The following is a 100,979-nucleotide window of genomic DNA, read 5'->3' as shown; positions in this document are numbered from 1 at the left end:
CCCCTCTTGGCCTGCGGCCAATTCACCCCCGAGGATATTTCCGGATCAAAGATGCGCGCGCCACCCGTCACGGGCGGGCCGTCAGATGTCGAGCGCGGTGGTCTTGACCACGGTGCGCAGCGCGAACGAGCTGTGCATCTGCGCGACATGGGGCAGGCGCGAGAGGTACTGGCGGTGGATACGGGCGAAATCCTCGGTATCCTCGGCCACGAGTTTCAGCAGGAAATCGGCATTGCCGGCCATCAGGTGGCATTCCAGCAGGTCGGGGATGCGCGCCACGGCTTTCTCGAACGCGTCGAGGATCTCGTCCGACTGGCCGTTCAGGGTGATCTCGACGAAGACAGTGGTGGGTTTGCCGATCCGGCGCGCATCGACCAAAGCGACATAGCCGGCAATATAGCCGTCGGTTTCCAATCGCTGCATGCGGCGGTGACAAGCCGAGGGCGAGAGCGCGATGCGCTCGGCCAGTTCGGCATTCGAGATGCGCCCTTCGCGTTGGAGAAGCCTCAGAAGGCGGCGGTCTGTCGCGTCTAGCTGCATTGCAGCGCAACTTTCATAAGGTTTTCCCGTCCCTGAGCGAAGAAGCTTGCGTGAGTTTCCGCGCTCGCGGCCAAGAAATCAAGCACCTGCGGGGCGGAATGCGAGACTCTGGCCTTACACGGGAGAGGCCCTTTCGGGCCGAAGACAAAGCCCAGCAACGGGAGACCAGAATGCTGATCGGATGCCCCAAGGAAATCAAGCCACAGGAATTTCGCGTAGGCCTGACGCCCGCCGCGGCGCATGAAGCCGTCGACGCGGGCCACGCGGTGATTGTCGAGACCGGCGCCGGGCTCGGCTCGGGCTATGCCGACGAGGATTACCGCGCGATGGGCGCCGAGATCGTCGATACCGCCGAGGAGGTTTTTGCGCGCGCCGAAATGGTGGTGAAGGTCAAAGAGCCGCAGGCCATCGAGCGCGCGCGGCTGCGCGAGGACCAGATCCTGTTCACCTATCTGCATCTGGCCCCCGATCCCGCGCAGACGAAAGACCTGCTGGAAAGCGGCGTGACGGCCATCGCCTATGAGACCGTCACAGACCGCGCGGGCGGCTTGCCGCTGCTGGCGCCGATGTCCGAGGTGGCGGGCAAGCTGGCGCCGCAGGTGGGGGCGTGGACGCTGCAGAAGGCTAATGGCGGGCGCGGCGTGCTGATGGGCGGTGTGCCGGGTGTGTTGCCCGCGAAGGTCGTGGTGATCGGCGGCGGGGTCGTGGGGACCCATGCGGCGCGCATCGCGGCGGGAATGGGGGCGGATGTGGCGGTGCTGGATCGGTCGCTGCCGCGCATGCGCTATCTCGACGATGCGTTCGGCGGCGTGTTCAGGACCGCCTATTCCTCGGCCGCGTTGACTGCCGAGCTGGTGGCCGAGGCCGATATGGTGATCGGTGCGGTGCTGATCCCGGGGGCCGCCGCGCCGAAACTGGTGTCGCGCGCGCAACTGGCCACGATGAAGCCCGGCGCGGCTCTGGTCGATGTGGCGATCGATCAGGGGGGATGTTTCGAGACCTCGAAGCCCACCACCCATGCCGATCCGATCTACGAGGTGGACGGGATCATGCATTACTGCGTGGCGAACATGCCGGGCGCGGTGGCGCGCAGCTCGACCCAGGCTTTGGGCAACGCGACCTTGCCCTTCATGATGGCGCTGGCCAACAAGGGCTGGCGGCTGGCCGCAGCGGAGGACGAGCACCTGCTGGCGGGGCTCAACACCCATAAGGGGAAGCTGACCTATGCCGCTGTGGGCGCGGCTCTGGGTCTGCCGGTGATGGATCCGCGCGAGGCGCTGCGGGTCTGAGGGCGGCGGGTCAGAAAGGGGAGGGGGCTGTCTGCCCCCTCTTTGCCTGACGGCAAATTCACCCCCGAGGATATTTCGGGATTAAAGATGGGGCGGGCCGAAGGGTCGGCGGTTACTCGGCGGCGCGGGTGGCGGCGTCGAGTTTGGCTTTCAGCGTATCGACGTCTTCGAACTTGACGCTTTCGCCGCAGCCGCAGGCTTCCGAGACATTGGGATTGCGGAACTTGAAGCCGGATTCGAGAAGGCCGGTTTCATAGTCGATCTCGGTGCCGAAGAGGAACATCTGCGCCATCGGCGCGATGAGAACGCGGGCGTCGCCCTGTTCGATGATCTCTTCGTGCTCGGCGATCTCGTCGGCGAAGTCCATGACGTATTCCATCCCCGCGCAGCCGCCCTTCTTGACGCCGATGCGCAGGCCCATCTTGCCCTGCTTGTTCATCAGGCGCGCGATATGGGCTTCGGCGGCCGGGGTCAGGGTAACGGGGGATTTGCCGGGTATTGCGAACATGGTGTTTACATGAATCCGAGTTCGAGGCGGGCTTCGTCCGACATCATGTCCATGCCCCATTGCGGATCGAAGGTCATTTCGACATCGATCTCGCTGACACCGGGCACGGCGCCGATGGCGTCCTGTACCCAGCCGGGCATCTCGCCGGCGACCGGGCAGCCCGGCGCGGTGAGGGTCATGGTGACATCGACCTTGCCGCCGTCATTGATGGCGATGGTGTAGATCAGGCCGAGATCGTAGATATTCACCGGAATTTCCGGGTCATAGACCGTGCGACAGGCCTCGACCACCGGCTCGTAGAGCGGGTGTTCGGTCGTCGACGGTGCGATCAGCGGCGTGCCTTCCACCGGGGCGGGCGTGTCGGAGGCGGTCATAGCGTCCTCGGGGCTCTGTGTAATTCCTGACCAGAGATATAGGAATTTGCCGCGCTTGCGTAAAGGGGGGGCGGCCTCGCGCCGAGGGTCTGGCCTATTCCGCCGCGCTTTTGCGCGACAGGATCGGCGGGTCGGGCAGGGTCGGGTCCATGAAATGGCCGATCATCGCCTCGGTTGCCAGTGCGTAGGCCTGATCGAGCGGCAGGTCGAGCTGCGCCTTGGTCGCCGCCAGCCCCGCCTGCGAGACGTCTGAGAAGCGCCCGGCGAGGGTCCGGGCGATGTCATCGACACGCGCGGCGAGAGCGTCGTCTGCCACCACCTCGGTCACGATGCCGTTGGCCAGCGCCCAGTCGGCGGTCTGATCCTCGCCGGTCAGTGCGAGTTTCATCAGCGCCTTGCGGCCTACCGCGCGGGCGACCGCGACCGAGGGCGTTGTGCAGAACCCGCCGCGCCGGATGCCGGGCAGGCAGAAGCGGGCCTGCGGCGCGGCATAGGCCAGATCGCAGGCGGCGATCAGCTGCAGCCCGGCGGCGGTGGCGATGCCTTCGGTGCGGGCGATGGTGGGCTTGGCGCTGTTCGCCACGGTCTTCATCATCTCGGCGCAGGCTTCGAACAGCTCGGTGATATAGGCGCGGCCCTCGTCGGGATCGGCGCGGTGGGCGGCGATTTCTTTCAGATCATGGCCCGCGCAAAAGATCTTGCCCGGCCCGTGGAGGACGATCACGCGGGTCTCGTCGTCATCCTGCGCCTGCGTCACGGCCTGATGCAGCGCGCGGATCATGCCCAGCGACAGGGGGTGCGCGGTGCCGTTTTCCAGCGTCACGGTCAGGACGCCATTGCTGCGGGAAGTGCTGATCTGTTCCATGGCGCAACTGTGGACCCTGCGGCGCGGGCTGGCAAGATCGGGCCGCGCGCGCTAAAGCAGCCTTCAGCGAAAGAGGTCCGGCATGAGCGAGCGGTTTTCCTTTACCCTGAACGCCAAGGACGGTGCGGCCCGCACCGGGATCATCCACACCCCGCGCGGCGAGATCCGCACGCCGGCCTTCATGCCGGTTGGCACGGCGGGCACGGTTAAGGCGATGATGCCCGACTCGGTGCGCGCGACGGGGGCCGATATCCTGCTGGGCAACACCTATCACCTGATGCTGCGCCCCACGGCCGAGCGGATCGCCGCTTTGGGCGGGCTGCACAAATTCATGAACTGGGAGCGGCCGATCCTGACCGATTCGGGCGGGTTTCAGGTCATGTCGCTGGCCAATCTGCGCAAGCTGACGGAAGAGGGCGTGCGGTTTTCCAGCCATATCGACGGCTCGAAGCACATGCTGTCGCCCGAACGCTCGATGGAGATCCAGCGGCTCTTGGGGTCGGATATCGTCATGTGTTTCGACGAATGCCCGGCGCTGCCTGCCGAAGACAAGGTCGTCGCAGAATCAATGCGGCTGTCGATGCGCTGGGCGCGTCGCTCGCGTGAGGCGTTCGGCGACCGGCCCGGCCATGCGCTGTTCGGCATCATGCAGGGCGGCGTGACGAAGGACCTGCGCGAGGAATCGGCGAAGGCTTTGGCCGAGATCGGGTTTGAAGGCTACGCGATCGGCGGTCTGGCCGTGGGCGAGGGACAAGAGGCGATGTTCGGCGTGCTGGACTACGCGCCCGGTTTTCTGCCTGAGGACAAGCCGCGCTACCTGATGGGGGTGGGCAAGCCCGACGATATCGTCGGCGCGGTCGAGCGTGGCGTCGACATGATGGATTGTGTGCTGCCCTCGCGCTCGGGCCGGACGGGGCAGGGCTGGACCCGACGCGGCTCGGTCAATCTGCGCAATGCGCGTCACCGCGACGATCCGCGCCCGCTGGACGAGGCTTGCGGCTGCCCGGCCTGCCGGAACTACTCGCGCGCCTACCTGCACCATGTGGTCCGCGCCGACGAGATCATCGGCTCGATGCTGCTCACATGGCACAATCTGCAGTATTATCAGGATCTTATGCAGGGTCTGCGCGATGCGATCGCCGCCGGAACGCTGGCCGATTTCGTGGCCGCGTTCCATGAAGGGCGGGCTCAGGGCGACATCGAGCCGCTCTGAACCCTGTGTCATTCAGCGGCTTTAGCCACCGACAGAATCCATCCAGTTGCTGAAACGCAACGTGAAGGCCGGGTCGTCCTGACCCGCGCCATTCGCCGCGCCTACCGTCGCCGGGGGCACGCAGGAATACCAGTTATTGCCCTGATCGTTGGTCAGCATGATGCAGATGCCGGGATGGGTCGCATCGACCTCGCCGGAATAAAGCCGCCAGATAGCCGAGAAATCATTGCCTTCGGTGGTCAGGTTGCAGGTCTCGACGATGCTGGTGCCGCCATCCCAGGCGTATTGGGTGGCGCTGGTCACGTTGCCCATGGTTTTCGAGGGCGTGACGACACCGTCGGCGAACCACTGGCCTTCGCTACAGCCAAGGGCCAGCGCGGTGTCGGCGGAAATGAAGGAAAGCGCCGCAACAGCGGCGGGAGCGAGAAATGAGCGCATAAAAATCGTCCGTTCTATCGTTTAAAGAAGCGGCAGCATGGCACAACGCTGACGTGTGCGAAAGCCCTGCCGGATCATGAGGTTGTGAGCAGATCCAGCGCCTGTCAGTGCGCCTTTTTGACCCAGCGCACGCGCAGCCGGGTAAGGCGGTTTTCCACCCGCTCGACCACGGTGAAGCGGAAGCCGTGGAACTGGAAGACCTGTCCGGCCTCGGGAATAAGCTGGGCTTCGTGGATGACCAGACCGGCGACGGTGTTGGCCTCGTCATCGGGCAGATGCCAGTCCATCGCGCGGTTGAGGTCGCGGATCGTCATGTTGCCGTCGATCTCGATCGCGCCCGAGTCGAGGCGGATGATCGGGTCGTCGGTGGGAATGTCGTGTTCATCGACGATCTCGCCGACGATTTCCTCGAGAATGTCCTCGAGCGTGATCAGACCCTGCAGCGCGCCGTATTCGTCGATCACCAGCCCGAAATGGCGGTGCTGCTTCATGAATTGCTGCATCTGCTCGTCGAGCGGCGTGGTGTCGGGGACGAAATAGGGCTCGCGCATGACGCTGGCGATGTCGAGCTTGTCGACCGCGTTGAAGTCGCCCTCGGCTTCGGTGACCAGCTTGTGCACCTCGCGCATGAGGTCGCGGATATGGATCACGCCGACGATATTCTCGGGCTCGTCGCGCCACGCGGGCAGCCGGGAATGCGGCGAGTTTACGCTTTGGGCGATGATCTCGGCCGGGGGGGCGTCAAGGTCGACGGTTTCAAGCTGCGAGCGGTGCAGCATGACCTCTTCGACGGTGCGGGTGCCCAGATCAAGCGCGCCAAGCAGGCGGTCGCGGTCTTCCTTGTCGACCGAGCCTTCGGAATGGCCGAGTGCCAGAGTGCCTGCGATTTCCTCGTGATAGCTGAGTACCGCGCTGTCGGGATCGGTCCGCACGCCCACCAGCGCAAGGATGCCGCGCACCAGCACGCGCACCGCGCCGACGATGGGCGAGAGCAGCACGACGATTACGCGGATCGGTTTCGAGACCAGCGAGGCGGCGGTTTCGGGATTGGTGATCGCGTAGGTCTTGGGCAGGACCTCGGCAAAGATCAACACCAGCAGGGTCATGATCAGCGTGGCCAGCGCGACACCGGAATCGCCGAACAGCCGGGTGAACAGCGCCGTCGCCAGCGAGGTGGCCAGAATGTTGACCAGGTTGTTGCCCAGCAGGACCGAGCCGATCAGCCGTTCGCTGTCTTCGGTGATCTTCAGCGCCGTCTCGGCCCCTTTCGACCCGCGATCCGCGAGCGCCCTGAGCTTGGCGCGCGACGAGGCAGTGAGGGCGGTTTCGCTGCCCGAGAAGAATCCCGACAGGATGAGAAGCGCGAAAATCGCGCCGGCGGTCAGCCACAAGGCGGTGTCGAAGGTTGTCATTGTCCCTGACTCTGGTTCGGCACCCATTTAGGGGCGCGGTGCGGGCCTGTTCAAGTCTTGGGGCAAGTCTTTGGGGCGAAACGCCAAAAGAAGACCCCGCGACCGGGAGGTGCGCGGGGTTCATCGCAAGCGGAAGATCCGGGGACGATCAGCCGCCCCAGGTGCGGACCGGGCCGCAATCCATATGGGTGAAGTTCGAGCGCGAGTAGCGGCCAACACCACCGGCATTGCAGGCGAGCGCGGCGCGCGCGACCTGGCCGACCGAACGGCTGTTGAGGCGCAGGTCAGCAGCCTGGCCGACCATGTGGCGCGAGTTGCGCGCAACGCCCGACGACCGGCGGCGCAGCATCGCGTTGGTTTCGGGCGAACGATAGCCCGACAGCAGGATGTAGGGCTCGGTCACGTCCAGCAGGTTATGCGCGGCGGCCATGATATCCAGCGTGCGCGTGTCGATCCGGTGGATCTGATCGTTGCGCCAGTCGCGGCAGAAGTGGTTCACCATATCCAGAACCTCGGGGACGTAATCGCCGTCGATCCAGTAGATCGCGTCCAGCGTCTCGCCCGAATGGCCCGAATACATCTTGATCCGACGAATATCGCCAGCGCCACGGTTGAAGGCGAAGGCCTTGGACATTTGCGGAGCTGCGGTGACGGCGGTTGCGGCGAAGACGCCGAGCAAAGCGCGCCGGGAAAATCCGGTTTCAGCCGAAGAAGTCATGTTTGTCCTGTCCCAATCCCAGAGTCGCGGGGAGCCTTTGCGGCTTAGCTTCATGGTCGATCCCTTCTGGGTGGCGGCAGGGGCCGCATCCGTTCCGGCATCGAGTCACGAAGACAAATTTTTCTTCTGATGCTTCTATGCCACAGAGATGCGGTTCTCCCAAGCCCGGATTCGGTTTGGCAGGTGTTGTGCCGACAAAATAGGCGAGATTTTGCTGAAAAAGGCTTAATGCGCGCAAAAATCTTTTGTTAACAGATGCCTGCGGGGCGGTCTTCGGGCGGATTTGGTGGCGCTTTTCGACCTTTGCGGCGGGTCGCGGCGGTCGGTTCCCGGCGTTCGCGGCGAAGTTGGGGAACCGGACCGGCCCTTGCGGCGTTGTCGCGGGAATCAGTGCGGTCTCAGCATTGTGTATGGTGAAGCAAGCTGCGAAAATCGACACTGACAAATGATATAATTCGCCCAAGCGAGGCGGGCGCCGGCATCCTTCGCGGTGTGGCTCCGATCCGCGGGACAGTGAATCTTACGGGAGTATTTCCATGCAGATGAAGGAAGCGCGACGGTCCAAGCATGCGAGCCGTCCGGTATTCCGCGCCGGATTTGTGGCTCTGAGCCTGGCCCTGAGCGGCGCCGCGCCCGCCGTTTTGACCGCCACCTTCGCCTCGCCCGCACAGGCGCAGCAATTCCCCGCCTTCCGGCAGGCCCTGGCCGAGGGCGTCGCCGAAAACAGTGAACTGGCCGCTTTCTACCGCGAAAACGGCTATCAGGCTGTCTGGACCGGCGCCGAAGATGCCGCGCGCCGCAGCGCCCTTGTCTCCGCGCTGAGCCGGGCCTCGGAACACGGGCTGCCGCAGGCGCGCTACGATCTGAACGGGCTGCTGGCCGCCTTTGACTCGGTCGAGACCGAGCGTGATCGCGGGATGCTCGAAGCGCGCGCCTCGCTGACCTTCCTGCGCTATGCCACGGACATTCATAGCGGCGTGGTCGATCCCGCGTCGATCAACCCGGAATACATGGTGCGCGACGTGCCGCGCCCCGATCCGACCGAGCTGATGACCGATTTCGTTGCGTCCGAGCCGGTGGCCTTCATCCGCAACCTCGCGCCCTCGTCGCCCGAATACGCGCGGCTTTACCGCGCCCGCCGCGATCTGTTGGACACGGTGGCGAATGGCGGCTGGGGGCAGCGCGTTCAGGCCGGAAGCCTGCAGCCGGGCGATACCGGCACGGGCGTCGTGCAATTGCGCAACCGGCTGATCGCCATGGGCTTCATGCCGCGCGTGGCGACGGCGACCTATGACACCCTGATGCAGCAGGCGGTGCAGGAATTCCAGGAATCGGTCGGCATCGACGCCGATGGCGTGGCCGGAAACGCGACGATCCGTGCGATCAATGTCGAGCCGCAGGATCGTCTGCCCGCGATCAATGTCGCGCTCGAGCGCGAGCGCTGGCTGAACATTCCGCGCGGCGACCGCCATGTCTGGGTCAACCTGACCGATTTCGTCGCCCGCATCGTCGATTTCGACGAGGTGACCTACGAGACCCGCTCGGTCATCGGTTCGCGCCAGAACCAGACGCCCGAATTCTCGGACATGATGGAATACATGGACATCAACCCGACCTGGACGCTGCCCCGGTCGATCATCGGGGAATATTGGGGGGCGCTGTCTTCGGGCGGGGCGCGGCATCTCAACCTGATTGACCATGCCGGGCGTGTCGTGCCGCGCGAACAGGTGAACTTTGCCGCGTATTCGCCGCAGACGCTGCCCTTCGACGTGCAGCAGCCGCCGGGGCCGGGCAACGCGCTGGGTGAGGTCAAGTTCATGTTCCCCAACCCCTATGCGATCTACCTGCACGACACGCCGTCGCGCTCGCTGTTCAGCCGCGATGTGCGCGCCTTCTCGCATGGGTGTATCCGTCTGGCCGATCCGCGCGAATTCGCCTACCAGCTTCTGGCGGTTCAGGAAGACGATCCGGTCAACTATTACCACATGATCCAGAGCACCGGTCGCCTGACCCGCGTGCCGCTGGTGACGCCGATCCCGGTGCATCTGGTCTACCGCACGGCCTATACTTCGGTCGATGGACGGATGAATTACCGTGACGACATCTATGGCCGCGATGCGCAGATTTACGACGCGCTGATCCGGGCCGGGGTGGAAGTGGGCGCCTGAGCGCGCTAAACCGGGCGGGCGCCGATCAGGGCGCCCGACCGGAGGTTTCCCGACATGCAAAACAGTGTCGCTGATATCGCTGCCGCGCTTGGCGCGCGGTTCGAGGGTGCGGGCGAGCTGACCGTGACCGCCGCAGCCGAACCGGCTTCGGCGGGTGCGTTCGATCTGGCCCTTGCCATGGATCCCCGCTATGCCGACGGCATCGCGCAGGGCAAGGCCCGTGCGGCGATCCTGTGGGACGGCGCCGACTGGCGCGCGCTGGGGCTGGAAGCGGCGATTTTCGCGCCGCGCGGCCGTCTGGCGATGGCGCGGTTGACGCAGGCTTTCGATCCCGGTCCCGATCTGGCCCCCGGCATCAGCGCGATGGCGGTAGTCGATCCCTCGGCCGAGATCGGCGAGGGTGCGCGGATCGGTCCCTTCACGGTGATCGGTGCGAATGTGAAGATCGGCCCCAATGCCCGCATCGCCGAGCGCGTCTCGATTGGCCGTGACACGGTGATCGGATCGGATGCGCTGATCCTTGCGGGCGTGGCGATCGGGCACAAGGTGACAATCGGCGACCGGTTCATCGCGCAGCCCAACGCCGTCGTCGGCGGCGACGGGTTCAGCTACGTGACCGAAGAAACCTCGCGCGTCGAGGAAGCCCGCGCGACTCTGGGTCAGGCACAGCAGACCAAGGAACAGGTCTGGGAGCGGATCCATTCGCTGGGCGGCGTCACCATCGGCGACGATGTCGAGATCGGATCCTGTGCGACCATCGACCGGGGCACGATCCGCGACACGTCGATCGGGCGCGGCACGAAGGTGGATAACCTCGTGCAGGTGGCCCACAACGTCACCGTGGGTGAAGACTGCCTGCTCTGCGGTCAGGTCGGCATCGCCGGATCGACGCGGATCGGCAACCGCGTGGTGCTGGCGGGCAAGGTCGGCGTGGTCGACAACATTTTCGTGGGCGACGACGTGGTCGCGGCGGGCGGCACTGTCATCAACTCGAACGCGCCGGCGGGGCGCGTGTTGATGGGCTATCCCGGCGTGAAGATGGAAACGCATGTTGAAATCTACAAAGCGACACGAAGATTGCCCCGACTCGCCGCTCAAGTGGCCGAAATTCAGAAAACTGTTAAAATCCTGATGGAGAAGGGTCGCGACGGCACCCCTTGATCAGGAGATGACAGGATGGACGGCAGTTTCTTGACCCTCGACGATGGCCTGCAGCGCAAGGTCGTCGAAATCCTGGCCCTGCAGGCCATGCGTGAGCCTTCGGGCCTGACCCCTGAGATGACGCTCGAAGGGCTGGGCATCGACAGTCTGGGCATGGCCGAGGTGATCTTCGCGGTCGAGGAAGCCTTCGACGTTCAGGTCCCCTTCAATGCCAACGATCCGCAGGCGGCTGCGCTGGATCTCAGCTCGGTCGGCTCGGTCTGCACCGCCGTTGCCCGTCTGGTCCGCGACCAGCGCGGCTGAGACATGGGCAGCGAGCGGGGCGGAGCGCGGCGCGTCGCGATCACCGGGGCCGGGACGGTCAACGCATTGGCGCTGGATGTCGCGGGCACGATGGCGGCTCTGGCCGAGGGGAGGGTGGCCATCGGCCCCCTGCATTTCGACGAGGTCGAGCGCCTGTCGGTCCGCATCGGCGGGCAGATCCACATTTGGGACGCCGAGGCGCGGTTCTCGCGTCAGGAGTTGTCGCTCTATGATCGCGTGGTGCAATTCGCCATCGAGGCCGCGCAGCAGGCCGTGACGCAAGCCGGGCTTGATCTGTCCGAAGCCGAGGCGATGCGCGCGGGCGTGGTGCTGGGCACCGGCGGGGGCGGGTACAACACCGTCGATGACAGCTACCGCGCGCTGCATGCGCAGGGCCGCAACCGCGTCCATCCTTTCACCATTCCGCGCCTCATGCATAACGCCGCCGCCGCGCATCTGTCGATGCGCCACGGGCTGAAGGGGCCGTCTTTCACGGTCTCGACCGCCTGCGCCTCGTCCAACCATGCGATGGGGCTGGCGCTGCAGATGGTGCGCTCGGGCGCCAGCGACGTGGTGTTGACCGGCGGCGCCGAGGCGACCCTGTGTTTCGGTGGCCTGAAGGCCTGGGAAGGGCTGCGGGTGATGTCCCCCGATGGCTGCCGCCCGTTCTGCGCCAGCCGCAACGGCATGGTGCAGGGTGAAGGGGCGACGGTCTTCGTGTTCGAGGACTGGGACAGGGCCACGGCACGCGGCGCCGAGATCCTGGCCGAGGTCGCGGGCGCGGCGATGAGTTCGGATGCGGGCGATATCGTGCTGCCCGATCCCGACGGCGCCGCGCGGGCGATGCGCGGCGCGCTGGCCGATGGCGGGCTGAACGCCGACGATATCGGCTATATCAACGCACACGGCACGGCGACCGCGGCCAATGACCGGTCCGAGGCACAGGCAATCCGCAGCGTCTTCGACACGCCGCCGCCGGTCTCGTCGACGAAGTCCATGCATGGGCATTTGCTGGGCGCGGCGGGGGCGGTCGAGCTGTTGGCGGTGATCTCGGCGCTGCGCGACGGTGTGATACCGCCCACGGCAGGCTGGCGCGAGGCCGATCCGGCGGTACTGGGTCTCGACGTGGTTCCCAACGAGTCGCGCCGCGCCCTTGTGGACGCGGCGCTGTCGAACGCTTTCGCCTTCGGAGGCATGAATGCCTGTCTGGCGCTCAGGCGGGCCTGAGCGCCGGAGCGGTTACTCGCCCGTGCGGGCGGCGGCGGCGGCTTCCGCGAAGCGCGTCTGCAGCTCGTCATAAGCGGCGGTGAAGCCCGAGAGCGAGACGTTGATCTCGATCGGCTGGTCGATGGCGATGAAGGGCGCAATGGTCACGGTCGCGTTCGACCCGGCCTTGAGCTGATCGACCTCTTCGCCGCTCAGCCCCATGCGCACGACGCAGCCCACGACGGTGCAGACGCGGAACCCTTCGACGCGCATATCTTCGGCGTCGCCGATGCGGAAGCCGAGACCCGTGGGCAGGAAGGTTTCGAGCGGCGTGGTGATGGTGGCACCGGCCGCGAACTCAGCGCCAAGCGGCAGCGCTGCGATCGAGAACTCGGCGATCGGCGAGCCGCCGCCATCGCGCAGAAGCTGGTACATCTCGCACTGGCGCGGCTGGCCCTCGGCTTCGGGGGCGCAAACGACCTGCCAGTCCGCATGCGTCGCGACGACTTCCGGCTGCTGACCCTGGCTTTGCGCGGCGGGGGCGCCAGCTGCGGCCCCTTCTTCCTGGGCGAAGGCCGGAGCGGCAGCAACGAGCAGGGCGCTGACCAGACCGGTGGTCATGGCGGAACGGAACATCATGGAAGCATCCTCTGGTGCGTGAAATTCGTCCTAGGGCGTAACATGAAGAATCGCTCAAGTCAGGAGGAAATCCGGCAACGGGCACCGAGTTGCCGAAAACGCGATCCGGCGCGGAGCAGATCGTGAAGGTGACGCGGGGGCGCCCGTGGCTTCCCCTTTGTCCGTTGGCGCCGATTGTTGTCATGGGGCACGAAAACCGTCGTTTTGACGACAGGAACGGCGCCGGGAAAGAAAAGCGAAAGGGGCCCGCAAGCTGGACCCCTTTCGACTTTTTTTGCTCCCTGTCGGACTGGCCGACTTATTGAAAGCGACGCTAGCCGTGGAAAATGCAGCCGTCAACAGGAAATCCCAAACCGGCTGCCGGGGCCCGGGCGGGGCGCTCAAGCCGCTGAAATGCGGTGATTTTCCGGGCAGCTTGACGATTTGGTCAGCAATTTGAATCTGCCGCGTGTCTGAATCAGGCCTGTTTGGGGCGCATTGAAAGCCAGATCAGCGCGCCCCCCGCCAGCACCAGGAACGGGATCATCGACAGATTCACCAATTGCCATCCGGTCTGCACATCCGAGCCCGAGCAATTCATCAACTGACCCGATCCCAGCGAGGCCACAGTAACACCCCCGAAGACGATCGCATCGTTGACGCCCTGAATCCGACCGCGCTCGGCCGGGGAATGGGCGCGCGCCAGCATCGTGGTGCCGCCGATGAAGCCGAAGTTCCAGCCAAGACCCAGCAGGATCAGCGCGATGAAGAAATGCTCAAGCTCGACCCCTGACAGCGCCACGGCACCGCTGCCCACGAGGATCAGCAGGCCCGCGGCGATGACTTTTTCGACGCCGAAACGCGCGATCAGGTGGCCGGTAAAGAAGGACGGCGCGTACATTGCCAGCACGTGGGCCGAGACGATATCGGCGGCATTCGCGGTCTCGAAGCCGCAACCGACCACCGCCAGCGGGGTCGAGGTCATCACGAGGTTCATCAGCGCATAGCTGACGGTGGCGCAGATGATGGCGACGACGATCATCGGCTCGCGCAGCAATTCCCCGCGGGTGCGCCCGACGATCTGCGCGCCCTTGACCGGCGCGGGGGGCTTGGGAATGTCGAGAAAGGCAAACAGCCACATCCCGACCAGATTGACCACGATCACGCCCAGGTAGGTGCCGAGGAACGGCACGACCATCGACTCGGCCGTGACCTTGACCAGCTGCGGCCCCAGAATCGCTGCCAGCAGCCCGCCCGCCATGACATAGCTGATCGCCTTTGGCTTGAAGGCATCCGACGCGGTATCGGTCGCGGCGAAACGGTAGAAACCCTGCCCGGACATGTAGATGCCGGTAAACAGCGCGCCCAGCACGAAGAGCAGGAAAGAGCCGTTGAGCAGCCCGAGCGCGCCGATCGCCGCCCCGACCGCGCCCGCGAACGAGCCCAGCACGAAGCCCGCCCGGCGCCCCCGGCGCTGCATGAAGGCCGACATCGGGGCCGCCGACAGCATCGAGCCCAGCACCGCCGCGGAAATGGGCAGCGTGGCCCAGCAGGGATTGGGCGCCAGCGCCTGCCCGGCAAGGCCGGCGGTGGTGAAGATCATCGGCATCTGCGCGCCGAGGATGGCCTGCGCGGCCACCAGAACGGTCACGTTGCGCTTGGCGCGGCGGTCATCGAGAGGCGTCGTCGTATCCATGCCCTCGGGGTTAGCGCGCCGATTGCGGGAAAGGAAGCATCATTCTTCACAGTTGAAGCAGTTGTGGCGCAGCGTCGCAGGGCGCGCGCGTCGCTCCCACCCACCCGCCCCGCTCGCGCGCGCTTCGGGCGGGGCGGGGCGGGTGGCCGCCCAAGGGAACAGGAAAAAGGGCGCGCAGCCTCCCCGCCGCGCGCCCTTCTGTCTACGCGCAGGACGCGTAGGGTGCGTGCTCGCACGCACCGTTTTTCGCACTCAGTTGCGCGCCTTAGTTGCGGGCCTTGTCGACCATCTTGCCGGCCGAGATCCACGGCATCATCGCGCGCAGCTTCTCGCCGACCTGCTCGATCTGGTGCTCGTCGTTGATCCGGCGGGTCGCCTTGAAGAACGGCTGACCCACGGCGTTTTCCTGCATGAAGTCACGCACGAATTTGCCGGTCTGGATGTCGGTCAGCACCGCTTTCATGCGGGCCTTGGTCTCGTCATAGGGCAGGATGCGCGGGCCCGAGACATACTCGCCGTATTCGGCGGTGTTCGAGATCGAGTAGTTCATGTTCGCGATGCCGCCCTCATAGATCAGGTCGACGATCAGCTTCACCTCGTGCAGGCACTCGAAATAGGCCATTTCCGGCTCGTAACCGGCCTCGACCAGCGTCTCGAAGCCCATGCGGATCAGCTCGACCAGACCACCGCACAGCACGGCCTGCTCGCCGAACAGGTCGGTTTCGCATTCCTGACGGAAGTTCGTCTCGATGATGCCCGAACGCCCGCCACCGATGGCCGAGCAATAGGACAGGCCGATCTCCATCGCCTTGCCGGTCGCGTCCTGATGCACCGCCACAAGGCAGGGCACGCCGCCGCCCTTGGTGTATTCGCCGCGGACGGTGTGGCCCGGGCCCTTGGGCGCCATCATGATGACATCGACACCCGGCTTCGGCTCGATCAGGCCGAAATGCACGTTCAGACCATGCGCGAAGGCAATGGCCGAGCCTTCCTTCAGGTTGTCATGGACATATTTTTTATAGGTCTCGGCCTGCAGTTCGTCGGGCATGGTGAACATGATCAGGTCGCACCAGGCGGCGGCTTCGGCAATGCCCATGACCTTCAGGCCTTCGCCTTCGGCCTTCGCGGCCGAGGGCGAGCCCTCGCGCAGCGCGACGACGACGTTCTTTGCACCCGAATCGCGCAGGTTCAGCGCATGGGCGTGGCCCTGCGACCCGTAGCCGAGGATGGCCACTTTCTTGTCCTTGATCAGGTTGATGTCGCAATCGCGGTCGTAATACACGCGCATGAGGGCGCTCCTTTTGCAGTCTTGATACGGTCGCATCATAGGCAGATTCGCGCGAAAGGCATTGCAATAGCCCGTAGTTTTCGCGCAAACCTGTCATGTTCCATTCGCATGATTGCAAAATTCCGGGGTTTTCATGCTGGCCGACGATACCGACCGCCGCCTTCTGCGCCATCTGCAGGCCGATCCCGCCCAGCCGGTCGCCGAGCTCGCGCGCCGCGCCAACATGACCGAGGCCACGGCGTCACGCCGCCTCGACCGGCTGCGCCGGCGCGGTATCCTGAAGGGCGCGCAGGCGGTGATCGACTGGCGCTCGCTGGGATGGGAGGTCGAGGTGTCGCTGCGGGTCACGCTCGACAAGACCGATCCGCGCGCCTTCGACGAATTCCTCGCCGCTGCACGGCAGGTGCCCGAAGTGCTGGAAATCCAGACCTTTCTCGGCCGCGTCGATGTGCGTCTCAACGTGATCGCCCGCGACATGGACCATTACCGCGAAATCTACCGCGCGCGCATCCTGACCTTGCCGCATATCGCCGATCTCGAAGCGCTGATGCATGTGGCCGAGATCAAGCGCGGCGAAAGCCTGCCGCTATGACGCGCATCTTTAATCCGGAAATATCCCCGGGGGTGAGGCGCGCAGCGCCGAGGGGCGCAGCGCCCCCCTCCTTGGTCGCCCGCAGCATTGCAAGGGCGAAACCCCTCACCCGGGGGGCGGTCCGATGATCGATCTCGACGAAACCGACCGCGCGATCCTGCGCGCGTTGGCCGGGGATGCCACGCTGAGCGCCGGCGCGCTGGGGCGGCAGCTGGGTCTCAGCCAGCCCGCGACATGGCGGCGGATCCGGCGGCTGACCGAGGCGGGTGCGCTGGCCGGACGGCGGCTGGTGCTGGACCGCTCGGCGCTGGGTTTCGGGGTGACGGTGTTTCTGGGGGTGACGCTGGCTGCCAAGGGGCGTGTCAGTCTGGAGGATTTCGAGCGCGCGGTGTCGGCCATCCCCGAAGTGCAGACGGTTCAGCATGTGCTGGGGCTTTATGATTACCGCCTGCGCGTGGTCGCCCGCGACATCGCCGATTTCGAGCGGGTGTTGCGGCGGCGGATCATGACGCTGCCCGGCGTGGGCGCGGTCGACGCCAATGTGCTCCTGAGCGAAGAGCGCAGGCCGGGACCGCTTTAGGACAACGCCGCGACCGCTGCCGCGACAGCGCGGTCCTCGGCGCATTCTGGCCCGGACACGCCGGGGCGAAAGCGCAGGCGAAAGGCCGCGAGGCGCAGGTCGGGCGTGACGTCGGGATAACCGATGCGGTCGAGCGACGTGGCAAGCGGCACCCCGGCATCCCCCGGTGTCTCGGGCCAGATCGCCAGCCCCTGCCGCGCCAGCCTGCGCCAGTCGAAACGCGGGCCGGGATCGACCTTGCGGCCGGGCGCCATGTCGGAATGGGCGATGACACCGTCGGGCGCGATGCCCCAGCGCGGCAGGATCCCGGCGAGCAGCTGTTCCAGCCGGTCCATCAGCGGCGCGGCAAAAGGGCTCTTTCCATCATTGTCCAGCTCGATCCCGATCGAGCGGGAATTCACGTCGCCGCGTCCGCGCCATTCGCCCGCGCCCGCGTGCCAGGCGCGCATCTCTTCCTCGACCATCTGCCAGAGCGTGCCGTCACGGCCGATCAGGTAATGCGCCGAGACCTCGGCGGCGGGGTCCGAAAGCCGGTCGAGCGCGGCCTTGGTCGAGCGCATCTCGGTGAAATGCACGACGACCAGTTCGGGCCGCAGCCGGTCGCGGCGCGGTCCGAAATTGGGCGAAGGACAGGGGCGCATCAGCGGTGTGCCACCGCCTGACGCAGCGGAGTCGGGTCCCACCAGCAGGCGAAGCCGTCGCCGTCGGGGTCCAGATTGTCACGGTCGCGATCGGGGCCGCCCGCTTCGAGGAAGGCGCGCTGTGCGGCGTCCTGATTGCGGAAGCGCAGGCAATTGTCCTGCCACGAAGACCAGCGCATCGGGTTGATGCGGCGATAGACCTCGGTGCCCGGGCCGTGCGGAACGCTGAGCGCGTATTCCATCAGGTTCGGGCCGCCCGATTCCGTGGGCGGCGGCACCGAACCGACGGTAACGATCTGTGCGGGCGCGGGGCCTGCGCCCTGCGCACCGGCGGGCGTACTGGCATCGGCGTGATAGGTCTGCGCGTCGCGGATGCCCTGTTGCGGGGCCTGCCCGGCCACCGGCGTCGCCGAAAACGCCGTGCCGGACTGCGCCGGGGCGGGTGCCGGCATGGGGGCCGGTTGCGCGGCGGTTATGGCCTGAGCCGGGGCGGGCTGGGCCGCGCTGGCTTGCACGGGGGCGAGCGTCTGCGTCTCGATCGGTGCGGCGAGCGGGGCGCCGCTGGCCGGTGCGGGCCGTTCGCGGCGCGGGATCGCATCGACGGTCGAGGGCGCGCGCGCGGGCATTGAAGCGGGCGGCAGGATCGGCGTCTGGTTGGGATTCTCGGCGGTTTGCGGCGGCACTGAATAGGGGATGCCCGAGCGTCCTGCCGTGCGAGAGGAGGCGGGAGGCACTGCCGAGCGGTCGCGCAGGTAGCGCTGGTAATCGCCGAAGCCGACGCCCGTAGTGGTCATGGATGCGTAGCTATCACGTCCTGCGGAGCATCCCGCCAACCCCAACAGGGCCAGCGGAACCGCCAGTGCCAAAATGCGCATGTCTGCCTCTGCTCGATCTTGTTTTTGATCTTATGCAGAGAAGATTACCACCATTTGCCCGGTTTGGAAACAAAACCTGCCGCGTCTTCAAGAACCTGCGCCGTGTTCAGAAGATCCGCCTCGCCCCAGGGCTGGCCGATCAGCTGCAACCCCAGCGGGAGACCCTTGGCATCCAGACCCGTGGGCAACGCCACGCCGGGCAGTCCGGCGAGGTTCACGGTCACGGTGAAGACGTCGTTGAGATACATCTGCACCGGGTCGGCATCCTTCATCTCGCCCAGCCCGAAGGCGGCCGAGGGGGTGGCCGGGGTCAGGATCGCATCGACGCCCTCGGTGAAGACATCGTCGAAATCCTTCTTGATCAGCGCGCGGACCTTGCGGGCCTTGTTGTAATAGGCGTCGTAGAAGCCCGCCGACAGCACATAGGTGCCGACCATCACGCGGCGCTGCACTTCCGGGCCGAAGCCCTCGGCGCGGGTCTTTTCGTACATCTCGGTGATGCCGTCGCCCGCTTCCAGCGTGGCGCGGTGGCCGTAGCGCACCCCGTCATACCGTGCGAGGTTCGACGAGGCTTCCGCCGGGGCAATGACGTAATAGGTGGGCAGCGCGTATTTCGTATGCGGCAGCGAGATATCGACGATCTTGGCGCCTGCATCCTTCAGCATCGCCGCGCCGTCGTCCCAGAGCTTCTGGATCTCGGCGGGCATGCCGTCCATCCGGTATTCGCGCGGAATGCCGATGGTCTTGCCGCGAATGTCGCCGGTCAGCGCCGCTTCAAAATCCGGCACGGCGATATCGGCCGAGGTCGAATCCTTGGGGTCGTGACCGACCATCGCCTGCAGCATGATCGCCGAGTCGCGCACGGTCTTCGTCATCGGTCCGGCCTGATCGAGCGACGAGGCAAAGGCGACTATCCCCCAGCGCGAGCAGCGCCCATAGGTCGGCTTGATGCCCACGGTGCCGGTGAAGGCGGCGGGCTGACGGATCGACCCGCCAGTATCGGTGCCGGTCGCGCCAAGGCACAGATCCGCCGCGATGGCCGAAGCCGAGCCGCCCGACGAGCCACCCGGCGTCAGCGCCGTGTCGTCATTGCCGCGCCGCCACGGGTTGACCGCGTTGCCGTAGCACGAGGTTTCGTTGGACGAGCCCATGGCGAATTCGTCCATGTTCAGCTTGCCCAGCATGACCGCGCCCGCATCGCGCAGCTGCGCCGACACGGTGGATTCGTATTCGGGCCGGAAGCCGCTCAGGATGTTGGACGCTGCCTGCGAGGGCACGCCCTCGGTGCAGAACAGGTCCTTGATGCCGACCGGGATGCCGCACATGGCGGGCGCGTCGCCCTTTGCGATGCGCGCATCGGCAGCCTTGGCGCGTTCCAGCGCGATCTCGGGCGTCTTGTGCACGAAGGCATTGAGCGCATCGGCCGCGTCGATGGCTTTCAGGCACGCTTCGGTCAGATCGACCGAGGTCACTTCGCCCTTTTTCAGGCGGTCGCGCGCTTCGGCGATTGTCAGTTCGTTCAGGCTCATTCCACCACCTTCGGCACGGCAAAGAAGCCCTCGCGGGCATCGGGGGCGTTCGACAGGACCTTGTCCTGGATATTCCCGTCGGTCACGGCGTCCGGGCGGCGTTTCAGGCGCATTGGCGTGACCGAGGTCATCGGCTCGACACCCGTCACATCGACTTCGCCGAGCTGCTCCATGAAGGTCAGGATGCCGGACAATTCCTGCGCCAGTTGCGGCAGGCTATCGTCGGCGACGCGGATGCGGGCGAGTTTCGCCACCCGGCGCGCGGTCTCGATGTCGATGGTGGACATGGGTCTCTCCGGCAGGATCGGACGGGAACGGATATGGATCGCTGTGGGGTTTAGCGATGCCAGCGGTAAGGCGCAAGCATGGGCTGGGCCGCTGGCGTCAACGTCGTTGCGGTGTCGGTGATTTCGCGCGCGGCTCTGCGTCGCCTTGCCGCGAAGGTGAGCGGCGCTTAGCCTGCATTCCGGCGACAGGTGCGGGGGATACGACCGATGCGCAGGATTCTGGCCGTGGTGATGTTCGTGACGCCGATCGCGCTGGGCGCGGTCATTGCTGCGCGGCTGGTCGCGCAGGCGCCCGCGCCGGGGCGCGTTGTCTCGACGCAGGTGGGTTTGGCCGTCCGGGTTGCGCCGGTCGAGCCCCGCGATCTGGTGCCGGTGGCGCAGGGCTGGGGCAATGTGCGCCCCGCCGAGACATGGAGCGCCATCAGCGAGGTGCGTGGCGCGGTGATCTGGCAGGCGCCCGATCTGGAAACCGGGATGCTGGCGCGCGAAGGCGATGTGTTGATGCGCATCGACCCCGCCGATTACGAACTGGCCATCGCGCAGGCCGAGGCGGATCTGGCCTCGCTGAGCGCGGAAAGCGCGCAGATCGAGGCCGAAGCCGACAATACCCGCCGGGTGCTCGAGCTGGAACAGGCCCGGCTGGCACTGAGCGAAGCCGATGCGCAGCGCACCCGCGAGCTGGTCTCGCAGGGGACCGCGCCCGCCTCGCGCGGGGACGAGGCCGAGCGCGCCGTTCTGGCTGCGCGGCGCGTCGTGGTCGAGCTGCAGAACGCATTGGCGCTGATCGGCCCCCGGCAGGATCGGCTGGCCGCACAGCGCGCGCGGACCGAGGCCGCGCTGGCCCGGGCGCGCCGCGATCTGGCGCATACCGAGATCACCGCGCCCTTCGATCTGCGCATCACGCAGGCCCCTGTCGAGCGGTATCAGGTCGTCGCGACCGGGCAGGTGCTGGTCGCGGGGGAAGGGCTGGCGCAGGCCGAGGTCGTCGCGCAGGTGCCGATCGCGGCCTTTCAACGGATGCTGTCGGGCATCGCCTTCGACGGCGGCATTCTCGAGGCGCTGGATGCCGGGCGCACCGATGCCGTGTCGGTCTCGGTCGAGCCGGTCTCGAATCCCGGTCAGGTCTGGCAGGGACGGCTTTCGCGGGTCGAACCGGCGCTGGACCCGCAGGCGCGTACGGTTCAGGCGGTCATCACCGTGGATGACCCGTTTGATGGTGCCCATCCGCCCGAGCGCATCCCGCTGATTTCCAACCTTCAGGCGCAGGTCACGCTGACCGGCCCGGCGCTGTCCGATGTGATTGCGGTCCCGGCCTCGGCGGTGCACGGCGGCATGGTCTATCTCATAGACGCCGAAAGCCGTCTGGAACTGCGCGCGGTCGAGATCGCCTATCGGCAGGACGATCTGGCGGTGATCGACAGCGGGCTTGCGCCCGGTGAGCGGCTGGTGATCGACGATATCGCCCCGGCGATTCCGGGGATGCCGTTGCTGGCGGTGGCCCCGTGATCCGCTGGTTCGCGGGGCATCCGACGGCGGCGAACCTGCTGCTGATCCTGTTTCTGGCGATGGGCGCGCTGTCGCTGCCCGCGCTGATCCGCGAGACATTCCCCGATTTCCGCGACACCGAGGTCGAAATCACCGTGCCCTATCGCGGGGCGGCGGCCTCTGAGGTCGAAGAGGCGATCTGCCGCCCGCTCTGGGATGCGGTGCAGGGCGTCGAGGCCCTGGACGAGCTGCGCTGCACGGCACAGGACAACCGCGCGCGGGCGGTGGCGGTGATGGACGAAGGCGGCGATCCGATCCGTTTCGTCAACGCCCTGCGCACCGAGATCGGCGCCATCGACAGCTTTCCCGCGCGGGCCGAAGATCCGCTGGTGCGCGAATTGCACCGCACCGACGGCGTGGCCTCGGTCGCGGTGTCGGGCGATCTGCCGCTGCACGAGCTTGACCTGTTCGCCGAGGGACTGGCCGACCGGCTGTCGGCTTTGCCCGAGATTGCGCAAGTCACGCTGTCGGGGCTGGGCGAGCGGCAGTTCCGCATCGAGGTCGAGCGCGCGGTGCTGGCACAATACGGCCTGACGCCCGCGCGACTGGCCGATCTGCTGTCTGCCCAAAGCCTCGATCAGCCGAGCGGCGCGCTGATGATGCCGGGGGGCGATCTGCAGCTTCGGCTGACCGAAAGCCGCCGCACATTGGACGAACTGGCCGCGCTACCGGTGCTGGTGCAGGACAATGGCGCGCGGCTGGTTCTGGGCGATGTCGCGACGATCCGCGAAGAGCACGATCCGCCCGAAGAGCGCGCTTATCTGGACGGGGCGCCCGCGATCCTGCTGGACATCCAAAGGCCGCGCGGCACCGATGCCCTGCGCGCGCTCGAAGCGTTGCGGGGCGAGGTGGCGATCACCCGCCGCACCCTGCCGCCAAGCCTGAACGTCGAGATCGTGCAGGACACGACCAGCATTGTGCGCGACCGTCTGGCGATGCTGATCCGCAACGGCGCGGCGGGGCTGGTTCTGGTCGTGCTGGTGATGTCGCTGTTCTTCCGGCCCGGTCTGGCGCTGTGGGCGGCGATGGGATTGCCGGTGGCGATGGCCGGGGCGCTGTTGATGATGTCGCTGACCGGCCTGACGCTGAACATGATCACGATGGTCGCGCTGCTGATGGCTATCGGCATCGTCATGGACGATTCCATCGTGCTGTCGGATTCCATCGCCGTCGAAGCCGCCAAGGGCGACGGGCTGGAAGGCGTGGTGCGCGGCGTCCGGGTGGTGGCGCCGGGCGTCTTTGCGTCTTTCCTGACCACGGTGGCGATCTTCGCGCCGCTCTCGTTCCTTGCCGGGACGCTGGGCAAGGTGTTGCAGGTCCTGCCCGTGGTGCTGATCGCCGCTCTGGCGGCGAGCCTGATCGAGGCCTTTCTGATCCTGCCGCGCCATCTGCGCCATGAGGCCGAGCGCGCGGGGAACCCCCCCGGCGGGTTCCGCCGCCGCTTCGATGCGGGCGTCGATCATCTGCGCGAGGGGCTGGGGCGGGTGGCCGATCTGGCGATCCGGGCACGGTACCTGACGACCGGGCTGGCCATCGGCGCGCTGATCGTGACCCTCGGCGCGGTGGGCGGCGGCGTGGTCAGGCGCGAGGCGCTGCCCGATATCGACGGCGATGTGCTGGAGGCGCGGCTCTTGATGCCGCAGGGCACGCCGCTGTCGCGCACGCAAGAGGCCGTCGCGCAGGTCGAGGCTGCGCTCATGCAGGTCAATTCCGATCTGTCCCCCGATCAACCCGAGGGGCAGCCGCTGGTCGTGCGGCGGATCACGCGGTTCAACCGCAATGTCTCGGCCGGAGAGCAGGGCGCGCATGTCGCGACGGTCAGCGCCGACCTGCTGAGCGCCGAGATCCGCGCGACTTCGCTTGACGACATTGCCGAGGCGTGGCGACAGGCGATCGGACCTCTGGCCGGGGCCTCGTCGCTGGTGATTGCCGAGCCCGGGATCGGCCCACAGGGCGTCGCCATCGAGCTTCGGCTCATGCATCCGGATCTGGATGTCCTGCACGACCAGAGCGCGCGGGTGCTGGCCGAGTTGCGCAGCTATGCTGGCATTCGCAACGCGATGCTCAACCTGCGCCCCGGCAAGCCCGAGCTGCGCCTGACCCTGACCGAAACGGCGCCGGGGCTGGACCTGACCGCCGCCGAGGTGGCCGGGCAATTGCGCGCGGCCTTTCTGGGCGCCACGCTGGACGATGTGCGCACCGGCGCCATCGCGCACGAGGTCGAGCTGATCCTCGCCCCCGGCGACCGTGACGCGCTGGACGATCTGCAGGATTTCCGCTTCCGTCTGCCAAGCGGCGGCGAGGTGCCCTTCGACAGCGTGCTGCGCATGGAAGAGGCGCGCGGCTGGGGCACGATCACACAGGTGAACGGCGCGCGCAGCGTGACCGTGCAGGCCGATATCGACCCGCGTCTGGGCAATGCCGATGCGATCACCGCCGTTTTGCGCGAAACGCTTCTGGACGAGATGACGGCGACGGTGCCGGGACTGCGGATCTCGGTCGAAGGGCAGGCGGAGAACCTGGCCGAAACGGCGGGTTCCATCGTGCGGGGCTTTGTTCTGGGGTTGCTGGGGATTTACCTGATCCTGTCCTTTCAGTTCCGCAGCTATGTCGAGCCGGTAATCGTGATGATGACGATCCCGCTGGCCTTTCTGGGCGTGGTCTGGGGTCATTGGGCGACCGGCTATGATATCTCGATGCCGTCGATGATGGGTGCGGCCTCGCTGGCGGGGATCGTCGTCAACAACGCGATCCTGCTGGTCGAGGTCACCAAGGCCCGCGCCGCCGAGGGCCTGTCGCTGGCCGCCTCTGCCGGGGCGGCGGTCCGCGCGCGGGTGCGGCCCATCGTCATCACCGTTGCCACGACGGTGATCGGCATGGTGCCGCTACTGGCCGAGACCTCACTTCAGGCGCAGGTCCTCAAGCCCTTGGTGGTCAGCGTGGTGTTCGGCATGATCGCCTCGACACTGCTGGTGCTGATCGTGCTGCCGGCCTTCTACGCGATCCTCGGCGATCTGGGGCTGGCAAGGCACGCGCGGGGCGGCCTGAATCCGGGACCTGAATCTGGGCGCAAGCCGTGAAATCCTTGATGTTTTCCGCGGTTCTTCGCAAAATGAAAACGTCTTTCCCGTCGATTGGGAGAGGCCGCATATTTCATAAGTTACCAAGCGGGGGGACCGGACATGATGAAGAAGATACTCACAGGCGCTATCGCGGCGCTGGTGGCAGGCGCGCTGCCGCTGACGGCGGGGGCGTTGACGGGCCGGTTCCATGGAGGCGGCACGCTGTCGAACTGGACCCCCGCCTGCATCAATGACGGCTGGGTCGACACGCCCGAGCGTTACGAGGTGCGCTACCACCCGCGCGGTGTCGGTTCCAACCGCGACCGCGACTCGATTGCCTTTTACGGCGGCCAGACCGCGATGAGCTTCATCCTGAACGGCGGGAATTTCAGCAATAGGTGGCAACCTGTCACCCATGCCTTCCTCGGCAGCGGGATCACGGTGGCCGATCAGAACCAGCCCGAGGCGGCGCGGATTCGCATCCTGTCGATGTGGCCCAACAATCTGGATGAGAATACCGATCAGCCGGTGCGCATCCGCGGGCAGATCCAGCATCTGGCGCTGGCGCGGTGGTGCCGGGTCGATTTCGACGTGATCGTCCAGCAGCGCTGAGACGCTCGCCGCTCAGCCGGGCTTGAAGCGACTACACAGACGGGGGCGCCCGGCGCCCCCGTTTTTTGCATGTGTGGCCCTGCATTCCCGCAGGCCATAGCGGAATTGTGCGCGGGTTTCCTCGTTCCTGCCATCATGCAACCGCATTTTTCCTGTTGGTATTCTGCGGGTGTCCGCACTAGTCCGGGCATCCGGTAACCCGGCGCTGATTGCCGGGATGTACGCGTATCCCGGTCTCGTAGGGCCAAATTCTGCCTCTGATGGGTGTTTCATGACCTTCCGTTCGTCCGCCGTTGCCGCCGTGTCGGCGCTGTTTATGTCCCTCTCCGTCCTGCCTGCCGCTGCGCAATCGGGCCGGTTCGAGGGGGGCGGCACGCTGTCGAACTTTTCGCCCGCCTGCATGAGTGGCGGCTGGTCGGGGCGGCCGCAGACCTATGTCGTGCGCTTCCACCCGGCCAATATCGCTTGGAATACCGATGGCGACACGCTGACCTTTCTGAATGACCACCACGGTTTCAGTGTCGAGCGCGCCGGCGGCAGTTTTTCCCGGTCCTGGCAACCCGTGCGCCACGCTTTCATCGGCGGGCCGATCAGCTTTCGCGATCAGGACAATCACGAGGCGGCCGAGATCCGGCTGATCTCGATGTGGCCGTCCGATATCGACGAGAATACCGCGGGCACGATCCGCATCCGCGGGCAGATCCTGCATCTGGGCCATCTGCGCTGGTGCCGGGTCGATTTCGACATCATCGTCCAGCAAAGCTGAGTCACGGCGACGCCGAGACGGGCCACGGAACGCAGTAACGCGCGGCCTTTCCCCGTGCGGCGCTTTGGTGCATATCAGGCCCCAGACGTTTCGCGCCAGTTTCGAGGACGACAATGCACGATATCCGCGCCATCCGCGAGAACCCCGCCGCTTTCGACGACGCTCTGGCCCGCCGGGGGCTTTCGCCGCTGTCGGCGGAATTGCTGTCGATGGATGAAAGCCGCCGCGCGAAGATCCTTGCCGCCGAGACCGCGCAGGCCGAGCAGAACAAGGCCTCGAAAGAGGTGGGCGCGGCCAAGGGCCGGGGCGACGAGGCCGAGTTCGAGCGCCTGCGCGCGCTGGTGGCCGAGAAGAAGGCCGAGATCGCCGCGCTGAACGCGCAGGCAGCCGAGGAAGACGCGGCGCTGACCGCGCGGCTGGCCGAGATCCCCAACCTGCCGCTTGACGAGGTGCCCTTCGGCAAGGACGAGGACGACAATGTCGAGACACGCCGCTGGGGCGAGCCGCGCGCGCTGGATTTCCAGCCGGTCGAGCATTTCGACATTGCGGGCGTGAAACCGGGTCTGGATCTGGCGATGGCGGCCAAGCTGTCGGGCTCGCGCTTCATGGTGCTGAAGGGCGCAGTCGCGCGCGTTCACCGGGCGCTGGCGCAGTTCATGATCGACACCCACACGACCGAGCACGGGCTGGAAGAATGCTGGACCCCGGTTCTGGTTAAGGATGAGGCGATGTACGGCACGGGCAACCTGCCGAAATTCGCCGAGGACAGCTATCAGACGACGAATGGCTGGTGGCTGATACCGACCTCGGAAGTCACCATGACCAACTTTGCCGCGGGCGAGATCATGGACGGCGCGCAATTGCCGGTGCGGATGACCGCGCATACCCATTGCTTCCGCTCGGAAGCGGGCTCGGCGGGCAAGGATACGACCGGCATCCTGCGCCAGCACCAGTTCGAAAAGGTCGAGATGGTGACCCTCTGCCATCCCGACGAAGCGCTGGCCGAGCATGACCGCATGACCGGCTGCGCGCAGGCGATCCTGGAAAAGCTGGAACTGCCCTATCGCACCGTGGTGCTTTGCACCGGGGACATGGGCTTTGGCAGCCAGAAGACGCATGACATCGAGGTCTGGCTGCCCGGCCAGAACGCTTATCGCGAGATCTCGTCCTGCTCGACCTGCGGCACGTTCCAGGCGCGGCGGATGAACGGGCGGTTCCGGCCCGAGGGCGGCGGCAAGCCCGAATTCCTGGCGACGCTGAACGGCTCGGGGCTGGCCGTGGGGCGCTGCCTGATCGCGGTGTTGGAGAACGGCCAACAGGCGGACGGTTCGGTCACGCTGCCGGCGGCGCTGCATCCGTGGCTGGGTGGCAAGACCCGCATCACGCCCGAAGGCACGCTGGTCTGACGGACAGGACCGGGGGCGCTGCCCCCGGACCCCCGGGATATTTGGGGATTAAAGACGGGGCGGGCGGTTTTTCGGGAACCGTCCGCCCTTGTCTTTAGCGGTTACTCGGCGGCGACAGCGGTCTCCGAGACGAGGCCGACAATGTCCATCATGATGCGGTTGAGTTCGAAATCCTTGGGCGTGTAGACGGCGGCGACGCCCATGGCCCGCAGACGGGTGGCGTCGTCTTCGGGGATGATGCCGCCGACCACCACGGGCGTGTCGCCTAGGCCCGCTTGGCGCATCCGCGTCATCAGTTCTTCGACCAGCGGCACATGGCTGCCCGAGAGGATCGACAGTCCGACGACATGCGCCTGCTGCTCGAGCGCCGCGTCGACGATTTCCGACGGAGTCAGGCGGATGCCCTCGTAATGGATGTCCATGCCGCAATCGCGCGCGCGGGCGGCGATCTGTTCGGCGCCGTTGGAATGGCCGTCTAGGCCCGGCTTGCCGACCACGAATTTCAGGCGGCGCCCCAGCCGTGTACTGACCGTATCGACGGCGGCGCGGATCTCTTCCAGCCCCTCTGTACGGTTCGACGGGTTGCGCGAGACGCCGGTGGGCGCGCGGTATTCGCCGAAGGCCCGCCGCATCACAAGGCCCCATTCGCCCGTCGTGGCCCCCGCTTTCGCGGCGCGGATCGAGGCGGGCATGACATTGGCGCCCGAGAGCGCGGCGTCGCGCAGCGCGGTCAGGGCGGCATGCACCGCGGCTTCGTCGCGCTCGCTGCGCCACGTGGTCAGGCGGGCGATCTGGTCGGCCTCGGCATCGGCGTCGGCGACCATGATCGCGCCTTCGCCGGTGGTCAGCGGCGAGGGTTCTGTGGTGGTGAAGCGGTTCACGCCCACGACCACGGTTTCGCCGTCCTCGATCCGGGCGATGCGCTCGGCATTGGCCTCGACAAGGCGGCCTTTCATATAGTCGATCGCGTCGACCGCGCCGCCCATATCATCGATGAGCGCGAGTTCGTGGCGCGCGCCCTCTTTGAGCGCCTGTACCTTGGCATCGACCACCGGGTTGCCGTCGAAGAGGTCGCCGTATTCCAGAAGATCGGTCTCGAAGGCGAGGATCTGCTGCATCCGGAGCGACCATTGCTGGTCCCATTTGCGCGGCAGGCCGAGCGCCTCGTTCCAGGCCGGCAGCTGCACGGCGCGGGCGCGGGCATTCTTGGACAGCGTCACCGCCAGCGCCTCGATCAGGATGCGGTAGACGTTGTTTTCCGGCTGCTGCTCGGTCAGGCCCAGCGAATTGACCTGCACGCCGTAGCGGAAGCGGCGATAGCGCGCATCCTCGACGCCGTAGCGCTCGCGGCAGAGTTCGTCCCAGAGTTCGGTGAAGGCGCGCATCTTGCACATCTCGGTCACGAAGCGGATGCCCGCATTCACGAAGAACGAGATACGGCCCACCATCGCCGGGAAATGCTGCGCCGGGACCTTGTCCTTCAGGTCATCGAGCACGGCGCAGGCGGTCGCCAGCGCGAAGGCGAGTTCCTGTTCGGGCGTCGCGCCCGCTTCCTGCAGATGGTAGGAACACACGTTCATCGGGTTCCATTTGGGCAGATGCTCGCGCGTATAGGCCGCGACATCGGTGATCATGCGCAAGGACGGCTTGGGCGGGCAGATATAGGTCCCGCGCGAGAGGTATTCCTTGATCAGGTCGTTCTGCACCGTGCCCTGCAGCTTGGTGATATCGGCGCCCTGTTCCTCGGCCACGGCGATATAGAGCGCCAGCAGCCACGGTGCGGTCGCGTTGATCGTCATCGAGGTATTCATCTGCTCAAGCGGGATCGCATCGAACAGCGCGCGCATGTCACCGATATGGCAGACGGGCACGCCGACCTTGCCGACTTCGCCCCGGGCGAGTTCGTGGTCGCTGTCATAGCCGGTCTGGGTGGGCAGGTCGAAGGCGACCGACAGGCCGGTCTGCCCCTTGGACAGGTTGGTGCGGTAGAGTTCGTTCGAGGCTTTCGCGGTCGAGTGGCCGGCATAGGTGCGAAACAGCCACGGCTTGTCGCGATCGGCCTTGTCGTGATCGGCCTTGTCGCGGGCGGGCTTTTCATCAGCGGGCTGGGTCATGGCGGAGCCTCCGGGCAGGACGTGAGATCGTGCAGTCGCAGCGCAATATTCTTGCTGGAATGGAATAGTCACGCGAAACATAATGTCAAGCCGGGAATCGCTGCGTTGCGGCGCAGCGCGGGTCCGGGGGCCTGCGGAGCAGAGCGCGCAAGCGGATTGAGCGCGTCCGGGCAGGGCCGGGCACGCGCGGGAATTCACCGCAAGCAGGGGGTGTCAGGCTTTGCTTTCGCTTTCGGCGAGGCGCGCGGCCTCGTCACGGAGCTGGCGCAGATCCTCGATCGTCACGGCCAGTTCCTCGCGCTGTTTGGTCAGCGCGCCAAGCTGGCGGTTGGCCATGCCGACGAAGGTTTCAAGCTGCGCCTTGGTGCCTTGCTTTTCGTAGATTAGCAGCCATTGGCGCAGTTCTTCCAGCGCGAAACCGAAGCGGCGTCCGCGCAGGATCAGCGTCATGCGGGCGATTTCGCGCGGGCCGTAGAAACGGTTGCGCCCTTCCTTTTCGGGCGTCAGCAGCTCGATATATTCGTAGTAGCGCAATGTGCGCGGCGTCACGTCGAACCGCGCGCACATTTCCTTGAAAGACAGTCTCGTCTCGGTCATCGGCCGCCTTGCGGAAAGTCTTGTCCCAACGTCACGCAGGGTAGGGCGCGGATCGTGCAAGTGCAACCGGGTTCCCGTTAGGCGTGTGGCGGTGCACGACGCCGGGGCGTCAGGGGCCGTGACCAAGGGGGCGCTGCGCCTGTCGGTTGTGCGGCCCGGTTAGCGCCGCTATCTGCGCCGCTGCGTCGGGGGACGACACGGGTGTCGCGAGCCTTGATATCCGGCGGGCTTCGGGCCATGCCTTTGGGCAGGCGCCCTGCGCCCGCAATGTCAGAGCATGCAGGAATATCCATGACCGATCCGACCGCCGCGCAGCAATTCATCGAGGCGATTCCTCATTCCAAGGCCCTGGGGATGACGCTGGAAGAGATCGGCGACGGCAGGGCGGTGATCTCGATGCCCTATGACACGCGGTTCATCGGCGACCCGGCGACCGGTGTGATCGCCGGGGGCGCGGTCTCGGCGCTGATGGATACCTGCTGCGGGGCGGCGGTGATGACCTTTCCCGGCGCGCGGGGCACGGCGACGCTGGATCTGCGCATCGATTACATGCGCGCGGCCAAGCCCGGCCAGCGGATCATCGCGCGGGCCGAGTGTTTCCATGCGACGCGCACCGTGGCGTTCGTCAAAGCGACCGCGCATGACGAGGACGAAGGTCTGCCCGTCGCGACCGCCTCGGGCGCGTTCACGATGGAAAGCGTGACGCGGGCCCCCGGCGCGAAGACGGAGGGCGCGCAATGAGCCGGCCCCGTCCCGAACCTGTGCAGGTGGTCAAAGAGCGTCGCGACCGCGCGCTGAAGACGCTGGTGGGCGGCATTCCGTATGTGCAGTGGCTGGGCATTCAGTTCGACCGCCGGGGCGATGAGCTGACCGCGACCCTGCCTTTCGATGAAAAGCTGATCGGCAACCCGTTCCTGCCGGCGATCCATGGCGGCGTGACCTCGGCCTTTCTGGAAATCACGGCGATGATCGAGCTGAGCTGGTCGATGCTGTGGGAAGACATGGAAAAGGGCGCGCTGGACCCGCAATCGGTCGATGACGCGCATCTGCCGCGCTTGCCCAAGACCATCGATTTCACCGTCGATTACCTGCGCTCGGGCCTGCCGCGCGATGCCTATGCCCGCGCGCGGGTGAACCGCTCGGGGCGGCGCTATGCCTCGGTCCATGTCGAGGCGTGGCAGGACAACCGCACGCGGCTTTTCGCACAGGCGACCGGGCATTTCCTGATCCCCTCGCGCGACAAGAGCGCATGACACCGCTCACCCATGGTCGGGTGCTGAAGATCGCCGTGCCCATCGTCGCGGCGAATGTCACCGTGCCGCTGCTGGGGCTGGTCGATACCGCCGTGGTGGGCCAGCTGGGCGAGGCCGCGCCGATCGGGGCCGTGGGTCTGGGCGCGGTGATCCTGACCGCGTTCTACTGGGTGTTCGGTTTCCTGCGGATGGGCACGACCGGGCTTGCGGCGCAGGCGCATGGCCGGGGCGATACCGCCGAGACCGGCGCGATCCTGAAGCGCGGCCTGTTGATCGCGGGCAGCGTCGGCTTGGCGCTGATCGCGCTGCAGCCACTTCTTTTCGCCGCCGGTTTCGCGCTGGCGCCAGCGTCCGATGCGGTCGAAGGGCTGGCCTCGGATTACCTGCAGATCCGCATCTGGGGCGCGCCGCTGACCATCGGGCTTTACGCCATCACCGGCTGGCTGATCGCGCTGGAGCGCACGCGCGCGGTGCTGGTGCTGCAGATCCTCGCCAACGGGACGAATATCGCGCTGGATATCTGGTTCGTGCTGGGGCTCGACTGGGGCGTGAGCGGCGTCGCCGTCGCTACGCTGATGGCCGAGGCCGTGGGGTTCAGCTTCGGTCTGTGGCTGTGCCGCGACGGGCTGAAAGCCACGGGCGCGCGGATCTTCGACGCGGCGCGGCTGCGGCATATGGCGGGCGTCAACGGCTATATCATGGTGCGCTCGATCATCTTGAAGGGCTGTTTCGTCGTTTTCATGTTCCTCTCTGCAGGGCGCGGCGATGTGGTGATCGCGTCGAACCAGATCCTGCTGCAATTCCTCGAATTCCTCGCCTTCCTGCTGGACGGCTTCGCCTTCTCTGCCGAGACGCTGGTGGGGCAGGCGATGGGCGCGCGCTCGGCGGCGGCGCTGCGGCGCGCGGCGCGGATGACGGGGATCTGGGCGCTGGGCGGCGCGGTGGTGATGGCGCTGGTCTTCGCGCTGGCGGGGCCATCGATCATCGACGCGATGACCACCGCGCCCGAGGTCCGGACCGAGGCGCGGCTCTACCTGCCGTGGATCGTCATCGCCCCTCTGGCCGCTGTCGCCGCCTATATGTTCGACGGCATCTATATCGGCGCGACCTTCACCCGCGAGATGCTGATCACCGTGGCCTTCGCCGCCTGCTGCTACGCGCTGGCGCTGTTGCTCAGCTGGCCCTTGGGCAATCACGGGTTGTGGCTGTCGCTGACGCTGTTCAACGTGATGCGCGGAGTGTCGCAGGCGTTTCTGTATCCCAGAATTGCACGCTCGATCACGGCTTGATAGCTGGGGCCATGACCGATGCGCTCACGCCTGACCAGATCACCCGCCTCTTCACCCGCTCGGACGGGCGCTATGCCTTTGCCCGCTGGGGCCGTCCCATCGCGCCCATCGTTTTCGGCACCGATGACGCGACGTTGCGCACCATCAAGGGCGCGATCGAGGCCGTCGTGCTGCTGGCCGGTCACAAGATGGCCGAGGTCGATCCCGAACTGGGCACCAACCTGATGGTGTTTTTCTTCCGCGATTGGGACGAGCTGCTGGCGGTGCCCGATCTCGACCGCGTGGTCGAGGGGCTGGACACGTTGGTGCCCCGGCTCAAGGCGCAGGACGCCAATCAGTACCGCGCCTTTCGCTTCGACGAGGACGGCGCGATCAAGGCGGCCTTTGTTTTCGTGCGGATGGACGAAGGGATGAGCGCGCTGCCCGCCGAGGATATCGCGCTGATGCAGGCGGTTCAGGTGATCCTGCTCTGGGGCGATCAGGCGTTTCGACAGATGCCGCCGCTGGCGCGCGCCAACGGCGTGACCGTGCTGCGTCCGGAAATCGCCGCCGTGATCGCTGCCGCCTATGACCGGGTGATGCCCGTCGCGGCAGACGATGCCTCGCACGCGCTAAGGTTGTCGGCGCGGCTGATCTGAGCGGACGCTACGCTGGTTCCAGCGCCTGCTCGCCCACCCGGAATTCATGCGCCTGTCGCAGCGTCTCGTTCGTCAGCACGACGCGGTCGCCGGTCAGGTGCAGGTGCCATGTCTGACTGGTCAGCGGCTCGGGCCGGGCGAAGGCGGGGCAGGTCAGCACCGCGACATTGGCCCGTTCCAGCGGATCGCGGACCGAGCTGTAGCGGATCGCCTCGCATCCGCGTGCCCGCGCCTGATCGGCCAGATCGAGGCAATCGCCGTAATCCACCGGATCGGTCCAGCGACCCAGCCCGGCATTGTCGGAAGCGGTCAGGTCCAGCGCCACGGGCGCGTGGATCTCGGCCAGGATCGCGGAGCAGGCGCGCGGGATCGTCGGCAGGGGCGTGCCCGGTGCCGCGCGGAAAAACGCCACGCTGCCCCACGCGCTTTCGATGGCGGCGGTCAGCGGATCCTCGGCGGCGTAATAGACGCCCGGCGTCGGCCCCGCGCGGCGAAAGCGCGAGGACCGGGGATAGCAGCCATAGCGAAAGGGCGTGCTGAACTGGTAGTCGAGATGCGCGCATTCTTCGGGGATCTTTGGCTTGGTCGTGTCGAGCAGGGCTTCCAGTCGCGCCTGCTCGGCCACCGAATCGGTGATCTTGCGCGTGGCGGGGCGGTATTGCCCCTCGATCAGCCGCCAGACATTGCCCAGATAGGGCGTATAGTGCAGCTCAGATCGGGGCACGCGCGGCGTCCAGATAATTCATCACCGCGACCAGCCCGGCGGCGCTTTGCGCCAGCTCGGCGGGGACGCCGTTCAGATCGCGGTTGGGCGCGCGCATCCATGCCCGTGCGGATTGCACATCGCCGCCGGTGATCGCGTCAAGCGACCGGAAGACGCGGATCAGATAGAGCGCCAGTTCAAAGGACTTGCCGCTGACGCCCGCGCTGTCCTTCATCTTCGAGACCTGCGACGGACTCGTGCCGATGATCGCCGCGATCTCGGACCCGCGCAGACCCAGCGCCGCTCCGGCGCGGATCACGGCGCGGGCGACAAGCTGGCTGTCACCGGGTTCGGTGGTAGGGTCGGGCAGGGCGAGGGACATGGCGGGACCTCGGGGCAGGTGATTTCCTTGGAAATAAATATAGGGATTGTTGATGAGGAAATCAAATATTCCGGTACAGGGCATGAAGGCGCGTTCGGGGCCGCGTGATGATCGGCGGATATCGGCAAGGCTCGGGTTTCGCCTTTGCCTTCAGTGGTCTGTCTTCAAAGGCTTCCGATGTGCTTGCCCTGAAACCTGACGTAGCGGCAAGAAATCGGGGCCATCATCGTCCGAACCGCTTGACAAACCGGCGCCTCTGCGGCCAGCCCTTCGAAAAGCCGCCTTTTTGGCACCAAGCGCCGGGAGCAACCCGGACAAGACACGTCGAGCGCCGAGCCATGCATACCTTCCCCGTGACCGTCTATTACGACGAGACCGATCTCGGCGCGATCGTGTATCATGCGAATTACATGAAGTTCATCGACCGGGCGCGGGCCGACTGGGTGCGCAGCATCGGCGTCGACCAGAACGCGCTGCGGGAACAGGGCTTCGTCTTCGTCGTGCACCGGATCGAGGCGGATTTTCTTGCCTCGGCCAAGCTCGAAGACCGGCTGACGATCCGGACCAAGGTCAAAAGCGTGAGTCGCCTTCGGCTGGTGCTGGACCAGAAAGTGTATCGCGGCGAAACCTGCTTGTTTCGCGCGCTGGTGACCATCGCGCTGGTCAGTCTGGACGGCAAGCCGCGCAGATTGCCGGAAGAACTGACCGCGCTGGGGGAACTGGGCGCGCTGCTGACCATGTGAGGCCCCGAATGCACCGCTATCCCGTCACCGTTCATTACGAAGACACCGACCTTGGCGGTATCGTTTATCACGCTAATTACCTGAAATTCATCGAGCGCGCGCGCTCGGACTGGGTTCGGGCGCTGGGCATTGACCAAGTGGCCTTGCGCCGAGAGGGCGTGATCTTTGCCGTTCACCATATCGAGGCGTGGTTTCAGGCGCCCGCAACGCTGGACGAACAGCTGAGCGTTCATACCAGCGTGATCGAGGCCGGCGTGGCGCGGCTGGTGCTGGATCAGCAGGTCTATCGCGGCGAGACCTGCCTGTTTCGCGCGCAGGTGACGCTGGTTTCCATGACGACCGAAGGCAAACCGCGCCGGCTGCCGAAAGAAGTGCGGGCTTTAAGCGGAAACACGTAACAATCGCGTGGTTGTATTGGTGTTAGGCTTGGAAACACGCTATTCTCAGGCCAAAGAGGGCCGCTGCAAGGCAAGCGCCCCGGAACGCGTGCGGAACGAGCAGGAAACACGGCATGGATACCTCGACACTGGCGCAGGCCAGCGACATCGATTTTTCGCTGATCGCGTTGTTTTTGCGCGCGACGCTGACCGTCAAACTGGTCATGATCATGCTGATCGTGGCCTCGTTCTGGTCTTGGGCGATCATCATCCAGAAGCATCTGGTGTTCCGCCGCGCCCGCAGTGACGCCGCGCGGTTCGACACGGCCTTCTGGTCGGGTGAGCCTCTGGATGAACTCTACGCCCGTGTCGGCGCCAATCCCGCGAGCGGCCCCGAACGGATCTTCGCGGCGGGCATGTCGGAATGGCAGCGCTCGCACCGTCAGGACGGGGCGATGATCCCCGGCGCGGCGCAGCGCATTGACCGCTCGATGGACGTGGCCATCAACCGCGAAGTACGCGAGCTGAATGGCGGGCTGACTTTCCTTGCCACTGTCGGCTCGGCCAGCCCCTTCGTGGGTCTGTTCGGCACCGTCTGGGGCATCAAATACGCCTTCGAGGAAATCGCGCTGGCGCAATCGACCAACCTTGCCGTCGTGGCGCCGGGGATCGCCGAGGCGCTGCTGGCCACGGGTCTGGGCCTGCTGGCGGCTATCCCGGCGACGATCTTCTACAACAAGCTCAGCGACGACAGCGACACGATCGCTTCGGGCTACGAGCAGTTCGCCGACGAATTCGGCACCCTCCTGTCGCGCAATCTGGACGGCTGAGCCATGGGTGCGCAATCGATCAAACGGCAGGGCGGAAGCGGCACGCGCCGGCGCCGGCGCGGACAGGCCGCCAAGATGTCCGAGATCAACGTCACGCCCTTCGTGGACGTGATGCTGGTGTTGCTTATCATCTTCATGGTGGCCGCGCCGATGCTGGTCGTGGGCGTGCCCGTCGAATTGCCGCGCACCGCCGCGGGCGCGTTGCCCGCCGAGCGCGAAGAGCCGCTGTCGATCACCATCGGCGCCGACGGGTCGCTGGCGCTGATGACCACCCCCGTGGCCGAGGCCGATCTGCTGCCGCAATTGGAAGCGATTGCCGCCGAGCGCACCGGCGACCGGGTGTTCCTGCGCGCGGATGGCAGCATTCCCTATAGCCGCGTCGTGCAGGTGATGGGCGCGCTGAATGCGGGCGGGTTCAACAATATCGGTCTGGTGACAGAGACCGGCGGTCCCGATTTCGGGGCAGCGGGCGCGGGAACCGGAGCTGCCTCCGGGCAGTAAATATACCATGGCGTCGTTCTCACTGGCTCAGATGAACACGGGACAGAAGGTCTCGGCCCTGCTGCATGGCGGGCTGATCGTCTGGATCATGGTGTTCGATATCTTCGCGGCGCCCGATCACTCGATGATGCCCGAGGTGACCGAGGTCGCCATCGTGTCCGAGAGCGATTTCGCCGCGATGTCGCAGCCGGCACCGGCTGAGGCTGCGCCCGAACCCGCCCCGGCGCCCGAACCCGAACCCACACCCGAACCCACACCCGAGCCTGCTCCGGTCCAGACGCCCGCGCCGGTCGCCCGGCCCGAGCCTGTGGCGACGCCGGAACCCGTCGCCCCGCCGCCGCCGCCTCCGGCGCCCGAGCCTGAACCCGCGCCGCCTGCGCCCGCCCCCGAGCCTCCGCAGGCTGCGGTGACGGCGCCCAGTGTGACGCCCGACGCCGCGCTGACGCCGGTCCAGCCCGATGCCGAGCGCGTCGCGCCCGATGCCGCGCCGACGCCCGACCCCGACATTGTCACCGCGCCGACCGATCAGGCCGCGATCACGCCCGATGCGGAAGCCTCGGTCGATGCGCCCGAAGCGCAGGAAGCCACGCAGCGCGAGGCGGCTGCGACCGAGACGGTGACCGAGGCCACGACGATCGACGAGACCCAGCCCGCGCAGCGCACCGCGACCGCGCCCGAGGTCTCGATGCGTCCGCGCGCCCGCCCGCAGCAGCGTCCCCAGCAGGTCGCCGCGGCGGAACCGGAACCCACGCCGACCCCAACGCCCACGCCGGAACCCGAACCGCAGCCCGAACCGGAACCCGATACGCAGGGACCGAGCGCCTCGGCGGTCGAGGACGCGCTGGCGCAAGCCCTTGGCGGATCGCTGGACGGGGCTCTGGGCGGCGCGCTGGGTCAGTCCGGCGGCTCATTGAGCCAGGCGGACATGGACGGCCTGCGCCTGAGCGTCGAGCAATGCTGGAATGTCGGCATCCTGTCGACCGAGGCGCTGAACGTCGTGATCACCATCGCCTTCGAGATGACGCCCGATGCCCGGCCCGTGGAATCGAGCATCCGTCAGGTCAGCGCTTCGGGCGGATCGGCGGGCGCTCAGCAGGCCGCTTTCGACGCGGGGCGACAGGCCATCGTGCAATGTGGTACGAACGGCTATGGCCTTCCCTCGGATCTTTATGACCAGTGGCGTCTGGTCGAAATCACCTTCAACCCAGCCCGGATGAGTACGCGATGACCCAGATTTCCCGCCGCCCCGTGCTTGGCCTTCTGGCCGGTCTGGCGCTTGCGCCGCGCGCCGCGATGGCGCAGCAGCCCCTGAGGATCGAGATCACCGAAGGCGTGATCGAGCCGGTTCCCTTCGCGATCCCCGATTTCGTGCCGGAAAACGCGGCAGGCGGCGAATATGCCGCCTCGATCGCGCGGGTGATCGCCAACAACCTGTCGAGCACCGGACTGCTGCGCGAGATCCCGACCAGCGCGCATATCGGCCGGATCGGCAGTTTCGACAGCCCGGTGCAGTTCTCGGACTGGCGCGCCATCAGCGCACGGGCGCTGATTACCGGCGCGGTGCGCGTGAACGGCCAGCAGATCACCGTGAAATTCCGGCTGTTCGATGTGGTGTCGGGCCAGCAACTGGGCGACGGGCTGCAGCTTGACGGCTCAACGCAGGCCTGGCGCCGGATGGCGCACCGGGTTTCGGATCAGGTCTATATGCGGCTGACCGGCGAGAGCGGCTATTTCGACAGTCGCGTCGTCTTCATCGCCGAGAGCGGCCCTGCCAATAACCGCCGCAAACAGGTGGCGATCATGGATCAGGACGGCGAGAACGTGCAATACCTGACCGACGGCACCGCCTTGGCCTTTGCGCCGCGTTTCTCGCCCACCGGCGACAGGATCCTGTTCACCAGCTACGAGACCGGCTTTCCGCGGATCTATCTGATGGATGTCGCCTCGCGCTCGCGGCGGATGATCGGCGATCAGCCCGGCACGATGACCTTTGCGCCGCGCTTCTCGCCCGACGGCCAATCGGTGGTCTATTCGCTATCGGTGGACGGGCGGACCGATCTCTACCTGCTCAACGTGGCCTCGGGCCAGCGCTGGCAGCTGACCCAGACCGAGGCGATCGACACCGCGCCCAGCTTCTCGCCCGACGGGCAGCGGGTGGTTTTCGAAAGCGACCGCTCGGGCAATTCGCAGCTCTACACGATGTCCCTGCAGGGTGGCACGGCCTACCGCATCAGTCAGGGGCAGGGGCGCTATTCGACGCCGGTCTGGTCGCCGCGCGGCGACATGATCGCCTTTACCAAGCAGCATAACGGGCGCTTCCACATCGGCGTGATGCGCACCGATGGCTCGAACGAGCGGCTGCTGACGGCGAGCTATCTCGACGAGGGTCCCACCTGGTCGCCCAATGGCCGCGTCATCATGTTTACCCGCGAAGAGCCTGGCGCGAATGCGCTGCTGATGTCGGTCGATATCACCGGACGCAACCTGCGCCGCATCCCGACACCGGGGCCGGCCTCGGACCCGTCATGGTCGCCGCTTCTGCCCTGATCGCGGCGCGCCCTGTCAGGACACGCAGAACGCCGCGCAACGTGATCTGCGCCCGATTCCCCAGTCGCACGGCCTCTGATAGACTGTGCCCGAGGCCGGCCCGGCAAACGTGGATAACGGCGGATAAAAAAGGACGAGAGACATGCAACTTCTGACGAAGGCCATTCTGGTCGTGGCCGCGCTGGCGCTGGCCGCGTGTAACAACCCCCGCGGCGGCGATTACGACGAGCCGACCGGCGGCATGGGCGGGATCGGCTCGACCGCGCTGGGCGATCCGAGCGATCCGACCTCGATCGCTTATTTTAACCAGACGATCGGCGACACGGTGAACTTCACCGTCGATTCGAGCGAGCTGTCGCCGCAGGCGATGACGATCCTGCGGACGCAGGCGGCGTGGCTTAATCGCTATCCCGATTACCAGATCCTGATCGAAGGCCATGCCGACGAACGCGGCACCCGCGAATACAACGTCGCGCTGGGCGCCCGCCGGGCGGCGCGCGTGCAGCAATTCCTGATGCAGGAAGGCGTCAGCGCCGCGCGCCTGCGCACCGTGAGCTATGGCAAGGAGCGCCCGATCGAGGTCTGCGCCCAACAGCGCTGCTGGGACCTGAACCGCCGCGCGGTGACGGTGGTTTCGCGCTGAGCCCGATGGCACGCGCGGATGGAGAGGCCGGGGGGCTGTCTGCCCCCCGGACCCCCCGAGGATATTTCGAGATTAAAGATGGGGCAGGGTCGTGACGGACCCGGCCCTTTTGTCGTTGATGCGCACGGCCTGCGACGGGATCGCGCGCGTGGGTATCGCGGTCTCGGGCGGCGGGGATTCGGTAGCGGCTTTGGTGCTGGCGGTCGAGGCTCTGGGGCCCGGGCGGGTGGCGGCAGTGACGGTGGATCACGGCTTGCGGCCCGAGGCGGCGGCGGAAGCGGCCGGCGTCGCGGCGCTTTGTGCGCGGCTGGGTGTGGCGCATGACATCCTGCGCTGGGAGGCCGGGCCGCAGGGCGGCAATCTGATGGATGCGGCGCGCGCGGCGCGGATCGGCCTGATCGCGGGCTGGGCGCAGGAGCGCGTGGGAGCGGTCGTGCTAGCGCATACCCGCGACGATCAGGCCGAGACGGTGCTGATGCGGCTGGCGCGGGGCTCGGGCGTGGACGGGCTGTCGGGCATGGCGGCGCGGCGGCATGCCGAGGGGGTGTTGTGGCTGCGCCCGTTTCTCGATGTTTCGCGCGGGGATCTGCGGACGGCGTTGAGGGCGCGCGGCGTAGGTTGGGTCGAGGATCCGACGAATGCCGATCCGCGCTTTCTGCGGGTGCGGGCGCGCCGGGCGCTGGCCGAGCTGCAGGCGCTGGGGATCGAGGCAGGCGGGCTGGTGCGCACTGCCGGGCGGATGCAGCGCGCGCGTGCGGCGCTGGACGCGCAGGCGCAGGCGGTGCTCGCGCGCGACCTGCGCGAAGAGCGGGGCGTGCTGATCGTGCGCGGCGCTTTGGCGGGCGAGGTCGACGAGATCCGTGCGCGGGTCATGGCGCATCTGGCGATGGCGTTGTCGGGCGCGGCGTACCGCCCGCGTTTCGACGCGTTGCAGCGCTGGCTGTCGGCGGGTGAGGGCCCGCTGATGGGCTGCGTTTTGTGGCGCGAAGGCGGGGACTGGTATCTTGCGCGCGAGGCTCAGGCGGTGGCCCGGCTGAGCGCGCCGGTCGGCGAATGCTGGGACGGACGGTGGCAGGCGCAAGCGCCGGATGCAGCGGCGGCGGAGGGCGCTGTGATTCGCGCATTGGGCGAATCGGGGCTGGCGCAGCTGGGACGACAGGCGCGTGACGGTTGGCATCCGCATCCGCGCGAAACCGGGCTGCCGCGCAAGGTACTGGCGGGATTGCCGGCGATCTGGCGCAACGAGGCGCTGCTGGCCGCGCCGCTGGTTTTCTGGCCCGAAGGATGGGCGCTGACTGCGCGACCTGTCGCCGCGATCCAAGACAAGCCGTCACAATCGCATTGAAGTCACCCGCCGCATCACTATCTTATGCCCATCTGGCCCCTAGGGCCGTCGTTTTTGGGAGAGCCCCGTGGGCAACGCGCGCAATTTCGCCTTCTGGATCGTGCTGTTCTTCCTGATGATCGTTCTGTTCACGTTGTTCAACAACGGGTCCACGACGAGCAGCGGGCGGAGCATCGGCTATTCGGATTTCCTGCAAAGGGTCGAGGCCGGTGACGTGAGCCGGGTCGTGATCGACGGCGAGACGCTGCGCGTGACCGACCGTTCGGGCACCGCCTATACGACCATTCGCCCCTCGGGCGAGAACCCGACCGAACGGCTTCTGGAATCCGACGTCGCCGTCGAGGCGCGCCCGCAAGAGCGGTCGGGCCTGATGTCGGCGCTGTCGGTCTGGCTGCCCTTCCTGCTGCTGATCGGCGTGTGGATATTCTTCATGAACCGCATGCAGGGCGGTGGCCGCGGTGGCGCGATGGGCTTTGGCAAGTCCAAGGCCAAGCTGCTGACCGAAAAGCATGGCCGCGTGACCTTCGACGATGTCGCGGGCATTGATGAAGCCAAGGAAGAGCTTGAAGAGATCGTCGAATTCCTGCGCAACCCGCAGAAATTCAGCCGTCTCGGCGGCAAGATCCCGAAAGGCGCGCTGCTGGTGGGCCCTCCGGGGACCGGTAAGACGCTGCTGGCGCGCGCGATTGCGGGCGAGGCGGGCGTGCCGTTCTTCACCATCTCGGGCTCGGACTTCGTCGAGATGTTCGTGGGTGTCGGCGCCAGCCGTGTGCGCGACATGTTCGAGCAGGCCAAGAAAAACGCGCCCTGCATCGTGTTCATCGACGAGATCGACGCCGTGGGCCGGTCGCGCGGCGTGGGCTATGGCGGCGGCAATGACGAGCGCGAGCAGACGCTGAACCAGCTTCTGGTCGAGATGGACGGTTTCGAGGCCAATGAAGGCATCATCATCGTCGCCGCGACCAACCGCCCCGACGTTCTTGACCCCGCGCTGCTGCGTCCCGGTCGTTTCGACCGTCAGGTGCAGGTGCCCAATCCCGACATCAAGGGCCGCGAGCGGATTCTGGGCGTCCATGCCCGCAAGGTGCCTCTGGGGCCGAACGTGGATCTGCGCATCATCGCGCGGGGCACGCCGGGCTTCTCGGGTGCGGATCTGGCCAACCTCGTGAACGAGGCGGCGCTGATGGCCGCGCGCAAGAACCGCCGCTTTGTCACGATGCAGGACTTCGAGGATGCCAAAGACAAGGTGATGATGGGGGCCGAGCGACGGTCCATGGTCATGACCGAGGACGAAAAGAAGCTCACCGCGTATCACGAAGCCGGCCACGCGGTCGTCGGCCTGCACGTCCCGCAGCACGATCCGATCCACAAGGCGACGATCATCCCGCGCGGTCGCGCACTGGGTCTGGTGCTGTCGCTGCCCGAGCGCGATCAGCTGAGCGTGACCTACACCAAGTACAAGTCGAAGATCGCCATGGCGATGGGCGGCAAGGTGGCTGAGGAGCTGATCTTCGGCAAGGAAAACGTGACCTCGGGCGCGTCGTCGGACATCCAGCAGGTGACCAAGATCGCCCGCGCGATGGTGACGCAGTTCGGCTTCTCGGAAGAGCTGGGCCATATCGACTATGCCAATGAGCAGCAATCCTATCTGGGGAACTACTCGGGCGGGTCGAATGCCAGCCAGGAAACCCAGAAGAAGATCGACCAGGAAGTCCGCAAGATCGTCGACGAGGGCTACCAGACCGCCAAGCGCATTCTGACCGAGAATGCCGACGAGCTGGAAAACCTCGCGCAGGGTCTGCTGGAATACGAGACGCTGACCGGTTCGGAAATCACCCGCGTGATGCGCGGCGAGGGTCCGGGCCGCGACGAGGACGATTCGGCGAATTCAGGCGGTGGTTTGCCGTCGGTCGCGTCGATCCCGAAAACGCGTCCGCGTCCGCGCGGCGATGATGGCGGGATGGAGCCCAATCCGAGCGCCTGACGCCATGACGGATCGCTGATCCGCCCTTGCATTCAGCCCGGCACCGCGCGACGGTGCCGGGCTTTTTCATGTGTGAAGGAAAAGGAAAGTCGCCATGCCCGCGCTCGCCAAGACCCGTTACGAGGCCGAAATCGTCTGGCTGGGCATCGTGCCCGACCGCGATGCCGCGCTGGAATCGCAGCCGCTCGAGCGGATGGAGCTGACCTTTGACGGCCCGGCGGGCGAAACCCATGGCGGGATGACGCGCCCGTCCTGCTCGCGCGTGCTGGGGCTTTATCCGCGCAACACGCCCATTCGCAACGCGCGGCAATTGTCGATCCTGTCGGTCGAAGAGCTTGACCGGATCGCCGCCGAAATGGGGCTGGAATCGCTGGACCCGGCTCTGGTCGGCGCGACGATGGTGATTCGCGGCATTCCCGATTTCACCCATGTCCCGCCATCGTCGCGGCTGCTGGCGGAATCGGGCGCCTCGGTCACGGTGGATATGGAAAACCGCCCCTGTACCTTGCCCGCGCGCCCGATAGAGACCGCGCATCCCGGTTTCGGCAAGGCGTTCAAGGCCGCAGCCAAGGACCGGCGCGGCGTGACCGCCTGGGTCGAGGCCGAGGGCGCGGTCGCTCTGGGCGACCGGCTGCGGCTTTTCGTGCCCGATCAGCCGGTCTGGGCGGAACGGGAAACGACGACCACCGAGTGATACGCGACTTTCCGATCGGAAACGCCACGAGACGGAAAACGGCACCGACAGGTCGTAATAGGCATGTATACATTCTCGCCCTGCCGCTAAGTCTGGCGCAGGCCATGCAAGTGCAGGGAGGGCTTCCATGTCATTCAAGACTGATATCGAGATCGCGCGCGAGGCGCAGAAAAAGCCGATCATGGAGATCGGCGAGAAACTGGGCATTCCGGCGACGGATCTGCTGCCCTATGGCCACGACAAGGCCAAGGTCAGCCAGGATTTCATCACCTCGCTGGCGGATCGTCCCGACGGCAAGCTGATCCTCGTGACCGCGATCAACCCGACCCCGGCGGGCGAAGGCAAGACCACGACCACGGTCGGTCTGGGCGACGGTCTGAACCGCATCGGCAAGAAAGCCGTGATTTGTATCCGCGAAGCCTCGCTCGGCCCGAACTTCGGCATGAAGGGCGGCGCTGCGGGCGGTGGCTATGCTCAGGTCGTGCCGATGGAGGAAATGAACCTCCACTTCACCGGCGATTTCCACGCGATCACCTCGGCGCATAACCTGCTGTCGGCGATGATCGACAACCACATCTACTGGGGCAATTCGCTGCAGATCGACGAGCGTCGCGTTGTCTGGCGCCGCGTCATGGACATGAACGACCGCGCGCTGCGTGACACCGTGACCAGCCTCGGCGGCGTGGCCAACGGCTTCCCGCGTCAGACCGGCTTCGACATCACCGTGGCGTCGGAAGTCATGGCGATCCTGTGCCTGTCCAAGGATCTGGCCGACCTGCAGAAGCGTCTGGGCGACATCGTCGTGGCCTATACCCGCGAGCGCACGCCGATCTATTGCCGCGACATCAAGGCCGATGGCGCGATGACCGTCCTGCTCAAGGACGCGATGCAGCCCAACCTCGTACAGACGCTGGAAAACAATCCGGCCTTCGTGCATGGCGGCCCGTTCGCCAACATCGCGCATGGCTGCAACTCGGTCATTGCCACCAAGACCGCGCTGAAACTGGGCGACTACGTCGTCACAGAAGCCGGTTTCGGGGCCGATCTGGGCGCCGAGAAATTCTTCGACATCAAGTGCCGCAAAGCCGGTCTGACGCCCGCTGCGTCGGTTCTGGTCGCCACGGTGCGTGCGATGAAGATGAATGGCGGCGTGGCCAAGGCCGATCTGGGCGCTGAGAATGTCGACGCGGTCAAGAAAGGCTGCCCGAACCTGGGTCGCCACATCTCGAACGTGAAGAGCTTCGGCGTGCCGGTGGTCGTGGCGATCAACCACTTCCACAGCGATACCGATGCCGAGATCGAAGCGGTGAAGGCCTATGTCGCCGAGCAGGGCGCGGAAGCGATCGTCTGCAAGCACTGGGCGCATGGCTCGGCCGGGATCGAAGAGCTGGCGCACAAGGTCGTGTCGATGGCGGAATCGGGCACCTCGAACTTCTCGCCGATCTATCCCGACGAGATGAGCCTGTTCGAGAAGATCGAAACCGTCGCCAAGCGCATCTACCACGCCGACGAGGTGATCGCCGACAAGTCGATCCGCGCGCAGCTCAAAGCGTGGGAAGACGCCGGCTACGGTCACTTCCCGGTCTGCATGGCGAAGACGCAGTATTCGTTCTCGACCGATCCCAACCTGCGCGGCGCGCCCACGGGCCATTCGGTCCCGGTTCGGGAAGTGCGCCTGTCGGCGGGGGCTGGCTTCATCGTGGTGATCTGCGGTGAGATCATGACCATGCCCGGTCTGCCCCGCACCCCGGCTGCCGAGACGATCCGCATCAACGACACGGGCTTCGTCGAAGGCCTGTTCTGATGGCACGGGCCGGCAGGGGATCCCCCTTGCCGGCCCGCTTTCCCGCTTTCGCGGGGCCGTTATTCACCGCCCGGTCCCCGCGGACCGGTATCGGTTATCACGGCGGTAAGGCCGTCGCGCTTATTCAGGGTCGGGGTATCGCAAAGCCGCTGCGGCCCTGACCGTCGGCTGGCCCCGGTGCCGCCGCGATCCGAAACACGACGTCCTCAGCGATCAGGAGTAGATCCATGCGAGCCGCGATCATCGATGGAAAAGGCATCGCCGCGCAGATGCGCGCCGATAATGTCACCGAAGCCAGGGAACTGGCCGAGCAGGGCTGGCAGCCCCGGCTGGTGTCGATCTCGGTCGGCGATACCGCCGCTGCCGAGCTTTACGTCCGCAACCAGCAGAAGACAGCGGAATCCTCGGGCGTCGAATTCGAGGCGCGCAATTATCCCGAAACGATCTCGATGGAGCAGCTGGTGGGCGTGCTGCACGGGCTAAACGCCGATCCGCGCGTCAACGGGATCATCATCCAGCGCCCGCTACCCGCGCATATCCCTGTGAAAACGCTGCAAAAGGCCGTGCATCCGCTCAAGGATGTCGAGGGCATGCACCCGTCCTCCATCGGCAACATCGTCTATAACGATCTGGCGCTGGGGCCCTGTACCGCCGTCGCGGCGGTCGAGATCCTGAAGACCCTGCCGCTGAAGCTGGAAGGGCTGGACGTCACGGTGATCGGTCATAGCGAGATCGTCGGCAAGCCCATCGCCTTCCTGCTGATGGGGCTGGGTGCGACCGTGACGGTGTGTCACCACATGACCCGCTCGGTGGCGATGCATAGCCGCGCCGCGGATGCGGTCTTCGTGGCGGTCGGCAAGCCCGGGCTGGTGACGGGCGACATGCTCAAACCCGGGGCGGCGCTGATCGATATCGGCATCAACCGGGTTGATGGCAAAACGGTCGGCGATGCCGATTTCGACAGCTGCGCCGAAGTGGCGGGCTGGATCACGCCGGTGCCCGGCGGCGTCGGCCCGGTGACGGTGGCCACGCTGATGAAGAACGCGGTGCTGGCGACGCGGTTGCAGATGGCGCATTACCGCGCCGCTTTCGCCAATACCGAGGCCTGAGCCATGCGCCCGGCGCCGGACGACGTTCACAGCATGGCCGAGCTGCGCGGTTGCATCGATGCTATTGACGATGCGCTGCTGACGCTTCTGGCCGAGCGCTCGGCCTATACGGACCGGGCCCCGGCGCTGAAGGCGCGCGAGGGCATCTCGGCGGCGGCTCCCGGGCGGGTCGCGCAGGTTCTGGCGCATGTGCGCACCAAGGCCGAGGCAAGGGGAATCGACGCCGACATGGTGGAAGCCATGTGGCGGACAATGATCGAGACGGTGATCGCCCGGGAAGAGCGGGTGATCGGCAAGCAAGGGAGAGACGGATGAGCGCAACCATCATCGACGGCAAGGCCTTCGCGGCCAAGGTCCGCGAACAGGTCGCGGGCCATGTGCAGCGGCTCAAGGATGAAAACGGCCTGATCCCCGGTCTGGCCGTGGTGCTGGTGGGCGAGGACCCGGCAAGCCAGGTCTACGTGAAATCGAAGGGCAAGCAGACCACCGAGGTCGGCATGAACTCGTTCGAGCACAAGCTGCCCGCCGACACGCCCGAGGCCGATCTGCTGGCGCTGATCGACCATCTGAACAAGGATGCGACGGTTCACGGGATCCTCGTGCAGCTTCCGTTGCCGGGACATCTGAACAGCGATCTGGTGATCAATTCGATCGACCCGGCCAAGGATGTCGACGGCTTCCATATCTCGAATGTGGGCCTGCTGGGCACCGGGCAGAAGTCGATGGTTCCCTGCACGCCTCTGGGCTGCCTGATGATGCTGCGCGACCACCTGGGCAGCCTGTCGGGGCTCAACGCGGTCGTCGTCGGGCGTTCGAACATCGTGGGCAAGCCGATGGCGCAGCTTCTTCTGGGCGACAGCTGCACAGTGACCATCGCGCATAGCCGCACCAAGGATCTGGGCGCGGTCTGCCGGCAGGCCGATATCCTCGTCGCCGCCGTGGGCCGTCCCGAGATGATCCCGGGCGACTGGGTCAAGCCGGGGGCGACGGTGATCGATGTGGGCATCAACCGCATCGACGCGCCCGAAAAGGGCGAGGGCAAGACCCGGCTGGTGGGCGACGTGCATTTCGAAAGCGCGGCCGCAGTTGCCGGGGCGATTACCCCGGTGCCGGGCGGCGTGGGCCCGATGACCATCGCCTGCCTCTTGGCCAACACGCTGACGGCGGCCTGCCGCGCGAACGGTCTGGCCGAGCCTCAGGGCCTGACAGCCTGAGTTCCGAAAGGCGCGGCTTCGGTCGCGCCTTTCCTTTAGCGCTGCGCCACGGGGATCATCGTGCCCTGCAGCAGCGCCACGGACTTTCGCGTCTCGCCCTGCAGCGCAAAGACCTCGGCGGTGACGACGGTCAGCCGCTTGCCCGCGCGCATCACCTGTCCCACGGCTTCCAGCGCGTCGCCCAGAGCGGGTGAGAGCAGGTTGATCTTCATCTCGACCGTCATCACGTCGGTCTCTTCCCCCATCACCGACAGGGCCGCGTAACCCGCCGCCGTATCGCCCAGCGTGAAGGCCAGCCCCGCATGGGCGGCGCCGTGCTGTTGCTTGAGGTGGTCGACAATCGGCGCTCGGATCACGCAGCGGCCCGGCGCGATGGACACAAGCTGCGCGTCCAGGGTCTGCATCATCGTTTGCCGCGCGAAGCTGTCGCGCACGCGGGTTTCCAGGGTGATGTCGGTCATGCAGGCTCCTCCCGCGCTCAGCAAAGCTGGAAAGGCGGGCGCTGCCCAGCAGATCGTCGCGTCACGAACGGATCAGCGGATGATGTCGGAATCCTTGACGAACATGTTGGACCACGCGCGATCAATCAGCTCGGGCGACATGTGATAGGGTTTCCCCTCGTAGTCGCAGATGGCGATGATCTGGTCGATCAGGAAGACGGGCTGATAGTTCGAGTAGACGTTGTCGATTGTCGGATACTTGTTTTGCAACAGGTGGATCAGCGCGTCTTCGTTCAGCGGCACCCGGCGCTTGCGGGCCACCAGCGCGAAGATCTTCAGGAAATCGGCCTGCGTCGGGCCGTCGATCTTGATCTTGAAAAAGATCCGCCGCAGCGCTGCCTGATCGAAGATCGTGTTCGGGTGGAAGTTGGTCGAGAAGATCACCAGCGTGTCGAAGGGCACGATGAATTTCTCGCCCGAGGTCAGCGCAAGGATGTCGTAATTCATCTCGAGCGGGACGATCCAGCGGTTCACCAGCGCCTGCGGCGGTTCTTCCTGACGGCCGAGATCGTCGACGATGAACACCCCGCCCATCGCCTTGAACTGCAAGGGCGCCTGATAGGTGCGGGCGACGGGATTGTATTTCAGTTCAAGCATGTCGAGCCGAAGCTCGCCGCCGGTGATGACGGTGGGACGCTCGCACAGGACGTAGCGCGGATCGTGGCGCGCGCCCTGCACGCGCAGCTGGCTGCCCTGCGGCTTGGGCGTTTCGATGCGGCGGTGGATGATCGGGTCGTAGACCGAGATCACCTGCCCGGAATGCACCACTGCCATCGGCACGAAGACATGATCCCCCAGCGCATCGCGGATCCCGTTCGAGATCGAGGATTTACCGTTGCCCGGCGGGCCGTACATCAGGATCGACCGGCCCGACGTCACGGCAGGGCCCAGATCGGCCAGCAGCGTGTCGGGAAGGATCAGGTCGCCCATCGCGGCGGTGAGCTGTTGGCGGGTGATCTTGACCTTGCGGATCGACTGACGCCGAACCTGATCGCCATAGGCTTCCAGCGGCACCGGCATCGCGCCATAGTATTCCGAGATCGCCAGCGCCTGCTGCGCGCGCTGACGGCCCGCATCGGTCAGCTGATAGCCCATCTCGTTCGACTCTGAGGTGGCGCTCATCGTGCCCATGGCTTCGATCAGACGCTCGCCGCGTGCCTTGTCGATAAGCTGCTGGACCTGTGCAAAGGACAAGCAGACGATGCGCGCGATATCCGAGACATGGCTCAGCGACATGCGGAACATCGTCTTCAGAAGGATGTCGCGCATCAGTGTATCGGGCAGGCCGGTATCGGCCAGCGTCGCGGGGGGCGGCGGCGGAAGGATGCGGGAATCGGGCGCCTGCTCGTTCATTGCCGGACCTCAGCGGGAAGCATCAGCTTCCATAGATACTCGCCAAAGCGAGATAAAAGATTAACGACGGACCGAGGGCCAGCCCGAAAGGAAATTCCTTGCGCTGCCAGCTCTGCCAGTCGGGTGTCGCGCGGCGGATGAAGGGCAGGGCGCGCATGGCCCGGTGTACCACGAAAGCCGCCAGCGACACCGCGCACAGAAGGACAAGGAACAGCCGCAGATCGCCCACGGCGACGAAGGGCGCCATGGCCGCGGCGAATTTCGCGTCGCCCGCGCCGAAGCCGCCTGTCAGGCTGATGACGAAACCGATCACCAGCACGACGACGAAATGCACCAGCGACCAGCCCCAGACGGGCAGCGGCAGGGTGATCAGCCCCACCACCAGATACACCGCCAGCAGGGCCAGCACGGCCATGTTGGGGATCCGCATCGCCTTGAGGTCAGTCCAGGCCACGTAAAGCGCCACAGGGGTCGCGAAAATCAGAAGCCACAGTGCGGCATGGGCCGATTGGGTCATCATGGCCGGGCCTATTGCAGAGCGGCGAGGGCGTTGGCGGCTGCCTCGAAATGCTGCGGATGGGTGGCGATGGCGTCTTGCATCAGTGCGCGCCCGATCGACACGTCGCCCTGACGGATCGCGGCCAGCGCCATCGTGTGAAGAAGCTCGGCCCGTTCGACCTGCGTCATCTGGATCAGTGGCAATTCGTAATTGCGCTGCGCCGCGCGGGCGAGGACAAGGTTGTTCTTGGCGTGGAACAGGCTGCCGTCATGCTGCAGCGCTTCCAGAAACAGCCGTTCGGCGCCACGCGCATCGCCACGCGTCAGCTTGGAATAGCCCCAGTTGTTGAGCGTGCTGGCGGGGGTGGGCGTCAGGCCCACGGCGATTTCATAGAAACTGTCGGCGCGGTCCCATTGCTCGCGGCTGTCGGCGACCATGGCTTCGAGCCGATAGCGCGAATAGGTCTCGTGCGTGGGCGGGATCGAGTTCAGCGTGGCCTCGGCCTGCGGCCAGTTATTCGAGCGGATATAGGCCTCGGCCAGATCGACGCGGTCGTCCAGCGTGGCCTCGGGATGAGCGAGGACTTCTTGCCAGACCGGGATCGAGGCCTCGGCATCGCCCGCGCGCATCATCGAGCGGGCCAGCCCGCGACGAAAGATCACGCGGTCGGGATATTGCTGGGACTGGGCGGTGAAATACTGGACGGCTTCGCGCGGGTCGGACACGGCGAGCATCATCTCGGCCATGTTTTCCTGATCGATCGACTGGACGCTGTCGATGGCGCGTGCCGTCTGCGCCCGCATCGATTCGCCACAGCCCGCCAGCAGGGCAAGCCCCACCAGGCACATCGGTGCCATCCACACCTTGCGCATGCTCTGTCCTTTACTGCTCGACGCTCAGTGTGAGGCGAGAAGAAGGAACCGTCCGTCGCCGCGCCGCACCAAAGCGAAATTATCGTTGTTTTCGTCAGTATAGCCCGAATCCTCGAGATTTGCGAGCGCAAGGCGCAGGTTCTCCCGGATTTCTTCGGAGCGCCCGGAGTCGAGCGCAAAGGCGGTGCGGAACAGATGCGCGGCCTGTCCCCAGTCGCGGTTCTCGACCATGACGACGCCGAGATTGTTGATGGCGGGGACGAATTCGGGGTCGAATTCGATGGCCCGGCGCAGCATCTGTTCGGCCTGTCCCAGCCGCCCCAGCCGCAGATTGGCCGAGCCGATGGCGGACAGCGCGTCGATCGTCGGCCCCTGTTCGGCGATCGAGCGATAATAGGCGCGCAGCGCAAGCTCGTATTCGCCCGCATCCATCAGCCGGTGGCCCACCAGCAAGCCGTCCACGTCTTCGGCCGCGCTGACAGCGCGGCCGGGCAGACCGTCGGGCGAAAAATCGCCGCTGGATTGGCAGCCCGACACCGCGATAAGCAGCGCCAGGCAGAAAAGTCGCGTCATAGACTGAAGTCAGCCGTGCTCAACATCGTAATGACCCCGTAAACCGACGGACCGACCAGAATGATCAGGAGCGGCGGCACGGTGAACATCATTGTGCCCAGTGTCAGCTTGGTCGGCAAGACATTCGCCTTCTCTTCGGCCAGCATCACGCGCTTGTCACGCATTTCGCTGGCATAGACCCGCAGCGCTTCGGCGACCGAGGTGCCGTAGGTGGCCGACTGGATCAGCACCGTGACGAAGGATTTGATATCGGCATTGCCGCAGCGGACACCCATGTCGCGCAGCACTTCCAGCCGGTCCTTGCCGGCCTTGGTCTCGTGCGAGACGGTGTCGAATTCTTCGGCCAGCGCCGGATAGCCCGCACGCAGTTCCTTGGCCACGCGGGCGATGGACTGGTCCATGGATTGCCCGGCCTCGGTGCAGATCAGCAGCATGTCGAGCGCATCGGGAAAGCCGCTCTGGATCTGGTCCTGCCGTTCGGCGTGGCGCTTGTTGACCCAGTAGATCGGGAAGTAATAGCCCAGCAGCGTCGGCACCAGCACCGGCAGCGCGGTGGCGAGGACCGAGGCCTCTTCGGCGGGCGGGAAGAGCAGGATATAGCCAAGACCGATCATCAGCCCGCCCAGCCCGAGGATGAACTTGGCCGCGTGGAAATCGCGCACCGCGTTCTTGCCCAGATAGCCGGCCTGAATCATCTTGAGCTTGGCCTCGCCCATCTGGGCTTCGTCGGTCGGCTCGAGGAAATTCTTGAACTTGTCCAAACGCTTGTTCAGCGCGTTTTCGTCAGCGGCGGTGCGGCGGTTCAGGCTGGTGCGCTCATGACTGTGGTATTCGTTGCGCGATTGCTGGCGCAGCTTTTCCAGCGGATCGGGCTTTTCCCCGCCACGCCCCATCAGCATCATCAACACAAGCGTTACGCCGACCGCCAGCATCAGCGCGATCAGCACCGGCGGCGACATCAGGTTCTCAAGCAGGTCGGGACTCAGCACGCGGATACCTCAGACTTTGATATTGACCATCTTGCGCATGTACAGAACGTTGATCACCAGAAACGCACCGACCACCAGCGCGGTGGGAATGAAATAGGGCGTTTCCTTCACCTCGTCGTAGTAATCCGGCTTGATCACGCTGATCACGATCATTGCGACGATCGGGAAGGCCGACAGGAACATGCCGGACCATTTCGCCTCGGCGGTGATGGCGCGGACGCGCCGGAACAACTTGAAACGCGCGCGCACGACCTTCGAAAGACCATCGAGGATTTCAGCAAGATTGCCGCCCGATTGCGCCTGAATCGTCACCGACACAGCGAGAAAGCGCAGATCCTGCATATCCATCCGCTCGGCGAAGGCCATCAGCGCCTCGCCGATATCGCGGCCATAAGCGGCCTCGTCGGCGATGAGGCCCAGCTCGCTGCCGAGCGGATCGGGGATCTCGCGCGCGGCGGCCGAGAGGGCGTGGATGAAGGGATGACCCACGCGCAGGCCGCGCACGATTAGGTCGATCGCGTCGGGCAGTTGCTCTTCGATCATGCCAAAGCGTTTCTTGGCCTTGTTCGACACCCAGAACCAGACGCCGCCGACGCCCATCACCGACGCCACGCCCGCGCGCACGCCGACCGGGGCCTGCGTGAAAAGGCTCAGCGCCATGAAGCCGAACGCGGCGACCAGCACCATCACAAGCATCAGCATCACCGGCGAGAAGGCAATCTGCGCTTTCTCCGCCTTTTCGGCGAGCAGCGAATAGAAGGGGATCGACGTCGATTTCGAGTGTTGCGTCGCCTCCTTGCGCAGACGTTCCATCGTCTCGGCCCGGTCGGAGGATTTGTCGAGCATGTCGAGACGACGGTTCATCCGGCTGCCCAGCCGGATAGAGCGGCCGAAAACGACCAGATACAGCGCTTCGACCAGCAAAAGGATGCCGCCGAAAATCGCGATATAGATCATCAGGGTCGGGGAAATGGACATGGCGGGACCCTGTTCTTACACGACGTCGTACAGGCTGGACGGCAGGTTATAGCCCCAGCGGCGGAAGCGATCCGAATAATGCGAGCGGATGCCCGAGCCGGTGAAATGGCCAAGGATCTTGCCGTTGGGTTCAAGCCCGGTGCGCTCGAACCGGAAGACTTCCTGCATGGTGATGATGTCACCCTCCATGCCCGTCACTTCGGTGATCGAGACCATCCGCCGCGAGCCGTCCTGCAGGCGCGAGGCCTGCACGATCAGGTTTACGGCGCTGGCGATCTGGCTGCGTACCGCGCGCAACGGCATCTCGATGCCGGACATGGCGATCATGTTCTCAAGCCGCGAGACGGCGTCGCGCGCCGAGTTGGCGTGGATCGTGGTCATCGAGCCGTCATGACCCGTATTCATCGCCTGCAGCATGTCGATGACCTCTTCGCCGCGGGTTTCCCCCACGATGATCCGGTCCGGGCGCATCCTGAGCGCGTTGCGCAGACAGTCGCGCTGGGTGACCGCGCCCTTGCCCTCGACATTGGGCGGGCGGCTTTCCATCCGGCCGACATGGACCTGCTGCAGCTGCAATTCGGCGGTGTCTTCGATCGTCAGGATCCGTTCGGAATTGTCGATAAAGGACGACAGTGCGTTCAGCGTGGTCGTCTTGCCCGACCCCGTACCGCCCGAGACGATGACATTGAGCCGGGTGGCGACGGCGGCTTCGAGATACATCGCCATCTCTTCCGAGAAGGCGCCGAAACCCACCAGATCGTTGATCCCGAGCTTCTCTTTCTTGAATTTCCGGATCGAGACCAGAGAGCCGTCGACCGCGACCGGCGGCACCATCGCGTTGAAGCGCGAGCCATCGGCAAGGCGGGCGTCGACATAGGGGTTCGATTCGTCCACACGCCGGCCCACCGCCGAGACGATCTTGTCGATGATCCGCAGCAGGTGGCGTTCGTCCTTGAAGGTGACGTCGCTGAGTTCGAGCTTGCCGTTGCGTTCGACAAAGACCCGGTTGGGGCCATTGACGAGAATATCGTTGACCGTGTCGTCCTTGAGCAGCGGCTCCAGCGGGCCGAGGCCGCGCACCTCGAAATAGAGGTCCTGATTCAGCGTCAGACGCTCTTCGCTGGTCAGGGCGAAGTTGATCTCGCTCAGCGCTTCGGCCGAGATCGAGGCGATTTCGGCGCGCAGTTCGGCCTCGGACGCGGTGTCGAGCGCGGCGAGGTTCAGGTTGTCCAGCAGCCGCGTATGCAGCTCGGATTTCACTTCGAGGATGCGCTGCTTGCGGCGGCGATCCTTGTCGTTGGCGGCGGGCTGGGCGCTGATCCCGGCGGGCTTGGGCGTGGCCTTGAAGCTGCGTTGCGGCGGGGCCGCCGGGCGCGGCTGCGGCGTCAGCGTGGGCTGGGCCGAGGGCGAGACCGAGGCGATTTCATGCACCGGGACCGCGCGCGAATCGCGCTTGGGTGTGTCGCTGGCCGGAGGCGTGTCTTTGCGATAGCGGGAAAACATGGACATCTCCTCAGGCCGCCGCACGGCTATGGTCGTGCGTGGCTTCGGCGATAGCCTGCGCGACTTTTCGGATTTCTTTCAGCAGCGGATTCTTCGGCGCGATCTCGGCCAGCGGCAGGCCGTGGTCGTTGGCATGCGTGACCTGCGCGGTGCCGTCCGGCAGCGAGACTTCGAATTCGATATCAAGGCTTTCGGCCATCCGCTTGGCGCGCGCCTTGCCCGACAGGTCGGTAAATTTGGGCGCGCGGTTCAGTACGTAGCGCAGCTTCGACAGGGGCAGGTCTTCGGCCTTGAGTGCGCGGATCAGCCGCAGTGCGTTCTGGGCCGAGCGCATGTCGAGCTCCATCGTCGCGTAATAGCAATCGGCGTCGTTGAGCACGGTTTCGGTCCATTGCACGACGGTGCCGGGCATGTCGATGATGACCACGTCGAAATTCGCCCGCGCCATTGTGATCACGCGGTCGATGTCATCGGGCGTGATCAGATCCAGCGGCAGCATGTCGGCGGCGGCTGTCAGCACCTTCAGCCGGTCGTTGAAGGTCTGCAGCGTGTTCATGAAGAAATCGCGGTCCATCACGGCGGTGTTGGACAGCAACTCGTAGACCTTTTCGGTCCGGGCAAGGTCGAGATAGGTGGCGATCGACCCTGTCTGCAGGTCGAAATCCAGCAGGCAGACGCTGGGCGCCTCTTTCCCGGAATTCGCGATTTCCCACGCAAGGTTGACGGCAAAGGTCGTGGCGCCCGAGCCGCCCGAAAGCGGCTGCACGGCATAGACCGCGCCCATTTTCTGCGACGCGCTGGGCATCATCCGCGATTGCGCCGAGATATTCGACACCTCGGTCACCGGGGTGCGCAGGCGTTGGATCGCGTCATGAAGCGCGCCTTCGGGCAGCGGGTAGGGGACGAAATCGCTGGCCCCGAGGCGCAGCAGCCGGTGCAGCGTGATCGGCCCCAGCTCTTCGGCGATGACCAGCACCGCGATATCCAGCGTGTTGGCCCGTTGGATCAGCGCTTCGACCAGCGCCATGTTCGGCTCGTCGTCGTCATCCAGCGCGATGGCGATGAATTCCATCCCCCGCGCATCGGGTTGGTCTAGAAATTTCAACGCGTTGGGAAAGGACAGATCGCCCCAGCTTTCGCCCAGTTCAAGCTCCATATCCTCGATCAGCAGATCGAAGTTCTGCACGTCACGCGAGATCGTACAGGCCCGGATAGGGGCAAGTTGCTTGCTGGTGCTTGCGCTCGACATTTTTCTTATCCTCCGTCCCTGCATTTTGCAGGGCAATGGCACCTGAACCGTCCCGCCCGCGCCGCGCGGCCAAAGGGGCCGGACGGATGGGGAGACTTGCTCAACCTCGGTGACAATCTTGGCGATAATGGGGCTAAGAAAGCGTAATTGTCTGGCGCTTCATCACAAAGCAGACGCCCTGCCGAACAGGTCGGCAGGGCGTTGCGAGGTGTGCCGGACAGGGTAACCCGGCAGAGGTATCAGGGAACATCCGGGGCCCGGACGGCACTCTCAACGTATTCCCGGTGCACGACATGGGCATATTCGCCGTTCAGGATCCGGGGATGGTTTTGCACGAAGCCCGACACTTCGGTCACCGCCCTGCGGTTCTCGCGTTCGCGCACGGGCGTCGGGATCAGGGGCTGGGTTTCGCCGTTGGACACGACCGCCTGCACGCGGTGGCGGTTGATGCCAAGGCTCACCAGATAAGAGGCCACGGCACGCGCGCGGCGCAGTCCGAGGCCCTGATTGTAGCGCTCGGATCCGACAAGGTCGGTATGGCCGAAGACGCGGAAGGCCAGTTCGGGGAACTGCGCCATCCAGCTTGCCTGACGCATCAGCACGAAACGCGCGGCTTCGTCGAGCTGGGCGCTGTCGAACGCGAAATTCACCGTGTTGGGGACTTCGCGTGCGAAACGCTCGGCAAGGATCACCGCATAATCGAGCTGCCCGGTCTGGATCAGCAGGTTATGCGCGGTGGGGGTGCCGAAGGCGCCCTCATCGACGAAGGCGCCGACCTCGCCCGTCGTATCGCAGGCGGCCAGTGTGCCGCCGGCCAGGCCCAGCAGCATCGCGCGGCGCGAGATCATCAGGGGGGCTGTGGTGCGGGGCAGGGTCATCGCTTACTCCATCACATAGCCGTAGCCGCCGCGGAAATCCTGCCGCGCGACTTCGGAGGCGCCCGTGGTCCCGCCGGTCAGCTGACCGTTCAGGAACAGCTCGGATTCGTTGGGCAGGCGGACGCGATCGGTGGGCAGAAGCAGCGCCTCGCCGCGGGTCGGGCTGACCAGATGGGCGGTGACGAAGATCATCAGCTCGCTCTGCGAACGCTGGTAATCCGAGGACCGGAACAGCGCGCCCAGTACGGGGATGTCGCCCAGCCACGGAACTTGCCCGATCGAGCCCTGGAAATCGTCTTGCAGAAGGCCGGCGATGGCAAAACTTTCGCCGTCTCGCATCTCGACCGTGGTCGAGGTCTGGCGCACCCGGAAGGCGGGGACAGAAACGCCGCCCGTCGTGACCGAGTTCGAGCTGTCGAGGCTCGACACCATCGCATCGAGCGACAGATTGATCACGTCGCCATCGACCACGCGCGGGGTAAAGGTCAGCTCGACGCCGAAGGGTCGGTAATCGATGGTCACGCTGCCCGAGTCGCCGATCACCGGCACCGGAACCTCGCCACCGGCAAGGAAATGCGCTTCCTGCCCCGACAGGGCGGTCAGGCTGGGTTCCGACAGCGTCCGGGCAAGCCCGTTCGATTCCATCGCTTCCAGCATGACCTGAAACTGCACCGCGCCGATCGAGAAGCCGCCGGTGATGACGCCTTGGGATTCGGTGCTGTTTTCAATCGTGGGGATCGCCAGACCGGCAGTGCCGAGGGCTTCGGTGCCGAAGCGGCCGGTGCCGACCTGCGAGCGCCCATGGCTGGCCGACAGGCTGGCCGCAAGGCTCTGCGCGGCCGAGCGCTGCACTTCCGAGAAACGCACGCGCAGCATCACCTGCTGGGTGCCGCCGACGCTCATCAGGTTCGAGACCCGGCCGGGGGCATACCGCTCGGCCAGTTGCAGCGCTGCGTCCAGACGGGCGCCTGAGGAAACGATGCCCGACAGCACGATCCCGTCATTGGCGGTGCGGACTTCGATCTGCTCGCTGGGCAGGATCTGGCGCAGGCGTTCGCGGAACTCGGCCACATCGGGGGTGACCTGCACTTCGACATTGGCGATCAGCTCGCCATTTGCCCCGAGGATGGTCAGTGTGGTTCGTCCCGGTGCCTTGCCGAGCACGTAGATCGAGCGGTCCGACAGGGTCGAGATATCGGCGATGCCGGGATTGGCGATCGACAATTCAACGAAGGGGGTATCGGTTTCCACCACTACCGCGCGGTTCATCGCGACGGCCAGCGTATCCTGCGCCCGCCCCGAGGACACGCGCATCGTCTGCGCCCAGCCGGGAGTGGCGGGAAGGATGGCCTGCCCGAGGCCAACAATCGCCAGTGTCATCACCGACGCGATCGTCCGTTTCATGGTCATGTGATCCTGCCTCTCGATCACGATTTGTATCGGCCTCTGACGGGCGCTTTGTCTGAAGGATGCGGGAAACCGATTTTTTTTGCAAGATTCAAATGATTGCGGCGCGTCTTTCGCGTAGATCGACAAATCTGTGCCGAGGTCTGGCGTCGGAATACAGGCGCGCCCCCAGATATTGGGGGCGCGCCTGTTGCCCGAAAGACGCAATCGGGGATTGAAAGCGCTGGCGGAACCGCGTTCAGGGCCCTGCTCAGTTGGTGCAGGGGATCTCGATCATCACCACTTCCGAGCCCCGGCGCGTCCGCACGGTGCAGCGCTCGGGGGCCTGAAGCGCAGGCGCTTCTTCGATCCCCAGCAAGCTGCGGCCGTCGACCTGGATCTGCGTGGGGGTCGAGTCATCGTCGAGACCCACCAGCGACAGCGACAGCCGCCCGGTGGATTGACCTTGTGCCAGGGTGGCGACGGTTTCAGGCGTGGCCTCGACCGTGATCGAGCGGGGCACGCCCTGGAAATTGCGGTCCTGATCGGCGTTTTCGTCCAGCGCGATGATGCGGACGCCCGACGACAGCAGGCGCGTAACCTCGCCGTTTTCGGCGCCGCGACCGGTCCAGTAGATATCGACGGTGTTGGACGGGCGCAGTGTGCCGGAAATCCCGCTATTCTGGTCCACACGGATAGTGAAGGCGCGCAGGCCCGGCGTCAGGATCGCGGCGATACCGGCGGCCTGCCCGGGATCCGAGACCTTCAGATCCAGCAGCGGCTCCATCGGCTCCATTGCGCGCAGGGCGATACGGGGGCGGCTGGGATCGGGGATCAGCACGTTGATGTCCTGAAAGACGCCCTGCGGCACGGCGGCGGCGGGCCAGTCAACGACCTGAACCGCGTCCGGGCCGATCGGTTCGCCATAACGAAGTTGGCGCGTTGCGACGAGCACGGGCACGGTCTGGATCGACACCTGATCAGCCCCGCGTGCCTGAGCTGCGGCAATCGCGGCCTGTGTCTGGCTGACATAGTTCTGCGCCATGTAGACGCCGAAACCGGCAAGGCCGAGACCAATCCCGAGGATTCCGATCTGGAGGGCACGCATCGTTCGCTCCTGTACGCTTGACCCGAGAGCGCCTCAGCGCAACCGGGTATGAACACTAATAGGTTGTAACAATCGAATAGGGCGACAACGTGGCTCTTCCAGGCCGATCGGTGACAGCTTTGTGAAAATCACGCTGAGGTTGTGGTCGCAAAGATAGGGCCCGCCGTGTCGCCCGGCCGCCCTGTCCCCCGGCCCGATGGCCGATCCCGGATATGGAAGCGGCCACCCCGTGGGGTGGCCGCGTCATCAAAGGCGTGTCGCCCGCGCTTAGTTGCTGACGCCGAGCGTGCCGAGCGTCGCGACCGAGGCGCTGGTCAGCGAGTTCGAGATGTCGGTGCCGAGGCTGCCCACGCCGGTACGAACCGAGGTGATCACGGCCAGGCCGAGGCCGACGATGGCGGCGGTCAGCACGACCCAGTCGACGGTGACGGCGCCCGATTCATCGGCGGCGAAGGTTTTCAGTTTGGTCAGGAAGGTCATGTTAGTCTCTCCAGAGAACAAGGTACTATGAACGTCTTGCCTTGACCGAAACCGGATGGGGTTGGGATGTGTTACCGGCTTCGTTCTTGGCAGCTTCCTTATCGGTCCGGTTCGGGGCGTAATCGGGTGTCAATTCCGACGGAAACAAGGCAGGGCTCGCGTCATTTCGTGACTTGTCTCCGGTGGCGCGACGATGCTGTCTGGCGGGTCGGATAGGGCGCCAAACCGGAAACTGCGTTTGCCCGGCATGGGCACAGGTCGCCGGGAAAAAGGACGATTCGGGGGCGCGACTCGGGTGCCGGTTGGGTGAGACCTTGCCATTGCTTCCGGCCAAAGCCGCATTTGCCGTACAGAATGGCCGGGCCCTGGCCCTACGCGCCTGACGCGGGGCTTTTGCGACTCGCGGTTTTCTGGCAGGGTAGTGTCCATAACGGAAAAACAACAATCCGGGGCCATGCCGAGCAGCTTGCCCATCCGTCGCAGCCTTCTGGTGGCCGCCCTCTCTGGGCTGGCCTGTTTTGCGCTGTCCGCCCCGCTTCCCGCGATCGCTCAGGTCGCGCCGCAGGGCGATTTCACGTTTCGCAGGATCGGGGTCGCGCCGCAGGACGGGCGCAGCCGGATCGACGTGCAGGTCGATCCCGAGGAACAGGCGCGCCGCCTTGCCCCGCCCGACCCCGTGGCGCCGCTCGACAGTTCCGTCACGCGCGCGGCCCAGCCACTGCCCGCGCCGGGCGCGGACGGGGCGCGGTTCGGCTGGTTCTGGGACGCGGTCTCGCCCAATCTGGCGCAGGGACAGGGGCGGTTTCTGGCCGCGATGGAGGCCCTGCGCGATGCCCCCGACGACCGGCGCGTGCCGGAACCCGGCGTGCAGCACCTTCAGGATATCGCCGCCGCGCATAACGCCGCGATCCTGATGGCGACGGTCGGCACGCGGGTGTCGCCCGCGCTGGCGCTGGCGGTGATCTCGGTCGAAAGCGCGGGGCGGGTCGGCGCGGTCAGCCATGCGGGCGCGCAGGGGCTGATGCAACTGATCCCCGCCACCGCCGCGCGGTTCGGCGTCGCGGATGCCAACGATCCCGAACAGAATATCCGGGGCGGCGTGGCTTATCTGGACTGGCTTCTTGATGAGTTCGACGGCGACATCGTGCTGGCGCTGGCGGGCTACAATGCGGGCGAGGGCGCGGTGCGGCGCAATGGCGGCGTCCCGCCCTATGCCGAGACGCGCGATTACGTGCCGCGCGTGCTGGCAGCGTGGAACATCGCACGCGGACTTTGCGCGACGGTGCCGCAACTGCCGACGGATGCCTGCGTCTTTGCCGTGCGCGCGGTCAGAACGGCGGGCTGAGCCAGCAAGAGCCGTTCGTGGCAGGTCAGAGGATCTCGTCGATCTTTTCGGTCGGGCGTCCGATCACGGCGCGGTTGCCGTTGCGGATCACCGGGCGTTCGATCAGCGAGGAATCGGCGGCCATGGCGTTAATGATGACGCTTTCGACCTCGGTCTTCAGCGCCGCGCCTTCCTTGCGCAGAAGCTCGGTCGCGGGCAGGTCGAGCGCGCCCAGCATCTCGCGGATTTCATCGCGCGAGGGGCGGTCCTTCAGATAGAGCCGCACCTCGGGGGTGATGCCCTTGTCTTCCAGATAGGCCAGCGCCTGCCGCGATTTCGAGCAGCGCGGATTGTGCCAGATCTCTACAGCCATTCATCCCTCCCGGTGCCGACGGCGTCGCGTACATGGGCAAAGTTATCGCGTTCCAGAAGCGCGTCCAGCCCGTGCACGATCCGGGGCACCAGCGACATGCCACCATAAACGAGCGCCGAGTAAAGCTGCACGGCCGAGGCCCCGGCGCGAATCTTGGCATAGGCGTCGTCGGCCGAGGCGATCCCGCCCACGCCGATCAAGGGCACGCGCCCGTCCAGAAGCTGCGACAGGCGGGCCAGCACGCGGGTGGATTTTTCGAACAATGGCGCGCCGGAAAGCCCGCCTGCCTCGCCCCGATGCGCACTTTTCAGACCTTCGCGGTCCAGCGTGGTGTTCGTGGCGATTACCGCGTCCAGACCGCATTCGACCGCCACGCCGGCAATGTCGGACAATTCCTGATCGTTCAGATCCGGCGCGATCTTCAGGAAGACGGGGATCCGGCGCTCGAGCGTATCGCGGCGCGCGATGACACCGCGCAGAAGGCCCAGCAGGGCCTCGGCCCCCTGCAGGTCGCGCAGTTTCTCAGTATTGGGGGACGACACGTTGACGGTGGCGAAATCGACGAAGGGACCGCAGGTTTCCAGCACGCGCGCGAAATCCTCGGCCCGATCCGTGCTGTCCTTGTTGGCCCCCAGATTCAGCCCGACTACCGGCCCGGCGCGTCGCTGCGCGAGGCGCGCGGCGATGGCCTGCGCGCCCTCGTTGTTAAAGCCGAAACGGTTGATGACGGCGCGGTCTTCGGACAGCCGGAACAGGCGCGGGCGCGGATTGCCCGGTTGCCGGCGCGGCGTCGCCGCGCCGACCTCGACAAAGCCGAACCCCGCGCGGGCCAGCGGCGCCAGCGCCACGGCGTTCTTGTCGAACCCGGCGGCAAGGCCCACCGGGTTGGGCAGTTGCAGCCCGGCGATCTCGGTACGAAGCCGCGCCGAACTGATCTGACCGGGCAGCGGCACCAGCCCTGATCTGAGCGCCTTCAGGGCCAGTCCGTGCCCCTGTTCGGGGTCGATCCGGTGCATGGCCCACAGGCCCAGTTTCTCGATCATCAGACCACGCCTTCGGGAAAGATGTGACCGGCGGCGCCAAGCGGCAGGGATTTGTCCCATAGCACATCCTTGGTCGTCATGGCGCGGTAGAGATGCGGAAACAGCGCGCCGCCGCGCGACGGTTCCCATTTCAGCGCGTCGCCGAGCGTGTCGCTTTCCAGCGCCAGAAGCACGAGGTCGCTTTCCGACGCGAAGTGCTTGGCGGCGGTTTCGACCACCTGCGCGGAGGTCGACAGGTGAATATAGCCGTCCGCCAGATCGACGGGCGCGCCCGCCGTGTGGCCCGCGACGACGAAGGCATCCCATTCGGAGCGGCGGAAGATCTTGTAAATCAGCATGACCTGCTCATGCCGAAAGCGTGACGCCCGGTCAATGGGCAGGATTTCGCGCCGGGACGGTCCACCCGTCATGCCTGTGTCACCTGCCGTGGCGAAACCCTGCGGTGAGGCTTTGACTTCGTTCCTCAGCCGCGCAATCTTTGACCTACGAGAAAAAAATCCATCAGGGGTATATGATGTCCTTCAACACCCAGTTCAAAGCGCTGCTCGGTTCGACCGCGCTGGTCGCAGCCAGCACGCTGCCCGGCTTCGCGACCGACCTGCATATTCTGCACTTCAACGATTTCCACAGCCGGATCGAATCGGTCAGCCGCTACAACTCCACCTGTTCGAGCGAATCCGAGGCGGCGGGCGAGTGCTTCGGTGGCGCCGCGCGGCTTTATACGCTGGTCAACCAGATGCGCTCGGCCATCGAAGCCGAGGGCGATCCGGTCATCGTGCTGGATGCGGGCGATGCCTCGCAGGGGTCGCTGTTCTACACCACCTATGGCGGCGAGGTCGAAGCCGAGCTGCTCGAGCGGATCGGCGTCGATGCGATGGCGGTGGGCAACCACGAATTTGATCTGGGCCCGGAAGGGCTGGCCGTGTTCCTCGACAATGTGAGCTTCCCGATCCTGTCGTCGAATCTTGACGTGTCGGGCGCGGAAATGCTGGCGGGCCGCGTCGCGCCCTACACGATCATCGAAGAAGGCGACATGCGGATCGGCATCGTCTCGGCGCTGGCCACCGACACGGTCGAGACCTCGTCGCCCGGACCGACCGTCACCTTCAATGACGAGATCGAGGCGCTGAATGCCGCCGTCGCCGAGCTGCAGGCCGAAGGCGCCGCGCCGATCATCGCACTGACCCATGTCGGCTACCGCAAGGATCAGGAAATTGCGGCGCAGGTGCCGGGTCTGGCCGCCGTTGTCGGCGGGCACAGCCATACCTACCTGTCGGCCTCGGACCCCGATCGCGACGGCCCCTATCCGACCTGGGTCGATGCCGAAGACGGCGCGCTGGTCCCGGTGGTGACGGCGGGCGCCTATAGCCGCTATCTGGGCCATCTGGTGCTGGAACTCGATGACGAGGGCAATCTGGTCTACGCCTCGGGCGATGCGATTCCGATCACCGCCGAGGTCGAACCCGATGCCGAGATCGCCGAATGGGTCGCCGGTCTGGCCGGTCCGATCGACGAATTCCGCAATCAGGCCGTCTCCGAATCCGCGGGTCTGATCGAAGGCGACCGCAGTATCTGCCGTCAGATGGAATGCTCGATGGGCACGCTGGTGGCCGATGCGATGCTCGACCGCGTGGCGGATCAGGGCGTGACCATCGCCATCCAGAACGGGGGCGGTCTGCGCTCTTCGATCGACGAGGGCGTGGTGACGCTGGGCGAGGTCTATTCGGTCCTGCCGTTTCAGAACACGCTGGCCACGTTCGAGCTGTCGGGCGCCAATATCGTCGCCGCGCTGGAAAACGGCGTGAGCCAGCTTGAGGATGGCGCGGGCCGCTTCGCGCAGGTGGCGGGCCTGAAATACACCTTTGATCCGGCCGCCGAAGCGGGAAGCCGCGTGTCGGACGTGATGGTCGAGGCCGATGGCGAATGGCTGCCGATCGACCCCGAGGCGACCTATGGCGTCGTGACCAACGACTACATGCGCAATGGCGGCGACGGCTACGCGATCTTCCGCGACGAGGCCAGCAATGCCTATGATTTCGGCCCGGATCTGGCCGATGTGCTGGTGGACTACCTGCAAAGCCACCAGCCCTACGAGCCCTTTACCGACGGCCGCATCACCCGCCTCGGCGAGTGACACGCGATCCTGTCCGGATACGAGAGCGGGGGCCTTCGGGCCCCCGTTTTTCGTTTGCGGGCAGTCGACCCGGTTGCAGATGGCGCGTTTGGCGCGCAGCGCGAGGGGGGCTGTCTGCCCCCCTCGCGCTGCGCGCTCACCCCCCGAGGATATTTGTGGATCAAAGATGCGGGCGCAGGGAGCGGCTTCGTCATCGCGCTTGATCCGGCGGCGGGGGTGTTGCATGACCGTCGGACCTGACGTGAGAGCCTTGCCATGAGCCGTATCTGCCATATCGACATCGACGATTCCGGTCTGCCGCCGGTCACGCCCGAGATGGAGCAGGAACGCAAGGTCGCGGTCTTCGACCTGCTCGAGGACAATTCCTTTACATTGCCGTCGCGCGAGGGGCGCGCCGTGCCCGAGGGGCCCTACCGGCTGGCGCTGGCGATCCGCGACCGGCGGCTGGTGGTCGAGGTAGCGCAGGAAAGCGGCGATCGGGTGGGCGAGCTGCACCTGTCTCTGGGGCCGTTCAAGCAGGTGGTGAAGGATTACGACCAGATCTGCGCGAGCTATTTCGAGGCCGTCAAGCGCCTGCCGCCCAGCCAGATCGAGGCGATCGACATGGCCCGGCGCGGGATCCACAACGAGGGCGCGCGGGTCTTGCAGGAGCGGCTCGAGGGCAAGGCCGAGATCGATCTCGACACCGCGCGGCGCCTGTTCACCTTGATCAGCGTTCTCAACCGCGGTGCGTGATGGGAGAGGGTTTTCCCAGTTCCGTCCTGTTTTGCTGCGATCATAACGCGGTGCGTTCCCCGATGGCCGAGGGCTTCATGAAGCAGCTCTATGGCCAGCGCGCCTATGTCCAGTCCGCCGGTGTTCACAACGATCTGGATATCGACGGCTTCGCTATCGCGGTGAGCGCCGAGAAGGGGGTCGAGCTGTCGCGGCACCGCTCGCGCTCGTTCGAGGAGATGATGGACTGGGGCGACGATCTGTCGGGGTTCGACCTGATCGTGGCGCTGTCGCCTGCCAGCCAGCGCGCGGCGCTGGAGCTCACCCGTTACGCGCATATCGACGTCGAATACTGGCCGATCATGGACCCGACCGGGCTGGGCGAGACGCGCGAGACCAAGTTGCAGGCTTATCGCCAGACGCGCGACCAGATCCTCAAGCGGATGCTGGAGCGGTTCGGGCCGGCGTCGCAATAGCGGCCCGTTCGGCCTTGGCCGCGAGAAGCGCGGGCAGGCTGTCTTCGAGCCATCCCACCAGCGACAGGATATGCCCCGCCGCCTCATGTCCCAGCGGGGTGAGTGTGTATTCCACGCGCGGTGGCACTTCGCCGTAATCGTGACGATGCACGAATCCGTCGCCTTCGAGCTGCTGCAGGGTCTGGGACAGCATCCGCTCGCTCACCCCGCCGATCCGGCGGCGAAGCTGCGCGAAGCGGTGCGTTCCGGTGGCGAGAGCGGCCATCACCAGCACGCCCCAGCGCGACGTCAGGTGCTGAAGCAAGGCGCGCGAGGGACATTCGGCGGCCATCACATCGGCCTTGGCGAACGCATCGAGCATCGCGCGGGCCGTTTCGGCGGTCTGGTCGGGGCTGGCCATGGAAAGCCTTTCTGCACACTAACATTTTTGTGGGTACTTACGATTTGTAAGTAAGGTGTTATCTGTCCTGTATCAAGCACGATGAGGACCATCATGACCCAGACAATTGCCGTCACCGGCGCCACCGGCCAGCTTGGCCGCCTGACAATCGACGCACTGAAATCCCGCGCCCCCGGCGCCACGCTGGTGGCTCTGGTGCGCGATACCGCCAAGGCGGCGGATCTGGGCATCGAGGCGCGGCCCTTCGATTACCACAAGCCCGAGACGCTGGCGCCTGCGCTGGCGGGGATCGACGTGCTGGTGCTGATCTCGTCGAGCGATTTCAACGACCGGGCAGGACAGCACGGCAATGTCATCAAGGCGGCCGAGGCGGCGGGCGTGGGGCGCCTTGTCTATACGTCGATCCTGAAAGGCGAGGCCTCGCCGATGCTTCTGGCGCAGGACCATATCGCCACCGAGGCGGTGCTGGCGGCCTCGCCGCTGCCGACGACCGTGCTGCGCAATGGCTGGTATATCGAGAACTACACCGGCACGCTGGCCGGGGCGCTGCAGGCGGGGGCGGTGGCCGGGGTCAATGCCTCGGGCAAGGTCAGCCCGGCGACGCGCGCCGATTACGCCGAGGCGATCGCGGTCGTGGCCTCGGATGACGCCCATGCGGGCAAGGTCTATGAGCTGGCCGGCGACGAAGCCTTTACGATGCCGGAATTCGCCGCCGAAGTCTCGGCGCAGGTGGGCAAGGACGTTCCCTTCGCCGCGATGAGCAAAGAGGCCTATACCCAGATGCTGGAGCAGGTGGGCCTGCCCACGCCGGTCGCGCAGATATTCGCCGATTCCGATGCTTGTGCGGGAGAAGGGGCGCTCTTCGACAACAGCAAGACGCTTTCGGCGCTGATCGGGCGTCCGACCACGCCGCTTAGCGATGCGGTGGCGGCAGCCCTGCGCTGAGCCATCTACCGGGCCGGGAAACCGGCCCATCAGACGCGGCGTCGCTGGCATCCCGGCGGCGCCGCTTTTCGGTCTTTTCCCTGCCGGTCGCTGCGCTAATCTTGCCATCGCAACGACAGGAGTTCAGCGTGACGACCGCCCAGCAAATAGCCCGCGCCACGATTCAGGCCTATTACGACGCCTTCAACGCCGGCGATACCGATGCGATGGGCGCTTGCCTGCACGACGACTTCGTCCATCACGTGAACGAGGGCGACGCGCGGATGGGCAAGGCGGCTTTTGCCGAGTTCTGCGCGCATATGTCCGAGACCTATAAAGAGCGGCTGACCGACATGGTCGTCTATGGCTCGGATGACGGCACGCGCGGCGCGGCGGAATTCGTGGTGAACGGCACCTATCTGAAAACCGATCCCGGCCTGCCCGAAGCGCATGGCCAGACCTATGTCCTGCCGGCGGGCGGGTTCTTCAGCCTGAAGGACGGCAAGATCACCCGCGTGACGACCTATTACAATCTTCAGGACTGGATCCGGCAGGTGAGCGCGTGAAGGTCGAGGCGCTTTCGGGCGCCGCGCTGGAGGCGGCTCTGGACCGGGTGGCCAAGCTGCGCATCCGGGTCTTCCGCGACTGGCCCTATCTCTATGACGGCGATCTGGCCTATGAGCGCCGCTATCTGGAGCCCTACCGTGACAATCCACGCGCGGTGGTGGCGGGGGCGTTCGACGGGGATACGCTGGTCGGCGCCGCGACCGGGATGCCGATGGAAGATCACGCCGACGAATTCGCCAGCGCCTTCGAGGGCACCGGGCTGGATTTGTCGGACATTTTCTATTGTGCCGAATCGGTGCTGCTGCCCGACTATCGCGGTCACGGCGTCGGACATCGATTCTTTGACATTCGCGAGGGGAAAGCCGCAGAATTGGGGCGTCGTCATGTGGTTTTTTGCGGGGTTCAGCGTCCGGCAGAGCATCCGGCCCGGCCCGCGGATTACCGCCCGCTCGACGCGTTCTGGCGCAAACGCGGCTACCGGCCCTTGCCGGGCGTCGTTGCGCAATACCATTGGAAGGATATCGGCGACGCGGGCGAAAGCGCCAAGCCGCTGCAATTCTGGATCCGGGAGCTGACATGACCGATACCGACACCGATACTGTCACGATCGCCACGGCGGCCTATCCGCTGGACTGGTTCGACAGCTTCGCCGATTTCGAGGCCAAGGCCGAACGCTGGGTCAGCGCGGCGGTCGGCGAAGGCGCCGAGCTTCTGGTCTTTCCCGAATACGGCGCGATGGAACTGGCAAGCCTTGGCGGCAAGGCTGTGGCGGCGGATCTGGAAGGTGCGCTGTCCGAGGTGGCCAAACACACGCCCGCGATGAACGAGACCTTCTCGAAACTCGCCGCCGAGCACGGGGTCTATATCCTCGGGCCCTCGGGGCCGGTCTTTACCGGCAACCGGCCCGTCAACCGTGCGACGCTCTACGGGCCGCACGGGGTGGTGGGGCATCAGGACAAGCAGATCATGACCCGGTTTGAGCGCGAAGACTGGGATGTCGTGCCCGGGGATGAGGGACTCAACATTTTCGAGACGCCGCTGGGCAAGTTGGGCGTGGTGATCTGTTACGACAGCGAATTCCCGCTTCTGTCGCGTAAGCTGGCCGAAGAGGGGGTCGAGATCCTGCTCGCGCCGTCCTGCACCGAGACCTCGGCAGGCTATTGGCGGGTGCGCATCGGCTCGATGGCGCGGGCGCTGGAAAACCAGTGCGCGGTGGTCCATGCGCCGCTGGTCGGCGATGCCGATTGGTGCGCCGGATGCGAGGAAAACACCGGCGCCGCAGCGATTTACGGCCCGCCCGACCGCGACTGGCCGTCGGATGGCGTGCTGGCCAAGGGCACGCTGGACGCGCCCGGATGGGTGGTCGGAAAGGTGTCGCGCGGGCTGATCGCGCAGACCCGCGCGGATGGCGGCGTGCTGAACCTGCGGCACTGGGAAGAACAGGAAACGCGGCTTGGCAACGGAACCAAGGTCGTCGCCGCAAGTTAAACCTTGAAAATCCGCGAATGAAGGCGCATATGGCTCGCGCCCGCCTCGTGCGGGTTTATACCTAATCGGAGAGACCATGGCCAAGGAAGAACTGCTCGAATTTCCCGGCGTCGTGAAGGAACTCCTGCCGAACGCGACGTTCAAGGTCGAGCTGGACAACGGCCATGTGATCATCGCGCATACGGCAGGCAAGATGCGGAAAAACCGCATCCGTGTCCTCGCGGGCGACCGGGTCCAAGTTGAAATGACCCCTTACGATCTGACCAAGGGCCGGATCAACTATCGCTTCAAGTGATGAAGCTTGTACTGGGTTCGGCCAGCCCTCGCCGGCTGGACCTGCTGGCGACGATCGGCGTCATTCCTGACGCCGTCCGTCCTGCCGATATCGACGAAACCCCGCATCCCCGTGAATTGCCCCGCCCCTATTGCGCCCGCATGGCGCGCGAGAAGGTGCAGGCGGTCAGCGCCGCAGCCGACGAGATCGTGCTGTGCGGCGACACCACCGTCGCGCTGGGCCGCCGCATTCTGGGCAAGCCCGCGAACGCGGCGGAAGCGGCTGAATTCCTGACGGATATGGGCGGGCGACGCCACACGGTCATCACCGCTGTCGCCGTCAAGCGCGGCGACCAGATATGGGAGCGCGTGGTGGAAACCGCCGTGAAGCTGAAACGCCTGTCGGACGACGAGCTGAACGGCTATCTCGCCTCGGACGAATGGCAGGGCAAGGCGGGCGCCTACGGCATTCAGGGGCGCGCGGGCGCGTTCATTCCGTGGATTCAGGGCTCGTTCAGCGCGGTCGTGGGCCTGCCGCTGGCCGAAACGGCGACACTTCTCAACGCGGCGGGGTACCGGACATGAAGGGCTCGGTCATCGCGCTGGGACAGATCGAGGGCCGCGAAGTCGCGGCGCTGATCATCGACGGCGTGCTGCAGGATCTTGCGCTGGAGCAGGACGGTTTCGCCACCGGCGCCATTTTGCGCGGCATTGTCGGGCGGCCCGTGAAAGGGCTGGGAGGCGTGTTCGTCGATCTGCCCGACGGTCAGAGCGGTTTCCTGCGCGCGCCCAAGGGCCTGCGTCCGGGCCAGCCGATCCTGGTGCAGGTCACCGGCGCGTCCGAGGACGGCAAGGCTTTGCCGCTGACGCTGCGGGTGCTGTTCAAGAGCCGTTACGCCATCGTCACGCCCGGTGCGCCGGGGCTCAATATCTCGCGCGCGATCCGCGACGAGGATACGCGCCGCGGTCTGGCCGATCTGGCGAGCGAGGCGATGACGGGCGCGGACGAAGATCTGGGTCTGATCCTGCGTTCGGTCTGCGAGGACGCGACCGAGGACGAGATCGCCGAGGATATCCTGCAAATGCGCGGCCTTGCCGAGGCCGTGCTGGGCGATATCGACGGCGCGCCCGAGCTTCTGGTCGACGCGCCGGGGCCGCATGAACTGGCGTGGCGCGACTGGGGCGATGTGGACGAGGTCGACGACAGCGGCGAGGCGCTGGACCATCACGGTGTGCTCGATCAGCTCGCTGCCTTGTCGCGCCCCGAAGTGCGGCTCGATGGTGGCGCTTCGATGTGGATCGAGGCGACCCGCGCCTTCGTCGCGGTCGATGTGAATACCGGCGCCGATACTTCGCCGGCGGCAGGGCTGAAAGCCTCGATCGCGGCGGCGCGCGACCTGCCGCGCCAGCTTCGGCTGCGGGGGCTGGGCGGCATGGTGATCGTCGATTTCGCGCCCTGCCCGAAACGCGACCGGCATGTGCTGGAACAGGTGATCGGCAAGGCCTTCCGCGCCGATGCCGGGGAAGCGAACATGGCGGGCTGGACGCCGCTCGGCAATTACGAGCTGGCGCGCAAACGCGACCGCGCGGCGCTGCCGGGATGGGTGGCATGAGCGTGCGCTGTCCCCAATGCGGCAAGCCGATGGTGGAAGAGTACAAGCCCTTCTGCTCGAAACGCTGCGCGGATGTGGATCTGGCCCGCTGGCTGCGCGGGGATTACAAGATCCCGGTGGTCGAGGAAGAGCCGGACGACGACGAGGATCAGTAAGGGACGAGGGGGCTGCGCGCCCCGCTTGTTACAGGCACAGGCGAGGGGGCTGCGCGCCCCCTCGCGCTTCCTGCGCCAAGGAGGGCTGTCTGCCCCCCTTGGATCCCCCCGAGGGTATTTCTGGATCAAAGATGAGCAGAAGGACCGTGTTGCACGGTGTTCTGCCGGATTGATCCCTGTCATGGTTTCGCAACTGCACAATGTCTCTTATCGTGTCGGCAGACCGGAGGGACAGGATGCGCATACTCGTTTTCAATGCGGGCAGTTCGAGCCTGAAATTCGGCGTCTTCGACCGGGCGCGGGGCGCCGGGCACGAAACGCGGCAGGTGCTCAAGGGCGCCTTCGAACGGTTTCGCGACGGGGCCTGTGACTACGCACTGAGCGTGGATGGCACGGCGCGGTCGGGGACGGCGCCGCATGGCGATCTGGCTGCTGCCATCGCCGCTGTGCCCGCTTTGCTTGAGGCCGAAGGTATCGGCGGGATCGAGGCGATCGGGCACCGTATTGCCCATGGCGGCGCGGATTTCACGACGCCCGCGCGGCTGGATGAAGAGACCGTCGCGCGGATCGCCCGGCTGACGCCGCTGGCGCCTCTGCACAACCCGGCCAATCTGCAGGCCGTCCGGGTGGCGCGCGGGGTCTGGCCGGACCTGCCGCAGGTCGGCGTGTTCGACACCGCCTTTCACCAGACCAATCCGCCCCGCGTCACCACCTATGCCGTGCCGCAGAGCTGGCGCGATGCGGGGCTCAGGCGCTATGGCTTTCACGGCACGTCGCATAAATACGTGGCCGAGCGGGCGGCGCGGGCGCTGGGTCGGCCGCTGGACGCGCTGAAGATCATCTCGGTTCATCTCGGCAACGGGGCGTCGGTTTGCGCGATTTCGCTGGGGCGGAGTTTCGAGAGCTCGATGGGCCTGACGCCGTTGGAGGGGCTGGTGATGGGCACGCGGTCGGGCGATGTCGATCCGGGGGCCTTCGGCTATCTGCATCGGCAGCTGGGGCTGGGAATCGAGGAGATCGAGCACGCCCTGAACCATGACAGCGGCCTGAAGGGGCTGACCGGCTCGCCGGATATGCGCGATGTCGAGGATCGCGCGGCCAAGGGCGACGCGGCGGCGCAGCTGGCGATCAATCTCTATGCGCACCGGGTACGGAAATATATCGGCAGCTACGCGGCGGGGATGGGCGGCGTGGATGCCGTCGTGTTCACCGGCGGGATCGGCGAGCATTCGCCCTCGATGCGGCGGCGGATCTGCGACGGGCTCGATTTCATGGGGCTGCGGCTGGATTTCGACCGCAACCAGTCGGTCGATCTGAGCGACCGCGCCGCGCCGCAGATCCAGGCTTATGGTTCACGCGTGGCGGTGATCGTGACCGAAACCGCCGAGCAATTGCAGATCGCCCGCGAGGTTGCCGCGCATCTCGACCGGCCCGAAGCCGCGCCGCGGCCCATTCCGGTAGCGGTGTCGGGGCGGCATGTGCATCTGGCGCAGGCCGAGCTGGAGGCCTTGTTCGGGCCGGGCTACGAACTGAGGGTGAAGGTGCCGTTGCGCCAGCCGGGGAACTGGGCGGCGGAAGAGCGGGTGACGCTGGAAGGCCCGAAAGGGCGGATCGAGCATGTCGCGATTCTGGGTCCCCTGCGGCCGCGCACGCAGATCGAGGTCTCGCGCACCGACAGTTTCGCGCTGGGCATCGACGCGCCGGTGCGCGATTCGGGGCAACTTGAGGGCACGCCTGTCGTGCGCATCATCGGCCCGCACGGCGCGGTCGATACCGACGGGCTGATCGTTGCCGCACGGCATGTTCACATGAACCCCCGGGATGCCGAGGCGATGGGGCTTGAGAACGGCCAGAACGTGGCGGTGAAGATCGGGCAGGGGGACCGGGCGCTGACCTTCGGGCAGGTGATGATCCGCATTCAGCCCAATGCTTTTACCGAGATGCATATCGACACCGACGAGGCCAATGCCGCCGGGATCGGGCCGGGCTGCGAGGGCGAGGTGATCGAGCTTGAGGCGCATCTCGACGCGCGCTGAGGCTTGCGGCGCGGCGCGCGGCGTGGAACAAAAGGGTGTTCTCAGGGCGGGGTGAAATTCCCCACCGGCGGTAAGCGGGTTTCCCGCAAGCCCGCGAGCGCCCTTCATGGTGAAGGGGTCAGCAGATCCGGTGCAATTCCGGAGCCGACGGTCACAGTCCGGATGGAAGAGAACCATGTCCCCGTTCCCGCGCATGCGGGGCGGGATGCATGGGATCGCCTTGGGTGACGTGTCACGAAAGGAGATACCCATGACACACACCCGTTACGCCTTTGTCAAAGCCGGTTGGCACGCCGATATCGTCGACCGCGCACTGGAAGGCTTTCTTCAGATCATTCCGCAGGCGCAGGTTCATGTCGTCGACGTGCCCGGCGCCTTCGAGATGCCGCTCATGGCGCGCGAACTGGCGGCAAGCGGGCGCTACGCTGCCGTGGCCTGCGCGGCCTTCGTGGTCGATGGCGGGATCTACCGGCACGATTTCGTCGCGCAGGCCGTGGTCAACGGCCTGATGCAGGCGGGAATGGAGACCGGGGTGCCGGTGCTGTCCGTCTCGCTGACGCCGCATCACTATCAGGAAACCGAGCATCACAACGCGATCTACCGCGAGCATTTCGTCCAGAAAGGGCGTGAGGCCGGCGAGGCCGCGCTGAAGATCGCCGCGGCGCGTTCGGGGCTCAAGGCGGTGGCCTGACCGGGCTTTGCCCCTGCCGTGATGTCGTGGAACCGCCCGGTCGTGCCGCCGGGCGGTTTTGTTTTGTCCGGACAGGGCGGTGCAAGGCGGACGCGATTCGGGCGATGACATGGCCCGGGCGCGCGCTTACTCTGCGCGCCGAGCCATTATCAGGGACCGTTTCGCCATATGTTCGACCTCGTCATTCGCAACGCCACCCTGCCCGACGGGCGCAGCGGTCAGGATATCGCCGTCAGCGCGGACACGATCATCGCCGTCGAGCCGGGGATCGACGCGGAAGCCGGGCGGGTCATCGACGCGGGCGGATTGCTGGTCAGCCCGCCCTTCGTCGATCCGCATTTCCACATGGACGCCACGCTGTCGCTGGGCCTGCCGCGCATGAATGTGTCGGGCACGCTGCTGGAAGGCATCGCGCTGTGGGGCGAATTGCGGCCCACGCTGACGGTCGACGCGCTGGTCGAGCGCGCAGTGCGCTATTGCGATCTGGCGGTATCCAAGGGCCTGCTGGCGATCCGCAGCCATGTCGACGTGTCGGACCCCGCGCTGGTCACGGTCGAGGCGATGCTGGAAGTCCGCCGCCGGGTCGCGCCCTATCTGGACCTGCAGCTCGTGGCCTTTCCGCAGGACGGCTATTATCGCGGGCCGGGGATCGTCGAGGCGCTGGAGCGGGCGTTGGACATGGGTGTCGATATTGTCGGCGGCATCCCCCATTTCGAGCGCACGATGGGCGAGGGCACGACCTCGGTCGAGGCCCTGTGCCGCATCGCCGCCGACCGCGGCCTGAGGGTCGACATGCATTGCGACGAAACCGACGACCCACTGTCGCGCCATGTCGAGACGCTGGCCGCGCAGACCATCCGGTTCGGGTTGCAGGGCCGGGTGGCGGGGTCGCATCTGACCTCGATGCATTCGATGGACAATTACTACGTCTCGAAACTGCTGCCCCTGATCGCCGAGGCACAGATGGCCGCGATCCCCAACCCGCTGATCAACATGATGCTGCAGGGCCGCCACGATACCTATCCCAAGCGCCGCGGCCTGACGCGCATCCCGCAGATGATGGAGATGGGTATCACCGTCGGGCTGGGGCAGGATTGCGTGATGGACCCGTGGTATTCGATGGGGACGGGCGATCTGCTGGACGTGGCGCATATGGCGGTGCACGCGACGCAGATGGGGTCGATGGCCGACAAGCGCGCGCTGTTCGACGCGGTGACGGTCAATTCCGCGCGGATCATGGGGCTTGAGGGTTATGGGCTCGACGTGGGCTGCAAGGCCGACATGGTGCTGCTGCAGGCGCGCGATCCGGGCGAGGCGATCCGCCTGCGTCCCAACCGGCAGGCGGTAATCCGGCGCGGCAAGGTCGTGGCCGAGACCGCTCCTGAGACCAGCCGCCTTGCGCTCGACGGGCGACCGGAGGTGGTGAACCCGGCCGACTACGCGCCGCGGCATGGGATTTGACCGAACGGTCAGAAACATGCTCAATATGACGGCACATGATCATTCGCCGGGCAGGGGTGCCGGAAAGCGTGCTTGACAGGCGCGCTCTGCCGCCGGTGAAATCAATGGATGCCGCTGGGAAACCAATCATCAGACCCGCGCCAGCGACGGGCATGACACAAGAGGGACGATTTCCATGAGCAAGCTGTTGATCAACCGCCGCCGCCTTCTGAGCACCGGCGCTGCATTGGGCGCCTCGTCGCTTTTCGCGCCCTCGATCCTGCGCGCGCAGACGGCGCTGAAAGTCGCGGGCATCCATGCCTCGCCGGTCGAGAATGCGTGGAACTCGGTCCTGCATGCGGCCCTTCAGGCGGCGCATGACGAAGGCATGATCGAATACACCTTCTCGGAAGGCGTCTCGGGCACCGATTACCCGCGCGCGATGCGCGAATACGCGGAATCGGGCAATGCGCTGATCGTGGGTGAATCCTATGCCGTCGAACGCGAGGCGCGGCAGGTCGCGGGCGATTACCCCGACACCGCGTTCCTGATGGGCTCGTCGGGCGACGCGGCGGGTGACAATTTCGGCGTGTTCGGGACGTGGAACTGGGAAGCCGCCTATCTGTGCGGGATGCTGGCCGCGGCGATGACCGAGACCGGCAAGGTCGGCAGCGTCGGCGCGATCCCGATCCCCGAGGTCAACATGCTGATCAACGGCTTTGCCGACGGCGTGCACGCGGTGAACCCGGATGTCGAACACAGCGTCAGCTTCATCGGCACTTTCTTCGACCCGCCCCGCGCGCGTGAGGCGGGGCTGGCGCAGATCGACAGCGGCGCGGATATCCTGTTCGGCGAACGTATCGGCACCGCCGACGCCGCGCGCGAACGCGGGATCAAGGCGATCGGCTCGATGATCGATTACACGCCGCGCTATCCCGACACCGTTTTCGCCAATGCGCTGTGGTCCTTCCGCCCGCTTCTGGATGCCGCCGTCGCCGATACCGGCGCGGGCGACCCGACCGGCAAGAACTACACGCCGCTGAGCCTGATGAAGGATGGCGGCAACGATATCTCGTATGTCGAGGGCGCCGCCCCCGCCGAGGCGGTCGCGCGGATGGAAGAGGTCCGCGCGGCGATCAAGGCGGGCGAATTCGAAGTCCCGCGCAATTTCGAAGAGCCGGCCTGAGCGCGGTGGCGTTCGTGAGCCAAACAGGGGCGCGGGCATGACCCGCGTCCTTGAGCTGTCCCATATCACCAAGCGCTTCGGCGCGGTGACGGCGAATGAAGACGTCTCGTTGCATCTGGATCGTGGCGAGATCGTCGCGCTTCTGGGCGAGAATGGCGCAGGCAAGACCACGCTGATGTCGATCCTGTTCGGCCATTACACCGCTGATGAGGGGACCGTGAGCGTCGAGGGGCAGGAATTGCCGCCGGGCCGGTCGCGCGCGGCGATCCGAGCGGGCGTGGGCATGGTGCACCAGCATTTCGCCCTGGCGCCCAATCTGAGCGTTCTGGACAACGTGATGACCGGGACCGAACCGTTGTGGCGCCTGCGCTCGGACCGGGCGGCGGGGCGCGCGAAGCTGGTGGCGCTGTCGGAGCGCTTCGGCCTCAGGGTCGATCCCGATGCGCTGGTCTCCGAGCTGTCGGTGGGCGAGTGCCAGCGCGTCGAGATTCTGAAGGCGCTGTATAACGATGCGCGCATCCTGATCCTTGACGAACCCACCGCCGTGCTGACCGCGCAAGAGGCCGAGGGCCTGTTCGCCACCCTGCGGCAGATGACGGAAAACGGGCTGTCGCTGATCTTCATCAGCCACAAACTGCACGAGGTCATGTCGGCCTCGGACCGGGTCGTCGTGTTGCGGCGGGGCCGCGTGGTGGCCGAGCGGCGGACCTCTGACACAAGCCGCGAAGAGCTGGCCGAACTGATGGTCGGCCGCAAGGTCGAACGCCCGGCGCGTCCGCCCGCAACACCGGGTCGGGTGCTGCTGAGCGCGGTCGATCTGTCGGTCGCGGGCAAGGGCGGGGCCTCGCTTCACGGCGTCAGTTTCCGGCTGCGGGCAGGCGAGACGCTGGGCATCATCGGTGTCTCGGGCAACGGGCAGACGACGCTGGCCGGGCTGATCTCGGGCCTGTATCCGCCCACATCGGGCAGCCTGTCGGTGGATGGCCGCGCGGTGACGCGTTACTCGGTCCCCGACGCCATCGCCGCCGGGATTGGCCGCATCCCCGAGGACCGCAACGCCGAAGGCACGATCGGCGACATGACCACGTGGGAAAACGCGGTGCTCGAACGCATCTGGTCGCCCGATTTCTCGGCACGCGGCTTCGTGCGCCGTGCCGCCGCGCGCAAGGCTACCGCCGATATCCTCGAGCGCTACGACGTGCGCGGCGCAACAGTCGACGGGCGCATCCGGCTTCTGTCGGGGGGCAACATGCAAAAGCTGATCCTTGGCCGCGTGCTGGAAGCCGGGCCTGACATTCTTGTCGCCGCGCAGCCCAGCCGAGGGCTGGACGAAGGCGCCATCGCCGGGGTCCATGCCCGGCTGTTGGAGGCGCGCGGACGCGGGGCCGGGGTGCTGCTGATTTCCGAGGATCTGGACGAGGTGATTGCGCTGTCCGACCGCATCCGTGCCATCGTCAACGGGCGCCTGTCGCCCGCGATCCCGGCAGAGCGCGCGAATGCGCAGCTGCTGGGGCTGATGATGGCGGGCGACTGGACGGCGGCCGAGCGGATCGAGGCGGAGACACACGATGCGCTTTGAGAGACGCGAACATCCGTCGCGCGCGCTGACGCTGCTGGCGCCTTTGGGTGCGATCCTTGGCGCGCTGGTCGTCGCCGGGGTGCTGATCGCCATTGCCGGGGCCAACCCGTTTCGCGCCTATGCGCTGATCCTGAACGGCACCTTCGGCTCGCGGCTGGGGATATCCGAGACGCTGACCCGCACGACGCCGCTGATCCTGACGGGCCTTGCCGCCGCCGTCGCGTTCCGTGCGCGGCTTTGGAATATCGGCGGCGAGGGGCAATTCTATCTGGGCGCCATCGCTGTGGCTGCGCTGGGCATGATCCCCGCCATCGCCGCGATGCCCGCCCCCATCGCCATCGCTTTGTGCTGCATCGCCGGGGCGGTGGCGGGGATGGTGCTGCTGCTGGTGCCGCTGGGTCTGCGGCTGCGTTTCGGCGTCGATGAGGTGGTGACGACGCTGCTGTTGAACTTCGTAGCCCTGCTCTTTGTGTCCTTGATGATCGAGGGGGCGATGAAGGATCCGCTCGCGTTCGGCTGGCCGCAATCGGTGCCGGTGCCCGACAACACGCTTCTGGCCACGCTGATCCCGCGCACGCGGCTGCATGCCGGGCTGCTGATCGCGGTGGCGATGGCGGTCGTGGTGTGGTTCGTGCAGGCGCGCTCGGTTTTCGGGATGCGCGCGCGGGCGGCGGGGCTGAACCCGCGTGCGGCGGCGTTCTCGGGTGTGCCGCTGGGGCGCACGCTGATCGGCGTGGCCTGCCTGTCGGGCGGGCTGGCCGGGCTTGCGGGCGCGATCGAGGTGATGGGCGTGAAGGGCTATGTCACCACCGACCTGTCGCCCAATTACGGCTATTCCGGCATCGTCATCGCCATGCTGGCCAATCTCAACCCGCTGGGCGTGATCGTCGCTGCGCTGTTCACCGCGGTGATGTTCGTGGGCGCTGACAGCATGTCGCGCGCGCTGTCGATCCCGTCCTATATCGCCGATGTGACGGTGGCTCTGTCGCTGCTGACCATGTTGGTGGCGATCTTCCTTGCGCAGTACAGGATCCGCAGATGAGCGTTCTTTTCGACATCCTCGGTTCCGTCGGCATGTGGGAGGCTGTGCTGCGCATCGCCACGCCGCTGATCCTCGGCACGCTGGGCGTGCTGCTGTGCGAGCGGGTGGGCGTGCTCAACCTGGGGATCGAGGGCATCATGGCTTTCGGCGCGATGATCGGCTGGCTGACCGTCTATTCCGGCGGCGATCTGTGGACGGGGATGCTGGCCGCCGCTTTGGGCGGCGCCGCGTTCGGCTTCCTGCACGCTTTGCTGACCGTGCCTCTGGGGCTGAGCCAGCATGTCACCGGGCTGGGGATCACGCTGTTCGCGTCGAGTTTCGCCTATTACGTGTTCCGCCTGTCGGTGCCGACCGCGTCCTCGCCGCCGACCATCGACCCGTTCCAGCCGCTCTCGGTCCCGGTCCTGTCGGATATTCCGTTCCTCGGGCCCGTGCTCTTCAACCAGACCGCGCCGACCTATCTGGCGCTGGCCTTCGTCGTGCTGATCGCTTGGGGGCTTTACCGCACGCCGCTGGGGCTGGCCGTGCGGATGGCGGGCGAGAACCCGCATGCGCTGGATGCGCAGGGGATCGACCCGATCTGGTTGCGGATCGGTACGATCATGGCGGGCTCGGCGCTGATGGGGATGGGGGGCGCTTTCCTGACGCTGTCGGCCTTCAACTCGTTCTTTCCGACGATGATTCAGGGGCGCGGCTGGATCTGCGTGGCGCTTGTGGTCTTCGCCTCGTGGCGGCCGGGGCGGGCGTTGCTGGGGGCGCTCTTGTTCGCGCTGTTCGACGCGTTCCAGCTTCGGCTGCAGACGGTCGTCGATGGCGTGCCCTATCAGCTGTTCCTGATGATGCCCTATGTGCTGTCGATCGTCGCGCTGATCATCATGGCGCGTCGCGCGCGGGTGCCGCAGGCGCTGATGCAGCCCTATCGGCGGGGCGAGCGATAGGCCGCAACGAAAACGGCCCCCGGTGTGAAACCGGAGGCCGTTGCCGGGACTGGAGGAGGTGTCAGCCCTCGGTCTTGTTGGTCTTGGCGTAATAGGGCACCGGCGCGATGGTGGCGCGGATTTCGGTGACTTCATGCGCCTCGACCGTGCGGCGGCGGCTGTCAGGCTCGCCCCAGAGCAGCGTCACTTCCTTGCCGATCTCGCAATGCTCCAGATCCATCAGCGCGGTCGACAGGATGGAGCCGGCATTGGACGAATAGCTCATCCAGTTCGACACGCCCGCAGGCTTGCCGTCCACCAGAACCTGATCGGCCTGGAACGACGAATACATCGGCACCGGCAGCGAGATGAACTTGGTGCGCGGGCCGTCATTGCGCAGCGAGTTCTGCAGCACGCGGAACACGTCGTCATTGTTCCAGATTAGCGTCATCTTGCGGCGCTTCTGGTTCTGCTTGCGCTCGACCAGCGCGTCGCGACCGATGAAGTCGTGGTTCAGGTTCACCAGCGTGCCATAGCCCACCTCGTAGGGTTCGACATAATAATCGTCGATCCGGTCCGAGACGAAGCTGCCGCCCAGCGAGCCCGCCGCTTCGAAGCTCTGGGCGGGAATCCAACGGCGATACTCGGCCATCGTGTCGCCTTCGTAGATCGCCGGCAGCGGGCGCGGCATCCAGCCCGATTCCTGCGCCGCCGTGCCGTAGGTCACCGAACCGGCCTTGCGCAGGTCGTATTTCTCGCCCACGCGCTCGACCGCCTCGCGGACCGGCCCCTGATCTTCCCACGCGCCGTACAGCTCGAAACCCGGCGTGCTGGCCATGCCGTGACGCACCGCGCGCACGTCGCGACCCGCGATCTTGAAGGCGCCCATGTGGAAGAACTTGATCTCGGGCAGGGTGCCTTCGGTGACTTCCTGCATCAGCGCCAGCGCGTTCGGGCCCTGAAGCTGGAAGCGGAACACGTCGCGGCGGTCGCGCGGGCGGATGAAGTTCTCGTCGCGGGTGACGGTGACGTTCAGGTCGGTCTTGGTTGCGTTGAACTCGACCCAGTTGGCCGCCGTGGGCGGGCCGACGACGCGCATGAAGTCGGGCTCTTCGCGAAACAGAACCGCGTCAGAGATCATGCGCCCGTCGGGGCCGCACATGACGATCTGCTTGGCGCGCATGACGTCGAAATTGTCGGCGCGGTTGGTCATCAGCCCGGCCATGAAGGCCAGCGCATCGGCACCGCGCACATGCACTTCGGTCATGTGATAGCTCTGCTCAAGCATCGCGACGCTGTGTTTCCACGCGCGCTGCTCATCGCGCCAGTTGGTGAATTCAGCCGGGATGCCCGGGAAGATCGTGGTGCCCAGCTGCGAGCCGCGCAGCAGGTTGATCGGGCCGCCGGCCGCGTCGAGCGAATCCTGCAGCGTCGCCGGGGCAAAGGTTTGGGGTCTGTTCATCGAGTCCTCCCGTAGCATGATCAGAGTGTTATTTTTCGCAAAGCGAAAATTCTTGCTTATATCGAAAATTACGCAGAGATGCCGGGGCCGTCAAGTCTGATTGCGGCCCTTGGCAGTGTCAGTCGCCGAGAACGGCGCGCAGTGTCGGAAAACGGGTCAGTTGCGCAGAAATCGACGAGGCCACGGCGCGCAGTTCGGCAAGCCGGTCGCGCACCAGATCCTCGGGCGTGAGCATCCCGGAATAGCCCGAACTGTTCAGCGCCGCGACCGTGCGGCCCTGATCGTTGACGATCGGCACAGCAATCGCGGTGATCCCGTAATCGAGCTGATCGACGGTCGTGGCATAGCCTTGTTCACGCACGCGCAGCACTTCGTCGCGCAACGCCATCTTGTCGGCCAGCGTGCGCGAGGTCAGCGGCACCGGTTCCAGATCATCGAGCCACGCGTCGAGCGCGGCATCATCGAACCCGGCCAGCAGCACCCGCCCGATCGAGGTGGCAAAGGCCGGATAGCTGGCCCCCACCACCGCCGAGGCGCGGCGCGCGCGCTGTTGCGAGTAATGCGCGACGTAGATGACGTTGTGCTCGTTGAGCGTCCCGACAGACGCGGCATCGCCGAATTGTTCAACCAGCCGCCTGAGGTCGGGCAGGATGATCTCATCCACCCGCGTTGCGAAATAGAACGACGATCCCAGCGCCATGACCTTGGGTTTCAGGTGAAACCGCTTGGCGCGCTGGCCGACATAGCCCAACTCGATCAGCGTGATCAGGCTGCGCCGGGCGGCGGCGGGCGAGACGTTCACCTTGCGCGCCACTTCGGAAAGCGTCATCTCGCTATGGCGCGCGTCGAAGGCTTCGAGCACGGCGATACCCTTTGCCAGCGCCTCGACGAAGCCTGCCGGTCTTTCGATGTCATCGTCGCTCAAGGTTCTTCAACCCTCCGGGGCCAGTACGAAATCAAATTCGATCACGGCGTCGGGCTGCTTGTCCAGCGCGTAACCCAGCTTGTCCAGATCCTTGGCGGGCTTGAGATCAGCCACCAGCGACCGGCGCACGCCGAACACGGCATCGTTGTCGAGATACTCGGTATTCTTGAAGAACAGCTCGGTGGTGATCCCGGCCATGCGCGGGGCGGTCACGATGAAATGCATATGCGGCGCGCGCCAGGCATGGCGGTTACCCGCGCGCAGCAGATCGCCGACCGGGCCGTCATAGGGAACCGTATAGGGCTTGGGCAGCACGGTGGTGTAGTAGTAGCGCGCGTTCTCATCGCAGGTGAACTTGCCGCGCAGGTCGTATTTGTCCTGACCTTCTTCCTGAATCGGATAGGTGCCCGCCGAATCGGCCTGCCATGTGTCGATCACGGCGCCGGGCAGGGGGTTCTTCAGCGTGTCGGTCACGCGGCCATGAACCAGCACGACCACCCCGTCGCGCCCGTCGCCCAGATCGCCACCCAGTTTCTTGGCGGGCGCGTTGTCCAGATAGAACGGGCCCAGATTCGACCCCTCGGTCGCGCCGCCCCGCGTGTTGATCATGTCCACCAGCGCCGACCAGCCGAGCACGTCCGACAGCAGGATGAATTCGTGCCGCTCGGGCGTCGAGATCTGGCCGCACTCATACAGGAAGGTCAGCGCCGCCATCCATTCCTCATGCGTGACGTTCTGTTCGCGGGTGAAGTCGTGCAGGTGCTGGATCAGGCCCTGAAGCAGTCCCTCGAAACGGCTGCCCGGCTCGGTTTTGAACGAGTCCTTCACGGCCTGTGTGATGGTGAACTGATTGATGTCCCGCATGTGCTTCTCCCTCGTGTCCTTGATCGTAGCGCCAACAAAGTGGCTTGACGAAGCCTAATCTGCGCCCTTAGGCTTCGGCAAGAGAAAAAGTTTTCGCAATAAGAAAAGAATGCCATGCGGATCGGAAAACAAACACAGCCCTACACGGCCATTGCCACCTCGGACGCCGAGTCCATCACGGTGCGCGGCAAGGACCTTTGTCACGACCTGATCGGCAAGATCGGTTTTACCGATTACTTCTGGCTGCTGGTCATCGGCGAGATGCCCAGCGACGCGCAGCGCCAGATGCTCGATGCCTGCCTTGTCTCGATTGCCGAGCATGGCCTCGTGCCCAGCGTTCAGGCTGCGCGCATGACGCTGGCGGCGGGCCCCGAGGCCTGGCAGGGCGCGATGGCGGCGGGGCTTCTGGGCATGGGCACGGTGGTGGCCGGTTCGACCGAAAGCGCAGGGCAATTCCTGCACGCGGTCCTGTCGGATGCGCATGGCGACGATATCGCCGCCTCGGCGCAGGACCACCTGACCACGCTGAAGGTCGCGCGCAAGAAGGTGCCGGGCCTTGGCCATCCGCAACATGCAAGCGGCGATCCGCGCGCGAACCGGCTGCTGGAACTGAGCGACGAGCTGGGCATCTCCGGCCGCTATGTCGAGGTGCTGCGCGTGCTGGGCGAGACTGCGCCGGGCATCATGGGACGTCCGCTGCCGATCAATGTGTCTGGCGCGATCCCGGCGGTGATTCTGGATGCAGGCTGGCCGCTTGAAGCGCTCAAGGCGGTGCCGCTGCTGGCGCGCGCGGCCGGGCTGTCGGCGCATCTTTATGAAGAAAGCCTGCGGTCGATCGGTTTCATCATGTCGAATCATGCCGACCGGGCGATCGAGTATGACGGGCTGCTTTCGGGGCGCGAAACCAGCGCGCGGGACGGTGACGCATGAAAATCCTGAACAATATCCGCGTCGTCGAGCTGGGCACCTATATCACCGGGCCGGCGGCGGCGATGCATCTGGGCGATCTGGGCGCCGACGTGATCAAAGTCGAGCGTCCCGAGACCGGCGATCCGTTCCGCGCCTTCAAGGGCGGGCTCTATTCGCCGCATTTCCAGACCTATAATCGTAATAAACGATCCATCGCGCTGGATACCAAGCAGCCCGAGGATCTGGCGACACTGCACGAGCTGATCGCCACGGCGGATGTGTTCATCCAGAATTTCCGCCCCGGCGTGGCCGAGAAACTGGGCGCGGGCGAAGAGACGCTGCGCGCGATCAATCCCGGCCTGATCTATTGCGCGATCTCGGGCTTCGGCCCGTCGGGCCCTGCGATGAACCGCCCGACCTTCGATTCGGTCGCGCAGGCGGCGGCGGGCTATCTGCGGCTGCTGACCCCGCCCGAGCGTCCGCGCGTGATCGGACCGGCGATTGCCGATGCCGTCACCGGGCAATACGCGGCGATGGCGATCCTTGCGGCGCTGGTCGAGCGCGGCAGCACGGGAGCGGGTCGGCGAATCGACATCTCGATGCTTGAGGCGATGTGCCATTTCAACCTCGACAGCTTCACCCATTACTACAGCGCGGGCGAGGTCATGGGCCCGCTGTCGCGCCCCGTCGTGTCACAAAGCTACACGTTCGAATGCGCGGACGGGAAATGGATTGCGTTTCATCTGTCGTCACCCGTGAAGTTCTGGGAGGGGCTTCTCGACGCGACCGGAATGCAAGATCTGGGCAAGGATCCGCGCTTCGCCGAGCGGCTGTCGCGGATCGAACATCAGGATGAGCTGATCGACGCCTTCGCCCCGGTTTTCGCGCGCGAAACGCGCGACGAATGGTGCGCGCGGCTGGAAGCGGCAGGCGTTCCCTATTCCCCCGCCTATGACAGCGACGAAGCGCTGGAGGATCCGCAGGCGCGGCATCTGGGCATCAAGGTGACCGTGCCCGGCGCTCATGATGACACCTTTACCACGGTCCGCCCGCCCTACAATTTCGACCGCGAGGCCGAGACCGCGCTGACCGCGCCGCCGCTTCTGGACGCCGATGGCGCGCAGATCCGCCGCGAATTGAAAACCCGCAGCGCCGGTTGAGCCGGTGCGCAAGGGAGGAAAGACAGAATGAATGACGACGTGCTGAAAGTGACCCTTCTGGGTACCGGCATTCCCAATCCCAGCATCTACGCTTTCGGCACCTCGACGCTGATCGAAGCGGGCGACGAAAAGGTCATGATCGATTGCGGGCGCGGCGCGGTGATCCGCATGTCGCAGCTGGGCATCCCCGTGGGCTACGTCGATACGGTGATCCTGTCGCATTACCATTCCGACCATTACGCCGGGATCTTCGATTTGCTGATGTCGGGGACCATTCCGCAGGGCTGGGCCGGGCGTGGCGGACCGCTGACGGTCTATGGCCCCGAGGGGATCGAGGATCTGGCCGAAGGTGCGTGGCAGGCAAGCCGCCCCGACCGCAACATCCGCGTTAATGATAACGAGATCGACCCCGAGCACATGCGCATGATCCCGCATGTCTATACCGAAGGCGTGGTCTATGACCGGGGCGGTCTGGTGATCCGGGCGATCCTGGTCGATCACGGCGACAACATCCCCTCGGCCTATGGGTTCCGGGTGGAATACAAGGGCCGGGTCTTCGTCCATTCGCACGACACCCGTTACAACGAGAACCTGATCGCGCAGTCCAAGGGCGCGGATGTCTTCATCCACGAGATCGCCGCCGCGCGCGACACGACACTGGCGAATTATCCCAAGGTGAAGGTGGCGATCGACCACCATGCATCGCCCACAGATGTGGGACGGGTCTTTGCCCAGACCAAACCCCGGCTGGCGATGCTGACGCATCTGGCGCTGTTGCCGCCCGATCCGCTGCCGATGGACGACCTGCTGTCGGATCTGGCGGCGGAATATGACGGCATCGTGCTGGTGGCCGAGGATCTGATGACCATTCGCATCGGCGCCAACATCTCGGTCGAGCCCTATCGGCATCCGGCGCGATGAGACGACAGGCCCGGCATTCAGGGACCGGAGGCAGGGTCTGAGACGACGAAGGGACCGTTCGAGTCCAACACGTAAACGGGAGGAAGACATGAAGAAACTCGCATTAACGGCGGCAATGACGCTGGGCCTGACGGGCCAGTCGGCGCTGGCGCAGGAGAACCTGACGGCGATGACCTCGACACCCGGTGTCGCGGTGCACCTGACCATCGCGCATCTGGCCGAGATCGCCGCCGAGCGCGGCATCGCCAATATCCAGATCACGCTGGGCCAGACCGGCGTCAACGCCACGCTCGCCGTGGCCGAGGGGCGGACCGATATCGGCATCTGTCCCTTCATCCTGCCGTTCCTGATGTCGCGCGGCGTCGGGCCCTTCGCCGATATGGGTGCCGAGCAGGGCGCCGAACTGGCCGCGAATCTGCGCGTGCTCTATCCCTATTCCTTCGGCGCCTATACGCTTTACGGCTATGAAACCGCCGGGGTGCGGGGCTGGGGCGATCTGGAAGGCCGCCGCGTTCTCGACGGCCCGCCCCGCGGTGCCGCCACGAACGAGGCGCGTTCGCTCATTCAGGTGATGACCGGGCTGGAAGCCGACGCAGGCTTTACCGCCGTCGAAAGCGACTGGTCGCAGATGGCGACGACGATCACCGAAGGCTCGGTCGACGTGGCGCTTCTGCCCGAATTCATCCCCTCGGACCGTCCGCTTCAGGCGCTTTCGGCGGGGCGGATGAACTTCTATTCGATCCCGATCGAGCAGTTCGAAAGCGAAGCCGTGCAGCGCGTGTTGACCGCGCCGGGCTCTGCGCCCTTCATGCTTTCGGCCGAGCAGATGGCGGCTCTGGGCGAGAACGCGCATGTGGTCTCCGAAGACGGCGTCTTCCGCACGCGCGGCTCGGTCGGCGGCAATTGCGTCAATGCGTCGATGACCGAAGAGATGGCCTATCAGCTGACTCGCGCGCATATCGAGACGCTCGACGAGATCTACGAGAAGGCGCTCTATGCCCGCAATGTCGGGTTCGAGAACCTCGATCCGGTCGCCTCGGGTATGTGCGGTCTGAACCCTGTTCGCTATCATCCCGGTGCGGTGCGCGCTTGGGAAGAAGCGGGCTATGACGTGCCCGATTGCGCCCAGTGACCTCTGACGGGCCCGCCCCCTCCGGGCGGGCCCGAACACCGCATCGACGCGAGTGAGTGATGGAAACCGAACAACCTCTCCTCCGGCCGATGACGCGCCGGATCGTGTTCTTCATGGCGCTGGTCTTCGTGATCACCGGCATGATCAACTCTACCCCGGCGATCCCCGGATGGGATGCGTTCTGGCGTGGACTGACCGGCTGGGACTGGCTGGAAGTACGCCGCTTTCCCTATGAATATTACTATCCCATCGCCTTTGCGTGGATGATGATCATCGTCGCGCTGTGGCATTCGTGCTGGCGCGAATGGCAGGCGCAGGGCGCGGTGAAGCGGCGGCTGGGGCTGGCGCTGGACATCGCACTGGTGACGGCGGCGATTGCCATTTCCGTCACTTACCTGATCGAGAACGAAGCCGTCTGCCTGATCGACGTGATCACCGGCGAACGCGCCGCGCTGATCGAACGGGCGCTGGCCGCCGAACGAGAGGTCGCGCTGGCATTGGGCCTGCCCGCGCCCAGCAGCATCGACGACCCGCGTTGCCTTGCCACGACGGGGCCGTGGATCACGCTGATCGTGGGCCTCGCCGTGGTGGTGTTCCTTGCCTATAACGCGCAGGTCTGGGGCTTTTCGCTGGTCATGGTGTCGATCGCGCTGGCCGCCTATGCCATCGCCACGGTGCTGATCTGGTACTGGTTCGGCTCGGACGGCATGAACCGCTACCTGATCACCGAGCTGGGCGGCGAGCCGCGCTCGCTGGCTGACGGGCGATACCGGCTGCAGGATCTGCTGACCAATCAGGGATCGGGGCTGCTGGGCCAGTTTCTGCATATCATGCTGAACACGGTCTTCCCTTATATCGTGCTGGGCTCGCTTCTGTCGGTCTCGGCAGGCGGGCGCGCGTTGATCAAGCTGGCCGTGGTCTCGACCCGCAAGCTGCGGGGCGGGGCCGCGCATGCGGCCATCGTCGCCTCGGCCCTGTTCGGCACCACCACCGGCACGCCCGTGGTCAATGTACTGGGCACCGGCACCATCACCATTCCGATGATGATCCGCGGCGGCTTTTCCAAAAGCTATGCTGGCGGGATCGAGGCCGCGGCCTCGTCCGGCGGGCAGGTGATGCCGCCGATCATGGGCATTGCCGCCTTCGTTCTGGCGGCGATGACGGGCGTGCCTTACCGCGATGTCGCCATCGCGGCGGCGATCCCGGCGGTGGCGTATTTCCTGTGTATGTTCCTGTCGGTCATGTTTCAGGCCCGGCGCCAGCAGATCCCCGCCGTGGGCGAGGTGCCGCCCGAGCTGCGCCTGACCCGCCGCGATCTTCTGCTGCTCACGCAGATCTTCGTGCCACTAGCGCTGATCATCGTGCTGCTGCTGGTGCCCAAGGATGCGATCGGATGCGATCCGATCAGCCTTGCGCTTGGGGCCGTGGCTGTCGAGGGGCCGAACGGCACCTGCCGGGCGGAAAACCTGCCGTGGATCATGCAGCTGATCCAGAACACGCTGGGCGATGCCGGGTCGACCGGCTGGTGGGCGGCCATCGTGCTGATGATCATGCTGTTCATCGACCCGCTTTTCCGGCGCGAGCCGCGTCGGCTGGTCGACGCGCTGGCGCATGCCGGGATCACCTCGGCGGGGCTGTACCTGATGTTCCTCGCCGTTTCGGTGATCGATATCAGCCTTAACCTGACCGCGCTGCCCAGCTTCGTGGCGCTCGATATCCTCGGCTGGCTGCGGGCGCTGGATCTGGGCAACGGTGCGCCGATGCTGTTCCAGTTCGCGGCGCTGGGCGTGACGATGGTTCTGGCGATCCTGCTGGGCATGGGGATGCCCGCGGTGCCCGCCTATGTGAACGCGGCGCTGCTAATGGGGCCGCTGCTGGTGGGGCTGGGCATGGCGCATTTCACCGCGCATATGTTCATCTTCTACTTCGCCTGCGTCAGTGCGATCACCCCACCCGTCGCCGTGGCGTCCTATGCCGCCTCGACAATCGCCAAGTCGGATCCGGTGGGAACGTCGTTCTCGGCGGTGCGGTCGGGGATCGTGATGTTCGTCATCCCGTTCATCTTCGCCTTCAACCCCGAGATTCTGCTGGTACAGGCAGCGGTGCTGAACCCCGACGGGGCCTCGGGCGGCGAACGGTTCCTGCCGGGCTATGACGGCGAATTTCACCTGATCGCGCTGATGTGGCTGCTCGCACGGCTGGGGCTGTCGCTGTACCTGCTGGCCAGCGCGCTGGCGCGGTTCGATCAGCGCCGTCTGCCGCCCATCGAGGTGGCGGGGCGGCTGTTGCTGGCGCTGCTGGTGCTGTCGGGCAACCCGGCGCTGCAATGGCCGGCGGTGGCCTGCGGGGCGGCGCTGCTGGTCTGGCACCAGCTGCGCGGCGGGCGACCCCCGGCACCATTCGCGACCTGAGGCCAGCCCAACGAAAAGGCCCGCGCGGGGAAACCGGCGCGGGCCTTTGCTTTGCCGGGCGTCGGGTCAGCCGCGCGCGGTGCGGGGCTGCGGTGGCAGGGCCTTGCGCACGGCGTCCGAGGCGACGACCTCGCCCCGCTCGGCATAAGCCTCGTGATTGCGCTCGATATCGGCGGGGGTGTAGCGGTAATTCACCATCAGCCCGTGCGATTGCCGGAGCCCGTTGGCCGACAGATCGCCCCCCGGATTGAGCCGCTGCAGGTTCGCGCCATTGCCCAGATGGAAGCGCGCCACCGGGTCGATCACCCGTCCGCGCGCGTCGCGGGCGCGCAGGAAATACTGCGCGGCGGCGGACACAAGCGCCGGTTCGGGCAGCGGGTCCGGGCCGTCGAGCGCCTGACGCAGCGGCTCGGGCAGGGGGCTTTCGGCATCTTCGCGCGCGGTCTTCAGCCAGCGCGCGAAACCCGGCACCGGCGACAGAGTGACGAAATCACGCAGATCGGGCCATTCCGTGCGCAGAAGCTCGACCACCTGCTTGATCAGGAAATTGCCGAACGACACCCCCGCCAGCCCACGCTGGGTGTTCGAGATCGAATAGAACACCGCCGTCGTCGCCTGTTCCGGCGCCACCGGCACGCGGTCGAGATCCAGAAGCGGCGCGATGGCCGCAGGCATATCCGTGGTCAGCGCGACCTCGACGAAAATGAGCGGCTCATCGGGCAGTTGCGGGTGGAAGAACGCATAGCAGCGCCGGTCACGCGGCTTCAGCCGGTTGCGCAGATCGTCCCAGTTGCGGATCTCGTGCACGGCTTCGTAGCGAATGATCTTTTCCAGAATCGAGGCGGGCGTGTCCCAGTCGATCTGTTGCAGGTTCAGGAAGCCGCGATTGAACCACGAGGTAAAGAGATGCAGGAAATCGGCATTCACCCCGGCCAGTTCGGGCATCTCGGGCAGGATATCCAGCAGATCGACACGCATCTGCAACAGCGTGCCGGTGCCGCCGGGCGCAAGGTTCAGGCGGCGGAACAATTCCTGCCGCCGGGGTTCGGACGCGGCGTGCAGCGCATCCAGCCCGTGCGGGTCGCCATCCTGAAAGGCACGGATCGCGGCTTCGGTGCGCTCGGCATCGGGCCCGAAATCGCGCGCAAGGCGGGCGAGGAAAGCGTGGCGTTCCTCGGGCGCGGCGCCCAGATAGCCCGCCGCAAGGCTCGAGGCCAGCGCGCCACCTGCCGCCTGACCGCGACGCGACAGCAAGACCTCGGCCAGTTGCGCCAGATCGTCAGCGCGCGCCTGCGGGGCCTCGTCGCGACGGCCCAGGAGCAGCCGCCCGCGCTCGCCCAGAAGGTCGAGAATGTCGCCCAGAAAGCCGGGGCCGTCACCGCGAAACGGGTTGAACATGGAGACTCCTTGCCCGATCCGGGCTTCTTATGCTCAATATTATCGCTGATATATATATCATCAAGTTCTTTCTATATCACTGCCGGGGATGGTAGAAATGGCGAAACAAGCGGATGACCCAGTGCCCAGCTCGGCAACCACAGCTTCGACAACCCAGCGAATCCGTCAGGCGCTGGAAAATGCCATCCTGAATGGCGAGCACCGCCCCGGCGCGCGGCTCGACCCCGAGGCGCTGGCGCGTCAATTCGCCTGTTCACGCACACCGATCCGCGATGTGCTGCAGCAGCTCGAAGCGTCGGGGCTGGTTCAGGTCCAGCCCAAGCGCGGCACTTTCGTCACGGAATGGAGCTTCGAGGAACTGGCCGAGCGTTTCGAGATGATGGCCGAGGTCGAAGCCAGCTGCGCGCGGCTGGCAGCGCGGCGCATCACCGAGGCCGAGCTGTCCGCCTTTGCCGCCGCTCATGATGCCTGTCGCGAGGCCGCGCGTTCGGGCGATGCCGAGGCCTATTATCAGGCCAATACCGACTTTCACTGCTGTCTCTACGCCGCGACGCATAACAGCTTCCTGCGGCAGGAGGCGCTGCGCCTGCACCGGATGCTGCAGCCCTATCGGCGGCTGCAATTGCGTGGCCGCAACCGGATCGCCAATTCGCTGGCCGAGCATGAAGCGATCCTTGGCGCGGTGCGGCGCGGCGATGCCGAGGGGGCGGGGCAGGCCACCTACGCGCATATCCTCGTGCAGGGCGACCGGTTCCACGACCTGATCGCCGCTGTCCGCAGCGCCTCCGCCGACGCCTGACGCGGGCCCTGCTACAGGATCTGCACGACCTGATCGCTCGATGCGCGGGCCCAGACCGGCGCGCCCAATGCATAGACCTCGTGCGGGCGTGCGGTGATGCGCAGTTCCAGCCCGGCATCCGAGCGGAAGACGTAATCCCATGTCTCTCCCAGGAAAGCCCGCCCGGCGATCGTGCCTTTCAGTTTCAGCGCGTTGTCGGTGACGGGTTCCTCGGCGCTCAGATGCAGCGATTGCGGGCGTACCGAGATGAAGACATCGGGCTCGGATCCGGTAAAGGCCGCGCCGGGCAGGGTGAAGCCGGCGAAATCCACGCCCTGCGCGCCGCGCCGCCCGGTGATCTGGTTCGTGCGCCCGATGAAACCCGCGACGAAACGGGTTCTGGGCTTGGTGTAGATCTCGTAGGGGGTGTCGATCTGCTCGACCCGGCCCTGATTGATGACGGCGATCCGGTCCGAGGTGACCATCGCCTCGCTCTGGTCATGGGTGACATAGACCGAGGTGATGCGGAACTCGTCATGGATGCGCTTGATCTCGAAACGCATGTCCTCGCGCAGCGAGGCGTCGAGATTGGACAGCGGCTCGTCCAGCAGCAACAGCTTGGGCCGGATCACCAGCGCGCGTGCCAGCGCCACGCGCTGCTGCTGGCCGCCCGACAATTCGGACGGATAACGGTCGGCCAAGGCGTTCAGGCGCACGGCTTCCAGCATCTCGCCGGTGCGGCGGCGGATCTCGGCCTTGTCGAGCTTGCGCAAATTCAGCCCGAAGGCCACGTTCTGCGCCACGGTCATGTTCGGCCAGATCGCGTAGCTCTGGAAGATCATCGACATCCCGCGCTTTTCCGGCGGCAGCGAGCCGCGCGGGGACGAGACCTCGACCCCGTCGAGGATGATCGAGCCCGAGGTCGGCGCAAGGAAGCCCGCGATCATCCGCAGCGTCGTCGTCTTGCCGCAGCCCGAGGGGCCCAGCAGCGACAGGAATTCGCCCGCCTGAAGCTCGATATTCACGTCCTTGACGGCATCGACCGCCCCGAACCGGCGTCCCAGGTCTTTCAGGACCAGACCATTCATCAGCTTCTCCTCAGCATGAAATCGCGGCCCAGCAGCTTGACGCCGATCAGCACAATCGTGGCGATGATCAGCAACAGCACGCTGCCCAGGGCGGCGAGGCGTTCGAAGGTTCCCTCTTCGCTCATGTCCAGAAGGACGACCGAGACGACGCGGGTATGGGGACCGACAAGGAAGACGGCAGTGGACAATTCCTGCGCGGCGGGCACGAAGATCAGGATCCAGCCAGACGCCAGCGTGCGCTTGAGAAGAGGCGCCACGACCTTGCGGATCGCGGTGAACTGGCCACCGCCGAGGATGCGCACGGCTTCCTCCATCTCGGGGTTGATCGCGCGCACGCCATTGGTGCTGGTCGTGTAGGCGATGGGCAGGAAGCGCGTGGTGAAGGCAAGGATCAGGATGATATAGGTGCCGTACAGCCCCACCGGCGGCAGCGCGTAGACGGCGTAAAAGCCGATGGCCAGCACGATGCCCGGAATGACGAAGGGCGACATGCACAGGAAGGCCAGCACACCCGCATGGGGCAGCAGGCGGCGCTGCACCACATAGGAAATCGACAGCGCAAGCGAAATGGCCAGCGTGGCTGCTGCGGCGCCTGTGGCGACGCTGGTGATGAGCGCGCGTTGCGAACTGGAATGCTCGAACAGCACATAGCGGAAATGCTCGAGCGTGAGGTTTTCAAGGCTCAGGCCCGACACCCAGCTATGGCTGAACGCGGCCATGATCAGCACCAGAAGCGGCATCGCCACGGCCAGCAGAACGACCAGCATCACATAGCCGAACACGGCCCATTTCCACGCGCCCAGATCGGTCACGCGGCGCTCGCCCCCCTTGCCGCCGACAGCGGTATAGCCCTTGCGGCCCAGCACCCGGCGCTGCAGCAGCAACAGCCCGATGGTGATGCCCAGAAGCGGGATCGAATAGGCCGCCGCGACTTCGATGCGGACGGGGAAGGAAAAGAACTCGGCCAACTGGATCACCACGACCGGATAGCGCGCGGGGATCGAGATCAGCGCGGGCACGCCGTAGAGCGCTATGGACACAAGGAAGGTCAAAAGCGCGCTGCCCAGGATCGTCGGCATGGCCATCGGCAGGGTGATCTTGAACGCGGTGCGGAACACCCCGGCGCCAAGGATGTTTGCAGCGTCCTCCATCTCGGTCGAAAGCAGCTCGAACGCGGCGCTCACAAGGATGAAGATGGTGAAAAACGTGCTCAGCCCCATGACCAGCACGAGGCCCGAAAAGGTGAAGATATCGACCAGCGGCGCCTCCAGCCCGGTCAGTGCGGTCCATGCCTGATTGATGAAGCCCGCATTCGGGCCGGCCAGCAGGATCCAGCCCACGCCGGTCAGATAGGGCGGCATCAGGAACGAGCCGAACAGCGCGATCCGCACGAAGGTTCGCCCCGGCATATTGGTGCGCGTGCAGGCCCAGGCAGTGGGCACGGCCAGCAAAACCGCCAGCACCGTCGAGGCCAGCCCCATCACCAGCGTGTTCCACAGCGCCTGAACATGACGCGCGCGGCCATAGGCGGTGACGTAGTTTTCCAGCGTGAAGCCGCCGGTCGTGCCGTCGGTAAAGCTTTTCACCACCAGCATCGACAGGGGGGCAATGATCAGCACCGCCAAGGTCAGCGCCAGCGCCAGCCATGCAAGCTGATCGGGCCGGAAATGCGTCAGGCGGCGGGTCCGGGCGCTGGCCGGAGGATGGGTATCGACGGTCATGGGGGCTCCGGGTCGCGGTCGGATGGGCCGGCCCTGCGGCAGGGCCGGCCAGTGGGGTCAGATGCCGAAGATGTCGCGGAACATCTCGACCACGCGCTGCTGGTTTTCCAGCGACTCGGCGACCGAGACGGTGATCACGTTGACCTCGGTCAGGTCCGGCACGCCTTCGGGCGTCGACACATCGGTGCGCAGCGGGTTGCGGCCCATCGAGGCCAGCCATTCCGAGAATTCTGCCGAGGCGAGGAACTCGGCAAACAGCCGCGCGCTGTTGGGGTTGGGCGCATCGGCCAGCACGGCGGCGGCGCTGGGCGGCAGGAACATGCCTTCTTCCGGCACGACCAGATCGACGGGCTTGCCGTCGCGCATCGCGTCGCGCCCCAGCGCCAGCGACGTTACCGTCAGCGAGCGTTCGCCCGTCGTCACCAGCGTGTAGCCATCGGCGATGGAACGCCCGATCTGCGGATCATTGGCGGCAAGGCCCTGAAAGAACGCCTCGCCATAGAGCCGGTCCATGGCAATCGCCCATTGCCCGGCACTGCCCGAAAAGCCCGGATGCGCGATGGCGATCTGGTCGCGCCAGCGCGGATCGGTCAGATCGTTCCACGAGGTCGGCACATCCTCGGGGGCGACGATCTCGGTGTTGTAGACGAAGCCGAAAGGCGAGGTGCCTGACACGAAGTAATAGCCGTCGGAATCGTTGAGCGCGGCCAACGACGGCTCCATGCCCGACAGGTTCTCGGGCCTGTATTGCGCCAGCCCGCCCAGCGATTTGAATTCTTCGAAATCTGATACGCCGTTGGTCGAGACCACGTCGCCCTGTACCGCGCCTGCCTGAATTTCCTGCACCACGCGCTGCAACGTGCTGGAGCCATTGGCGCGCACGGGGAAGCAGCCGACGCCCTCGTACCGCTCGCTGAACAGCGCGCAGACCTGCTCGGCCTGCTCGGTGGTCAGCTGTGAGGTGTACCACGTCACACCATTTTCGGATTGCGCGGCCTCGTAGAGCGCGGCCTCGGTTGCGGTCAGATCCTGCGCCTGCAGGATCGATGCGGGCAGCAGCAGTCCAAGCACGGCCAGTCCGGTAGCGGGCATAAGCCTTTGGATAAGGGTCATGCGGTTCTCCTCCCTGATATGTGTCGCTCGCAGGCGACCTGACGCCGGGCTGTCCCCGGCTGGCGGCGGGGGTTATCCCTTTTGCCCTGCCGTCATTCCTCGTTGCAGGAAGGCGAGCGCGGCGCGCGCGGCGCGCTGCCCGTCCTCCTGCGCCTCGGCCAGCAGCGCGCGGCTGCCCTGCCTAATGTCTCCGGCCGCGAACAGGCCCGGTGCTGTCGTCTCCATCCCCCCGGAGACGATTAGCCGCCCGTTGCGGTCCCGTTCGGCCAGCCCTTCGGCCAGCGCCGTGCGCGGTGCGAGTCCGACATAGACGAACAGGCCACGGGCGGGCAGCGTGCGCGTCCCGTCTCTGTCGCGCAGCACCACGCCGGTCATGCCGCCCTCATGGCCCTGTACTTCGATCACCTCGGTTTCGCGCAGCACGGTGATGTTGGCCTGCGCCCGAAGCGCGGCCTCCTGTCCCTGCGTCGCGCGGAACGCCGTGCCCCGCAGCACCACCACCACCGATCCGACGATGGGGGCGAGAACCAAGGCCTCGTCCAGCGCGGAATCGCCGCCGCCGACCACCACCACGGTCTCGCCCCGGAAGAATCCGCCGTCGCAGGACGCGCAATGCGAAACGCCGCGCCCGGTAAATGCGCTTTCGCCCGGCACGCGCAGCGCCCGGCGTTCGGACCCGCAGGCAAGGATCACGCAGCGTGCGTCCAGCGGTCTTCCATCGACCGCCGCCCGCCAGCCGCCCGCAACGGGTGCCAGCGCCGCCACCTCGGACAGCGCGAATTCAGCCCCGGCCTCGTCTGCGGCGTCCTGCAGTATCGGGCCCAGCTCGAACCCGCCGATCTCGTCATGGCCGGGGAAGTTGGTGATCCGGTCGACGGTTGAAACCTGCCCGCCCGGCCCCATCCGTTCGACCACCAGTACCTTTGCGCCGCCGCTGGCCGCCACCCGCGCGGCTTCCAGCCCGGCCACGCCAGCGCCGACGATCAGGATATCAAGCGTCATACCGGTCATGGTCTCAGCGCCATTCGTCGATGCCGAGCGTCGCGTGACGCATCGCGCTGGCAATCTGCCAATAGCCGTTCGCCTCGCCGCCCACGACGATGGCGTTGATGCGCTCCTTGACGAATTTGTGGATCATCTCGTCGGGTGCCGCTTTCAGCCGCGAGGCGAACGGCTCTTCGCCGAACGTGGCGCGCGGATAGACGTAGTTCTGCACCAGCTGCAGGTCCCAGTATTCGCCCGCTTTCATCTTGCCCAGCTCGTGGATGCCGTCGATCAGCGCCGCCTTGTCGGCATAGCCGCCCCGTTCGACGAATTGCCGCGCGCAGATCGGGTCGAGCAGCAGGCAGGGCGCGGTGATCGCTTCGGTGCCGCGCAGCATGTCGGCGACATGGTCGCGCCAATGCGTCTCGCGCAGGCCCAGGCTGTGGGTCACGGCGCGCAGGCCCTGAAAGATGGTGACGGTGCTGTCCTCGGCGCGGAACCCGTGCTGGACATGCAGCGGCTCCCATGGGCTGGCCTCTTCGTTCTCGGCGAAGGTCATGCCCGAATAGCTGAAGGCGCTGCCCATTGAGCCCATATAGGACAGCCCCGGCTCGGACCCGCCCTGCAGGTTCTGTGACAGCAGGCTATAGGCCCGCCCGATCGTGGCATTGGCGTGGTTATAGGGCCCCATCGCGCCGATCCCGGCATTCATGCCGATCTCGTGCCGGATCGGGCCGTTGACCACGACCATCGTCGCCACCGAGGACGAGGACGAGCGCCGCGACGAGAATTCCGACGCCGCCAGCGCAAGGATCACCGGGAAATACTCGGGCCGCGCCCCTGCCATGACCGCGTTGATCGCGACCTTCTCGACCGTGTAGCTCCATGCGCCGCGATTGGGCGTGGGCTGCATCCGCCCGACCACCTCACTGCGATCGCGGCTGGTCCCGGCCAGCATCGCCGCGACCCGCGCCTCGGTCGGCAGCACGATGGGTAGGAAATCGGTCCAGTTATTGGCCTGATAGAGGTCGTGCAGCGCGTCCTCGCTCTCGGCACTGACAAGGCGCGGCCGCTCGCTTGCGGTTGCACGGGTGTCGACATTGGGGGCGATGCCCTTGGTCAGCCCGTCAAGGATCTCCTGCATGACCGGCGCGCCGCGGACCGGGTCGATCCCCTCGACATAGGCTTTCAGCTCGGCCTCGCTCTTGCCCATCACCGGCTGCGGCACGAAGACCAGCGGCGCCTGCGGCAAACCCGCCATCTTCACGACCGAACGCACGACGCGGTCGAATTTCTCGGTATGCACGGCCACTGTCGGCACGCCGTATTTCGTCTCAAGCGTCACCGCATGGGTTGAGACGGCAGGCGCGCAGGTGCTGCAATGGCCCACGCCGATGATCGCCGCGTCGCCCTTGTCACGGATTTCTTCCCACAGATCGGGGTCGTCCTTGGCATATGTGCTGGCAAGCTGGCGGATCTCGACGCGGACCGAGGGCATATGCACCGAGAACCAAACCGCGATCTGCTTGAGCAGTTCGAGGGAATCGTCGAACCGGCTGTCGACCAGATAAACCGTCTTGCCTTCAAGCGCGCTCGGCCGCTTGGCGGGGTGCTTGCCGATGACGACCGGGGGCGTCCCGGTTGGGGCCAGAGCCGCAAAAGCGCCCCGGGTGGTGACCGCCTCTGGATCGATGATGCTCATGTCGGCCCTCCGCTCAGACTGAGGGGACAGTAGCGTTGCGCGGGGATGCGAAAAATTATAACCTTTCGACGCCACATCTCTAAAAAATGTATAGCTAAGATCGGGCGCCCGCATGGATATCCGCCAGCTCCGCTATTTTCAGGCGATCTATGAACACGGCTCGTTGCTGGCCGCCTCACGGCGCGTCCATGTCGCGACCACGGCGCTGAGCTATCACCTCGGGCGGCTGGAAGAGGAACTCGCCGCCCGGCTCTTCGACCGCACGCCACGCGGGCTGACCCCGACGGCGGCGGGCGAGCGGCTGCACGCCCACGCCACGGCGATCTTGCGCGCGGTCGATGTCGCCGTCGCCGATCTGCGGCAGGGCGGCAAGGAAATCAGCGGCACCGTGCGCGTCGGCATGGCCTACTCGGCGGTCCGTGCGATCGGCGTGCCGCTGGCGCGCAAGATCCTCGGCGACCACCCGAAAGTGCAGCTCAGCCTGAATGAAAGCCTGTCGGGCGCGACCTTCCAGTCGTTGATGCGCGGCGAGGTCGATCTGGCGCTGGTCTACAACCCGCCCCCCGATACGCGCGTCATCGCGCGCCCGCTTCTGGTCGAACGCATGGTCTGCGTCGGGCGCGAGGACCTGATCGGCCCGCCGGGTATCCCGATCACGGTCGAGGACTTGCTGACGTTGCCGATTATCATGCTGCAGCAAGGTGTCTCATCGGGAGTGATCCTGACCGAACTCGACCTGCTCAAACGGATCGAAAGCCGCGCCGTGCTGAAGATGAACTCGATCCAGGCGATCTCGGGCGCGCTGCGCGAAAGGCTGGGCTGCACCATCGCCACCAAGCTCTCGGTCAATATTCCGGTGGCGGAGGGCGTGCTGTCCTACCGGCCGATCGTCGAGCCCAATCTGTCGCGCGAATTGTGCCTGTGCGAACCCGCCGGGGCGCCGCGCACCTATGTGCTGGAAACCGTGAAGACGATCCTCACCGGGTTGATCGTCGAAGCCGTGGAAAGCGGCGCATGGGAGGCCGAATTGCTGGGCGATGACGGCAGCGCGGTCGCGACGCCCTGAACGCCTGGGCGTGCTTGTGTGTCTGTAGGTTCCGAAGGCGGGGGATCCTCCCCCGGCCCCCCCGGGATATTTGGGGATTAAAGATGGGGCGGCAGGCTTTTGTTAACCGCGCATCTTTGTTCCGGAAATATCCCGGGGGTGAG

101 protein-coding genes and 1 riboswitch are annotated in these 100,979 nt (G+C 65.9%); of the genes, 57 read left to right on the top strand and 44 right to left on the bottom strand.

Annotated features, from left to right (window positions below; translation table 11 throughout):
• Nucleotides 1-81: 81 nt before the first annotated feature.
• Nucleotides 82-540, bottom strand: coding sequence for an Lrp/AsnC family transcriptional regulator (locus tag JI664_RS21015; RefSeq protein WP_207015743.1), 459 nt, complete (start codon nt 538-540; stop codon nt 82-84).
• A gap of 170 nt (nt 541-710) precedes the next feature.
• On the opposite strand from JI664_RS21015, the gene ald reads away from it, so the two are divergent.
• Complete coding sequence (gene ald / locus JI664_RS21010) at nt 711-1,829, top strand: alanine dehydrogenase (RefSeq protein ID WP_207015742.1); 1,119 nt, start codon at nt 711-713, stop codon at nt 1,827-1,829.
• A 112-nt stretch (nt 1,830-1,941) separates the two neighbouring features.
• Here ald and JI664_RS21005 read toward each other — a convergent pair whose 3' ends face one another.
• The 3 genes from JI664_RS21005 to JI664_RS20995 all read right to left on the bottom strand — a co-directional run bounded on the left by JI664_RS21005 (nt 1,942) and on the right by JI664_RS20995 (nt 3,576).
• Nucleotides 1,942-2,337 (bottom strand): HesB/IscA family protein, encoded by a 396-nt coding sequence (locus tag JI664_RS21005; protein WP_207015741.1) that lies wholly within the window; start codon nt 2,335-2,337, stop codon nt 1,942-1,944.
• Between the two features lie 5 nt (nt 2,338-2,342).
• Nucleotides 2,343-2,711 carry an SUF system Fe-S cluster assembly protein gene (locus JI664_RS21000; RefSeq protein WP_207015740.1) on the bottom strand — a complete coding sequence of 123 codons (369 nt, stop codon included), beginning with the start codon at nt 2,709-2,711 and terminating at the stop codon, nt 2,343-2,345.
• Nucleotides 2,712-2,805: 94 nt separating this feature from the next.
• On the bottom strand, nt 2,806-3,576 hold the full coding sequence (locus tag JI664_RS20995) for an enoyl-CoA hydratase-related protein (protein WP_207015739.1): 771 nt from the start codon (nt 3,574-3,576) through the stop codon (nt 2,806-2,808).
• Between the two features lie 82 nt (nt 3,577-3,658).
• Here JI664_RS20995 and tgt point away from each other — a divergent pair, with 82 nt between their 5' ends.
• Complete coding sequence (gene tgt / locus JI664_RS20990; RefSeq protein WP_207015738.1) at nt 3,659-4,789, top strand: tRNA guanosine(34) transglycosylase Tgt; 1,131 nt, start codon at nt 3,659-3,661, stop codon at nt 4,787-4,789.
• A 21-nt stretch (nt 4,790-4,810) separates the two neighbouring features.
• Here tgt and JI664_RS20985 read toward each other — a convergent pair whose 3' ends face one another.
• The 3 genes from JI664_RS20985 to JI664_RS20975 form a co-directional block, all read right to left on the bottom strand.
• Nucleotides 4,811-5,227, bottom strand: coding sequence for a hypothetical protein (locus JI664_RS20985; RefSeq protein WP_207015737.1), 417 nt, complete (start codon nt 5,225-5,227; stop codon nt 4,811-4,813).
• 104 nt (nt 5,228-5,331) lie between these two features.
• Nucleotides 5,332-6,639 (bottom strand): HlyC/CorC family transporter, encoded by a 1,308-nt coding sequence (locus tag JI664_RS20980; protein WP_207015736.1) that lies wholly within the window; start codon nt 6,637-6,639, stop codon nt 5,332-5,334.
• A gap of 148 nt (nt 6,640-6,787) precedes the next feature.
• Complete coding sequence (locus tag JI664_RS20975) at nt 6,788-7,357, bottom strand: YcbK family protein (protein WP_207015735.1); 570 nt, start codon at nt 7,355-7,357, stop codon at nt 6,788-6,790.
• A gap of 536 nt (nt 7,358-7,893) precedes the next feature.
• Between JI664_RS20975 and JI664_RS20970 the strand changes: the two genes are divergently transcribed.
• From JI664_RS20970 to JI664_RS20955, 4 genes are read left to right on the top strand one after another with little or no spacing between them, the layout of a single operon-like run.
• Entirely contained in the window at nt 7,894-9,525 is a 1,632-nt protein-coding gene (locus tag JI664_RS20970) for a L,D-transpeptidase family protein (protein ID WP_286174217.1), read from the top strand.
• A gap of 54 nt (nt 9,526-9,579) precedes the next feature.
• The gene (gene lpxD, locus JI664_RS20965; protein WP_207015734.1) at nt 9,580-10,686 is read left to right on the top strand and encodes a UDP-3-O-(3-hydroxymyristoyl)glucosamine N-acyltransferase; all 1,107 of its coding nucleotides are present in this window, start codon (nt 9,580-9,582) and stop codon (nt 10,684-10,686) included.
• 15 nt (nt 10,687-10,701) lie between these two features.
• Nucleotides 10,702-10,989: an acyl carrier protein gene (locus tag JI664_RS20960; RefSeq protein WP_207015733.1), complete on the top strand. Its 288-nt coding sequence runs from the start codon at nt 10,702-10,704 to the stop codon at nt 10,987-10,989.
• 3 nt (nt 10,990-10,992) lie between these two features.
• Nucleotides 10,993-12,216, top strand: coding sequence for a beta-ketoacyl-[acyl-carrier-protein] synthase family protein (locus JI664_RS20955; RefSeq protein ID WP_207015732.1), 1,224 nt, complete (start codon nt 10,993-10,995; stop codon nt 12,214-12,216).
• A 12-nt stretch (nt 12,217-12,228) separates the two neighbouring features.
• Here JI664_RS20955 and JI664_RS20950 read toward each other — a convergent pair whose 3' ends face one another.
• The 3 genes from JI664_RS20950 to ilvC form a co-directional block, all read right to left on the bottom strand.
• The gene (locus JI664_RS20950; protein WP_286174216.1) at nt 12,229-12,834 is read right to left on the bottom strand and encodes an invasion associated locus B family protein; all 606 of its coding nucleotides are present in this window, start codon (nt 12,832-12,834) and stop codon (nt 12,229-12,231) included.
• A gap of 457 nt (nt 12,835-13,291) precedes the next feature.
• Nucleotides 13,292-14,509: an MFS transporter gene (locus tag JI664_RS20945; protein ID WP_207015731.1), complete on the bottom strand. Its 1,218-nt coding sequence runs from the start codon at nt 14,507-14,509 to the stop codon at nt 13,292-13,294.
• A 265-nt stretch (nt 14,510-14,774) separates the two neighbouring features.
• Nucleotides 14,775-15,797, bottom strand: a complete 1,023-nt coding sequence (gene ilvC / locus JI664_RS20940) for a ketol-acid reductoisomerase (RefSeq protein ID WP_207015730.1) — start codon at nt 15,795-15,797, stop codon at nt 14,775-14,777.
• Between the two features lie 136 nt (nt 15,798-15,933).
• Here ilvC and JI664_RS20935 point away from each other — a divergent pair, with 136 nt between their 5' ends.
• Both JI664_RS20935 and JI664_RS20930 read left to right on the top strand, forming a co-directional pair.
• A complete protein-coding gene (locus tag JI664_RS20935; RefSeq protein WP_207015750.1) occupies nt 15,934-16,389 on the top strand; it encodes an Lrp/AsnC family transcriptional regulator in 456 nt (151 codons plus the stop codon).
• Nucleotides 16,390-16,513: 124 nt separating this feature from the next.
• A complete protein-coding gene (locus tag JI664_RS20930; RefSeq protein ID WP_207015729.1) occupies nt 16,514-16,969 on the top strand; it encodes an Lrp/AsnC family transcriptional regulator in 456 nt (151 codons plus the stop codon).
• On the opposite strand, the gene JI664_RS20925 is transcribed toward JI664_RS20930, so the two are convergent.
• The 4 genes from JI664_RS20925 to gatC all read right to left on the bottom strand — a co-directional run bounded on the left by JI664_RS20925 (nt 16,966) and on the right by gatC (nt 20,301).
• The gene (locus JI664_RS20925; RefSeq protein WP_207015728.1) at nt 16,966-17,610 is read right to left on the bottom strand and encodes an N-acetylmuramoyl-L-alanine amidase; all 645 of its coding nucleotides are present in this window, start codon (nt 17,608-17,610) and stop codon (nt 16,966-16,968) included. The two genes, JI664_RS20930 and JI664_RS20925, sit on opposite strands and share 4 nt — an antisense overlap.
• The gene (locus JI664_RS20920) at nt 17,610-18,404 is read right to left on the bottom strand and encodes a hypothetical protein (RefSeq protein WP_207015727.1); all 795 of its coding nucleotides are present in this window, start codon (nt 18,402-18,404) and stop codon (nt 17,610-17,612) included. The genes JI664_RS20925 and JI664_RS20920 overlap by 1 nt, the downstream gene beginning before the upstream one ends.
• Before the next feature lie 125 nt (nt 18,405-18,529).
• Complete coding sequence (gene gatA, locus JI664_RS20915; protein WP_207015726.1) at nt 18,530-20,014, bottom strand: Asp-tRNA(Asn)/Glu-tRNA(Gln) amidotransferase subunit GatA; 1,485 nt, start codon at nt 20,012-20,014, stop codon at nt 18,530-18,532.
• Nucleotides 20,011-20,301 carry an Asp-tRNA(Asn)/Glu-tRNA(Gln) amidotransferase subunit GatC gene (gene gatC, locus JI664_RS20910; protein WP_207015725.1) on the bottom strand — a complete coding sequence of 97 codons (291 nt, stop codon included), beginning with the start codon at nt 20,299-20,301 and terminating at the stop codon, nt 20,011-20,013. Before gatC ends, gatA begins: the two co-directional genes overlap by 4 nt.
• Nucleotides 20,302-20,508: 207 nt before the next feature.
• On the opposite strand from gatC, the gene JI664_RS20905 reads away from it, so the two are divergent.
• From JI664_RS20905 to serS, 5 genes are all read left to right on the top strand, one after another.
• On the top strand, nt 20,509-21,807 hold the full coding sequence (locus JI664_RS20905) for an efflux RND transporter periplasmic adaptor subunit (RefSeq protein ID WP_207015724.1): 1,299 nt from the start codon (nt 20,509-20,511) through the stop codon (nt 21,805-21,807).
• A complete protein-coding gene (locus tag JI664_RS20900; RefSeq protein ID WP_207015723.1) occupies nt 21,804-24,926 on the top strand; it encodes an efflux RND transporter permease subunit in 3,123 nt (1,040 codons plus the stop codon). Before JI664_RS20905 ends, JI664_RS20900 begins: the two co-directional genes overlap by 4 nt.
• A gap of 105 nt (nt 24,927-25,031) precedes the next feature.
• Nucleotides 25,032-25,520, top strand: a complete 489-nt coding sequence (locus JI664_RS20895; protein WP_207015722.1) for a hypothetical protein — start codon at nt 25,032-25,034, stop codon at nt 25,518-25,520.
• A 271-nt stretch (nt 25,521-25,791) separates the two neighbouring features.
• The gene (locus JI664_RS20890; protein ID WP_207015721.1) at nt 25,792-26,286 is read left to right on the top strand and encodes a hypothetical protein; all 495 of its coding nucleotides are present in this window, start codon (nt 25,792-25,794) and stop codon (nt 26,284-26,286) included.
• A 113-nt stretch (nt 26,287-26,399) separates the two neighbouring features.
• Entirely contained in the window at nt 26,400-27,692 is a 1,293-nt protein-coding gene (gene serS / locus JI664_RS20885; RefSeq protein WP_207015720.1) for a serine--tRNA ligase, read from the top strand.
• A 101-nt stretch (nt 27,693-27,793) separates the two neighbouring features.
• On the opposite strand, the gene JI664_RS20880 is transcribed toward serS, so the two are convergent.
• Together JI664_RS20880 and JI664_RS20875 are read right to left on the bottom strand one after the other, a co-directional pair.
• Nucleotides 27,794-29,806, bottom strand: coding sequence for a protein meaA (locus JI664_RS20880; RefSeq protein WP_207015719.1), 2,013 nt, complete (start codon nt 29,804-29,806; stop codon nt 27,794-27,796).
• A 213-nt stretch (nt 29,807-30,019) separates the two neighbouring features.
• Nucleotides 30,020-30,403 carry a MerR family transcriptional regulator gene (locus JI664_RS20875; protein ID WP_207015718.1) on the bottom strand — a complete coding sequence of 128 codons (384 nt, stop codon included), beginning with the start codon at nt 30,401-30,403 and terminating at the stop codon, nt 30,020-30,022.
• Nucleotides 30,404-30,694: 291 nt separating this feature from the next.
• Between JI664_RS20875 and JI664_RS20870 the strand changes: the two genes are divergently transcribed.
• The 4 genes from JI664_RS20870 to JI664_RS20855 are packed head-to-tail and all read left to right on the top strand — an operon-like array spanning nt 30,695 to nt 33,583.
• Nucleotides 30,695-31,144 (top strand): PaaI family thioesterase, encoded by a 450-nt coding sequence (locus tag JI664_RS20870; RefSeq protein ID WP_207015717.1) that lies wholly within the window; start codon nt 30,695-30,697, stop codon nt 31,142-31,144.
• A complete protein-coding gene (locus JI664_RS20865) occupies nt 31,141-31,656 on the top strand; it encodes a PaaI family thioesterase (RefSeq protein ID WP_207015716.1) in 516 nt (171 codons plus the stop codon). Before JI664_RS20870 ends, JI664_RS20865 begins: the two co-directional genes overlap by 4 nt.
• Complete coding sequence (locus JI664_RS20860; RefSeq protein ID WP_207015715.1) at nt 31,653-32,945, top strand: MATE family efflux transporter; 1,293 nt, start codon at nt 31,653-31,655, stop codon at nt 32,943-32,945. The genes JI664_RS20865 and JI664_RS20860 overlap by 4 nt, the downstream gene beginning before the upstream one ends.
• Nucleotides 32,946-32,956: 11 nt before the next feature.
• Nucleotides 32,957-33,583 carry a hypothetical protein gene (locus JI664_RS20855; protein WP_207015714.1) on the top strand — a complete coding sequence of 209 codons (627 nt, stop codon included), beginning with the start codon at nt 32,957-32,959 and terminating at the stop codon, nt 33,581-33,583.
• Nucleotides 33,584-33,590: 7 nt separating this feature from the next.
• Here JI664_RS20855 and JI664_RS20850 read toward each other — a convergent pair whose 3' ends face one another.
• Both JI664_RS20850 and JI664_RS20845 read right to left on the bottom strand, forming a co-directional pair.
• The gene (locus tag JI664_RS20850; protein WP_207015713.1) at nt 33,591-34,307 is read right to left on the bottom strand and encodes an RES family NAD+ phosphorylase; all 717 of its coding nucleotides are present in this window, start codon (nt 34,305-34,307) and stop codon (nt 33,591-33,593) included.
• Entirely contained in the window at nt 34,294-34,668 is a 375-nt protein-coding gene (locus tag JI664_RS20845) for an MbcA/ParS/Xre antitoxin family protein (RefSeq protein ID WP_207015712.1), read from the bottom strand. The genes JI664_RS20850 and JI664_RS20845 overlap by 14 nt, the downstream gene beginning before the upstream one ends.
• 338 nt (nt 34,669-35,006) lie before the next feature.
• Here JI664_RS20845 and ybgC (JI664_RS20840) point away from each other — a divergent pair, with 338 nt between their 5' ends.
• The 14 genes from ybgC (JI664_RS20840) (at nt 35,007) to folD (ending at nt 48,459) form a co-directional block, all read left to right on the top strand.
• Nucleotides 35,007-35,411, top strand: a complete 405-nt coding sequence (ybgC, locus tag JI664_RS20840) for a tol-pal system-associated acyl-CoA thioesterase (protein ID WP_207015711.1) — start codon at nt 35,007-35,009, stop codon at nt 35,409-35,411.
• An 8-nt stretch (nt 35,412-35,419) separates the two neighbouring features.
• Nucleotides 35,420-35,809, top strand: coding sequence for a tol-pal system-associated acyl-CoA thioesterase (ybgC, locus tag JI664_RS20835; RefSeq protein ID WP_207015710.1), 390 nt, complete (start codon nt 35,420-35,422; stop codon nt 35,807-35,809).
• Between the two features lie 113 nt (nt 35,810-35,922).
• Entirely contained in the window at nt 35,923-36,618 is a 696-nt protein-coding gene (gene tolQ / locus JI664_RS20830; protein WP_207015709.1) for a protein TolQ, read from the top strand.
• A gap of 3 nt (nt 36,619-36,621) precedes the next feature.
• Nucleotides 36,622-37,119, top strand: a complete 498-nt coding sequence (locus tag JI664_RS20825) for an ExbD/TolR family protein (RefSeq protein ID WP_207015708.1) — start codon at nt 36,622-36,624, stop codon at nt 37,117-37,119.
• Between the two features lie 7 nt (nt 37,120-37,126).
• Nucleotides 37,127-38,347 (top strand): hypothetical protein, encoded by a 1,221-nt coding sequence (locus tag JI664_RS20820; protein WP_207015707.1) that lies wholly within the window; start codon nt 37,127-37,129, stop codon nt 38,345-38,347.
• On the top strand, nt 38,344-39,666 hold the full coding sequence (tolB, locus tag JI664_RS20815) for a Tol-Pal system beta propeller repeat protein TolB (protein ID WP_207015706.1): 1,323 nt from the start codon (nt 38,344-38,346) through the stop codon (nt 39,664-39,666). The genes JI664_RS20820 and tolB overlap by 4 nt, the downstream gene beginning before the upstream one ends.
• A 142-nt stretch (nt 39,667-39,808) precedes the next feature.
• Nucleotides 39,809-40,309, top strand: a complete 501-nt coding sequence (pal, locus tag JI664_RS20810) for a peptidoglycan-associated lipoprotein Pal (protein ID WP_207015705.1) — start codon at nt 39,809-39,811, stop codon at nt 40,307-40,309.
• A gap of 91 nt (nt 40,310-40,400) precedes the next feature.
• A complete protein-coding gene (tilS, locus tag JI664_RS20805; RefSeq protein WP_207015704.1) occupies nt 40,401-41,654 on the top strand; it encodes a tRNA lysidine(34) synthetase TilS in 1,254 nt (417 codons plus the stop codon).
• A gap of 67 nt (nt 41,655-41,721) precedes the next feature.
• Nucleotides 41,722-43,638, top strand: a complete 1,917-nt coding sequence (gene ftsH / locus JI664_RS20800) for an ATP-dependent zinc metalloprotease FtsH (protein ID WP_207015703.1) — start codon at nt 41,722-41,724, stop codon at nt 43,636-43,638.
• A 94-nt stretch (nt 43,639-43,732) separates the two neighbouring features.
• Nucleotides 43,733-44,332 (top strand): MOSC domain-containing protein, encoded by a 600-nt coding sequence (locus JI664_RS20795; RefSeq protein WP_207015702.1) that lies wholly within the window; start codon nt 43,733-43,735, stop codon nt 44,330-44,332.
• 127 nt (nt 44,333-44,459) lie between these two features.
• Entirely contained in the window at nt 44,460-46,136 is a 1,677-nt protein-coding gene (locus tag JI664_RS20790) for a formate--tetrahydrofolate ligase (RefSeq protein ID WP_207015701.1), read from the top strand.
• A 227-nt stretch (nt 46,137-46,363) separates the two neighbouring features.
• A complete protein-coding gene (locus JI664_RS20785; RefSeq protein ID WP_207015700.1) occupies nt 46,364-47,245 on the top strand; it encodes a bifunctional 5,10-methylenetetrahydrofolate dehydrogenase/5,10-methenyltetrahydrofolate cyclohydrolase in 882 nt (293 codons plus the stop codon).
• A gap of 3 nt (nt 47,246-47,248) precedes the next feature.
• Nucleotides 47,249-47,560: a chorismate mutase gene (locus tag JI664_RS20780; RefSeq protein WP_207015699.1), complete on the top strand. Its 312-nt coding sequence runs from the start codon at nt 47,249-47,251 to the stop codon at nt 47,558-47,560.
• Nucleotides 47,557-48,459: a bifunctional methylenetetrahydrofolate dehydrogenase/methenyltetrahydrofolate cyclohydrolase FolD gene (folD, locus tag JI664_RS20775; RefSeq protein ID WP_207015698.1), complete on the top strand. Its 903-nt coding sequence runs from the start codon at nt 47,557-47,559 to the stop codon at nt 48,457-48,459. The genes JI664_RS20780 and folD overlap by 4 nt, the downstream gene beginning before the upstream one ends.
• 35 nt (nt 48,460-48,494) lie before the next feature.
• On the opposite strand, the gene JI664_RS20770 is transcribed toward folD, so the two are convergent.
• The 13 genes from JI664_RS20770 to JI664_RS20710 all read right to left on the bottom strand — a co-directional run bounded on the left by JI664_RS20770 (nt 48,495) and on the right by JI664_RS20710 (nt 60,827).
• A complete protein-coding gene (locus JI664_RS20770; RefSeq protein ID WP_207015697.1) occupies nt 48,495-48,920 on the bottom strand; it encodes a PaaI family thioesterase in 426 nt (141 codons plus the stop codon).
• Between the two features lie 72 nt (nt 48,921-48,992).
• Nucleotides 48,993-50,312 carry an ATPase gene (locus JI664_RS20765; RefSeq protein WP_207015696.1) on the bottom strand — a complete coding sequence of 440 codons (1,320 nt, stop codon included), beginning with the start codon at nt 50,310-50,312 and terminating at the stop codon, nt 48,993-48,995.
• Nucleotides 50,313-50,334: 22 nt separating this feature from the next.
• A complete protein-coding gene (locus JI664_RS20760; protein ID WP_414707754.1) occupies nt 50,335-50,829 on the bottom strand; it encodes an A24 family peptidase in 495 nt (164 codons plus the stop codon).
• A gap of 11 nt (nt 50,830-50,840) precedes the next feature.
• Nucleotides 50,841-51,683 (bottom strand): tetratricopeptide repeat protein, encoded by an 843-nt coding sequence (locus JI664_RS20755; protein ID WP_207015694.1) that lies wholly within the window; start codon nt 51,681-51,683, stop codon nt 50,841-50,843.
• A gap of 24 nt (nt 51,684-51,707) precedes the next feature.
• Complete coding sequence (locus tag JI664_RS20750; protein ID WP_207015693.1) at nt 51,708-52,256, bottom strand: tetratricopeptide repeat protein; 549 nt, start codon at nt 52,254-52,256, stop codon at nt 51,708-51,710.
• Nucleotides 52,253-53,251 carry a type II secretion system F family protein gene (locus tag JI664_RS20745; protein WP_207015749.1) on the bottom strand — a complete coding sequence of 333 codons (999 nt, stop codon included), beginning with the start codon at nt 53,249-53,251 and terminating at the stop codon, nt 52,253-52,255. The genes JI664_RS20750 and JI664_RS20745 overlap by 4 nt, the downstream gene beginning before the upstream one ends.
• 3 nt (nt 53,252-53,254) lie before the next feature.
• Nucleotides 53,255-54,223, bottom strand: coding sequence for a type II secretion system F family protein (locus tag JI664_RS20740; protein WP_207015692.1), 969 nt, complete (start codon nt 54,221-54,223; stop codon nt 53,255-53,257).
• 15 nt (nt 54,224-54,238) lie between these two features.
• Complete coding sequence (locus tag JI664_RS20735; RefSeq protein ID WP_286174215.1) at nt 54,239-55,726, bottom strand: CpaF family protein; 1,488 nt, start codon at nt 55,724-55,726, stop codon at nt 54,239-54,241.
• A gap of 10 nt (nt 55,727-55,736) precedes the next feature.
• Nucleotides 55,737-56,975: an AAA family ATPase gene (locus tag JI664_RS20730; RefSeq protein ID WP_207015691.1), complete on the bottom strand. Its 1,239-nt coding sequence runs from the start codon at nt 56,973-56,975 to the stop codon at nt 55,737-55,739.
• A gap of 239 nt (nt 56,976-57,214) precedes the next feature.
• Nucleotides 57,215-57,853: an OmpA family protein gene (locus JI664_RS20725; protein ID WP_211201757.1), complete on the bottom strand. Its 639-nt coding sequence runs from the start codon at nt 57,851-57,853 to the stop codon at nt 57,215-57,217.
• 3 nt (nt 57,854-57,856) lie between these two features.
• Nucleotides 57,857-59,263, bottom strand: coding sequence for a type II and III secretion system protein family protein (locus JI664_RS20720; RefSeq protein WP_207015690.1), 1,407 nt, complete (start codon nt 59,261-59,263; stop codon nt 57,857-57,859).
• A gap of 247 nt (nt 59,264-59,510) precedes the next feature.
• Nucleotides 59,511-60,347, bottom strand: coding sequence for a Flp pilus assembly protein CpaB (gene cpaB, locus JI664_RS20715; protein ID WP_207015689.1), 837 nt, complete (start codon nt 60,345-60,347; stop codon nt 59,511-59,513).
• 267 nt (nt 60,348-60,614) lie between these two features.
• Nucleotides 60,615-60,827 (bottom strand): Flp family type IVb pilin, encoded by a 213-nt coding sequence (locus tag JI664_RS20710; RefSeq protein WP_207015688.1) that lies wholly within the window; start codon nt 60,825-60,827, stop codon nt 60,615-60,617.
• A gap of 454 nt (nt 60,828-61,281) precedes the next feature.
• On the opposite strand from JI664_RS20710, the gene JI664_RS20705 reads away from it, so the two are divergent.
• On the top strand, nt 61,282-62,172 hold the full coding sequence (locus JI664_RS20705) for a lytic transglycosylase domain-containing protein (protein ID WP_207015687.1): 891 nt from the start codon (nt 61,282-61,284) through the stop codon (nt 62,170-62,172).
• 25 nt (nt 62,173-62,197) lie between these two features.
• Here JI664_RS20705 and JI664_RS20700 read toward each other — a convergent pair whose 3' ends face one another.
• The 3 genes from JI664_RS20700 to JI664_RS20690 are packed head-to-tail and all read right to left on the bottom strand — an operon-like array spanning nt 62,198 to nt 63,905.
• The gene (locus JI664_RS20700; RefSeq protein WP_207015686.1) at nt 62,198-62,524 is read right to left on the bottom strand and encodes an ArsC/Spx/MgsR family protein; all 327 of its coding nucleotides are present in this window, start codon (nt 62,522-62,524) and stop codon (nt 62,198-62,200) included.
• Entirely contained in the window at nt 62,515-63,567 is a 1,053-nt protein-coding gene (locus JI664_RS20695) for a quinone-dependent dihydroorotate dehydrogenase (protein WP_207015685.1), read from the bottom strand. Before JI664_RS20695 ends, JI664_RS20700 begins: the two co-directional genes overlap by 10 nt.
• Nucleotides 63,567-63,905, bottom strand: a complete 339-nt coding sequence (locus JI664_RS20690; RefSeq protein WP_207015684.1) for a DUF952 domain-containing protein — start codon at nt 63,903-63,905, stop codon at nt 63,567-63,569. The genes JI664_RS20695 and JI664_RS20690 overlap by 1 nt, the downstream gene beginning before the upstream one ends.
• A 176-nt stretch (nt 63,906-64,081) precedes the next feature.
• Between JI664_RS20690 and JI664_RS20685 the strand changes: the two genes are divergently transcribed.
• The 3 genes from JI664_RS20685 to JI664_RS20675 all read left to right on the top strand — a co-directional run bounded on the left by JI664_RS20685 (nt 64,082) and on the right by JI664_RS20675 (nt 66,891).
• A complete protein-coding gene (locus JI664_RS20685; RefSeq protein WP_207015683.1) occupies nt 64,082-65,701 on the top strand; it encodes a bifunctional metallophosphatase/5'-nucleotidase in 1,620 nt (539 codons plus the stop codon).
• A 255-nt stretch (nt 65,702-65,956) separates the two neighbouring features.
• Nucleotides 65,957-66,436, top strand: a complete 480-nt coding sequence (locus JI664_RS20680; protein ID WP_207015682.1) for a UPF0262 family protein — start codon at nt 65,957-65,959, stop codon at nt 66,434-66,436.
• A complete protein-coding gene (locus tag JI664_RS20675; protein ID WP_207015681.1) occupies nt 66,436-66,891 on the top strand; it encodes a low molecular weight phosphatase family protein in 456 nt (151 codons plus the stop codon). Before JI664_RS20680 ends, JI664_RS20675 begins: the two co-directional genes overlap by 1 nt.
• Here JI664_RS20675 and JI664_RS20670 read toward each other — a convergent pair.
• Complete coding sequence (locus JI664_RS20670; protein ID WP_286174214.1) at nt 66,851-67,291, bottom strand: winged helix-turn-helix transcriptional regulator; 441 nt, start codon at nt 67,289-67,291, stop codon at nt 66,851-66,853. The genes JI664_RS20675 and JI664_RS20670 overlap by 41 nt on opposite strands.
• A gap of 93 nt (nt 67,292-67,384) precedes the next feature.
• On the opposite strand from JI664_RS20670, the gene JI664_RS20665 reads away from it, so the two are divergent.
• The 15 genes from JI664_RS20665 (at nt 67,385) to JI664_RS20595 (ending at nt 81,223) form a co-directional block, all read left to right on the top strand.
• On the top strand, nt 67,385-68,236 hold the full coding sequence (locus JI664_RS20665) for an SDR family oxidoreductase (RefSeq protein WP_207015680.1): 852 nt from the start codon (nt 67,385-67,387) through the stop codon (nt 68,234-68,236).
• A 128-nt stretch (nt 68,237-68,364) separates the two neighbouring features.
• Complete coding sequence (locus tag JI664_RS20660; RefSeq protein ID WP_349768754.1) at nt 68,365-68,781, top strand: ketosteroid isomerase-related protein; 417 nt, start codon at nt 68,365-68,367, stop codon at nt 68,779-68,781.
• Nucleotides 68,778-69,362, top strand: a complete 585-nt coding sequence (locus JI664_RS20655) for a GNAT family N-acetyltransferase (RefSeq protein ID WP_207015679.1) — start codon at nt 68,778-68,780, stop codon at nt 69,360-69,362. The genes JI664_RS20660 and JI664_RS20655 overlap by 4 nt, the downstream gene beginning before the upstream one ends.
• A complete protein-coding gene (locus tag JI664_RS20650) occupies nt 69,359-70,270 on the top strand; it encodes a carbon-nitrogen hydrolase family protein (protein ID WP_207015678.1) in 912 nt (303 codons plus the stop codon). The genes JI664_RS20655 and JI664_RS20650 overlap by 4 nt, the downstream gene beginning before the upstream one ends.
• 76 nt (nt 70,271-70,346) lie before the next feature.
• Entirely contained in the window at nt 70,347-70,565 is a 219-nt protein-coding gene (gene infA, locus JI664_RS20645) for a translation initiation factor IF-1 (RefSeq protein ID WP_107753147.1), read from the top strand.
• Nucleotides 70,565-71,128: a Maf family protein gene (locus JI664_RS20640; RefSeq protein WP_207015677.1), complete on the top strand. Its 564-nt coding sequence runs from the start codon at nt 70,565-70,567 to the stop codon at nt 71,126-71,128. The genes infA and JI664_RS20640 overlap by 1 nt, the downstream gene beginning before the upstream one ends.
• On the top strand, nt 71,125-72,156 hold the full coding sequence (locus JI664_RS20635; protein ID WP_207015676.1) for a ribonuclease E/G: 1,032 nt from the start codon (nt 71,125-71,127) through the stop codon (nt 72,154-72,156). Before JI664_RS20640 ends, JI664_RS20635 begins: the two co-directional genes overlap by 4 nt.
• Nucleotides 72,153-72,311: a DNA gyrase inhibitor YacG gene (locus JI664_RS20630; RefSeq protein ID WP_211201755.1), complete on the top strand. Its 159-nt coding sequence runs from the start codon at nt 72,153-72,155 to the stop codon at nt 72,309-72,311. The genes JI664_RS20635 and JI664_RS20630 overlap by 4 nt, the downstream gene beginning before the upstream one ends.
• 236 nt (nt 72,312-72,547) lie before the next feature.
• Nucleotides 72,548-74,347: an acetate/propionate family kinase gene (locus JI664_RS24105; protein WP_207015675.1), complete on the top strand. Its 1,800-nt coding sequence runs from the start codon at nt 72,548-72,550 to the stop codon at nt 74,345-74,347.
• 33 nt (nt 74,348-74,380) lie between these two features.
• A riboswitch (FMN riboswitch) is annotated at nt 74,381-74,525 on the top strand.
• Between the two features lie 72 nt (nt 74,526-74,597).
• Nucleotides 74,598-75,038 carry a 6,7-dimethyl-8-ribityllumazine synthase gene (locus JI664_RS20620; RefSeq protein WP_207015674.1) on the top strand — a complete coding sequence of 147 codons (441 nt, stop codon included), beginning with the start codon at nt 74,598-74,600 and terminating at the stop codon, nt 75,036-75,038.
• Between the two features lie 168 nt (nt 75,039-75,206).
• Entirely contained in the window at nt 75,207-76,499 is a 1,293-nt protein-coding gene (locus tag JI664_RS20615) for an amidohydrolase family protein (protein ID WP_207015673.1), read from the top strand.
• Nucleotides 76,500-76,674: 175 nt separating this feature from the next.
• Nucleotides 76,675-77,664, top strand: a complete 990-nt coding sequence (locus tag JI664_RS20610; RefSeq protein ID WP_207015672.1) for a BMP family protein — start codon at nt 76,675-76,677, stop codon at nt 77,662-77,664.
• Between the two features lie 37 nt (nt 77,665-77,701).
• Nucleotides 77,702-79,243 carry an ABC transporter ATP-binding protein gene (locus tag JI664_RS20605; RefSeq protein ID WP_207015671.1) on the top strand — a complete coding sequence of 514 codons (1,542 nt, stop codon included), beginning with the start codon at nt 77,702-77,704 and terminating at the stop codon, nt 79,241-79,243.
• Nucleotides 79,233-80,285: an ABC transporter permease gene (locus JI664_RS20600; RefSeq protein WP_207015670.1), complete on the top strand. Its 1,053-nt coding sequence runs from the start codon at nt 79,233-79,235 to the stop codon at nt 80,283-80,285. The genes JI664_RS20605 and JI664_RS20600 overlap by 11 nt, the downstream gene beginning before the upstream one ends.
• Entirely contained in the window at nt 80,282-81,223 is a 942-nt protein-coding gene (locus JI664_RS20595; protein ID WP_207015669.1) for an ABC transporter permease, read from the top strand. Before JI664_RS20600 ends, JI664_RS20595 begins: the two co-directional genes overlap by 4 nt.
• Before the next feature lie 61 nt (nt 81,224-81,284).
• Here the strand turns inward: JI664_RS20595 and JI664_RS20590 are convergent, their stop codons facing one another.
• The 3 genes from JI664_RS20590 to JI664_RS20580 all read right to left on the bottom strand — a co-directional run bounded on the left by JI664_RS20590 (nt 81,285) and on the right by JI664_RS20580 (nt 84,453).
• Complete coding sequence (locus JI664_RS20590; protein WP_207015668.1) at nt 81,285-82,664, bottom strand: aminomethyltransferase family protein; 1,380 nt, start codon at nt 82,662-82,664, stop codon at nt 81,285-81,287.
• 118 nt (nt 82,665-82,782) lie between these two features.
• Nucleotides 82,783-83,589: an IclR family transcriptional regulator domain-containing protein gene (locus JI664_RS20585; protein WP_286174213.1), complete on the bottom strand. Its 807-nt coding sequence runs from the start codon at nt 83,587-83,589 to the stop codon at nt 82,783-82,785.
• 6 nt (nt 83,590-83,595) lie between these two features.
• Entirely contained in the window at nt 83,596-84,453 is an 858-nt protein-coding gene (locus JI664_RS20580) for a dioxygenase (RefSeq protein WP_207015667.1), read from the bottom strand.
• A gap of 114 nt (nt 84,454-84,567) precedes the next feature.
• On the opposite strand from JI664_RS20580, the gene JI664_RS20575 reads away from it, so the two are divergent.
• The 5 genes from JI664_RS20575 (at nt 84,568) to JI664_RS20555 (ending at nt 90,986) form a co-directional block, all read left to right on the top strand.
• Nucleotides 84,568-85,383, top strand: coding sequence for a citryl-CoA lyase (locus JI664_RS20575; protein WP_207015666.1), 816 nt, complete (start codon nt 84,568-84,570; stop codon nt 85,381-85,383).
• Nucleotides 85,380-86,522, top strand: coding sequence for a CaiB/BaiF CoA transferase family protein (locus tag JI664_RS20570; protein WP_207015665.1), 1,143 nt, complete (start codon nt 85,380-85,382; stop codon nt 86,520-86,522). The genes JI664_RS20575 and JI664_RS20570 overlap by 4 nt, the downstream gene beginning before the upstream one ends.
• A gap of 27 nt (nt 86,523-86,549) precedes the next feature.
• Nucleotides 86,550-87,443, top strand: a complete 894-nt coding sequence (locus tag JI664_RS20565) for an MBL fold metallo-hydrolase (protein WP_207015664.1) — start codon at nt 86,550-86,552, stop codon at nt 87,441-87,443.
• Nucleotides 87,444-87,531: 88 nt separating this feature from the next.
• On the top strand, nt 87,532-88,575 hold the full coding sequence (locus tag JI664_RS20560; RefSeq protein WP_207015663.1) for a TAXI family TRAP transporter solute-binding subunit: 1,044 nt from the start codon (nt 87,532-87,534) through the stop codon (nt 88,573-88,575).
• A gap of 59 nt (nt 88,576-88,634) precedes the next feature.
• Nucleotides 88,635-90,986, top strand: a complete 2,352-nt coding sequence (locus JI664_RS20555; protein WP_207015662.1) for a TRAP transporter large permease subunit — start codon at nt 88,635-88,637, stop codon at nt 90,984-90,986.
• A 66-nt stretch (nt 90,987-91,052) separates the two neighbouring features.
• Here the strand turns inward: JI664_RS20555 and JI664_RS20550 are convergent, their stop codons facing one another.
• Nucleotides 91,053-92,384, bottom strand: a complete 1,332-nt coding sequence (locus tag JI664_RS20550) for a malonyl-CoA decarboxylase (RefSeq protein WP_207015661.1) — start codon at nt 92,382-92,384, stop codon at nt 91,053-91,055.
• 97 nt (nt 92,385-92,481) lie between these two features.
• Here JI664_RS20550 and JI664_RS20545 point away from each other — a divergent pair, with 97 nt between their 5' ends.
• The gene (locus JI664_RS20545; RefSeq protein ID WP_207015660.1) at nt 92,482-93,183 is read left to right on the top strand and encodes a GntR family transcriptional regulator; all 702 of its coding nucleotides are present in this window, start codon (nt 92,482-92,484) and stop codon (nt 93,181-93,183) included.
• Between the two features lie 11 nt (nt 93,184-93,194).
• On the opposite strand, the gene JI664_RS20540 is transcribed toward JI664_RS20545, so the two are convergent.
• The 5 genes from JI664_RS20540 to JI664_RS20520 form a co-directional block, all read right to left on the bottom strand.
• Nucleotides 93,195-94,250 (bottom strand): ABC transporter ATP-binding protein, encoded by a 1,056-nt coding sequence (locus tag JI664_RS20540; RefSeq protein WP_207015659.1) that lies wholly within the window; start codon nt 94,248-94,250, stop codon nt 93,195-93,197.
• Complete coding sequence (locus tag JI664_RS20535) at nt 94,250-95,971, bottom strand: ABC transporter permease (protein ID WP_207015658.1); 1,722 nt, start codon at nt 95,969-95,971, stop codon at nt 94,250-94,252. Before JI664_RS20535 ends, JI664_RS20540 begins: the two co-directional genes overlap by 1 nt.
• Before the next feature lie 57 nt (nt 95,972-96,028).
• Nucleotides 96,029-97,084, bottom strand: coding sequence for an ABC transporter substrate-binding protein (locus tag JI664_RS20530; protein ID WP_207015657.1), 1,056 nt, complete (start codon nt 97,082-97,084; stop codon nt 96,029-96,031).
• A 72-nt stretch (nt 97,085-97,156) separates the two neighbouring features.
• Nucleotides 97,157-98,095, bottom strand: coding sequence for an NAD(P)/FAD-dependent oxidoreductase (locus JI664_RS20525; protein WP_207015656.1), 939 nt, complete (start codon nt 98,093-98,095; stop codon nt 97,157-97,159).
• A 4-nt stretch (nt 98,096-98,099) separates the two neighbouring features.
• Nucleotides 98,100-99,770: a UGSC family (seleno)protein gene (locus tag JI664_RS20520; protein ID WP_207015655.1), complete on the bottom strand. Its 1,671-nt coding sequence runs from the start codon at nt 99,768-99,770 to the stop codon at nt 98,100-98,102.
• A gap of 112 nt (nt 99,771-99,882) precedes the next feature.
• On the opposite strand from JI664_RS20520, the gene JI664_RS20515 reads away from it, so the two are divergent.
• Nucleotides 99,883-100,836, top strand: coding sequence for a LysR family transcriptional regulator (locus JI664_RS20515; protein WP_207015654.1), 954 nt, complete (start codon nt 99,883-99,885; stop codon nt 100,834-100,836).
• Nucleotides 100,837-100,979 lie beyond the last annotated feature (143 nt).

It is taken from the genome of Rhodobacter sp. NTK016B (assembly GCF_017303295.1).
Lineage (GTDB): Bacteria > Pseudomonadota > Alphaproteobacteria > Rhodobacterales > Rhodobacteraceae > Pararhodobacter.
This window is presented reverse-complemented; position numbering and strand designations above follow the sequence as displayed.

Coding starts and splice junctions, on each gene's coding strand:
- JI664_RS20880 (WP_207015719.1), bottom strand. CDS start 29,806: ATGACCCAGCCCGCTGATGAAAAGCCCGCCCGCGACAAGGCCGATCAC.
- infA (WP_107753147.1), top strand. CDS start 70,347: ATGGCCAAGGAAGAACTGCTCGAATTTCCCGGCGTCGTGAAGGAACTC.
- JI664_RS21005 (WP_207015741.1), bottom strand. CDS start 2,337: ATGTTCGCAATACCCGGCAAATCCCCCGTTACCCTGACCCCGGCCGCC.
- JI664_RS20520 (WP_207015655.1), bottom strand. CDS start 99,770: ATGAGCATCATCGATCCAGAGGCGGTCACCACCCGGGGCGCTTTTGCG.
- JI664_RS20955 (WP_207015732.1), top strand. CDS start 10,993: ATGGGCAGCGAGCGGGGCGGAGCGCGGCGCGTCGCGATCACCGGGGCC.
- JI664_RS20690 (WP_207015684.1), bottom strand. CDS start 63,905: ATGCTGATTTACAAGATCTTCCGCCGCTCCGAATGGGATGCCTTCGTC.
- JI664_RS20930 (WP_207015729.1), top strand. CDS start 16,514: ATGATCGATCTCGACGAAACCGACCGCGCGATCCTGCGCGCGTTGGCC.
- JI664_RS20595 (WP_207015669.1), top strand. CDS start 80,282: ATGAGCGTTCTTTTCGACATCCTCGGTTCCGTCGGCATGTGGGAGGCT.
- JI664_RS20605 (WP_207015671.1), top strand. CDS start 77,702: ATGACCCGCGTCCTTGAGCTGTCCCATATCACCAAGCGCTTCGGCGCG.
- JI664_RS20770 (WP_207015697.1), bottom strand. CDS start 48,920: ATGACCGACATCACCCTGGAAACCCGCGTGCGCGACAGCTTCGCGCGG.
- JI664_RS20575 (WP_207015666.1), top strand. CDS start 84,568: ATGCGGATCGGAAAACAAACACAGCCCTACACGGCCATTGCCACCTCG.
- JI664_RS20705 (WP_207015687.1), top strand. CDS start 61,282: ATGCCGAGCAGCTTGCCCATCCGTCGCAGCCTTCTGGTGGCCGCCCTC.
- ald (WP_207015742.1), top strand. CDS start 711: ATGCTGATCGGATGCCCCAAGGAAATCAAGCCACAGGAATTTCGCGTA.
- JI664_RS20735 (WP_286174215.1), bottom strand. CDS start 55,726: ATGTTTTCCCGCTATCGCAAAGACACGCCTCCGGCCAGCGACACACCC.
- JI664_RS20640 (WP_207015677.1), top strand. CDS start 70,565: ATGAAGCTTGTACTGGGTTCGGCCAGCCCTCGCCGGCTGGACCTGCTG.
- JI664_RS20925 (WP_207015728.1), bottom strand. CDS start 17,610: ATGCGCCCCTGTCCTTCGCCCAATTTCGGACCGCGCCGCGACCGGCTG.
- JI664_RS20560 (WP_207015663.1), top strand. CDS start 87,532: ATGAAGAAACTCGCATTAACGGCGGCAATGACGCTGGGCCTGACGGGC.
- JI664_RS20515 (WP_207015654.1), top strand. CDS start 99,883: ATGGATATCCGCCAGCTCCGCTATTTTCAGGCGATCTATGAACACGGC.
- JI664_RS20730 (WP_207015691.1), bottom strand. CDS start 56,975: ATGTCGAGCGCAAGCACCAGCAAGCAACTTGCCCCTATCCGGGCCTGT.
- ybgC (WP_207015710.1), top strand. CDS start 35,420: ATGCACCGCTATCCCGTCACCGTTCATTACGAAGACACCGACCTTGGC.
- JI664_RS20720 (WP_207015690.1), bottom strand. CDS start 59,263: ATGACCATGAAACGGACGATCGCGTCGGTGATGACACTGGCGATTGTT.
- JI664_RS20865 (WP_207015716.1), top strand. CDS start 31,141: ATGAGCCGGCCCCGTCCCGAACCTGTGCAGGTGGTCAAAGAGCGTCGC.
- JI664_RS20580 (WP_207015667.1), bottom strand. CDS start 84,453: ATGCGGGACATCAATCAGTTCACCATCACACAGGCCGTGAAGGACTCG.
- JI664_RS20980 (WP_207015736.1), bottom strand. CDS start 6,639: ATGACAACCTTCGACACCGCCTTGTGGCTGACCGCCGGCGCGATTTTC.
- JI664_RS20600 (WP_207015670.1), top strand. CDS start 79,233: ATGCGCTTTGAGAGACGCGAACATCCGTCGCGCGCGCTGACGCTGCTG.
- pal (WP_207015705.1), top strand. CDS start 39,809: ATGCAACTTCTGACGAAGGCCATTCTGGTCGTGGCCGCGCTGGCGCTG.
- JI664_RS20845 (WP_207015712.1), bottom strand. CDS start 34,668: ATGTCCCTCGCCCTGCCCGACCCTACCACCGAACCCGGTGACAGCCAG.
- JI664_RS20635 (WP_207015676.1), top strand. CDS start 71,125: ATGAAGGGCTCGGTCATCGCGCTGGGACAGATCGAGGGCCGCGAAGTC.
- lpxD (WP_207015734.1), top strand. CDS start 9,580: ATGCAAAACAGTGTCGCTGATATCGCTGCCGCGCTTGGCGCGCGGTTC.
- folD (WP_207015698.1), top strand. CDS start 47,557: ATGAGCGCAACCATCATCGACGGCAAGGCCTTCGCGGCCAAGGTCCGC.
- JI664_RS20700 (WP_207015686.1), bottom strand. CDS start 62,524: ATGGCTGTAGAGATCTGGCACAATCCGCGCTGCTCGAAATCGCGGCAG.
- JI664_RS20785 (WP_207015700.1), top strand. CDS start 46,364: ATGCGAGCCGCGATCATCGATGGAAAAGGCATCGCCGCGCAGATGCGC.
- JI664_RS20615 (WP_207015673.1), top strand. CDS start 75,207: ATGTTCGACCTCGTCATTCGCAACGCCACCCTGCCCGACGGGCGCAGC.
- JI664_RS20670 (WP_286174214.1), bottom strand. CDS start 67,291: ATGGCCAGCCCCGACCAGACCGCCGAAACGGCCCGCGCGATGCTCGAT.
- JI664_RS20945 (WP_207015731.1), bottom strand. CDS start 14,509: ATGGATACGACGACGCCTCTCGATGACCGCCGCGCCAAGCGCAACGTG.
- JI664_RS20825 (WP_207015708.1), top strand. CDS start 36,622: ATGGGTGCGCAATCGATCAAACGGCAGGGCGGAAGCGGCACGCGCCGG.
- JI664_RS20855 (WP_207015714.1), top strand. CDS start 32,957: ATGACCGATGCGCTCACGCCTGACCAGATCACCCGCCTCTTCACCCGC.
- JI664_RS20540 (WP_207015659.1), bottom strand. CDS start 94,250: ATGAATGGTCTGGTCCTGAAAGACCTGGGACGCCGGTTCGGGGCGGTC.
- JI664_RS20875 (WP_207015718.1), bottom strand. CDS start 30,403: ATGACCGAGACGAGACTGTCTTTCAAGGAAATGTGCGCGCGGTTCGAC.
- ilvC (WP_207015730.1), bottom strand. CDS start 15,797: ATGCGCGTGTATTACGACCGCGATTGCGACATCAACCTGATCAAGGAC.
- JI664_RS21000 (WP_207015740.1), bottom strand. CDS start 2,711: ATGACCGCCTCCGACACGCCCGCCCCGGTGGAAGGCACGCCGCTGATC.
- JI664_RS20530 (WP_207015657.1), bottom strand. CDS start 97,084: ATGACCCTTATCCAAAGGCTTATGCCCGCTACCGGACTGGCCGTGCTT.
- JI664_RS20610 (WP_207015672.1), top strand. CDS start 76,675: ATGAGCAAGCTGTTGATCAACCGCCGCCGCCTTCTGAGCACCGGCGCT.
- JI664_RS20765 (WP_207015696.1), bottom strand. CDS start 50,312: ATGAACGAGCAGGCGCCCGATTCCCGCATCCTTCCGCCGCCGCCCCCC.
- tolQ (WP_207015709.1), top strand. CDS start 35,923: ATGGATACCTCGACACTGGCGCAGGCCAGCGACATCGATTTTTCGCTG.
- JI664_RS20985 (WP_207015737.1), bottom strand. CDS start 5,227: ATGCGCTCATTTCTCGCTCCCGCCGCTGTTGCGGCGCTTTCCTTCATT.
- tgt (WP_207015738.1), top strand. CDS start 3,659: ATGAGCGAGCGGTTTTCCTTTACCCTGAACGCCAAGGACGGTGCGGCC.
- JI664_RS20750 (WP_207015693.1), bottom strand. CDS start 52,256: ATGACGCGACTTTTCTGCCTGGCGCTGCTTATCGCGGTGTCGGGCTGC.
- JI664_RS20565 (WP_207015664.1), top strand. CDS start 86,550: ATGAATGACGACGTGCTGAAAGTGACCCTTCTGGGTACCGGCATTCCC.
- JI664_RS20525 (WP_207015656.1), bottom strand. CDS start 98,095: ATGACCGGTATGACGCTTGATATCCTGATCGTCGGCGCTGGCGTGGCC.
- JI664_RS20695 (WP_207015685.1), bottom strand. CDS start 63,567: ATGATCGAGAAACTGGGCCTGTGGGCCATGCACCGGATCGACCCCGAA.
- JI664_RS20970 (WP_286174217.1), top strand. CDS start 7,894: ATGCAGATGAAGGAAGCGCGACGGTCCAAGCATGCGAGCCGTCCGGTA.
- serS (WP_207015720.1), top strand. CDS start 26,400: ATGCACGATATCCGCGCCATCCGCGAGAACCCCGCCGCTTTCGACGAC.
- tolB (WP_207015706.1), top strand. CDS start 38,344: ATGACCCAGATTTCCCGCCGCCCCGTGCTTGGCCTTCTGGCCGGTCTG.
- JI664_RS24105 (WP_207015675.1), top strand. CDS start 72,548: ATGCGCATACTCGTTTTCAATGCGGGCAGTTCGAGCCTGAAATTCGGC.
- JI664_RS20780 (WP_207015699.1), top strand. CDS start 47,249: ATGCGCCCGGCGCCGGACGACGTTCACAGCATGGCCGAGCTGCGCGGT.
- JI664_RS20710 (WP_207015688.1), bottom strand. CDS start 60,827: ATGACCTTCCTGACCAAACTGAAAACCTTCGCCGCCGATGAATCGGGC.
- JI664_RS20675 (WP_207015681.1), top strand. CDS start 66,436: ATGGGAGAGGGTTTTCCCAGTTCCGTCCTGTTTTGCTGCGATCATAAC.
- JI664_RS20920 (WP_207015727.1), bottom strand. CDS start 18,404: ATGACCACTACGGGCGTCGGCTTCGGCGATTACCAGCGCTACCTGCGC.
- JI664_RS20870 (WP_207015717.1), top strand. CDS start 30,695: ATGACCGATCCGACCGCCGCGCAGCAATTCATCGAGGCGATTCCTCAT.
- JI664_RS20570 (WP_207015665.1), top strand. CDS start 85,380: ATGAAAATCCTGAACAATATCCGCGTCGTCGAGCTGGGCACCTATATC.
- JI664_RS20860 (WP_207015715.1), top strand. CDS start 31,653: ATGACACCGCTCACCCATGGTCGGGTGCTGAAGATCGCCGTGCCCATC.
- gatA (WP_207015726.1), bottom strand. CDS start 20,014: ATGAGCCTGAACGAACTGACAATCGCCGAAGCGCGCGACCGCCTGAAA.
- JI664_RS20650 (WP_207015678.1), top strand. CDS start 69,359: ATGACCGATACCGACACCGATACTGTCACGATCGCCACGGCGGCCTAT.
- ybgC (WP_207015711.1), top strand. CDS start 35,007: ATGCATACCTTCCCCGTGACCGTCTATTACGACGAGACCGATCTCGGC.
- JI664_RS20975 (WP_207015735.1), bottom strand. CDS start 7,357: ATGACTTCTTCGGCTGAAACCGGATTTTCCCGGCGCGCTTTGCTCGGC.
- JI664_RS20755 (WP_207015694.1), bottom strand. CDS start 51,683: ATGCGCAAGGTGTGGATGGCACCGATGTGCCTGGTGGGGCTTGCCCTG.
- JI664_RS21015 (WP_207015743.1), bottom strand. CDS start 540: ATGCAGCTAGACGCGACAGACCGCCGCCTTCTGAGGCTTCTCCAACGC.
- JI664_RS20725 (WP_211201757.1), bottom strand. CDS start 57,853: ATGACCCTGCCCCGCACCACAGCCCCCCTGATGATCTCGCGCCGCGCG.
- JI664_RS20620 (WP_207015674.1), top strand. CDS start 74,598: ATGACACACACCCGTTACGCCTTTGTCAAAGCCGGTTGGCACGCCGAT.
- JI664_RS20760 (WP_414707754.1), bottom strand. CDS start 50,829: ATGACCCAATCGGCCCATGCCGCACTGTGGCTTCTGATTTTCGCGACC.
- JI664_RS20680 (WP_207015682.1), top strand. CDS start 65,957: ATGAGCCGTATCTGCCATATCGACATCGACGATTCCGGTCTGCCGCCG.
- JI664_RS20590 (WP_207015668.1), bottom strand. CDS start 82,664: ATGAACAGACCCCAAACCTTTGCCCCGGCGACGCTGCAGGATTCGCTC.
- cpaB (WP_207015689.1), bottom strand. CDS start 60,347: ATGCGTGCCCTCCAGATCGGAATCCTCGGGATTGGTCTCGGCCTTGCC.
- JI664_RS20685 (WP_207015683.1), top strand. CDS start 64,082: ATGTCCTTCAACACCCAGTTCAAAGCGCTGCTCGGTTCGACCGCGCTG.
- gatC (WP_207015725.1), bottom strand. CDS start 20,301: ATGTCCACCATCGACATCGAGACCGCGCGCCGGGTGGCGAAACTCGCC.
- JI664_RS20950 (WP_286174216.1), bottom strand. CDS start 12,834: ATGATGTTCCGTTCCGCCATGACCACCGGTCTGGTCAGCGCCCTGCTC.
- JI664_RS20820 (WP_207015707.1), top strand. CDS start 37,127: ATGGCGTCGTTCTCACTGGCTCAGATGAACACGGGACAGAAGGTCTCG.
- JI664_RS20795 (WP_207015702.1), top strand. CDS start 43,733: ATGCCCGCGCTCGCCAAGACCCGTTACGAGGCCGAAATCGTCTGGCTG.
- JI664_RS20535 (WP_207015658.1), bottom strand. CDS start 95,971: ATGACCGTCGATACCCATCCTCCGGCCAGCGCCCGGACCCGCCGCCTG.
- JI664_RS20890 (WP_207015721.1), top strand. CDS start 25,792: ATGACCTTCCGTTCGTCCGCCGTTGCCGCCGTGTCGGCGCTGTTTATG.
- JI664_RS20960 (WP_207015733.1), top strand. CDS start 10,702: ATGGACGGCAGTTTCTTGACCCTCGACGATGGCCTGCAGCGCAAGGTC.
- JI664_RS20555 (WP_207015662.1), top strand. CDS start 88,635: ATGGAAACCGAACAACCTCTCCTCCGGCCGATGACGCGCCGGATCGTG.
- JI664_RS20895 (WP_207015722.1), top strand. CDS start 25,032: ATGAAGAAGATACTCACAGGCGCTATCGCGGCGCTGGTGGCAGGCGCG.
- JI664_RS20995 (WP_207015739.1), bottom strand. CDS start 3,576: ATGGAACAGATCAGCACTTCCCGCAGCAATGGCGTCCTGACCGTGACG.
- JI664_RS20630 (WP_211201755.1), top strand. CDS start 72,153: ATGAGCGTGCGCTGTCCCCAATGCGGCAAGCCGATGGTGGAAGAGTAC.
- JI664_RS20545 (WP_207015660.1), top strand. CDS start 92,482: ATGGCGAAACAAGCGGATGACCCAGTGCCCAGCTCGGCAACCACAGCT.
- JI664_RS20905 (WP_207015724.1), top strand. CDS start 20,509: ATGCGCAGGATTCTGGCCGTGGTGATGTTCGTGACGCCGATCGCGCTG.
- JI664_RS20665 (WP_207015680.1), top strand. CDS start 67,385: ATGACCCAGACAATTGCCGTCACCGGCGCCACCGGCCAGCTTGGCCGC.
- JI664_RS20740 (WP_207015692.1), bottom strand. CDS start 54,223: ATGTCCATTTCCCCGACCCTGATGATCTATATCGCGATTTTCGGCGGC.
- JI664_RS20790 (WP_207015701.1), top strand. CDS start 44,460: ATGTCATTCAAGACTGATATCGAGATCGCGCGCGAGGCGCAGAAAAAG.
- JI664_RS20550 (WP_207015661.1), bottom strand. CDS start 92,384: ATGTTCAACCCGTTTCGCGGTGACGGCCCCGGCTTTCTGGGCGACATT.